Raw genomic sequence first — 112,998 nt, forward strand, 5'->3', positions numbered from 1 at the left:
CCGCCGGTCGAGGAGGTCGCGCAGCGACGAGACCACTACGCGCTCACCACCCCCGACGGGCGCGCCCGCTACACCTTCACCGCGCGGGTGCTTCCCCTGGAGCACTGGGTGGTCGACGAGGCCTCCCTGGCCCGGACCGTCGACGGCGAGGCGTGCGAGCTCGACGCCCAGGAGCTGGTCGCCGAGCTCGCCCCCGACCTCGGGATCCCCGACGCCCTGCTGCCGGTCTACCTCGAGGAGCTGGCCTCCACCCTGTCGGCCGCCGCGTGGAAGCTCGCGCAGGACCGACCGTCGGTCACCGAGCTGCTCGACGCCGGCTACCAGGAGATCGAGGCGGCGATGACCGAGGGCCACCCCGGTTTCGTGGCCAACAACGGGCGGATCGGCTTCGGCGCGGACGACTACGCGGCGTACGCGCCGGAGGCGGGGCGCGACGTGCGGCTGCTCTGGTTGGCGGTCCGCAAGGACCAGTCGCGGCTCTCGCTGGCCCGCGGGCTGGGTGAGGAGGAGCACTACCGGCGCGAGCTGGGCGAGGCGACCCTGGCGGCGTGGCGCGACCGGCTGGCGGGGCTGGGGCTCGACCCCGCGGCGTACCGCTTCCTCCCGCTCCACCCGTGGCAGTGGGTCGACAAGGTGGCGGTCACCTTCGCCCCGTCGGTGGCGCGGCGCGACGTCGTGCTGCTCGGCGAGGGCCCGGGCGCCTTCCGCGCGCAGCAGTCGATCCGGACGTTCTTCCCCGTCGACCACCCGGAGCGCTCCTACGTGAAGACGGCGCTGGCGATCCAGAACATGGGCTTCCTGCGCGGCCTCTCCCCGGCCTACATGGGGCCGACCCCGGCGATCAACGACTGGGTGGCCGACCTCGTCGCCGCCGACCCGACGCTGGTGGACTGCGGCTTCACCGTGCTGCGCGAGCACGCCGCGATCGGCTGGACCGGCGACGTCTTCCACCGGATCGACACCCCGTCGGCGCACCGCAAGATGGTCGCCGCGCTGTGGCGCGAGAGCCCCGTGCCCGGGCTGGCCGAGGGGGAGCGGCTGGCCACCATGGCGTCGCTGCTGCACCGGGACCCGGTGGACCCCGACGGGGGCGGCGGCGCCTCCCACGTCGCCGCGCTGGTCCGCGCCTCGGGCCTCGAGCCGGCCGCGTGGGTGCGGGGGTGGCTGCGCGCCTACCTGCGGCCGCTGGTGCACTGCCTGCTCGCCCACGACCTCGCCTTCATGCCGCACGGGGAGAACCTCGTGCTCGTGCTGCGCGACCACGTGGTCGTGCGCGCGATCATGAAGGACGTCGGCGAGGAGGTGGCCGTGATGGGCGACGCCCCGCTGCCGCCCGAGGTGGAGCGGATCCGCGCGTCGGTGCCCGTCGACGAGCAGTCGCTGACGATCCACACCGACGTCTTCGACGGGGTGCTGCGCCACGTCGCCGGGCTGCTGCACACCGAGGGCGTGCTCGACGTCGACGCCTTCTGGGCCGAGGTGGCGCGCTGCCTCGACGAGCACGCCGCCGACCACGCCGACGACCCGGAGGTGACCAGGGCCGTGGCCCGTCACGACCTGCGCCGTCCGCGGTTCCGGCACAGCTGCCTCAACCGGCTCCAGCTGCGCAACACTCTGCAGATGGTGGACCTGACCGACCAGGCGCAGTCGCTCCTCTACGCCGGCACGCTCGCCAACCCCTGCTCGTCGGCCGAGCCGTCCTCGTCGGCCGAGCTCGTCGAGGCCACCGCATGAGCGGGGCGAGCAGCACCGTCGACCACTGGGGCGTGCCGCACGTGCGGGCCGACAGCGTCCTCGGGCTCGCCCGGGAGCAGGGGCGGGTCACCGTCGCGCTCCGCGGCGAGCAGCTGGAGCGGCAGCGCGCGTACGCCGAGGGGCGGGTCGCCGCGCTCGACGGCCCGGCCGGCGTGGAGTGGGACGCCTTCGCCCGCCGGCTCGGGATCGCCGAGGTCGCCCGGCGGGGCCTGGCGCGGCTCGAGGCCGACGACCCCGGGACGGCCGCCTTCGTCACGGCGTACGTCGAGGGCGTCCGGGAGGCCGGGCTCGACGGCTGGCAGCCGTGGACGCCGCTCGCCGTCTTCCTGGTCGAGCACGTCCACTTCGCCAACTACCCCCACGAGCTGTGGCGCCACCACGTCGGGCGCCACCTCGGCGACGAGGCCGTGGCGCTGCTGCGGCGGGAGGGCAACCCGCACGGGAGCAACGCCTTCGTCGTCGGAGGGGGCCTCACCGCGACCGGGTCGCCGGTCGTCGCCGGCGACCCCCACCGGCTCATCGAGTCGCCGAACGTGTACCTGCAGGTCCGGCTGACCGGGCCCGGGATCGACGTCGCGGGGCTGACCTTCCCGGGCGTCCCCGGCGTCCAGCACTTCGGGCACGCCGGCGGCGTGGCCTGGGCGGTGACCAACGCGATGGCCGACCACCAGCGGCTGACCCCGGTGACCGACGCCGACGTGGTGTCGCGGCGCACCGAGGTGGTCGAGGTCGCCGGCGCCGACCCGGTCGAGGTCGAGGTCGCCGGCACCGCCCACGGGCCGGTCGTCGTCACCGGCCCGGGCGGCGAGGCGTGGGCGCTGCTCACCCCGTCGACCCGGGACGCCGACCTCGGCTTCCGCGCCCTGCTGCCGCTGCTGCGCGCCCGGACGGTCGCCGACGTCGACGCCGCCCTCGACCACTGGGTGGAGCCGGTCAACAACTGGGTGGTCGCCGACACGGGCGGCCGGCTGCTGCACCGGGTCGCCGGGCGGCTGCCCGGGCTGCCGGACGACGCCCCGCTGCCGCACCGCGAGGGCGGGCCGGGCGACGTGCTGGTCACCGCCAACGACCGGGTCGACGACTCCTTCGCCGTGCTCGGCGGCGACTTCGCGGCCCCGTTCCGCCGGGACCGGATCGCCGCGCTGCTCGCGGATCCTCCCGCCGGCGGCTGGGACGTCGACTCGGTCGCGCGGGTGCTCACCGACGACCTCCAGGTCGCCTGGCGGCCGCTGCTCGACCTGTTGCCGCCCGGGTCGCCGGTCACCGACCGGTTGCGCGCCTGGGACGGCCGGATGGCGGCCGACAGCGAGGAGGCGGCCCTGTTCGCCGCGGTCCGCGATCGGCTCGTCGCGCGGGTCGCCGCCGCGCCGCGGCTGGCGCCGCTGCGCGAGCCCTGCCCCTACGGAGCGCTGCACGCGCCGTGGTTCGACCTCCCCGCGCGGCTCGCGACGGCGCTGCCGCACTGGCTGGCCGACCCCGACGACGTACGCCGGGTGCTCGACGTCGACCTGCCGGCGCTGGTCGCCGCGGCGGTCGCCGACGTCGCGGCCGACCCGCCCCCCGGGACCTGGGGCGAGCGGCACCGGCTCGTGCTTGACGGCACCCTGCTTGACGGCACCCTGCTTGACGGCACCCTGCTGGCCGGCGACTCCGACTGCGTCGCCGCGACGGGCTGGCTGCCCGGCTCCGACCGGGTGGTCCGCGGGCCCGTCGCCCGCTACGCCTGGGACCTGGCCGACCGGGCGGCCAGCCGCTGGGCCGTGCCGCAGGAGCCGCAGGTGGCGGCGTGGGCCGACGGGTCGCTGGTGCCGGTCGAGCCATTCGTGCTGCGCCCGGTCGACCCGCCGCGCGACGCGGCGCTGATCCACTCGTGGGTCGACCGGCCGCGGGCGGAGTTCTGGGGGATGCGCGGCAAGCCGGTCGAGGAGGTCGCGGCGATCTACGCGTACATCGACGAGCAGGAGCACCTCACCGCGCAGGTGGTCCACGACGACGGGGTGCCGGTCGGGATCCTGCAGACCTACGACCCCTTCGTCGACGAGATCGGGGAGTGCTACGACCGGCGGCCCGGCGACCTCGGCGTCCACCTCTTCCTCGCCGACGAGCCCGCCCGGGCGGGTCACACCCCGGCGCTGGTCGCCGAGCTGGTGGCGCGCACCTTCGCCGACCCGCGCGTGCGGCGGGTCGTCATGGAGCCCGACGTGCGCAACGAGAAGTCGGTGGCGCTGCTGCGGCGGCTCGGCGCGACCCTGGGGCCGGTGGTCGAGCTGCCCGGCAAGACCGCGCAGCTGGCGTTCGTGGAGCGCTGAGGGACGGGTCGCGTCAGGCGTGCGAGACACCGGCGTTGCCGCGGACCCGCAGCAGCGCGGCCCCGGCGACCACGACGGCGGCGACCACCGCGGCCACGGTGGCGAGCGTCGACTCGGGCGCCTCGGTGCTGCGGCCCACGGCGATCCAGGCGAGCCCCCAGGCCATCGCGGCGGCGGTGGCGGCGATCAGCACGGTCCGCGCCCCGATCCGCCAGGCGTAGAAGGCGGCCAGCGCGGCGACGACGGCCAGGACCACGGCGGCCAGCACGTCGGCGGTCGGGGAGGAGGGCGTCACCCCGCTGTCGGCCAGCGCGGCGGCGACGTTGGCGCAGGTGGCGACCGAGACCCAGCCGAGGTAGAGCCCGAAGGTGCCCTCGACGACCACCCGGTCGACGGTGCGGGCGCTGCCCTCGGCGTCGCTGCGCACGGTGACCAGCCGGTGGGCGAGCACCCCGAGCACGGCGGCCAGCGCCACGATCACCACGACGCCGCCCCAGACCGAGCCGGCCTGCGTGACCAGCAGCCAGCTCGCGTTGAGCAGCATCGACGCGGCGGCGAGCCAGCCGGTGGCCCGCAGCCGCGGGTCGGTCGCCCGGCCGGGGAGCCACTGCCACACGGTGTAGGCCAGCAGGCCGGCGTAGATCACCGACCAGATCGAGAACGCCGGCCCGGCCGGCGCGAGCAGCGTCGCCTGGTCGGACAGCGCCCCGCCGGCGCTCTCGCTCACCGGCGTCCCGATCACGCCGGTGCCGACCAGGGTGCCGACGAGGCAGAGCACCTCGCTCACGGTCACCGTGACCTGGCGGGCGCGGTCGGTGCTGGTCGGGCTCTCGGTGCGGGGGAGGCTCATGGGCGCCCCGTGCCCTCCGGGACGTGCGTCCATGCCCGCGGAGTGCCTCACGCCAGGGCGATCGTCGCCTCCCGCACGAACTCGGGCTCCTCCAGCCGGTCGCCGTACAGCTCGCGCAGCTGGCCCACCCGGTAGCGGACCGTCTGCGGGTGCACGAAGAGCGCCTCGGCCACCGCCTCCCGGCGGCCCTGGTGGAGCAGCCACGCGCGCAGGGTGTCGGTGAGCTTGTCGCGGGCGCTCGGCGCCAGCTCGTCCAGCGGCTCCAGCACCCGGGCCCGCAGGTCGGCCAGCGCGTCGGGGTCGGCCTGCACGACGAGGTCGGCGAGGTGCTGCTCGGTGTCGGTGATCGCGGCGTCGAGCTCGAAGGCGCGCCGGGCGCGCAGCCACGACGACCGGGCCTCCTGCCAGGGGCGCGCCGGGCCCACCACTGCCGGGCTCCCGCTCAGGGCCCGGAGCAGCACCGCCCGGGTGGCGTCGGGGGCGAGCAGCACCGCGAGCTCCTCGGCGGTCGGGTCCATCACCGCCACGGTGCGGGGGTCGACGGCGGCGAGCGCGGCCCGCACGTGCGCCTCGGGCAGCACCACGGCCGTGAGCGTCTCGGGAAGGCTCCACTCGGCGCGCCCGGCGGCCCGGACCAGCAGGTCGGTGGCGTCGCCGCGGAGCAGGGCGTTGCCCAGCGCCTCGCGCAGCTGCTCGCGCATCCGGCCCGTGGTCGCCGACTCGTCGCTGTGGCCCGCCACGCTGGAGGCCGACAGCTGGTCGATGTAGGCGAAGACGAGTCCCGCGAACTTGGCCAGCGTCTCGGCGTCGACGCCGTCGGCGAGCAGCCCCGCGGACATCTCGCTCCAGGAGACGCGGGCGCCCACCCGGTACGCCGCCAGCAGGGCCTCCATGCTCCTGCCCGAGCGGGCCTCGCCGCGGCCGAGCTGGTAGGCCCCCTCCATGGCGGGCGCGGTGGGCCGGGCGCCGACCCGGGGGCGCGAGGCCAGCTGGATGAAGCCGCCCAGCGCCAGCTGCACCGCGCTGCGGATGGTCTCGCCCATCGTCCCCGACAGGGCGTTGGCATAGGTGGGGACCTCGGCGATGATGGCGCTGACCGCCGCGTCGGCGACCGCGGGCAGCCGGTCGCGCATCACGTCGACCTCGGCCGCGCTGAGCTCCAGGCCGTGGTCGTCGGCCATCCGGGCGGTACGACGCACCATCTGCCCCTCCTGTCGCCGCGAACTGTTCTATGCGAACAAATGTGACCTGAACCTTCACGTCTGCCGGTCAGGAATCTACCTCCCCCGACCAGTCATGATGGACGCATGGCCATGCTTCTGACTGAGACCTCCGACGGGAACCGTCGGGGACGGCACCGCAGCGCCCCCGCGCTGCGCCTGCGGGACCGCGCGGTCCGGCTCGTCGAGGCCGCCACGACGCCGCTGATGCCGGCCGACTACCTCGACCTCTTCGCGCCCCTGCGCTCCGGCGCCGAGCTGCGCGGTCGGATCGTCTCGGTCGAGCCCGAGACGGCCGACGCCGCCACGATCGTGATCAAGCCGGGCGCCGACTGGGCCGGCCACGTGCCGGGCCAGTACACCCGCGTCGGCATCGACGTCGACGGCGTGCGCCACTGGCGCGCCTACTCCCTGACCCACGGCCCGCGCCCCGACGGCCACATCTCCATCACCGTCAAGGCGGTCGCCGACGGCGTCGTCAGCAGCCACCTGGTCCGCGAGGCCCGCCCCGGCACGCTGGTCCACCTCGAGCAGGCGGCCGGCGAGTTCGTGCTGCCGACCGACGGCGGCAAGCTCCTCATGGTGACCGCCGGCTCCGGCGTCACCCCCGTCGTGGGGATGCTCCGCAACCTCTTCCCGGTCACCGACTCCGGCGTCGTCCGGCTGCCGCGCAGCGAGGCCTACGACATCACCGTGGTCCACGTCGCGCCGAGCGAGCCCGACTCGATCTTCCTGCGCGACCTCCAGGCGCTCGACGCGGCCGGGATGATCCGGCTGGTGCCCCGCTACGACGACGTCCACGGCGTCCTCGACGTCGAGGAGCTCGAGACGATCGTCCCCGACCTCGCCGCCCGCCGGACCCTGGCCTGCGGCCCCTCCGCCCTCCTCGACGCGCTCGAGGCGCACCACGCGGCGCGCGGCCTGGGCCTGACGATCGAGCAGTTCCGGGTCTCCCGCGTCGAGGCCGGGGAGGGTGGCACCGTCACCTTCACCCGCACGGGGGTCGAGGTGGAGGGCGACGGTGCCACCCCCATCCTCGACGCCGCCGAGGAGGCCGGCGTGCTGATGCCGTCCGGCTGCCGGATGGGCATCTGCATGGGCTGCGTGCTCCCCATGAAGGAGGGCTCCGTGCGCGACCTGCGCAACGGCGCCATCACCACCGCCGTGCCGGGCGAGACCGACCCCGCCGGCGTGAAGATCCAGACCTGCATCAGCGCCGCCGCCGGCGCGTGCACCCTCGACCACTGACCCGTTCGATCCCACCACCCGCGAGGAGTCGACAGATGACGACGATCACCAAGAAGGCCCAGAGCCCCATCGCCCACCTCACCCCCGAGGACGTCGAGGAGATCGGGCGCGAGCTCGACCGGATCCGCCAGCAGGTGATCGACTCCCGCGGCGCCGACGACGCGGCGTACATCCGCGGCATGGTGAAGACGCAGCGCTACCTCGAGCTCGGCAGCCGCGCCGTCCTCCTCTTCTCCGCCCTCCCGCCGGCCTGGGTGGTCGGCACCGCCGGGCTCAGCGTGGCCAAGATCCTCGAGAACATGGAGATCGGCCACAACGTCATGCACGGCCAGTGGGACTGGATGCGCGACCCCAAGATCCACTCCACCACCTGGGAGTGGGACAACGCCTCGACCGCCGAGGGCTGGAAGCACAGCCACAACGAGGTGCACCACACCTACACCAACATCGTCGGCAAGGACAACGACCTCGGCTACGGCATCATGCGCGTCGACGAGGACCAGAAGTGGGTCCCGGCCTACCTCGGCCAGCCGATCTGGAACTTCGTCAACGCGTGCTTCTTCGAGTACGGCATCGCCGCCTACGACCTCGAGCTCGGCAAGAACCTGCGGATCCCCCAGGAGAAGCGGAGCCCCGAGTTCACCCGCCGGGCCCGGAACACGCTGAGGAAGATCCGCCAGCAGATGACCAAGGACTACGTCGTCCACCCGGCGCTGGCGATCCCGACCGGCTCCTTCCTGCCGACCCTGGCCGCCAACTTCACCGCCAACCTGGTCCGCAACGTCTGGTCGCACTCGGTGATCATGTGCGGCCACTTCCCGGAGGGCGTCGAGACCTTCGAGCGGGCCGCGATCCCCGAGAAGGAGACCCGCGGCGAGTGGTACCTGCGCCAGATGCTGGGGTCGGCCAACATCTCGGGCTCCGAGGCGATGCACGTGATGACCGGCAACCTGAGCCACCAGATCGAGCACCACCTCTTCCCCGACCTGCCGAGCAACCGCTACAAGGAGGTCGCCCCGCAGGTGAAGGCGCTCTTCGACCGCTACGGCCTGACCTACCTCGAGCGGCCCCTGCCGCAGCAGGTCTACAGCGCCTGGCACAAGGTGGTCCGGCTCAGCCTGCCCAACGGCTTCGTCGAGACCACGACCGTGAAGAACGCGCCGCAGCAGCTGGTCAAGCTCTTCAAGATGGTCACCGGCGACCGCAAGACCCGTCGCGCCCTCCAGGCCCGGATGACCCAGGAGGCGCGCCGCGCCCAGGCCGCGAAGGACGCCCGCCTGGCCGCCTGAGCCCGGGGCACGAACTATCCTCGTGCCCATGCACCACCCCGCCGCGACCCGCCCGTCCCGCACCTCCCGCCGTGGGGGCCGTTGAGACGTGGGCTGGTTGCTGCTGGCCCTGGTCGGGCTGGTCTACCTCGCAGTGGGCCCGTGGACCCTGGTCCTCGTCGCGGTGCTGCTCGCCGTCCCCCGGGTCCGGGAGCGGGTGCCGCGGCCCGAGGTGACCCGGCGCGGGGTGGCCGTCGGCGCCGCGGTCGTCGTCGGCCTGGGCCTGGTGGTCTGGGCGGTGCCCGACGGCCGCCTGCCGATCCCGCACACGGGCGGGCTGCTCGTCACCCCGGGGTACGACGGGCGGCAGGTCTCCGCGCGGGCGATCGAGGCCGAGCAGCCCCCGCAGCACCCGTGGCTGGCCCCGACCGGCGCCGACGCGGTCGGCAACGACGCCTGGTCCAGCGGCGCCTACCCCGGCGGCGGCCCGCTGGGCGACCGGCCCGAGGTCGAGACGGGCTGGTACGGCCTGGAGAAGTGCGGGCGGCTCGCCTTCGACTCCCGTGGCCGCGTGGTGGCGCTGTGCCACGACCGCGAGGGGGCGCTGCTGCGCGTCCTCGACCCCGAGTCGCTCGACCCGCTCAGCACCAAGCGGCTGCCCGGGCGGCTCGAGGGCGACGTCTCCCCGTGGCAGGACGTCTGCAACGGTTCGCAGTTCTACCTCGACAACGGCGACCGCGCGGTGGTCACCACCACCGAGCGGCAGATCCAGGCGGTCGGCACCGCCGACGCCGAGGGGAAGCCCGACCTGACCGTCGCCGAGTCGTGGGACCTCGCCGACCGGGTCGCCGAGGACGACTGCCTGGTCGCAGTCAAGCCCGACTGGACGGGTCGGATCTGGTGGGCCAGCCGGGAGGGGAGGGTCGGCCTCGTCGACCCGGTCACCGGGACCGTGCACGCCACCGACCTGACCGGCGAGCGGATCACCAACACCTTCGCGGTCGACGAGACCGGGGGCGTCTTCCTGGTCAGCGACGCCGCGCTCTACCGCTTCGCCGTCGACGCCGAGGGGGCCCCCGTGGTCTCGTGGCGCACCCCCTACGACCGGGGCGTCGAGCAGAAGGCGGGCCAGTTCGCCCAGGGCAGTGGCACCTCCCCGACCCTGGTCGACGACAACCTCGTCGCCATCGCCGACAACGCCGAGCCGCGCCTCCACGTGGTCTTCGTCGACCGCTCCTCGGGCGCCGAGGTCTGCCGCTCGGCGCTCTTCGACGGGGGCGAGTCCGCGACCGAGACCTCGCTATCCTCGGTCGGCTCCGGCGTGATCGTCGAGAACAACCACGGCTACCACTCGCCCCGCGCCACCCTGATGGGCTTCGCCACCTCGCCCGGGCTGGCCCGGGTGGACCACGCGGGAGGCGAGTGCCGGGTCGCCTGGACCAACGAGGAGGTCGCCCCCTCGGCCCTCCCGGTCGTCTCCTGGCAGACCGGGCTGCTCTACACGTGGACCAAGCGGCCCACCCTGTGGGGCGTCTCGGCGTGGTACCTCACCGCGGTCGACGCGAGCACGGGCCGGACGGCGTTCTCCGTGCGGGCCGGGACGGGGACGCTCTTCAACGCCCACTACTCCGCGGTGACGCTGGGCCCCAACGGGGGCGCGTACGTCGGCACGATGGGCGGGCTCGTCCGCGTCCGCGACGTGGAGCGGAAGAAGAAGGACGACTGACCGGCCCACGTGGGTGGGTCACGGCCAGCGCAGGCCCACGGCCTCCTCGCTGAGCTCCCAGAGGCGGCGCTGGGCCGACTCGTCGCGGGCCAGCGCGCTGGACCCGACGAGCCGCGGCGGTCCGGAGACCTGCTGGAAGCCGTCGGGCCCGCAGAAGGAGCCACCGGGCAGGTCGGCGGTGGCCGCCATCAGCACGGGCCAGGCACCCGCGGCCGCCGACTGGGAGACCGCGCGCACGGTGGCGTCCAGGATCGAGGCCGCCCCGCCCGAGGAGCGGCCGAACTGGCCGTTGGCGGTCAGGTGGGTCCCCGCGATGCCCGGGTGGGCGGCGAGCGCCCGCACCGGCACCCCCGCGGCGTCGCAGCGCCGCTGCAGCTCGTGGGTGAAGAGCAGGTTGGCCAGCTTGGACTCGGCGTAGACCTGCCAGCGCCGGTAGCGCTCGCGGCGCACCCGCGGGTCGCCCAGCGGGGCGCGCCGCGCCCGGCGGTGCATGAGCGAGCTGACGGTCACGACGCGCCCGCCGCCCGCCTCCCGCAGCTGGGGGAGGAGCAGGCCGGTGAGCAGGAAGGGCCCGAAGTGGTTGGTCGCCATCTGCAGGTCGAAGCCGTCGCCGGTCACCTGCTGCGGGGTCGCCATCACGCCCGCGTTGTTGACCAGCACGTCGAGGGGGCCCAGGTCGCGGGCTGCGCTCGCGGCGCCGCGCACCGACTCCAGCGAGGAGAGGTCGACCAGGAGCTGCTCCGGCGCGGCTCCCGGCACCTCGCCGCGGACGGTCGCCGCGGTGGCGTCGAGCTTCTCCCGGCTGCGGCCCGCCAGCACGACCCGGGCGCCGCGCCGCGCCAGCTCGAGGGCGACGTGCTGGCCCAGCCCGCCGGGGCTCGGGCCCGTCACCACGACGGTCCGACCGGACTGGTCGCCGACGTCGGCGAGCGTCCAGGCCGGCGACGTCACGGGGTGACCGCCATGGCGCCGGCGAGGCGCCGGCCCAGGTCGGCGTCGCCCGTCACCGCGAGGTCGACGGAGTCGGCCGGCCGCCGCCCGCCGGCCAGCAGGGCGAACGCCTCCACCCCGAGGTCGAGCGTGGTGTCGGCCGCGCCGTCGGAGGCGGCGACCTCGTGGCCACGACCGTCGTCTCCGACCCGGAACCGGCGCTCGGGGCGGCCCTCGACGCGCACGGCTGCGGTGGTGCCCGCCGGGGCGCCCACGCGCTTGGCCAGCACGAGGCCGAGGCTCTCCGACAGGTAGTCGACCGTGTGCAGCGCCGCGGGGGAGTCGAGGTTGCCGGGGCGGCCGACGGCCCGCCGGACGTCCTGCTCGTGCATCCACACGTCGAGCGGCCGGTTGCGCAGCAGCGTCAGGGTCGACCAGCCGACCATCCCGAAGGCGCCGGGGGCGGGGGCGTCGGGGTCGGTGGGCGGGTCGGCCAGCAGCGCGGTGCGGCGACGCGTCGCGCTCTCGCGGACCTCGACGAGCAGCTCGTCGGGCGTGCGGTCGCGCCGGGCGACCACGCCCTGCTCGGTGAAGGTCCCCAGCGCGTTGCGCACGTGGGAGGCGCCCGAGACGTCGACGTCGGCGTGCTCGCCGCCGGCGAGCAGCGACTCCAGGTGGGCGGTGTGCGCGACGACCGCGTGCACGTCCCACCCCGCGAGGTCGGTGGGGCGGCGCCAGTCCTCGGGGTCGAGGCCCTCGAGCAGCGTGGTCAGGTCGTCGACCGCCTGCCACCAGATGTCGACGTACCCGGTCAGCTCGTGCTTCCTGCCATCCTGCTCAGCCATGGGGCGCAGCCTAGGGCGCTGGACCGACACCTGAGAATGGCAGCATGCGCGTCCGTGCCCCCGAGCTGACCGGACGGGGCTGGCTGAACACCGCCGGCCCCCTCACCCTCGCCGACCTGCGAGGCCGGTTCGTCCTCCTCGACTTCTGGACCTTCTGCTGCGTCAACTGCCTGCACGTCATCGACGAGCTGCGGCCGCTGGAGGCGAAGTACGCCGAGGAGCTCGTGGTCGTCGGCGTCCACTCCCCGAAGTTCGCCCACGAGGCCGACCCCGACGCGCTCGTCGCGGCGGTCGAGCGGTACGGCGTGCACCACGCCGTCCTCGACGACCCCGGCCTGACCACCTGGGGGGCCTACACGGCCCGCGCCTGGCCGACGCTGGTCCTCGTCGACCCCGAGGGCTACGTCGTCGCCCAGTACGCCGGCGAGGGGCACGTCCACGCCCTCGACCGGCTGCTCGGCGAGCTCGTCGACGAGCACCGCGCGCGCGGGACCCTGCAGCCGGGGGACGCGCCGTACGTGCCGCCCGCCGTCGAGCCCAGCGACCTGCGGTTCCCCGCCAAGGCCGTGCCGCTGCCCGACGGTCGGGTGCTGGTCGCCGACGCCGGCCACGACGAGGTCGTCGAGCTCGCCTCGGCCGACGGCCCGGTGCTGCGCCGCTTCGGCGGCTTCGCCGAGCCCAACGGCCTCTGCCTGCTCCCCGACGACGTGGCCGCCGAGGTCGGGTACGACGTCGTGGTCGCCGACACCGTCCACCACCAGCTCCGCGGGCTCGCGCTCGCCACGGGCGAGGTGCGGGTGCTCGCCGGGGACGGTGAGCAGTGGCGCCCCGGCGACGGCGTCGAGCGGCTCTCCAGCCCCTGGGACGTCGCCTGGTGGGGGAGGCGGGTCTGGGTCGCGATGGCCGGGATCCACCAGCTCTGGACCTTCGACCCCCGCGACGGCACGGTCGAGGTGGCCGCGGGGACGACGAACGAGGGCCTGCGTGACGGCCCGGCCGTCGAGGCCTGGCTCGCGCAGACCAGCGGGTTGGCCGCGGCCGGCGACCGGCTCTGGCTGGCCGACAGCGAGGTCTCCGCGGTGCGCTGGGTCGAGGCCGCCGGGGCCGGAGCGGACGCCCGGGTCGGCACGGCCGTCGGCACCGGCCTCTTCGACTTCGGCTTCCGCGACGGCCCGGCCGAGCGGGCGCTGCTCCAGCACCCGCTGGGCGTCACCGCCCTGCCCGACGGCTCGGTGGCCGTCTGCGACACCTACAACGGCGCCGTACGCCGCTGGGACCCGGTCGCCGGCGAGCTCACCACGCTGGCCACCGGCCTCGCCGAGCCGAGCGGCGCCCACGTCGACGGCGAGCACCTCGTCGTCGTGGAGTCGGCGGCGCACCGGCTGGTCCGGGTGCCGCTCGGGGCGGCCGCGCAGGCCGACGACTTCAGCCACCGCACCCAGCGCCCGGTGACGGAGGTCGGGGCCACGGTCGCGCTCGACGTCGTCTTCGCCCCGCCGCCGGGCCAGAAGGTCGACGACCGGTTCGGCCCCGCCACCCAGCTGATGGTGACCGCCACGCCGGCCGCCCTGCTGCGGTCCGGCGAGGGCCGGGACACCGCCCTGCGCCGGACCCTCGAGCTCGACCCCGCCGTCGGCGAGGGCGTGCTCCACGTCGCCGCCCGCGCCGCCTCCTGCGACGCGCCGGTCGACGGCGAGGTGCCCGAGGGCGCCGCCTGCCACGTGCACCAGCAGGACTGGGGCGTCCCGGTGCGGGTCAGCGCCACCGGCGACGCGACCCTGCTGCTGCCCTTGGGCGGCACCGCCTGAGGCCCCCACGCACGTCGCAGGGCCGCCCGGATCACCGGGCGGCCCTGCGCGTCGAGCTGGGGTGGAGCTGTGGTGGAGCTGGTGGGGCGTGCGTCAGAACGCGGCCTCGTCGAGGTCCATCAGCGAGAGGTCGATCTGCTCGGCGATGTTGCGCTCGGCGGTGAGCCGGGGCAGGTTGGTCGCGGCGAAGAAGCGGGCCGCGGCGACCTTGCCCTCGTAGAACGCCTTGTCCTTGGCGGAGACGTCGCCGCCGAGCTTGGCGAGCGCGACCTCGGCCTGGCGCAGCAGCAGCCAGGCGCAGACGACGTCCCCGAGCACCATCAGCAGGCGGGTGGTGTTGAGCCCCACCTTGTAGATGTTGCGGATGTCGCCGCCCTGGGCGGAGGCGTCGGCCGACATCAGGTCGTTGATCATGTGACCGACGATGGCGTTGGCGTCCTCGAGGGCCTTGGCGAGCAGCTCGCGCTCGACCTTGAGCTGGCCGTTGCCGGCCTCCGACTTGATGAAGCCCTCGATCTCGCCGGCGACGTGGCCCAGGGCGCGGCCCTGGTCCTTGACGATCTTGCGGAAGAAGAAGTCCTGGCCCTGGATCGCGGTGGTGCCCTCGTAGAGGGTGTCGATCTTGGCGTCGCGGACGTACTGCTCGACCGGGTACTCCTGGAGGAAGCCCGAGCCGCCGAAGGTCTGCAGCGACTCGGTGCCCAGCAGCACCCACGAGCGCTCCGAGCCGTAGCCCTTGACGATCGGGAGGAGCAGGTCGTTGACGCCCTCGGCCAGCTTGTCGTGCTCGCCCTCGTGCGCGGCCAGCATGACCTTGTCCTGCCACGTGGCGGTGTAGAGCACCAGCGCGCGCATCGCCTCGGCGAACGACTTCTGGGTCATCAGCGAGCGGCGCACGTCGGGGTGGTGGGTGATCGTGACGCGCGGGGCGGTCTTGTCGGCCGACTGGGTGAGGTCGGCGCCCTGCACGCGCTCCTTGGCGTAGTCCAGCGCGTTGAGGTAGCCGGTGGAGAGGGTGGCGATCGCCTTGGTGCCGACCATCATCCGGGCGTTCTCGATGATGTCGAACATCTGCGCGATGCCGTTGTGCACCTCGCCCACGAGCCAGCCCTTGGCGGGCTCGCCGCCACCGACCTGCGGGTCGCCGAAGGTGACCTCGCAGGTGTTGGAGACCTTGATGCCCATCTTGTGCTCGACGTTGGTCACGTAGACGCCGTTGCGCTCGCCGGTCAGCTCGCCGGTCTCGTGGTCGAAGTGGTGCTCGGGCATCCAGAAGAGCGAGAGGCCCTTGGTGCCCGGGCCGCCGGCGCCCTCGACGCCCTCGGGGCGGGCGAGGACGAGGTGCATGACGTTCTCGGTCATGTCGTTGGTGGCGGAGGTGATGAACCGCTTCACCCCGGTGATGTTCCAGGAGCCGTCCTCGTTGGGGACGGCCTTGGCGCGGCCCGCGCCCACGTCGGAGCCGGCGTCGGGCTCGGTCAGCACCATGGTGCAGCCCCACTCGCGCTCCACCATGATCTCGGCGACGCGCATGTCGCGCTCGACGCCGTTGGCGTTGTTGTAGAGGACGCCGGCGAACGGCGCGCCCGCGGCGTACATGTGGACCGGCGCGTTGGCACCGAGCACCATCTCGCCGATCGCCCAGTTGAGGCTGGAGGGGGCGGGGGTGCCGCCGAGCTCCTCGCGGATCTGCAGGCGCCAGAACTCGGCGTCCATCCAGGCGCGGTAGCTCTTCTTGAACGACTCCGGCAGCGGGGCGGAGTGGGTCTTGGGGTCGAAGACCGGCGGGTTGCGGTCGCTGTCCTCGTAGGAGGCGGCGATCTCCTCGCGGGCGAGGCGGTCGACCTCGGCCAGCACCTCGCGGGCGGTGTCGACGTCGACCTCGGCGAAGGGGCCCTGACCGAGGATCTCGTCGCGACCGAAGACCTCGAAGAGGTTGAACTCGATGTCGCGGAGGTTGCTCTTGTAGTGGCTCACTGACCCACCCTTATCCGATCTCATGGGGTGACCGGGCCCTGCGGATCCGGTCCTGTGCGGGGGACTGGGGGCGCACGCGTCCTACCAGTCAGTAACTTATTGTGCCTCGGCAGGGGACGCCCCGCAAGCGGAACGACGGTGATCTTTGCAACGAGGCGCATGGCCCCGCTCCACGGGTCCGGCCCCTCTCCGCGCGGGCGTCTGCCAAACTTGGGCCATGCGCGTCTCCGCCAAGTCCGACTACGCCCTCCGGGCGCTCATCGAGATGGTGGGCCGCGCCGACGCCAAGCCGGTCAGCGCCGAGGAGCTGGGCAAGGCCCAGGACATCCCCCACGGCTTCCTCCAGGCGATCCTCGCCGACCTGCGCAAGGCCGGGGTGGTGGTCTCGCAGCGCGGCCAGTCCGGCGGCTGGCGGCTGGCCCGCGACCCGCAGCAGGTCTCGGTCGCCGACGTGATCCGCGCCGTCGACGGCCCGCTGGTCTCCGTCTACGGCCTGCGCCCCGAAGCCGTCTCCTACCACGACTCCGCCGAGGTGCTCCAGCACGTCTGGATCGCCGCCCGCAGCTCGCTGCGCGAAGTCTTCGAGCAGGTCTCCATCGCCCAGCTCGCCGCCCGCGAGCTGCCCGAGGCCGTCACCTCGCGCACCGGCGACGAGGACGCCTGGCAGCCCCACTGAGCCGTCAGGCCCCTCGGGCGGCGTCGGCGATCCACTCGACCAGCGGGCGCAGCTCCCGCCAGTCCTCGCGGACCCGGTCGAGCAGGCCGGGACCGATCGCCTCGGGCTCGAAGCCGTAGGGGCGGCCCACGAAGAGCTGCTTGTGCCGCAGCAGCTCGATCCGCGGGTGGCCGGCGTCGTAGCCGCGCGGGGAGGTCTTGAGCCGGTCGCCCGCGACCTCCCAGCCTCCCGACCGGTAGCCGTCCAGCAGCCGGGCCAGCGCCTCCCCGGAGGTCCGGCGGGCCATCGCCTCGCGGATCGCGGCGAGCCGCGGACCGCTCGCGTCGTAGAAGCCGGCGCCGACCCGGGTGCCGCGCGGCGACAGCTCGACGTACCAGCCCGTCGCCTCGCCCGCGGCGACGAACGCGCCCTGGTGGGTCTTGTACGGCGTCTTGTCCTTGCTGAACCGCACGTCGCGGTGGGGACGGAAGACCTTGGCCTTGCCGAACTCGGGCTCGAGCGCGGCGACCAGCGCCTCCATCGGCCGGCGCACCGCCTCGGCGTAGACCTGCTTGTGCGCCTCCCAGAACGCCCTCGTGTTGTCGACCTCGAGGTCGTCGTAGAAGTCGAGCGCGGCCACGGGGAAGCCAGCGAACCGGCTGCTCTCCCTGGACTCCATGGAGCGGATGACGAGACTCGAACTCGCGACATCGACCTTGGGAAGGTCGCGCTCTACCAACTGAGCTACATCCGCACGGCGGTCGCGGTGCTGCTGCGGCCGACGACGAGGGATGCTACCCGATCCGCGAGAACGTCGGGTGCTTGGGCTCCAGCCCGTCGCCAGACGAGCGTCCGGTGACCCGGCGGTGGATCCACGGGCCGAGGAACTCCCGGGTCCACCGCGCGTTCTCGCGCAGCTGCTCGCGGCGGCCGAGGAGCGGCGCCGGGGTGACCTCCATCGGCTGCAGGCCGTGCTCGACGCCGAGGGCGTCGAGCACCTGCAGGGCCATGTAGTGGTGGCCGGCGGCGTTGAGGTGCATCCGGTCGGTGTCCATGTGGGTGACCAGGTCGACGCCGCGCATCCGCCACATGTCGACCAGCGTGGCGCCGTGGGCGTCGGCGATCTCGCGGGCCCACTCGTTGAAGAGGGCGAAGCGGCCGCGCACCGCGCCGTAGATCCCGCCCTTCCCGGGGTCGAAGAGGGTGAACATCACGACCCGGGCGCCGGAGGCGGTGAGGCGGCCGACCGCGTCGTCGTACCGCTGCGCGAGCGCGTCGAGGTCGACCTTGGGGCGCAGCACGTCGTTGCCACCCCCGTGGACCGTGACCAGGTCGGGCTCGAGGGCCAGCGCGGGCTCCAGCTGCTCGTCGAGGATCGCCGGGAGCTTGCGCCCGCGGATGGCGAGGTTGGCGTAGCCGAAGTCGGGGTCGAGGCCCGCGAGGTGCTCGGCGACCCGGTCCGCCCAGCCGCGCAGCCCGTTGGGGCGCGCCGGGTCGGGGTCGCCGACGCCCTCGGTGAAGGAGTCGCCGAGGGCGACGTAGCGGGTGAAGGCGGGGGAGGAGGGCATGGGGACCATTCTCCGAGGCCGGCCAAGCGGGCCGGCGCGGGGGCCGGGCGACGGTAGGGTGCCTGCGTGCTGCTCTCCGACCGCGACATCCTCGCCGAGATCGACGCCGGCCGCATCGCCCTGGACCCCTGGGACGAGGCGATGCTGCAGCCCTCCAGCGTCGACATCAGGCTGGACCGCTTCTTCCGGGTCTTCGAGAACCACCGCTACCCGCACATCGACCCGGCCGCCGACCAGAGCGACCTCACGCGGATGGTCGAGCCCGAGGGCGACGAGCCGTTCATCCTGCACCCGGGCGAGTTCGTGCTCGGCTCGACGTACGAGGTGTGCACCCTGCCCGACGACGTCGCCGCGCGCGTGGAGGGCAAGTCGTCGCTCGGCCGCCTCGGCCTCCTCACCCACGCCACCGCCGGCTTCGTCGACCCGGGCTTCTCCGGCCACGTGACGCTCGAGCTGGCCAACGTCGCGACGCTGCCGATCAAGCTCTACCCGGGGATGAAGATCGGGCAGCTCTGCTTCTTCCGGCTCTCCTCGCCGGCCGCGCACCCCTACGGCTCGGAGAAGTACGGGTCGCGCTACCAGGGCCAGCGCGGCCCGACCCCGTCGAAGTCGTTCACGAACTTCCATCGCACCCCCATCTGACGCTGACGCACCGCAGCCCGCAGCAGCCCGCCGTCCCGCACCCCGGGGCCGCGGGCTGTCCGGCGTCCCCGATCGTGGACCGGGGTGGCGCATCCGCCTCCAGTGAGGTTAGGCTCGGCTAAGTAAGGCATCCCTAACACTTAGTCCCCGAGGAACTCCATGCGTCGCTCCACCCTGAAGCTCGCCGCGGCCGTCGCCGGCCTGGGCCTGCTCACCGCCTGCAGCACCGGCTCGACCGACACCGCGGAGGAGGAGGCCCCCGAGGCCCGCACCTCCGTCGACGCCGACGCCTTCCCCGTCACCCTCGAGCACGCCTTCGGCGAGACCACGATCGAGGCCGAGCCGAAGCGCGTGGCGACCCTCGGCTGGACCGACCAGGACAACGTCCTCGCGCTGGGCGTCGTCCCCGTGGGCGCCACGAAGCTCACCTGGGGCGGCAACGACGCGGGCTCCTCCGACTGGTTCGACGCCGAGCTGGAGGAGGTCGGCGGCGAGGCCCCCGTGCGGTACGACGACTCCGACGGCACGCCGGTCCAGGAGGTCGCCGAGCTGGCGCCCGACCTGATCCTCGCCACCAACTCCGGCATCACCGAGGCGGAGTACGAGAAGCTCAGCAAGATCGCCCCGGTGGTGGCCTACCCGGAGGCGCCGTGGGTCACCCCGTGGGAGACCTCGCTGGAGATGGCCGGCCAGGCGCTCGGCCGCTCCGAGCTCGCCGCGGAGGTGACCGAGGAGACCGAGGCCGCGATCGAGGAGGCCAAGGAGGAGAACGCCGACCTGCAGGGCACGTCGTTCGTCTTCGCCTACCTCAGCACCACCGACCTGTCGGGGATCGGCGTCTACGGCCGCCAGGACCCGCGCGTCGCCATCCTCGAGCAGTTCGGCCTCGAGAGCCCCGAGATCGTCGAGAAGGCGGTGAAGGACGGCCAGTTCTACGGCACCGTCTCCGCCGAGCGCGCCGAGACCGTCGACTCCGACATCCTGCTGACCTACGTCGAGACCGAGGACGACCTCGAGACCTACGCGAAGCACAAGCTGATCGGGCAGGTCCCGGCGATCAAGGCCGGGAACGTCTACGGCGAGCTCGACAAGCACGTCGGCCTCTCCATCACCAACCCGACGCCGCTCTCGATCCCCTTCATCGTCGAGAACTTCCTGCCGAGCGTCGCCGAGGCCGCCGCGGGGGCCGACGGCTCGTGACGCTCCTCCAGGCCCCGGCGCGCGCCACGACCGCCGCCCGCCTCGGGGCGGTCGGCGTCGTGGCGCTTCTGCTGGTCGGCACCGCCTCGGTGCTGGTCGGCTCCCGGATGCTCTCCCCGGCGGTGCTGCTCGACGCCGGGGACCCGCTCCGCCCGATCTTCGAGGCCCGCTTCGAGCGCACGCTGCTCGGCGTCGCCGTCGGCGCCGCGCTCGGCCTCGCCGGCGCCCTCATGCAGGGCCTGACCCGCAACCCGCTCGCCGACCCCGGCATCCTCGGCATCAACGCCGGGGCCTCGCTGGCGATGGTCCTGGGCATCTCGCTCGTCGGCGTCTCCGGCATGCAGGCCTACATCTGGTTCGCCTTCGCCGGCGCCGCGGCCGCCGCCCTCCTGGTCCACGGCATCGCGTCGCTGGGCGGCGGCGGCGCGACCCCGGTCAAGCTCGCCGTCGCCGGGGCCGCCGTCACGGCCGCGGTGACGAGCTGGAGCACCGGCGTCCTCATGGTCGACCGCGCCACGATGGAGTCGTTCCGCTTCTGGCAGGTCGGCACGGTCGGCGGCCGCGGGATCGACGTGCTCCTCACCGGCCTGCCCTTCCTCGTCGTCGGCGGCGTGCTCGCCCTCGTCGGCGCCCGGCTGCTCGACGCCCTCGCGCTGGGCGACGACGTGGCCAGGGCGCTGGGTCGCCGCGCCGGCCTGGACCGGGCCGTCGTCGGGCTCGCGATCGTCCTGCTCGCAGGGACGGCGACCGCGCTGGCCGGCCCCATCGCCTTCGTCGGGCTGGTCGTGCCGCACGCCGTCCGCTCGCTCGTGGGCCCCGCCCACGGCCGGCTGCTGCCGCTGGCCGCGCTCGCCGGCGCGATCCTGGTGGTCGCCGCCGACACCCTCGGCCGCGTCGTGCTGCCGCCCGCCGAGGTGCAGGTCGGGATCATGGCCGCCGTCCTCGGCGTCCCGTTCTTCCTGGTGCTCGTGCGCCGCGGCCGGACGGGGGCCCTGTGAACGCCACCCTCCTCGAGCGCCACCCCGACGGCACCGCGGCCGAGCGCGTGGCCGTCGTACGCCGGGCGCGTCGCGCGCCGCGCCGGCGTCGCCGCCTGGTGCTCGCCGGGCTCTCGGTGCTGCTGCTCGCCGTCTTCGCCGCCCGGGTGCTGCTGGGTGACTTCACCTTCACGGTGCCCGACTTCTTCCGGATCCTCCTCGGCGCCGAGATCCCCGGCGCGACGTTCATCCTCATGGAGTCCAAGCTGCCGCGCGCGGTGCTCGGCGTGCTCGTGGGCGTCGCCTTCGGCGTCGGCGGGGCGATCTTCCAGGCGACGCTGCGCAACCCGCTGGCCAGCCCCGACGTCATCGGCGTCTCGCTCGGCGCCAGTGCGTCGGCCGTCGTGGCGATCGTGCTGGCCGGGCTCGAGGGCGGGGCCGTGCAGGCCGCCGCCGTGCTCGGCGCCGTGGGCGCGGCGGTGCTCGTCCGGCTGGTCGCGGGCCCGGGCGGCACCCACCACCTGGTCCTGGCCGGGATCGGGATGGCCGCCGCGCTCCTCTCGGTGGTCCACTACGTCTTCACCCGGGCCGACGTCTGGGACGCCCAGCTGGTGCTCCGCTGGCTCACCGGCAGCGTCGGCGCCGCCGACTGGCCCACCATCCGCCTGCTGGCCCTCGCGCTGCTCGTGCTGCTGCCGCTCGTCGCCCGGGCGACCCGCGCTCTGCCGCTGCTCGAGCTGGGGGAGGAGACCGCCACCGGCCTCGGCGCCGGGCGGCACCAGGCCGACCTCGTGCTCCTGCTGGCCGTGCTGCTCACCGCGGTCGGGGTGGCGGCCGCCGGGCCCATCTCGTTCGTCGCCTTCCTCGCCGGCCCGATCGCCCGGCTGCTGATGGGCGGCCGGACGACGCTGGTCGGCGCCGCCCTGGTGGGCGCGGTCGTCGTGGTCGGCGCCGACTACGTGGCCGACTACCTGCTGGCCGACATCAACTTCCCCACGGGCGTGGTCACCGGCGCCCTCGGGGCGCCGTTCCTGCTCTGGCTGCTCGCCACGGGCCGCACCGGAAGGAGAGTCGCGTGACCGTCACCCACGAACGCCCGGAGGTCGTCGTGCCGCAGGAGAGCACCTCGCGCCTGGTCGCCGACCGGGTCACGCTCGGCTACGGCGAGCGGACCGTCGTCCGGGACCTCTCGCTCGCCGTCCCCGACCACCGGGTCAGCGTGATCGTCGGCGCCAACGCGTGCGGCAAGTCGACGCTCCTGCGCGGGATGGCCAGGCTGCTGCGGCCCGCCGGGGGCAGCGTGCTGCTCGACGGCGAGGCGATCCACCGGCTGCCGTCGCGGCAGGTCGCCCGCACCCTGGGACTGCTGCCGCAGAGCGCCGTCGCGCCCGAGGGGCTCACGGTCACCGACCTGGTCTCCCGGGGCCGGCACCCGCACTCGGGGCTGCTGCGGCGCTGGAGCCGCGAGGACGACGAGGCCGTCGCCGACGCGCTCGCCCTCACCGGCACCCTGGACCTCGCCGACCGCCCCGTCGACCAGCTCTCCGGCGGGCAGCGGCAGCGGGTCTGGGTCGCGATGGCGCTGGCGCAGCGCACCGACCTGCTGCTCCTCGACGAGCCCACCACCTACCTCGACCTCGCCCACCAGGTCGAGCTCCTCGACGTGCTCCGCGACCTCAACGCCGCCCGCGGCACGACCATCGTCATGGTGCTGCACGAGCTCGCCATGGCGTCGCGCTACGCCGACCACCTGGTCGCCATGCAGGGCGGCCGCGTGGTCGCCGCCGGCACGCCCGCCGAGGTGGTCACCCCCGACGTCGTCCGCCGGGTCTTCGACCTGGAGTGCCGGGTGATCGAGGACCCCGTCTCCCACACGCCCCTGGTGGTCCCCGTGGGCCGCCACCACCACTGATCGGAACCCTGATGACCGTCACCGCCGCCCCCGGCCTCCCGCTCGTCCTCGGCGTCCTCGAGGTCGTCGACGTCCACCGCCTCTCGCCGTCCTTCGTCCGCCTCGAGCTGGGCGGGGACTGCCTGCTCGACCTCGGCACCGACGGTCCGCTGCTCGACCAGCGCTTCAAGCTGGTCTTCCCGGCCGCCTCCGGCGAGCTCCCCGACTTCACCGGGGCCGACGAGTCGTGGTTCGCCACCTGGCTCGCCGTCCCGGCCGAGGAGCGCGGCCACATGCGGACCTACACGATCCGCGAGGTCCGCGGCAGCGGGCTGGACACCCGGATCGTCGTCGACGTCGTGCTGCACGTCGCCGACGGCGAGCACGGCCCGGGCTCCGACTGGGCGGCGCAGGCGAAGCCCGGCGACCGGGTGGTCACCCTGGCGCCCCGCAAGGGGCACCCCTTCGGCGGGGTGGAGTTCCTGCCCGGCGCGGCCACCGAGCTGCTGCTCGTGGGCGACGAGACGGCCGTCCCCGCCGTGGCCGGGATCCTCCGCGACCTGCCCGCCGACGCCCGCGGGGCGGCGTTCCTCGAGGTGCCGGTGGAGGGCGACTTCCTCCCCGACGTGATCGCCCCGGCGGGCGTCGAGCTGACCTGGATCGCGCGCGGCGACGCCCCGCTCGGGCAGCGGCTGCACGCCGCGGTCGTGGAGCACCTCGGCGTGGACGGCGTCTCGGCGACCGCCGGCGAGGTGGCTGCCGGCGAGGTGGCCCCCGACGTGGCGCCCGAGGACGTCGACCCCGACCTGTGGGAGACGCCCAGCTACTCCTCCTCCGGCGAGGAGGTCGCCGAGGACCCCCTGCCCCACGAGGGGCTCTACGCCTGGATCGCCGGCGAGTCCGGCATGGTCACCGGCCTGCGCCGCCACCTCGTCCGGGGTCTCGGCGTGCACCGCCGCCAGGTCGCCTTCATGGGCTACTGGCGGCGCGGCGTCGCGATGCGCTCCTGACGCCCGGCGTCAGCCGACGCAGACCGTGAACGGGCCGTCGCCGTCGAAGGAGACCAGCATCATGGTCTCCGGGACCGAGGTGGCCACGTGTGCGGCGTCGCCCTCGACCTGCCACTCCACCAGCGGTCCCTCGAGATCGTCCCGGTAGAGCCGGGTCGCCACAGTGCCCGAGTCGCTGAAGACCACGACCTCGGTCCCGCTCCCCAGGGTCTGGACCTCGAGCACGGCCAGTTCGGCGGTCGACAGGAAGCGGTGGCACCCGGACTCCAGGACCGGCGGCCGGGGCCGCTGCGGCCGGTCGGTGGTGCTCCGCTCCAGCTCCGGGCGACGCGGACGGAACGGGTTGGTCGTCGGGGTCAGGCGGTTCGTGGCCTCGGCCAGCTCGGGGTCGAGCGGTGCGAGGCCGGAGAGGGCCCGCACCTCCGCCCTGCCGAAGGCCCCCACCTGCTCCTCCCGGACGGTCGTGAAGAAGTAGGACTGGGCGAGCAGCAGCTGGCTGTCGGTGGGCTCGCCCTCCGGCAGCTTCGGCACGATCGACGGGTGCGTCAGGTAGGACGCCTTCAGCTGCATGTTGTAGATGTCGGGGTTGCGGTCGCTCAGGACCGCCTGCCCCTCCTCGTGTGCCTTCTTCACCCCCAGGGTGAGCCCTTTGGCACCGCCCGTCAGGAGCGTGAAGTCGCTCTGCCACTTCTCCATGAGCGTGACGCTGTGCAGCGCGTAGGCGACGAAGAGCGCCGCGGCCAGCAGCCCGGGGCGCCACAGGGGCCGGCCCGCGTAGTCGGCCAGCACCGCACCGGCGAGGGCGATCGGCGGGCCCAGCAGCGCGAGCACGATGTAGGCGTAGTGCCCGGACCCGATGCCGTCGGGCCCGAGGTGGAAGCGGGCGGCTGCGACGATGCCCAGCTGGACGAAGCCGGCAACCAGCCCCGCCCAGGCGAGCGAGACGAACGGGGCCGGCCGGTCACCGGGGCGGAGCACGGCCAGGACCAGCAGCAGGGCCAGGACCGGCCCGGCCTGGGCCAGTCCCGAGCCGTTGCCCAGGATGTCCACCAGGCCCTTCCAGACGTAGGTCGGCAGGGCGTGCACGTCGATCGGCTGCTGGAAGTTCTCGGAGTTGTTGGGGCCCTCGCGCCGGCCGTAGGTGAGGTACCAGGCGCCCAGCACGGCCAGCGGAGGCACGCCCAGCGCGACGGCGCGGGGCAGTCCGTGGTGCAGCAGCACGAAGAGACCGACGAGGACGACCATGGTGAGCCCCGTGAACCCGAACATCACCGAGACGAGCAGGCACAGGAGGGCAGCGACCCCCCGCAGCAACGAGAGCGGGCGAGGAAGGACGACCACCAGGGCGATCATCCCCATGAGCACCGCACCCACGTGGTTCAGCGAGGCGGGGAAGATCGTGGCGCCGGCGCCGAGCCCGAACCACGCCACCACGAGGGCCGCGCCGACCGCGACCCAGCGGCCCGCACCGACCCGCCGCAGCAGGAGCCACAGGGTCAGGCACACGGCGAGGTGGAAGAGCACCTCCATCACGACGTACGCCGTGTACTCGAGGCCGAAGAGCTCGAAGAGGATCCGGTAGACCACCACGTGCGCCGTGAACCAGTGGTTGTTGTGGGCGGTGAGGAGCCCCTGGTCCTCGCCCTCGATCGTGCCCCGGAGGAAGAGCAGGTCCCAGTCGTCCGCCCAGAACCACGTGCCCTCCGAGTGGACCACCAGGACCCACCCCGCCGCCGCCAGGCCCACCAGGAGGGTCGCGAACGGCAGGTCGCGGGGGATCGAGCGGAGCCACGCGATCAGCCGGCGGCGCAGCTCCAGGCTCCGCACGCCGCGGACCGCCGCGAGGAGGAGGCGACGCTCCACGGAGAGGTCGGGACCGGTGGAACGTTGGGTGGGGACGTCAGTCATGGTGTTCACCGAGTGTGCCAGTCCCGCGGGGCAATTTCGCTGATTCCCCCAACGACGCACGCCTCCTCCCTAGGCTCGTCCCGTGGACCTGTCCCCGCTCGCCCTCAGCGTCGTCGTGCCGATGTACAACGAGGAGGCCGTCCTGCCGCTCCTCGTCGCTCGGCTCCGCCCGGTGCTGGACGGACTCGACCTCGCTGCCGGTTACGAGGTGGTGTGCGTCGACGACGGCAGCACCGACCTGACCGCAGCGGTGCTGGAGCGGCTCCGCCGTGAGTGGCCCGAGGTACGGGTGGTCCGTCTCCGGATGAACGCCGGCCACCAGGCAGCCCTGTCGGCCGGCCTGGCCGCTGCCCGCGGGGACCGAGTGGTCTCGATCGACGCCGATCTCCAGGACCCGCCGGAGGTCATCCCCGAGATGCTGGCCGTCGCGGACGAGCAGGACGCCGACGTGGTCTACGGGGTTCGCAACGACAGATCCACCGACACCTGGTTCAAGCGGACCACCGCCACCGCCTTCTACTGGGTGATCGGCCGCCTGACCCAGGGCAGCGCCCGCTCCCAGTCGGGCGACTTCCGACTGATGTCGCGGGCCCTGGTCGACGCGGTCAACGGCCTCCCCGAGCCGGGCCGGGTCATCCGCTTCGCGGTGCCTGCCCTCGGCTTCCCGTCCGCCGCCGTCGAGTACCGCCGGGAGCGTCGCGGCGCCGGCAAGGCGAAGTACGGGCTTTTCGACATGGTGCACCTCTCGCTCGACTCCATCACCGGCGTCTCCACGGCGCCCCTGCGGGTGGCGACCTTCGTGGGCTTCTTCGGAGGCATGCTCGCCGTCGTCGCCGGGGTCACCTCCGTGGTCGCACACCTCGTGGACCGCACGATGCCGGGCTGGACTTCGACGGTGGCGATCGTGTCGGGCTTCAGCGCCCTGCAGCTGCTCAGCCTGGGGATCCTCGGCGAGTACATCGGGCGCACCTATCAGTACCTGCAGAACCGGCCGACGTACGTGGTCGACCGGGACTCCTACCTGGAAGGGCTGGAGGCGGAAGAGGCGGCGCCGACCGCCGTGGCGGCAACGAAGACCGACGAGCCGACCGGCAGGTCCCAGCGGCCCAGGACCTTCCTGTCCAGCTGACTCAGCCCCAGGAAGGTCCGCTCCAGCAGCGGGGGGACCGAGGGCACGGGGGCCACGTCGGCGGCCTGCTGCGGGCGGTCGCCCCGGAAGCGCTCCGCGACGCGTGCGGACAGGCGCTGTGCCGCGAAGGCGGGGAAGACCCCCGCGAAGGCGTGGGTGGCCCGCAGCACCTGGAGTCCTGCGCCCTCGACGGCGGCCACGGCCCGGCGGCGGGTGTACCGACGGTGGTGCCCGTTGTGCACGTCGAAGTCGGACCAGGCCCACGTGTAGGCCGGCACGGACATCAGGAAGACGCCCCCGGGGCGGAGCACGCGGCGCACCTCGCGCAGGGCGGCGGCCTCGTCCGCGCAGTGCTCGACGACGTCGAAGGCGCTCACCACGTCGAACGTCCCGTCGGGGAACGGGAGGTCCGGGAGCGCCGCGCAGACGCTGCCGGCCCCCAGCCCGCGGATGTCGGGGTCGACCGGGACCACGTGGCCGGGGCGGCCGGTCCAGTACGCCGAGGGGCCGTCGGCACTGCCGATGTCCAGCACCGTCGCGTCGGACCCCTCCGGGAGGTACCGGTCGAAAACCGTCCGCAGGAGGTCGGCGCGAGCGCGGTACCACCACATGTCCGGCTGGTGCAGCGACGGGGAACCGCCCTGGGCGGTCACGGAGCTCATGGGGCGAGCGTAGGGCAGGCGACGCACGCGGTCGCCGTGGGCCGCGCCTCGAGCCGCGCGTCGGGGATCGCGCGGCCGCAGGTGACGCACGTGCCGTAGGTGCCCACCTCGACGCGCGCCACGGCGGCGTCGATCTCGGCGAGCCGGCGGCGGGTCTGGCCGACCAGGGCGTCGACCTGCGAGCGCTCGAAGGCGATCGTGGCGCCCTCGGGGTCGTGCTCGTCGTCGGCGTTGGTGTCCTTCGAGGCCGCGACGATCGCCTCGAAGTCGTCGGTCAGCAGGGCGAGGCGTCGTACGGCGGTCGCGCGCTCGTCGGCGAGCAGGGCGCGGGCGTCCTTGGCGTTCACCCGACCAGTCTCCCGCGCCGGTGGTCGGCGGGCGCCCTGCGGCGGTGAGGCGCCGGACGTCATCAGGGATGGTCGCTCCGGCGACTCCTCATGATGACCTCCTCGGCGGGGGGAGACGCAGGACGGCCGCACCCCCGGGGGAGTGCGGCCGTCCTGGTCTGCGTCGAGCCGTGCCTACATGTCAGAGGTCGAAGAGCGACCCGGACCCGTGGATGTCCACGTCGGTCTTCGGCTGGTGGGCCGGACCGCTCGGGGCGGCGGGCTTGCGCTCCGCCTCCTCGTCGGCGGCCGGGACCTCCGACTCGGGCTCCGGCTCGGGCTCCGGCTCGGCTGCGGGCTCCGGCTCGGGCTCCGGCTCTGCCGACGCGGGCGCCGCGTCGCCGTCGGCGGCCGCCGCGGTCGCGGCCTGGCTGAGCGCCGCGCCGTCGGGGGCACCGGTCGGGACCGGGGCGGGTGCCTCGGCCTTCTCCTCGACCGGGGCCTCGGGCTCCGGTGCGGCCTGGGCGGCCGGGGCCGGCTCCGGGGCGGCGATGTCGAAGAGCGACCCACCCTCCGGGATCGACTGCGCAGGGGCCGCGGCCGGGGCAGCCGGGGCGGCGGGCTCGGGCTTCTCCTCCGCCTCCGCCTTCTCCTCGACCGCAGGCGCGGCGGGGGCCTCGGCAGCGGCGGGCGCTGCCGGAGCCGTGGGGGCGGCGGCCGGCTCGGGCGCGGCGATGTCGAAGAGCGACCCGGACCCGATCTCGCTCGCCGGCTCAGCGGCGGGAGCAGCCGGGGCCTTCGCCTCGGGCGCCGCCTCCGCAGCAGGCTCCGGCGCGGGCTCGGACTCGGCCGCGGGGGCGGGCGCGGCCTTCTCCTCCGGCTCGGCCGGGGCGGCCAGGTCGAACAGCGACCCGCCGGAGCCCAGGTCGGAGGCGGGCTCCGCCTTCGCTGCCGGGGCGGCCTCGGTCTTCGCCTCCGCAGCCGGCGCCGCCTTCGCCTCGGGCTCGGCCGGCTGGTCGCCGCCGAGGTCGAAGAGCGAACCGCCGCCCAGCTCCTGCTTCGCCGCGGGCTCGGCAGGCTTCTCGGCCGGCTCGGCGGCGGGCTCCGCCTTCGCCTCCGCCGGTGCGGGGGTGTCGAAGAGCGAGCCCCCGGACTCCTGCTTCGCGGTCGGGGCCTCCTCCGCGGGGGTGTCGAAGAGCGACGACCCGCCGCTGGCCTTGGCCAGCGGCCCGACGTCGGCGGTCTCGGTGACGGTCTCCTCGGTCTGGGTCACGTCCCCGACCTCGGGCTCGTCCTTGGTTGCGACGTCGCCCGACGCCGTACCGGCACCCGCCTTCGCGGAGGCGCCGACGGCCGCGGCCTGCTTCGACGACCCGGGCGCCGCCTTGGTGGCCTGCTCGCCCTTGACGGACGCCAGCAGCATCTGCGCGACGTCGAGGACCTCGACCTCCTCGCGGGCGTTGCCCTTGGCCTGCTCCGAGGTGAGCCCGTCGGCCAGCATCACGCGGCAGAAGGGGCAGCCGACGGCGATCTGGTCGGCCCCGGTGGAGACGGCCTCCTTGGTGCGGTTAACGTTGATCCGCTCGCCGAGGTTCTCCTCCATCCACATCCGGGCGCCGCCCGCGCCGCAGCAGAAGGAGCGCTCGTTGCTGCGCTCCATCTCGACGTACTCCGCGCCGGGCAGGATCTGCAGCAGCTCGCGCGGCGGCTCGTAGACCTTGTTGTGGCGACCCAGGTAGCAGGGGTCGTGGTAGGTGATCGAGCGCTTCGCCGCGCCCACGCCCTCCTTGACCGGGGTGAGCTTGCCGTCGCGCACCAGCCGGTTGAGCAGCTGGGTGTGGTGCACGACCTCGAGCTCGATGCCGAAGTCCTTGTACTCGTTCTTGAGCGTGTTGAAGCAGTGGGCGCAGGTCGAGACGACCTTCTTGACCTTGTACTCCTTGAAGGTCTCGACGTTCTGCTGCGCGAGGCCCTGGAAGACGAACTCGTTGCCGGCGCGACGGGCCGGGTCGCCGGTGCAGGTCTCGCCGTTGCCGAGGACGCCGAAGCTGATCCCGGCGATGTCGAGCAGCTCGGCGACGGCCCGGGTGGTCTTCTTCGCCCGGTCCTCGTAGGCGCCGGCGCAGCCGACCCAGAAGAGCCAGTCGACCTCGTCGAGCGACTCGATCGTCTCGCCGACGACCTTGACGTCGAAGTCGAGGTCCTTGGCCCAGTCCATGCGCGCGTTGGGCGACATGTTCCAGGGGTTGCCCTTGTTCTCCAGGCCCTTGAAGAGCTGGTTGAGCTCGGCCGGGAAGTTGGACTCCACGAGCAGCTGGTAGCGCCGCATGTCCATGATGTGGTCGACGTGCTCGATGTCGACGGGGCACTGCTGGACGCAGGCGCCGCAGGAGGTGCAGGACCACAGCACGTCCTCGTCGATGACGAAGTCGCCGTCGGCGGGGTTGTAGAAGTAGTCGAGGACGTCGGCCCCGGCGCCCGCGCTCTCGCCCTTGGTGCCGCTGCCGACCAGCACCCGCTCGGCGTGCGACTCGGTGCCCTCGACCTTGGCGTAGGCGTGGTCGCGCAGGCCCATCACGAGGAGCTTGGGGGAGAGCGGCTTCTCGGTGTTCCAGGCAGGGCACTGCGACTGGCAGCGGCCGCACTCGGTGCAGGTGGTGAAGTCGAGGATGCCCTTCCAGGAGAAGTCCTCGAGCTTGCCGACGCCGAGGGTGGACTCCTCGTCGAGGTCGTCGATGTCGTCGAGGGTCACCGGCTTGCCGTCGGACATCAGCGGCTTCATCGCGCCGAGCGCGGTGCTGCCGTCGTCCTCGCGCTTGAACCAGATGTTGACCCACGCGGTGAAGCGGTGCCAGGCGACGCCCATCGTGATGTTGCGGGCGATCACCATGAGCCAGACCATCGCCAGCGCGATCTTGAACATGGCGATGAAGAAGATGATGTTGTGGATCGTCGCGATCGAGTCGGTCGGGTAGAGGACGTCGCCCATCCACGAGGAGATCGGGTAGTGCGAACGGCCCCCCTCCTCGTCGAGCTTCCATTCGGCCGCGCGGACGAAGAGGATCGCGGAGCCCTCGAAGAGCGCCAGGAACTCGACGAAGTAGGCCTGCCACATGGTGGAGCCGAAGAACCGGCTCTTGCGACCCTCGGAGCGCGGGTGATGCTTCTGCCGGTAGACGATCAGGTAGATGATTCCGATCGTGCTCAGCAGGCCGATGAACTCGCTGACCCACTCGTAGGGGTACCAGTGGCCGATCAGCGGCCACGCGAAGTCCGGCTTGAAGAGCTGGAAGTACGCCGCCAGCACGGCCGTGCTGAGGAAGAGGAACGCGAAGTAGACGAACCAGTGCATGATGCCGATCCACGTCCACTGGAGCATCCGCGTGTGGAGGAACGTCTCCTTGAGCATGGTGACCGTGCGGCCCCCGGGGTTGCCGGTGCGGCCCGGTGCCGGCTGCCCGGTCCGGATCACGCCCAGCATCTTCCGGACCGCCGGGACCAGCATGGCGATCGCCACGGCGGTGAGGGCGAGCGAGACGACGATCGCGATGGTCTGCAACATGGAAGGATGGCTCCTCGTGGGTGTGTGCACGCGACGCCTGCAACGACGCGTCAGGGCGGAGCCTATGTCGTGCCCGGGCACGAGTCAGCAGCGTCCCGGCCATAGAGCCTACCGCCCGGTAACTTGAGGAGGGGACTCCCCGTGTACTTCGACAACCAGCCCTGCCGGGTGTGCGGTGCCGAGGTGCGGCTCCGCGAGCACCGTCGCACCCGCGCGGAGAAGGACCCCGACGGCACCGTCGACGACCGGCTGTGCACCAACGAGGAGTGCCCGACGCGGACGCGGACGGGTCCCGACGCGCCGCGCGCCTGACACCGTTGGCGTCGTTCGCCGGGCCGTGGGAGGGTCGTCGGCGACAGTGCCAGCCACAGCGACGACCACGTCGCGCCGCCGACCGTGCCCACCCAGGGGGAGCAGATGTCCGACCAGTACCCGCCCAGCCAGGACCCGCAGCAGGGCCAGCCCTACCCCCCGCAGGGCCAGCCGTACGCCCCGCAGGGCCAGCCCTACCCGCAGTACCAGGGTCAGCCCGGTGCGGGCGCGCCGCCGGCCCCGCCGCGGCCGAGCAGCATCGCCAACGCGGTCAAGCTCATGTACGCCGGCGCCGCCCTCAGCGCCCTCGGGGTGCTGGTCGGCCTGCTCACGGTGGGCGGGTTGAAGGACGACATCGAGGAGTCCGTCCGGGCGGAGGACCCCAACGCCTCCCAGGACGTGATCGACGCGGCCTTCACCTTCTCGCTCGCGCTGGTCTTCGTCATGGGTGCGCTCGGCGTCGCGCTCTGGCTCTGGATGGCGTGGAAGAACGGCCAGGGCCGCTCGTGGGCCCGCGTCGTCGCCACCGTGCTGGGCGGCCTCAACGTGGTCTTCACGCTGCTGAGCCTGGGCCAGCCGGGGCTCAGCGGGCTGGCCGTCGTGGTCAACCTGCTCAGCGTCGTGCTCGCCGTCGTGATCCTCGTGCTGCTGTGGAAGAAGGAGTCCACCGCCTTCTACGAGGGCGTCACCCGCAGCCGCCAGCTGTACTGATCCGGCCGGACTGAGCCGTCGGCGCCGGCCCCTCGGGGGCCGGCGTCAGCGCAGGATGCGGACGAAGACGTCGTCCATCCGGCCGCGGAACTGGTCGGGGTCTCCCGTGCCGATCTCCTTGCCGCCGACCCAGACCGGGGCCGCGTTGTCGACGTGGCCGGTCTCGACGGCGGCCGAGGCGACCACGCTCCCGTCGACGGAGAGCGCCACGGTCCCGCCGCTCCGCTCGCAGGCCATGGCGTGCCACGCGCCGTCGGCGACGTACGCCGTCGAGAGGACCGTCGCGCGACCCGCCGACCCGCTGACCACGCAGCTGGGCACGCCGTCGTCGACCTGCAGCTTGTACTGGCCCCCGACCTCGTCGTACCAGCCCTTCTGGACGACGTTCATCGAGCCGGCCGCCTGGCGCGGCGTGACGCGGACGGAGGCGCCGAAGGAGAAGGTGTCGGTCCGCGGGTCGAGCGTGCTGCGGTCGGGCACCTCGATGATCGCGCGGCCGCAGGTGACGCAGGGGAAGCGCACGGCCCGACCGCTGACGCCCTTGCCGCGCTTGAGCCGGGCCCCGTCGCTGCGGACCGTCCCGGAGCTGCGCCGCGGCCGGCCCTCGACCCGGTCGCCGTCGGAGAGGGCGGGCCCCGTGTCGAAGGCGAAGGAGAGCCGGGTGCCGTCGGGGGACGGGGCGGCACCGGTGCTGGCCCCGGCGGTGGACGCGGCGACGGACGTAGCGGGCAGGGCGACGAGGGTCGCGGCAGCCAGCCCGGCGGCGAGCAGGGAGCCCGAGTGGTGGCGCAGCAGGGCCGGCGCACGCGAGGTCATGGACCCATCATGCCGTCGCGGGGCCCGACCACCTCGTAGCGTCCGCAGAGGAAGGCCCGGTTGCGCGCGTGCTCGACGAGCCGCAGGTCGAGCCGTCGGGGGAGCAGCGGTCGCCCGGCCCCGAGCGTGACGGGGGCGTAGGAGACCACGACCTCGTCGAGCAGCCCGGCGTCGGCGAACTGGCCGGCCAGGTCGCCGCCGCCCACCACCCAGAGGTCCCGCCCCTCGGCGGCCGCGAGCATCTCGGCGTGCACCTCCGCGACGGGGGCCGAGGTGAAGGTGATCCGCTCCCCGACCGCCGGCAGGTCGCGGTGGGTGAAGACCCACGAGGGCATCGCGTAGGACCACCCCTCACCGCTCTCCGCGAGGTGGTCGCGGATCCACTCGTAGGTGGTCGCGCCCATGGCGAGCGCGCCGATCCTGGCCTCGAAGTCCGTGTAGTTCATCGGGCCCTGCTCGTCGATGTCCTGGCTGAGCAGCCAGTCCAGCGAGTCGTGCTCGTCGGCCAGGAAGCCGTCGAGGGTGCTGGCCGTGTAGTAGACCGTGCGGCTCATCGAGGTCCTCCTCGTGTCGTCGGCCGAGCCGGGGGACTGCGTCCCAGGAGCCACCGTCCCACCGGTAGGGCAGTGCGGTCGAACGACAGCGTCTTCGGGGTCAGACGCTGTCGACCGACCCGTCAACCTGACCGTCGCGAGTACCCCTGCGGACCGCGCGGGGACCCGACCCCCGCCCCCACCGGTCTGGACCACTTCCTTGTGGTCCACGTCGCACCATGCCTACGGTACGCCCGCCGACGTGACAATCGGCGTCGAGGTGTCACACCTCGTCTCGGACTCCTCGGACCTCTCGGAAGGCCTTCCCTTGCCACGCCCCTCACGACGCCTCTCACGGGGCCCCTCACGACGCCCCTCACGGCGTCCTGCGCGACGCACGGCGGCCGCCCTGGCGCTCACCCTTCTCGGCTCCATCGCCGCCGTCCTGTCGGGTGCCGCCCCGGCCTCGGCGGCCGTGCCCGAGCGCAACTACGACCACTACGTCGCCCTCGGCGACTCCTTCACGGCCGGGCCACTGATCCCGCCGACCGCCCTGATCCCCTGCGCGCGGACCACGCGCAACTACCCGCGGATCCTCGCCGCCCGGCTCGGCGTCGCGCTGACCGACGTCTCGTGCTCCTCGGCCCGCACCGAGCACATGGCCAACCCGCAGGCGGGCATCGGCGGCACCGCGCCGCCGCAGTTCGACGCCCTGCGCCCCGACACCGACCTGGTGACCCTGGGCATCGGCGGCAACGACGGCGGGCTCTTCGGCACCCTGATCGACCGCTGCCCCGAGCTCGCCGAGACCGACCCGCAGGGGTCGCCGTGCCGCGACGAGTTCACCCAGGGCGGGGTCGACCTGATGGCCGCCAAGATCACGAAGACCAAGGCCGACGTGCTCGACGTCCTCGACGGCATCCGCGAGCGCTCCCCGGAGGCCGAGATCGCGGTCGTCGGCTACCTGCGCCTCATGCCCGAGACCGGCTCCTGCACCAACGGGGCCGTGCCGATGACCAGCCTGGACATGCTCTGGGCCGACGAGATCCAGCGCACCCTCAACACCGCCCTCGCCGAGGCTGCGGCCGAGAAGGGGGCGAGGTACGTCGACACCTACGGCCCCTCGCGCGGCCACGACGCCTGCGCGGGAGAGGACGCCTGGGTCCAGGGCAAGTGGATCGACCCGCTCAAGGCGATGGAGTACCACCCCTTCGCCTCCGGCATGGAGGCCAGCGCGAAGATGGTCTACGAGACCCTCTTCGGCGTCGACCTGGCCCGCCACCGCCCCGTCCAGGCTTCGGGCACCGAGCACGGCCACGCCCCCTCGGCCGCCGTCGACCACGACACCTCGACCCGCTGGGCCAGCGGTGAGTGGGCCGACGGGGCCTGGCTCCAGGTCGACCTCGGCGAGGCGACGCCCGTCGACCGGGTCGTGCTCGGCTGGGAGGCTGCCTACGCGCAGGGCTACCGGATCGACGTCTCCGACGACGGTCGCGACTGGCGCACCGTCTGGCGCACCATCAACGGCGACGGCGGCCGCGACACCGCCGGCTTCACCGCCACCTCGGTCCGATTCGTCCGGGTGACGGCGGAGCGTCGCGCCACCCGGTACGGCGTCTCCCTCTGGGACCTCGAGGTCTACGGCCCGGCCGGCAGCCCGGTCGACGGCGGCCCAATCGACGACGGGCCGGTCGACGACGGCACCGGCGAGCAGCCTGCAGAGGACGGGAACGAGCAGCCGGCAGCAGACGCGGTCGAGCAGCCGGTGGACGACGCGGGCGAGCAGCCGGCGCAGACCCAGCCGGTGCAGACCCAGCCGGCGCAGACCCAGCCCGCCCCCGCGACGGCCACCGCGGCCGGCCGGGTGCGCGCCACGGTCCTGGCCAGCCCGCGCCCCGACCGCCTGCGGGTGCGCCTGGCCGACGGGTCGGCGACGACGGTCCGGCTGGCCGGCGTACGGGCGCCCAGGCCCTCCTGCCTCCCGGTCGCCCGCAAGGTCGCCCGGAAGCAGCTCTCCCGCGGCACGCGGGTGGTCCTCGTCCGCTCGGCGGGCGGCGACCGCCACTACGTGCAGCTGCGCGGCAAGGACGTCGGCAAGCGCCTCGTGCGGGCCGGCCTCCTGCGGGTCGCCGGCAAGGCCGGTCGCGGCGACTTCGAGCGGCGAGGGGCCTACGTGAAGGCCCAGCGCGCCGCCCGCGCCCAGGGCCGCGGCACCTGGGGCCGCTGCTGAGCGACCCCGCCGCTGTGACCCCTCAGCGCACCCGCACCACCCGGCCGGCCGCGTCGAGCTCGACCTCGACGCGGCCGGTCGTGGTGCAGTGGGTGAAGGTGCTGCCGAGCCGCTGGTAGGGCTGGCCCACCGCCCGCAGCACCTGCTCGACGCCCATCCCCGGGCGCACCTGCTGCCGGAACGCCGCGGGGGTGAGCGCCAGCCCCGGGTTGCGGCACGAGTCAGGCCGCACGCCGACCGCCCGCTCCCAGGTCTGCAGGTAGGCCTCCGCGCCCCGCGCCATGTCGTCCTTGAACGCGGCCGCGCCCTCGGGGCCGCCCGCCGCCCCGGTCTCGGCGACGTGGGCGGCGTCCTCGATCCAGTCGGGGTAGAGGCCGTACTGCGCGACGCCGTCGAGGTTGATGTCCCAGGTCCGCTGCCCGGCGCGCTGGCGGTCGACCCGGACGCCGTGGAACCCGGTGAACGGGTAGCTCACCGGGGCCACGGCGTCCGCCCCCCTCGGGTTCCCCTGCGCCCCGAGGCCGTTGATGTCGGCGCCGAAGCCGAAGCCGAAGTAGTAGCGCGGGTCCGCCCAGCCGAGGTGCCGCCGCCACTTGTCGACGAAGCCGGTCGAGTCGCCGGCGTACGGCGCGACGTAGCCGCCGAGGGCGTAGATCCGCGGGTAGGAGTCGGGGGTCGACCAGGAGTGGCTCGACATGATCCCGGAGTAGCCGCGGGACTCCACCTGGTCGATCAGCGAGCGCCGCGCCTTGACGCTCATGTGGTCGGGATCGATGAGCATCCCGCGGTCCATCATCGAGTCGACGAGGTGGGCGCCGAGGTTGGTCAGGCCGCGGTTGTTGCAGTGCAACGGGCGGCCGTAGAGCGGCAGCGCGGGCAGCTTCAGGCCGTCGACCAGCTGGCCGATCGCCCCGAAGAGCGCGTCCTGCTGCTGGTTGGTGACCTCGTTGCCCGGCAGCTGGCCGAGCGCCAGCTGGGTCTTGTCGGCGCTCTCCCCGTCGGCGGGCTCGCAGTGCCGCATGTCCCAGAAGGAGCCGGTCTCGAGGAAGTTGGCGGCGTTCACCACGACCCCGGTGGCGCCGGCGTCGCCGGCCACCCCCGACAGGGCGTTGTCGAACTTGTTGACCAGCTCCATCTGGCGCACCCCGAGCCGGTGCATCTCGTCGAGCTGGCGGTCGATCGAGGCGGGGTCGCAGGCGGGCTGGTCACCGGCCACGGAAATCCGCTTGAAGGTGCAGCCGAACGGCACCGACGTCTCGATCCCCATCACCACGGCGAGCTTGCCCGCGTTGATCACCTCGCGGGCCTGCCACGGGGAGGTGACGATCCGGTACCAGCCCTTCCCGGGACCGCCGTGCTGGGCGTCGACGTAGTCCTGCAGCGCGAACATCCCCTGCGCCTGCAGCCGCACGGAGTCCATGTCGTCGCACGAGTTGCGCTTGAGCGGGTAGAGCTCGCAGAGCTTGTTGTTCTCGGTGAGCAGGTTGACGAAGAGCCGCTGGCCGCCGCGCCACGCGCGCTCGAGCCACTTGTAGTAGGTGCCCTCGTGGGTGAGGGAGTCGGGCGCCGGCCAGTCCTTGAAGGTCGGCCAGCCGACGGGGTCGTGCCCCGCCCCGCCGGAGAGCACCGACTCCAGCAGTGCCCCCTTGCCGCCGGTGAGGGTGTGGTCGACGCAGTCCTTGAGGGCGTGCTCGGGCCCCAGCTCGTGCCACGGGCGGCCGCAGTGGACCATCCCGCCGAGGAACTCGAACGCCATCCCGTGGGTGTGGGCGTCCACGTAGCCGCGGACCTCCTGGTACGGCGTCACGCCCGCGTGCGGGTCGCCGGTGACGTTGACCTCGGCCTCGGGGAAGTCGGAGCAGCCGGTGGTCAGCCGCGGCTGGAACGAGGTGGTGCCGCCGAGCCGGAGCCGGCGGTCGCCCGACTCGAACGTGAACGAGCCGCTCGCGGCGCGCGCCACCCAGATCCCGGCCCGGGTCGCGCTCCGCAGCCGCAGCGGGGTGCTCAGCAGCGGGTTGCGGGTCAGGTACCGGCCGTCCGCGTCGAGGAGCAGGAAGGCGCCCAGCCTGGCCGCGCGGAACCGCACCGGCTGACCGGCCAGCGCGTAGCAGCCGCCCGCGAGGTCGTGCACGCCGCCCGGGCGGTCGGGGTTGGTGAAGCCGGCCGGCACGGTGCGCAGCGGCGGGTCGGGGAGGGTCCGCTCCCGGGCGACGTGCTCCCGCGCCGCGTCGCGCTGGGCGGCGGTCGTCGGGTCCGCCGTACCCCTCGAGCCCGCGTCGCCGCCGCGGCTGATCGCGTTCTTCAGCGCGGGGTCGGCCTCGGCGTGCGGGTCGGTCGCGGCCAGCTCGACCTCGACCGCCTCCTGCTGCTCGTCGTGCAGGGTGAGCAGCGCGCCGGGTCGGGACCCGTCGCTGAAGAGCGGCGCCAGGGGGGAGCGCTCCGACGGGAGCACGGCCCCGGCGGCGACCAGGGTGACGGCGGTGGTGGTCGCCACGAGCAGGTGGCGGACGGCAGGCAGCATGTGTTCCTCCTTGCCCGCTCAACGAGCCGCGCGGCCAAGGGTTACGGGTGCGGCCTCAACCGATCAGGGCGACGTTCTCCAGCTCGGCCTCGCGGGCGGTCTCGCGGTGGGTGGCCACGGCGCCCCGGACGCTGTCCAGCGCCTGGGTGAGCGCCTCGATCCCGTCGCGGAGGCGCTGCTCGTGGGCCTGCTGCGCCACGCGGGACGGCGTCTCCTCGGTCCACGCTGTCGTCTGCGCGTTCACCTGGTCGAGGATCCCGGTCAGGTGGTCGCGGATGGCGGTCGTGGCCTCGGCCAGCGCCGTCTCCATGTCGGTGAGGGAGCCCTGGTGCACCACCAGGCCCCGCTCGCTCACTGCGCGCCCCCGAGCCGCCCGGCGAGCTGCTGGTAGGCCTGGGTCTGGACGCGGTCGTTGGCCGCGTGCTCCTGGGCGACCGCCATGATCGCGGACGCGTAGCCCTCGAGGATCGGCCCGAGCGTCGTGGCCACCTCGAACCAGGCGCCGACCGCCTCCGCGAAGGCGCCCGCGGCCTGGCCGCGGAACCCGGCGGACGACGCCTCGAGCGAACCGCCCAAGCCGGTCAGGAGGTCCTGGAGCGGCGCGATGCCCTCCACGACCGTCGTGGCGGCCGACTGCAGCTCGGCGTACTCCAGCCCGATGCTCATGGGTCCTCCGCTCCCTCGGCGCAACCTGCCGGGGAGCAGTCTGCCCGTTCGTCCGGATCCGAAACAGCGGGCCCGTGTCAGGGTGATCGGCCCCGGCCTGTGCCTACCCACTAGTAGGTAATTTCGGTCCCCGACGCGCGCGGTCGCCCCACCCGTCCCCCGGGGTCGACGCCTGACCCCGGAGGCGGAGGTCCGGCTGGTGGCCCCCTTCGGCGTCGTCGTCCACCGGGAGCGGCTCGCCCTGCCCGAGCTGCTGCCCGGGAGCGCGGTGAGCGGCTCGGTCGAGCTGGACCGGGTGCCGTCGCTCGGGCTGGTCGAGGCCGAGCTGGTGGTCACGGCCGAGGGCGTCGAGGCGCGGACGAGCGGGGACGACGAGAGCGAGGAGCTCCTCGCCGGGCTGCGCGCCTGACGAGGAGCCCCTCGCTCGGGGGTCGGTGCGGGTCAGGCGCGGTGGCTGCCGCCGGGGGCGTCGTCGCGGCGGCCGTCCTCGTAGCCCTGCTCGTAGGCGTCCCCGCCCTGCTCGGCGGCGCGCTGGTCGGCGGCACCGTCCGCGCGGTGGGAGCCGTCGGTGCCGGTGCCGGTCTCGGCGCGCTCGCGGCCGGTGTCGTCGAGGATGGTGTCGTGCTCGTCGGCGGCGTGGTGCGAGCCGGTGGTGGCGGCGGTGGTGCGGTCGGGGTCGAGGCGGTCGGCCTCGCGGACCCGGTCCTCGTGCAGCGCGGCCTGCTGCTGGTAGCCGACCTGGGCCTCCTTGGCCCGCTCCTCGGCCTGGGCGGCCTCGCGACGCAGCTTCTCGGCGCGGACCTCCTCCTCCTTGGCGCGCAGCTCGGCGTCGGGCAGGGCCTGCGCGTGCTGGTCGGCCTCCTGGCGCAGCTCGGCGGCCTTGCGGGCCCGCTCGGCGCGCTCGGCCTCCTCGCGCTCGTGCTTCTTCTTCTTCATCAGCCACGCGACGAGGGCGATGAGCGCCAGCACGACCACGACGGCGACGACGAGCCAGACGATCTCCTGAGTCTCCATGACAGGCGCGTACCCCCGCGGGCCCTCCGGCATGTGAACCCCCGGTTTGCCGCCCCCGGGCCGGGGGAGGGTGGTGGCCATGGCGTCGTACGACTTCGAGGTGGACCTGCAGAGCCTGGGCCAGGCGGCCCAGGGCCTGGCGGACACGGTGGAGCTGTTCCGGAAGAAGGACGTGGAGGACCTGGTCCCCACCGAGTCCGACCTGGGCAGCGCGGTGGTGTGGAGCGCGGTCGAGGAGTTCAAGAACCGCTGGGAGGAGGGCGTCAACAACCTCTGCCAGGACGTCGAGGAGATGTCCGGGCGGCTCGGGAAGATCGCGATGAACTACCACGAGGCCGACACGGCGGGCGCCGACGCGATGCGCAAGGTGGCCGGCCAGGTCGCCGAGGTGAAGGTCATGGGGGGCTGACGTGCCGGACTTCACCATCCGGGGCAACCCGGGCGCGATCCGCTCGCGCGCCCTGCTGACCGCCGAGAAGGGGCAGGTCTTCTACGACACCGGCGACGCCCTCGCCCGGATCGACACGTCGGGGTGGGTCGGCCGGGCGGCCGACGCCTTCCGCGACGCCCACGACCTCGAGCCCGAGCGCTGGACGAGGGCGGGCAACGGCTTCCGGAAGGCCGGGGCCGCGCTGCAGGTGTACGCCGACGCCGTCGAGCACGCGCAGTCCGTCGCGGAGTGGGCCCGTCGCGAGCACGACCGGGGCGAGCGGGTCACCGACGACGCGCGGGCGGCGTACGACGCCGACGTCGCCGAGGGCCGCGCCAAGGTGGCCTCCGGGGAGTACTCGTCGCTGACGATCCACCCCTTCCAGGACCCGGGGAAGGCGATCCGGGACAACGCCCTGAGCGAGCTGTCCCGGGCCCGGCGGGACCTCGAGGACGCCGCGCACACCTGCGCGGGCCAGGTGCGGGCCGGCTGCGCCGACGCGCCGCAGGAGCCGGCCTGGTGGGAGTCGGGCCTCAAGTTCATCGGCGGGGTCCTGCAGGGCGCCGGGGAGGCGCTCTGGGACCTCCTCACGATGATCCCGTTCAACCCGATCGACCTGGTCGTCGACGCCTACAAGGTCGGCACCGGCCAGCTCACCCCGGAGGAGCTGGCCAAGAAGTACGAGCTCGGCCTCGAGAACGCCTTCGACATGGCCCAGGGGATCTACCACGGGGTGACGACCGACCCGCTCGGCTTCGGCAAGGAGATGGGCAAGAGCCTGCTCGACTGGGACACGTGGGCCGACGACCCCGCCCGCGCCATCGGCCACCTGGTGCCCGACGCGGTCGCGGCGGCGCTCACCTTCGGCACCGGCGCGCTGGCCACGCGGGGCGCCAAGGGCGGGCTCGACCTCCTCGACGGCCTCTCTGACATGGCGAAGATGGACGACCTGTCCGACCTGGGCAAGCTCGACGGACTGGCCGACGCCGGGGGCGTGCGGCGGCTCGACCGGCTGCCCGACGACATCCGGGACCTCGTCGACAAGCCGGTCACCGACCTCACCCGGGCCGAGATCGAGCAGCTCGTGCGGGCCCGTGACGAGGTGACGGTCGCCCCGGGGACGCCGATGCAGCGGGTGATCACCCACCAGCAGGTCGAGGACTACCTGCGCGGCGAGAGCAACGACAAGTTCTTCGAGCCCGACCAGACCTTCGGCTACACGGCTCGCCGCGAGGACGTCGAGCACCTGCGCACCCCGCAGGACCTCTTCGACGGGCTGGGGCTGGACTACGAGGGCACCGAGCACCGCGCCGCCGGCGACCTCCGCGGGCCCAACGAGGGCGGGACGGCGCGCGACCAGATCCACGTGCTGCGGTACGAGGCCCTCGGCCCCGACGACGTCATCGTGCCGAGGCACTCCTCGTTCGGGTCCGACGGCAAGGACGCGGGCTTCGACGACATCGCCGTCGACCCGAAGAACCCGTTCACCGGCAACGGTTACACGTCGGGCGGGATCCCCGAGTTCAGGACCCCGCAGGCGACCCAGCTGACCGACGGTGCCGAGATCTGGAGGGTCGACGCCTCGGGCCAGGAACGCCGCGTGGCAGTCTTCGGTCAGGGGAGCTGGAGGGCGGTGGACTGATGCGCGTGTCGGGCATCTGGACGACCCTCGACGGGCTGCCGCGCCGGGTCAAGGGGCGGTACGACCTGGAGACGGTCGACCTCGAGCCGGTGCGTGCCGACGCGGGTGCCGAGGTGGGGGCGGTCGTCGAGGTCGTGCCGGCGAGCCGGGTCGGCACGGTCGAGCGGGTCCACGTGACCGCGCAGTGGCGCGGCGGCGAGGTGGTCGTGAGCGGCGAGGTGGCACCGGGCCGGATCGGGTTCTACACCTGGGACGCGGGCCTCGCCGAGCGCGAGGGCCTGGACGGCAGCCGGTACCGGGGGTGGAGCGGGGTCGCCGACGTGGCCGACCTCGGCGAGGTCGTGGAGGACGTGAAGGTGCTGAGGGAGGCGGGTGCGCCGTGACGGTGCTGGAGAAGATGCTGGTCCCGGCGGGGATGCAGCGGATCGTGGAGCAGGGGTACGACGCGCTGTCCGGTCCGGTGTACCGGGCCGACGACCTCTTCCGGGCCACCCCGGCCGAGCGGGTGGCCGCCCACGGGCTGGAGGGCGAGCTCTTCCCCTTCGGGCCGGACCCCGAGCACGTGGACGTGGTCAGGTTCGGCACGAACCCGTTGATGGACCTGCGGATCCCCGGCCCGCCGACCGCCCCGGGCGAGCGGCCCTGGCCGGTCCACGACAAGGGCTTCCTGCGCAACGCGGTCGCCGTCTGGGAGCTCACGATGACCCGCGTCCCCACGGGGGCGCGGTTCGTCCGGGTGCACCGGGACGGGACCGAGAGCGAGTACTCGCGCTACGGCGGCGCGGCGTGGGGGTGGCAGAACGCGAAGGGCTACTTCCCGCCGCTGCACCTGATCGGCCCCCGGGCGACGTGGCACGGCCTCGACCTCCCGGCGTCGTACACCGAGGACCAGCAGGGCGTGGAGCTGGTCTGGGTCGGCGACCGCGACGTGCCCGACGGGTTCACCCCGTCGCGCCCGCGGGTGCACTCCCGGGTGGTGCCGGTGGCGGAGTGCGAGTCGGTCTTCGAGGTCGTCGTGACGGCCCGGTGGCGCGACGAGCCGGTCCGGGTGCTCCAGCAGGCCGGCGGGGAGGCGCTGGTGGTGCTGCTCGACCCGACCGTCGAGTCGGTCAACCGGCTCGGCGCGACCGCCCTCGAGCCGACGCTCTTCCAGGCGACCGCGCCGGCGGACGAGCTGGAGGAGACCCACGGCGTGGTCCACGAGCCCCGGCCGCGGGAAGCCTGAGCGCAGGCGTCCGGGGTGGCGCCCGACGGGGTGTCGGGGCTTGGATGGGTCGATGCAGCCCGTCCACGTCGGGGTCGGCCCCGTCACCCCCGCCCAGGTCGTCGCGGTGGCCCGCGGCGGCGCCCCCGTCGAGCTGACCGGGGAGGCGCTCGACGCGATCGACCGGGCCCGTGCGGTCGTGGAGCGGCTGGCGGCCGCGCCCACCCCGGCGTACGGCGTCTCCACGGGCTTCGGCGCGCTGGCCACCCGGCACATCCCGGCCGAGCGCCGCCGCGACCTGCAGCGGTCGCTGGTCCGCTCGCACGCCGCCGGCTCCGGTCCCGAGGTGGAGCGCGAGGTGGTCCGGGCGATGATGCTGCTGCGCCTGTCCACCCTGGCGACCGGCCGCACCGGCGTGCGCCGGGAGACCGCGCGGCTGCTCGCCGACCTGCTCACCCACGGCATCACCCCGGTGGTGCGCGAGCACGGCTCGCTCGGCTGCTCCGGCGACCTCGCGCCGCTCTCGCACTGCGCGCTGGCACTGATGGGGGAGGGGCAGGTGCGCGACGCCTCGGGTGCGTCGCTCCCCGCGGCGCAGGCGCTGGCCGCCGCGGGCCTGGCGCCCGTCGAGCTCGCCGAGAAGGAGGGGCTCGCGCTGATCAACGGCACCGACGGGATGCTCGGGATGCTGCTGCTGTCGCTGCACGACCTGCGGGTGCTGCTGCGCACCGCCGACGTGGCCGCGGCGATGAGCGTCGAGGCCCAGCTGGGCACCGACCGGGTCTTCGCCGAGGACCTGCAGGCGCTGCGGCCGCACCCCGGGCAGGCCGCGTCGGCCGCCAACCTGCGCGCGCTGCTCGCCGACTCCGGCGTGGTCGCCTCGCACCGGACCCCGGGCCAGGGGGTCCAGTGCGACCGGGTCCAGGACGCCTACTCGCTGCGCTGCTCCCCGCAGGTCCACGGCGCCGCCCGCGACACCCTCGACCACGCCGCGACCGTGGCCTCGCGCGAGCTCGCCAGCGCGATCGACAACCCGGTGGTGCTGCCGCCGGACGGCGACGGCCCGGGTCGCGTCGAGTCCAACGGCAACTTCCACGGTGCCCCGGTCGGCTACGTGCTCGACTTCCTCGCGATCGCCGCGGCCGACGTCGCCTCGATCGCGGAGCGGCGCACCGACCGCTTCCTCGACCGGGCCCGCAGCCACGGCCTGCCGCCGTTCCTCGCCGACGACCCGGGGGTCGACTCGGGGCTGATGATCGCGCAGTACACCCAGGCCGGGATCGTCTCGGAGCTCAAGCGGCTCGCGGTGCCGGCGAGCGTCGACTCGATCCCCTCCAGCGCGATGCAGGAGGACCACGTCTCGATGGGCTGGTCGGCCGCCCGCAAGCTGCGCCGCGCGGTCGACGGGCTCGGCCGGGTGCTGGCGGTGGAGGTGATGGCCGGCGCCCGGGCGCTGGAGCTGCGGGCCTCGACCGGCTCGACCGCCGGGGTCGCGCCGGCCGCGGCGACGGGAGCCGTCGTACGGCGGCTCCGCGCGGCGGGCGTCGGCGGTCCCGGCCCCGACCGCCACCTCTCGCCCGAGATCGAGGCCTGCGTCGACCTCGTCCAGTCCGGCGCGGTGCTCGCCGCCGCCGAGGAGCAGATCGGAGAGCTCGCATGAGCAGCAGCACCCGCCCCGACAACCCGCGCCTGCCGATCCACGCGCCGACCGGCCCGGAGCTGACCTGCCGCTCCTGGCAGACCGAGGCGGCGCTGCGGATGCTGATGAACAACCTCGACCCCGCCAACGCCGAGCGGCCCGAGGACCTCGTCGTCTACGGCGGCACCGGCCGGGCCGCGCGCAGCTGGGAGGCGTACGACGCCCTCGTGCGCACCCTGCGCACGCTGGAGGACGACGAGACGATGCTCGTGCAGTCGGGCAAGCCGGTCGCGGTGCTGCGCACCCACCCGTGGGCCCCGCGGGTGCTGATCGCCAACTCCAACCTGGTCGGCGACTGGGCGAGCTGGGAGGAGTTCCGCCGGCTCGAGGAGCTCGGCCTCACGATGTACGGCCAGATGACCGCGGGGTCGTGGATCTACATCGGCACCCAGGGGATCCTCCAGGGCACCTACGAGACGTTCGCCGCGGTGGCCGCGGCGCTCGGTCGCCCCAGCCTCTCCGGGACCATCACCCTGACCGCCGGCCTGGGCGGGATGGGCGGGGCGCAGCCGCTGGCGGTCACGATGAACGACGGGGTCGCGATCTGCGTCGAGTGTGACCCGTCCCGGATCGAGCGGCGTCTGGAGACCCGCTACCTCGACACCCGGGCCCGCGACCTCGACCACGCCCTCGAGCTGGCCGTCGAGGCCCGGGACGCGGGGCGCGCGCTCTCGGTCGGGCTGCTCGGCAACGCCGCCGAGGTGGTGCCCGAGCTGCTCCGGCGCCGGGCCCCGATCGACGTCGTCACCGACCAGACGTCTGCGCACGCCCCCTTGGCCTACCTGCCGGCCGGGGTGCCGTTCGAGGAGTGGCACGCGCGGCGGGAGGCCGACCCGGCCGGCTTCACGGAGGCGGCCCGCGCCTCGATGGCCGCCCACGTGGCCGCGATGGTGGGCTTCGCCGACGCGGGGGCGGAGGTCTTCGACTACGGCAACTCGATCCGAGACGAGGCGCGCAAGGGCGGCTTCGACCGGGCCTTCGACTTCCCCGGCTTCGTGCCGGCCTACATCCGGCCGCTCTTCTGCGAGGGCAAGGGGCCCTTCCGGTGGGCGGCCCTCTCCGGCGACCCCGCCGACATCGCCGCCACCGACCGGGCGGTGCTCGACCTCTTTCCCGGTGACGAGAAGCTGCGGCGCTGGATCACGCTCGCCCAGGAGCGCGTGGAGTTCCAGGGGCTGCCGGCGCGGATCTGCTGGCTCGGCCACGGGGAGCGGCACCTGGCGGGCCTGCGGTTCAACGAGATGGTCGCCAGCGGCGAGCTCAGCGCGCCGGTGGTGATCGGCCGGGACCACCTCGACTGCGGCAGCGTCGCCTCGCCCTACCGGGAGACCGAGGGGATGCTCGACGGGTCGGACGCGATCGCCGACTGGCCGGTGCTCAACGCGTTGGTGGCCACCGCGTCGGGGGCCTCGTGGGTCTCGTTCCACCACGGCGGCGGGGTCGGGATCGGCCGCTCGCTGCACGCGGGCCAGGTCTGCGTCGCGGACGGGACGCCGCTGGCGGCCGAGAAGCTCGCCCGGGTGCTCGCCAACGACCCGGCGATGGGCGTCGTCCGGCACGTCGACGCCGGCTACGAGCGGGCGGTCGAGGTGGCGCGACGCGACGGCGTGCGGATCCCGATGCGGGAGTCCTGAGCCGGTCCGGGGGCCGGGGGGCCCGGGAGACGGCCCGAGACGACCTGGGGCCCCCGCGGCGTGCGCGGGGGCCCCGAGGCCATCACTCCGTGCGAGGCACGGACAAGGGTGAGTCCTGCTACCAGACCCGTCGGGCGTTGCCGCCGATCGGGACGAAGTTCAGGATCAGGCCGACGACCAGAAGGATGGCGCCGATCGTGGTCAGGATGCTGATGTTGGCCACCAGTCCGACGATGAGCAGAATCAGGCCGAGAACGACCATGTCTGTTCCTCCTTGGTTAGGTGCGTCCGGGTTACGGCCGCAGGGTGAATCCGCTGTACCCGGGCCCGGAGGACGCAAACGTGGGACTTTCAAGAATTTCTCAGGAATCCCTCCCGGGACGCCGTGGCGCCGCCGCCGATCGTCCGCCGGTCGTCCGCCGCGGGAACCTGGGAAATCGCTACCTACCTTTGGGTAAGTTGGGCCTCAACCCTTTGACTCGGGCTGTGTCGGGTGTCACCTTCGAATCAAGGAGCCCGACAGGTGCAGACGTCTGGAGGGTCGTCGGCACCGCTGCCACCTCGCGGTCAGGCTCCTCGACCCTTTGGGAGGGGGGTCGCGAGGGAGACACCTACCGGGCGAACCTGTCTCGGGTTCTACTCAGGTCGTCTCGACGTGGCGCGGGCCGGGTCCCCCGCACGGCCCGCGCCACAACCTCGCTCTGCCCCACGCCTACCGGAAATCAGGTATATCGAGCGGAGCCCCCGCGTGAGGGGCGTCACCCAGGTTGACGCTCGTCGAGCGACGCTGGGAACCTCCGGCCGGGAGGGAACAAGATGATCGTGAACAGCACTGCCGGCGTCGCCCGGCGCACGCTCGTGCTCGCACTGATCGGGTTGCTCGGGCTGGTCGGGCTGCTCCTGGTCGCCCCGTCGGCCACCGGTACGACCCAGCCGGCCCCCGCCGCGCCCGACGCGCCGGGCGCGGAGCCGCGGGTCGTCGTCGAGTCGGCGCGCCTGGTCGAGGCGACCTCGCTCGGCACGTGGTTCGGCGGCGCCGCCCGCCCGGTGCTCCAGGTGGTGCTCTACAACAACGGCCAGGCTGCCCTGCGGCCCGTCCTCGAGATCGAGTGGAAGGACGGCAACGGTCTCCCGAACGGCGTCGAGGAGCCTGAGCTGGAGGAGCTTCCGCCGGGCACGCGGGCCACGGTCGAGGTGCCGGTGCAGTTCAACAACTTCGCCCAGGGTCAGCACACGGTCTACGGCGTCGTCCGGGCCGGCGGCCGGGAGGACACCCTGGAGGCGTCCACCACGCTCGTCCCCTGGGGCCTCTACGGCCTGCTCGTCGTGGCCCTGCTCGCCGGCTCGGCGCTGCGCACGCGCTGGGCGATGACCCAGATGGACCGGGAGGACGACCTCGACGTCGAGGACGAGTCCGGGCCGGTCGCCGCCCCCGGTCACGAGCCGGTGCGGGTGGGCCCAGCGCCGCTTGCCTCGTCCGGGCTCCCGCCCGCCGAGGTCGAGGCCCGTGCCCTGGCGACGATGGAGCGGTTCGCCGTCACCCGCGAGCAGCAGGCCGTGCCCGCGCGGGGCGAAGCCCCCGCAGTGAGCGTGCCGCAGCAGCGGGCCCCGAGCGGCGGGCGCCGGGCGTCGCGCTCGCACAAGGCGAGCACGCCCTGGCTGACCCGCCGCTGAGGCTGAGGGGTCGCTGGGGGATCGCTGGGGCGGTCAGCCCTGGAGGGCCTGGATCGCCTCGTGGATGCTCAGCGTGCGCCGGGCGGACTCGACGTGGAGGTTCTCCACCATCCGGCCGTTGTAGGTGACCACGCCGGACCCCTGGCCGTCCTCCCAGGCCTGGATCAGGCCGCTGGCGTCCTCGACCGCCTGGGCGGAGGGGGCGAACGCCTCGTTGGCGCCCTCGACCTGGCCGGGGTGGATCAGCGTCTTGCCGTCGAAGCCCATCTGGCGGCCCTGCTCGCACTCGGCGAGGAAGCCGTCGGCGTCCTTGACGTTGTTGTAGACGCCGTCGATCACCGCGATGCCGGCCGCGCGGCCGGCCAGGAGGGCCGTGTGCAGGCTCGGCACGATCGGCGCGCGGCCCGGCACGTGCTCGGCGTACAGCTCCTTGACGAGGTCGTTGGTGCCCAGCACGAACGCGGTCAGCCGGTCGGAGGCGCGGGCGATCGCGAGGCAGTCCAGGATCGCGACCGGGGTCTCGATCATCGCCCAGAGCTTGGTGTGGGCCGGGGCGCCCGCCGCCTCCATGGCGGCGACGAGCTGCTCGACCTCGGCGGCGCTGTTGACCTTGGGGACCACGATCGCCGCGGGTCCCGCCTTGCTGGCGGCGGCCAGGTCGGCGTCGTGCCACTCGGTGCCGATCCCGTTGACCCGGATCGTCACCGTGCGGCGGCCGTACTCGCCGGAGGCGACGGCGGCGCAGGCGGCCTCGCGGGCCGCCGGCTTGGCGTCGGGCGCGACGGCGTCCTCGAGGTCGAGGATCAGCCCGTCGCAGGGGATCGACTTGGCCTTCTCCAGGGCCCGCTCGTTGGAGCTGGGCATGTAGAGGACCGAGCGGAGCGGGGTGAACTGCGGGGTGGAGTCGCTCATGGTCAGGCTCCCGGGGTCTCGATGGCGTCGTACTGCTTCTTCAGCTCGGGGTCGATCGCCGCGAGCTCCTCGGCGAGGCGGACCATCACCTGGCACTGCTTGACCGAGGCGTCGTCCTCCATCTTCCCGTCGATCATCACGGCGCCGGTGCCGTCGCCCATCGCGGCAATCACGCGGCGCGCGTGCGCGACGTCCTCGACGCTGGGGGAGAAGACCCGGTTGGCGATCTTGATCTGCACGGGGTGCAGCGACCAGGCGCCGACGCAGCCGAGCAGGAAGGCGTTGCGGAACTGGTCCTCGCAGGCGACCGTGTCCTTGATGTCGCCGAAGGGGCCGTAGTACGGGTAGATCCCGTGCATCGCGCACGCGTCGACCATCCGGGCGATCGTGTAGTGCCACAGGTCCTGCTGGTACTTCGTCCGGTCGGCGTCGTACTGCGTCTCTCCCGCGTCGTTCTTCGGGGCGTCCGCGCGGACCAGGTAGCCGGGGTGGCCGCCGCCGACCCGGGTGGTCTTCATCCGGCGGTCCGCCGCGAGGTCGGCCGGGCCGAGCGAGAGCCCCTGCATGCGCGGGGAGGCGGCGCAGATCTCCTCGATGTTGGCCACGCCGCGCGCGGTCTCGAGGATCGCGTGGACGAGGATCGGCTTCTGGATCCCGGCCTTCGCCTCGAGCTGGGCGAGGATCCGGTCGACGTAGTGGATGTCCTCGGCGCCCTGGACCTTCGGGACCATGATGACGTCGAGCTTGTCGCCGATCGCCGGGACCAGCGTGGTCAGGTCGTCGAGCACCCACGGGCTGTCGAGGGAGTTGATCCGGGTCCAGAACTGCGTCGGCCCGAAGTCGACGCTCCGGCCGATCTTCACGAGGCCCTCGCGGGAGACCTCCTTGTTCTCGGCCTTGACGGCGTCCTCGAGGTTGCCGAGCAGCACGTCGACCGTGCCGACCATGTCGGGGACCTTGGCCGCCATCTTGGGGTTGCCGGGGTCGAAGAAGTGGATGGCGCGGCTGGGCCGGGCCGGGATCTCGCGCACGGGCGCGGGGGCGCCGACGGCGAGGGGGGCGAAGAAGTCCTTGGCAGTGCGCATGGGCCGGAACATAACAGCGCCCCGGGACGCGCCCCGGCGGGGTGTCGCGCGCTGGACCCGGGGTCAGCCGCCGTCGTCGCGGCGGCGGCCCCGGCGTCGCCACCGCCGCGGCCGCTCCTGGCGTCGCTCCGCCTCGACGCGCGCGAGCGCCGCTCGCTGGGCCTCGACCCGCGCCGTACGCCGCTCCCGCCAGCGGGCCACCTCGACGTCGACGTCGCGCTGCCGGGTGATCACCGGCGGGGCCGGCTGGTTGCCGACCGGCGGGGTGTAGATCGCCCGGCGGACCGCGGCGTTGAACTCCGCCACCTCGCGGCGCACCTCCGACTCGACCGTGATCCGGTCCAGCCGGCCGTCGAGCTCCGCGTCGTCCTTGCGCAGCTGCAGCGCCGGCGGCAGCACGCCCGTGACCTGCTCCCGCTCGACCAGCTTCTTGATCCACCAGTCGGGGTCGTGGTCGCGGCCGAGCCCCTCGATCGGCTTGCCCGCGCCGGGGAGGTCGTCGAAGTCGCCACGCTCCATCGCCACCCGCAGCTGCTGCTCGACCCACATGCCCTGGTGCCGGATCCGCGCGGCCGCGGCGCTGTCGCCGGTGCGCGCGTCGCGCGCCGGCTCGCGGGTGCGCCGGTCGGGCTCGTGGGGTTCCTCGGCCATCCCCTTCGACGGTACCGGGACCGATCAGGGGAGGCAGGGGAGCGGGACGGTTCCGTCGGGGCCGACGAGGAACCAGTGGCCGTGGGGGGTGCGCCACAGCCAGCGGACCCGGTCGACCTGCCAGACCCGGACCCCGGCGTGGGTCTTCCACCGGTGGTGGCGCCGGGAGAGGGGTTGGGAGTTGTGGGTGCCGGTCTGGCCCGGCGGGCCCGTGGCCGACCAGGGTCGGGGGTGGTCGTGGTCGACCCGGCGACCCTGGTGGCGCCACCAGGGGAACCGTTCCCCGCCCGCGCGGAGCCAGACCCGCTCCTTCAGGCGGTCGGTGTGCTCGTAGGCGGTGCCCCGGACCTCCTCGGCCAGGTTGACCACCGGCTGCAGCTCCACGTGCGCGTGGCCCAGCAGCTCGGCCAGCCGCGCCACCAGCAACGGGCCCAGCTCCTCGACCCGGGCCACCGAGGCCTCGGCGTCGACCAGGCCCTGCGCGCTCACGTGCACGTGGAGCCGCGCAGTCGGGCGCAACCGCGCCGGGTCGACCGAGCGCAGCGCCGCGAGCAGGTCGGCCGGGAACGCCAACGCCCGCGACACCACCCGGCCACCCGGGTCGCCCTGGTCGCCCGGGTCGTCGGCCGTGTTCTCCGGGTGGTGCTCGAGGAGGAGGGTCAGCAGCTCGGCGGGGCGGGCCAGCCGCCCGAACGCCTCGGACCGCAGTTGGTCGCGGGTGGGCCGCTCGTCGGCCGGCACACCCGCGGCGCAGAGACGTTCGCGAAGGATCTCGGCGACTCGCTCCACCATCGCGTCGACGTAGGCGGCGTCGCCGGCCTGGACCCGGGCGATCACGTGCCGCAGCCCCGCCTCGTCGCTCTGCCCGACCGCGACGTACCGGCGGGCGCGTTCGAGGGCGACCCGGTGGGCGTGGGCCTCGGGGTCGGCCTCGACCACCTTGCCCGCCGCGACCTCCAGCACCCGCGCCGGAGACTCGCCGCCGATGATCCGCGCCACCGCGACGTCCACCACCCCGACGTCGACCAAGGCCAGGTGACGCGAGGCGACCGCGACCTTCCGCGCCACCCACACCTCCCCCTCACAGGCCCGCACGCGCGCCCAGGTCAACGGCAGTCGGTGCTGCAGGTCCAGCACGTCAGCGACCGCCGCCCGCTGCGTGGACCACCCACACCCCCGCACCAACGCCAGCTCGCCGATGCACAGGTCCCGCACCCACGGCGTCCCCTCGCCACCCAGGCACACCAACCGGTCCATCCGCGACGCCGTCGGATCCTCGGCCGGGTCGGACCCGTGCAACAACGCCCACCGAGCCGCCAGCTCCAGCTCAGCCACCTCAGCCGCCCGCCGGACCCGCAGACCGGCCGTGGCAGCGTCCAGCACCCCCCACGCGTCCAACTCGTCCAGCGCCAGGTTGCCCCACGGAACCTGGTCGGGCCCCAGGGCGGGGTTGATGAGCGGTCGGCGGGCCACGCTCCATTCTCCTTCGAACACATGTTCGAACAGAAGGCCTCCTCCACCATCCGGACGCCGTTGGCCGGCCGCGGGGACGCACGACGCGCCGACGTCGGCGTCACCGGGGGCCCGTAGAATCGGGTTCGCCACGCCAAGACAACGAGCCACCCTCGACCCGACGGGCGACCCTGTTGCTGATCCTGATCGCCGGACTGTTCGGCCTCTCACTGGCGAGCCCTCCGATGGTCCTGCGGTGGGGTCGACGGGCCTTCCTGCCCGTCGCCGCCGTGGTGCTGGCCGGCACCGTCTGGGTCGCGACCCTGGGGCCGGGCGTGCTGGACGGCGAGGTCCGCAGCGAGAGCCGCAGCTGGGTCCCGAGCATCGGAGTGGACCTGGCGTTCCGGCTCGGCGCGCTGCAGTGGGTGCTGGCCCTGATCGTGCTCGGCATCGGGGCGATCGTGCTTGCCTACTGCACCTGGTACTTCCACGACGACAGCACCGGCGTCCCCCGCTTCGCCGGGGTGCTGACCGCCTTCGTGGCGGCCATGCTCGGCCTCGTCCTCTCCGACGACCTGCTCCTGACCTACGTCTTCTGGGAGCTCACCACCGTCTTCTCCTTCCTGCTGGTCGGCCACGACCCGACGAGGCGCAGCAGCCGGCAGGCCGCGATCCAGGCGCTCCTGGTCACCACCCTCGGCGGCCTGGCCCTGCTGGTCGGCGCGATCATGCTGGGGCAGGCGGCCGGCACCCACCGGATCAGCGAGATCCTCGCCGACCCGCCCGCCGGGACGCTCGTGACCGTCGCGGTCCACCTGCTGCTGGTCGGCGCGATCAGCAAGTCCGCGCTCCTGCCCTTCCACTTCTGGCTCCCCGCCGCGATGGCCGCGCCCACCCCCGTGAGCGCCTACCTGCACGCCGCGTCGATGGTGAAGGCCGGCGTCTTCCTCGTGGCCCTGCTCGCCCCGGCCTTCGCGGGGGTCCCGGGCTGGCGCAGCGTGCTGCTGGTGCTGGGCCTGGCGACGATGCTGGTCGGCGGCGTCCGGGCGATGGTCCAGCACGACCTCAAGCTCCTGCTCGCCTACGGCACCGTGAGCCAGCTCGGCTTCATGGTGCTCGTGCTCGGCGTCGGCACCCGCAGCGCCATGCTCGCCGGGCTCGCGCTCCTGCTCGCGCACGCGCTCTTCAAGGCGTGCCTCTTCCTCACCGTCGGGCTGATCGACCGGCTCACCGGGACGCGCGACCTGCGCCGCCTCACCGGCCTGGGCCGGCGGATGCCGGTGGTCGCCGTCTCGGCGGCGCTGGCCGCGGCCTCGATGGCCGGCGTCCCGCCGCTGCTGGGCTACGTCGCGAAAGAGAGCGTCTTCGTCGCCCTGGTCGACGTCGCGAGGGAGGGCGACGGCACCGGGATCCCGTCGTACGCCGGCTGGCTGTTGCTGGCGGGCGTCGTGCTCGGCTCGATCCTCACCGCGGCCTACTCGGCCCGGTTCGTCTGGGGCGCCTTCGCCGACCGCGAGGTCGCCGAGGAGCTGACCGTCCGACCCGTCCCGTGGGGCTTCGCCGCCGGGCCGGTGCTGCTGGCCGCGCTCTCCCTCGTGCTCGGCTTCGCCGGCCACCGCCTCACCGAGCTCCTCGGGCTCGAGGCCGGCCTCTTCCCCGAGGGCGTCCACGAGGCCGAGCTCTCGCTCTGGCACGGAGTCGGCCTCCCGCTCGGTGCGACCGTCGTCGCCCTGCTGGTCGGCGCCCTGCTCTTCGTCGTCCGGGAGCCGCTGCTCCGCTGGCAGCTCTCCTTCACCCACCAGCTCTCCCTCGAGCGCTCCTACCGCTGGTCGATGCGCTCCCTGGACCGCACCGCCGTCGAGGTCACCGGTGTCGTCCAGCGCGGCTCCGCCGCGGCCTACCTGGCCCTCATCCTGCTGGTCGTCGTCCTCGTCCCCGGCTCGGCGCTGCTCGAGGCGACCGACGTCGTCCACGTGGTGGCCTGGCAGACGCCGGTGCAGGCCGGGATCGGCGTCGTCGTCCTCGTCGCCGCCGTGATGGCGACCCGGTCGCGACGCCGGCTCCGCGCCGTCCTGCTCGCCGGCGCCACGGGCTACGGCACGGCCCTCCTCTTCGTCCTCCACGGGGCTCCCGACCTCGCCCTCACCCAGGTGCTGGTCGAGACGCTCACCGTCGTGGTGGTCGTCCTCGCCCTGCGCCGGCTCCCCGAGTACTTCACCGACCGCCCGCTCAGCCGGCGCCGCTACCTGCGGATGGCGCTCGGGCTCGGCGTCGCGGCCTCGGTCGCCGGCTTCCTCCTCGTCAGCGCCTCCTCGCGGACGGCGGAGCCCGTCTCGGCGACCCTGCCCGAGCTGGCCTACGAGTACGGCGGCGGGCACAACATCGTCAACGTCATCCTGGTCGACGTGCGGGCGTGGGACACGCTGGGCGAGATCTCGGTGCTGGTCGCCGCCGCGACGGGCGTGGCCAGCCTGATCTTCCTCGATGCCCGCGGCACCGGCATCCGCCGGGTCCACGAGATCCCCTACCCGGCCGGCGTCCGCAAGGAGCCCAGGGTGGCCGGCAAGCGCGCCTGGCTCCCCGCGCCGCGGACCCTGGCCCCGGAGAACCGCTCGATCATCTTCGAGGTGATCACCCGCCTGATCTTCCACTCGATCGTCGTGCTCTCCATCTACCTGCTGCTCGCCGGCCACAACGACCCCGGTGGCGGGTTCGCCGCCGGCATGGTGACCGGGTTGGCCCTGGTGCTGCGCTACCTCGCCGGCGGCCGCTACGAGCTCGACGAGGCGGCCCCGGTCGACGCCGGCAAGCTGATCGGCGGGGGACTGGCCGTGGCGGCGCTCGCGGCGGTGGTCCCGCTGATGCTGGGCGGTGCGGTGCTGCAGAGCGCCATCGTCGACATCCCGATCCCGCTGCTCGGCAAGCTGCACGTGGTGACGTCGGTCTTCTTCGACGTCGGCGTCTACCTCGTCGTGGTCGGGCTGGTCCTCGACCTGCTCCGCGCGCTCGGCTCCCAGATCGACCGCCAGATCGTCCGAGACCTGCGCGAGGCCGCGCGCGAGGAGGCGGCCCCGTGACCGACGTCAACCTCACCCTGGTGCTCACCTCCGCGGGGCTGATCGGCTGCGGGGTCTACCTGCTGCTCGAGCGAAGCCTGTCGCGGGTGCTGGTGGGCCTGCTGATGATGGGCAACGGCGTCAGCCTCGCCTTCCTCGTCGCGGGCGGGCCCGGCGGTGCGGCGCCGATCACGGTGGAGGGCGTCGACGAGCCGATGTCCGACCCGCTGCCCCAAGCGATGGTGCTCACCGCGATCGTCATCATGCTCGCCACGACCTCGTTCGTGCTGGCGATGGCCTACCGCAGCTGGCAGCTCACCGGCCACGACGACGTGCAGGACGACGTGGAGGACGCCATGATCCGGCGGATGGCCGCCACCGACGCGACCTCCGAGGCGTTCTCCGCCGCCAGCGACGACCCCGACGAGGTCGAGGAGAGCAGCGACTTCGCCGAGGGCGAGCTGGTCGACGGGCGGGGCGACGAGCCGGGCGGCGGGCAGGACCTCGGGGCCGACGTGGCCGCCGAGCACGAGCGCGAGGAGACCCGACCATGAGCCTCCTGGTGCCCCTGCCGGTGCTGCTCCCGCTGCTGGGCGCGGGCATCAGCCTCGTGCTCTCGCAGCGCCCCCACCTCCAGCGCTGGCTGAGCCTCGTCGTCCTGGTGGCCAACGCGGTGATCGCGGCGGTGCTGCTGGTCGAGGCCGACCAGTCCGGCCCGCAGGTGATGTGGATGGGCCAGTGGCCCGAGACCGTCGGGATCGTCCTGGTGGCCGACCGGCTGGCCGCGCTCATGGTGCTGGTCAGCTCGCTGGTGACGCTGGCGGTCCTCGGGTACTCGATCGGCCAGGGCATGGTCGAGGACGAGGAGTCCGCTCCGCTGTCGGTCTATCACCCGACCTTCCTGGTGCTGGTCGCCGGCGTCGCCAACGCGTTCCTCGCGGGCGACCTCTTCAACCTCTTCGTCAGCTTCGAGATGCTGCTGTTCGCCAGCTACGTGCTGCTCACGCTCGGCGGCACCGGACCGCGGATCCGGGCCGGCACGATCTACGTCCTCGTCGCGCTGCTCTCCTCGATGCTCTTCCTCATCTCGCTGGCGTCGACGTACGCCGCCACGGGGACGCTGACCCTCGCTCACCTGGCCGAGCGGGTGGCCGACCTGCCGCCGCACGTCTCGCTGATGCTCCAGCTGCTGCTGCTCACGACGTTCGCGATCAAGGCGGCGATCTTCCCGCTCTCGTTCTGGCTGCCCGACAGCTACCCGACGGCGCCGGCGCCGGTCACCGCCGTCTTCGCCGGCCTGCTCACCAAGGTCGGCATCTACGCCATCCTGCGGATGCAGATGGTGGTCTTCCCGCACAGCCCGCTCACCGACCTGCTGCTGTGGGTCGCGCTGCTCACCCTGGTGATCGGCATCCTGGGCGCCATCGCGCAGTCCGACATCAAGCGCATGCTCTCCTTCACCCTGGTCAGCCACATCGGCTACCTGGTGCTCGGGGTGGCCGTCGCGGGGGAGGCGGGGGCGTCGGCGACGATGTTCTACGTCGTCCACCACATCACGGTGCAGACCGCGCTCTTCCTCGTCATCGGCCTGGTCGAACGACGGGCGGGCAGCACCTCCCTGGTCCGGATCGGCGGGCTGGCCCGGATCGCCCCGGTGCTCGGCGTGCTCTTCTTCATCCCCGCGATGAACCTGGCCGGGATCCCGCCGTTCTCGGGCTTCATCGGCAAGGTGGGTCTCCTGCAGGCCGCCCAGGCCGAGGGCACGTGGCTGGCGTGGACGCTGGTGGTCGCCGGCGTCGTCACCTCGCTGCTCACCCTGTACGCCGTGGCGAAGACGTGGGCGGTCGCCTTCTGGCGCACGCCCCAGGAGGCGCACGAGGCGCTCGAGGAGATCGAGGCGCTGGGCGCCGACCCGCTGCCCGGCTTCGACACGAAGCCGCGCAACGAGCACCGCGGCCACGTGCACACGGCCGGTGGCGTGGTGACGGCCGAGACCCTGGAGGAGTCGCGGCGCCTGGCTGACGACGACGACCCGGAGCGGGACTTCTACGAGCTGATCGAGGCCGGCGAGGACACCCGCACCCTGCCCCCCAGCATGCTCGTCCCGGCAGCCGGACTCGTCGTGATGAGCGTGGTCCTCACGCTCGTCGCGGGCCCGCTCTTCGCCTTCACCGACCGCGCGGCCGAGGACCTCGTCGCCCGGACGCCGTACCTCTCCGCCGTCCTCACCGGGGAGACCCCGTGAGCCCGCAGGTGCGCGTGCGGGCCGACGGCTCGGTGCGGCCGGTCCGCTACCGCGCCGTGCAGCCCTTCGCGATCTTCTGGCTGACGCTGGTCTGGCTGGCGCTGTGGGGCGCGGTGACCCCGATGCTGGTGGTCTCGGGGGTGCTGGTCGCGGTGCTGGCCTGCCTCGCCTTCCCCCTGCCGCCGGTCAAGCTCGAGTCGCGGGTGCGCCCCTGGCCGCTGCTGATCCTGGCCCTGCGCTTCGCGCTCGACGTGGTCCGCGCCAGCCTCGAGGTCTCGGCGGTCGTGCTGCGCCGCCGCCCGGTCCGCAACGCGGTGGTGGCGGTCGACCTGCGCAGCAGCTCCGACTTCGTGATGACCGGGGTCGCGGCGATGCTCAGCCTCGTGCCGGGCTCGATCGTCGTGGAGGCCCGCCGCTCCACCCACACCCTCTACCTGCACGTGCTCGACGTGCCTGACGCCGAGGCGGTCGAGCGGTTCCGCCGCGAGGCCCTCGCCGTCGAGGACCGCTTCCTCGCGGCCTTCGAGCCGCTGCCGGCCCCGCCGGCCGGCGCCGACCGCGACCCCAGGACGGAGTCGGCCCGATGACAGTCGTCCTCTACGTCGCCGGCGGGATGCTGCTGCTCGCCGCCGGGCTGCTGGTCGTCCGGATCACGGCGGGTCCCACCATCCTCGACCGCAGCATGGCCCTCGACGTGATGATGTCGGTGATGGTCTGCGGGATGTCGCTGTGGGCGGCGCACCAGGACAGCGACGCGGCGCTGCCGGCGATCCTGGCCCTGGCGGCGATCGGCTTCGTCGGCTCCGTGGCGGTGGCGCGCTACGCCAACGGCTCCGACGACGTCGAGGCCGAGAACGACCAGCAGGAGGAGGAGAACGCATGAGCGTGGGTGCCGTGCTCGACGTCCTGGCTGCGGCCTGCCTCCTCGTCGGGGCCGGCTTCGCCCTCGTCGCCGCGGTCGGCGTGGTCCGGCTGCCCGACCTGCTGAGCCGGATGCACGCCGCGACGAAGCCCCAGGTGATCGGCCTCGCCTTCGTGGTCACCGGGCTCGCGCTGAGCCTGCGGGACCCGTCGGTGCTGGGCTTCCTGGCGCTCGTCGTGCTGCTCCAGATGGCGACCAGCGTGATCTCCAGCCACATGGTCGGCCGGGCCTCGTTCCGTGCCGGCCAGGTCCGCGACGACCTCCTCGTCGTCGACGAGCTGAGCGAGAGCACCCAGGACTGGGAGGGCGGGCGCGGCGCCCCCTGAGGGGTGTCCTCGTTGACCCGGCCGGTCCGGGACGGTGGACTGGCCCTGTGACGTTCGAGGAGATGTGGGGCGCGTGCGCGCCGGTCGGCCGCGCGGCGGCGACGGGCGGCTACCGGCGGCTGCCCTTCGCCGGGGCCGAGGTCGAGCTGCGGCACTGGTTCGCGGAGGCCGCCGCGGCCCGCGGCCTGGCCCTGGCGGCCGACCCCTTCGGCAACCTCGTCGCGTGGTGGCGCCCCGAGGGTCCCGACGGCGCCCGCCCCGGCGTGCTGACCGGCTCCCACCTCGACTCGGTCGTCGACGGCGGCGCCTTCGACGGTCCGTTGGGCGTCGTCTCGGCACTCGCCGCGGTCGACCGGCTGCGCGAGCGGGGCGTTGTCCCGGCCCGACCGCTCGGCGTCGCGGTCCTCGCCGCGGAGGAGGGGTCGCGCTTCCCGGTCGCCTGCCTGGGCTCCCGGCTGGCCACCGGGGCGCTGCCCTGGGAGCGGGCCCGGGAGCTGCGCGACGCCGACGGGACGGCGCTCCCCGACGCGATGGCCGCCGCGGGGCTGGACCCGTCGGCCGCGGAGGCCGGGGCCGGGTCCGACGTGGCCGACCCCGACCGGGTGGCGTGCTTCCTGGAGCTCCACGTCGAGCAGGGCCGCGACCTCGTCGACCGCGGCGCCGCCGTGGGGGCGGCCAGCGGGATCTGGCCGCACGGCCGCTACCGGTTCGACTTCACCGGTCGCGCCGACCACGCCGGCACCACGCGGATGGAGGACCGGCGCGACCCGATGCTGACCTACGCGATGACCGCGCTGGCGGCCAACAAGCAGGCCCGGGTCGCGGGGCAGCGGGCCACCTTCGGCCGGGTGGAGGTGGCCCCCAACGGCACCAACGCGGTGCCGTCGCGGGTCACGGGCTGGATGGACGCCCGGGCCGACTCCGAGGCGGGGCTGGCCGAGCTGGTCGACGCAGTGGTCCGACTGGGCTCCGACCGGGCGGGGCGCGACGGCACCGCGCTCGACGTCGTCCCCGAGTCGGTGCAGGCGGCCGTCGCCTTCGACGCCGACCTCACCGCCCGGCTCGCCGGCCCGCGCGGGTGGCCGGTGGTCCCGACCGCGGCCGGCCACGACGCCGGGGTGCTGGCGGAGGCCGGGGTCCCGACGGCGATGCTCTTCGTCCGCAACCCCACCGGCGTCTCGCACGCCCCCGACGAGCACGCGGAGGTCGCCGACTGCCTCGCCGGGGTCGCCGCGCTCGCCGACTGCCTGCAGGAGCTGGTCTCGTGACGCGCTACGACACCGCCTACCTGCTCGAGCGGGCCTGGGTCGACGACGCCCTCCACGACGAGGTGCTGGTCGAGGTCTCGGGCGGCCGGTTCTCCCGCGTCGAGGTCGGCGGACGGGTGGCGCTCGACGCCGACCCCGCGCCCACCCGGCTCGCGGGGATCACCCTGCCCGGGCTGGCCAACACCCACAGCCACGCCTTCCACCGGGCGCTGCGCGGCCGCACCCAGCGCGACCGGGGCACCTTCTGGAGCTGGCGGGAGCAGATGTACGCCGTCGCCGGACGGATCGACCCCGACGCGATGTTCGAGCTGGCCCGGGCGGTCTACCGCGAGATGGCGGCGGCCGGGATCACGACGGTCGGCGAGTTCCACTACCTGCACCACCAGGCGGGCGGGACGCCCTACGAGGAGCCCAACCTCATGGGCACCCTGCTCGTCGAGGCGGCCCGCGAGGCCGGGATCCGGATCACCCTCCTCGACGCCTGCTACCTCGCCGGCGGGTTCGGGGAGCCGCTCGAGGGCGTGCAGCGCCGCTTCGGCGACGGGGACGCCGAGCGCTGGGCGCTCCGGGTGGAGGCGCTCGCCAAGGGGGTCGCGGGCCGCGACCACGCCCGGGTCGGCGCGGCGATCCACTCGGTGCGGGCCGTCCCCGCCGACCAGCTGCGGGTGGTCGCCGAGGCCGCCGTCGGGCGGCCCCTCCACGTGCACCTCTCCGAGCAGCCCGCCGAGAACGAGGGCTGCCGGGCGGCGTACGGCGTCTCCCCGACGCGGCTGCTGCACGACGCCGGGGTGCTGGGACGCGGCACCACCGTCGTCCACGCCACCCACGTCGACGCGTGGGACGTCGCCCTGCTGGGGGTCACCGGGACCACCGTCTCGCTCTGCCCCACCACGGAGCGCGACCTCGCCGACGGGGTGGGGCCGGCCCTGCGGCTGCACGAGGCGGGCTCCCCGCTGACCCTGGGCTCTGACAGCCAGGCGGTGGTCGACCTCTTCGAGGAGATGCGCGCCACCGAGCTGCACGAGCGGCTCGCCACCCAGCGCCGCGGGCACTGGCGCGCCGAGCAGCTGCTCGCGGCCGGGGTCGGCGGGCACGCCAGCCTCGGCTGGGACGACGCCGGGCGGATCGCGGTGGGCCAGCGCGCCGACCTGGTCACCGTCGACAGCCGCAGCGTCCGCACCGCCGGCACCGGGGCGGACGCCGGCACCGTCGTCTTCGCCGCGAGCGCCGCCGACGTCACCCACGTGGTCGTCGACGGGTGGGTGCTCGGGCGCGAGGTCGGGGAGGTCGGCCGCGAGCTCGACGACGTGGTCGGGCGGCTGCTGTCGTGACGGCGACCCTGCTCACCGGGATCGCCGAGCTGGCCACCTGCGACCCCGCCCGCGACGGGCTGCTGGGGCTCGTCGGGCACGCCGCGCTCGTGGTGGAGGGCGACCGGGTCGCCTGGGTGGGGGAGGCCGCGGTGGCGCCGGCCGCCGACCAGGCGGTCGACCTGGGCGGCCGGGCCGTCCTGCCCGGCTTCGTCGACTCCCACACCCACCTGGTGCACGCCGGCGACCGCGCCGCGGAGTTCGAGGCCCGGATGGCGGGGCGCCCCTACGCCGCGGGCGGCATCCGCACCACCGTCGCGGCCACCCGCGCCGCCACCGACGAGCAGCTCACCGCGCAGGTCGGGCGGCTGGTGGCCGAGATGCGCCGGCAGGGGACGACCACGGTCGAGGTCAAGAGCGGCTACGGGCTCACCGTGCACGACGAGGCCCGCAGCCTGGCCGTCGCGCGGGCGTTCACCGAGGAGACCACCTTCCTGGGCGCCCACGTCGTGCCCGACGACGCGGACGGGTCGCCGGGCGACCCCGCGGCGTACGTCGAGCTGGTCACCGGCCCGATGCTGGCCGCGGCGGCGCCGTGGGCGAGGTGGGTCGACGCCTTCTGCGAGGAGGGCGCCTTCGACGCCGACCAGGCCCGGGCGGTGCTGGCGGCCGGGGCGGCGGCCGGGCTGCGCGGGCGGCTGCACGCCAACCAGCTCACGTACGGCGCGGGGGTGCGGCTGGCCTGCGAGCTGGGGCTGGCGGCGGTCGACCACTGCACCTTCCTCGCCGACGCCGACGTCGCCGCCCTGGCGGACTCCGGGACCGTCGCCACCCTGTTGCCGGGGGTGGAGTTCTCGACCCGTCAGCCCTTCCCGGAAGCCCGCCGGCTGCTCGACGCGGGGGTCCGGGTGGCGCTGGCCAGCGACTGCAACCCGGGCTCGTCGTACACCTCCTCGATGCCGTTCTGCGTGGCCCTGGCGGTCCGGGAGATGGGGATGACCCCCGCCGAGGCGGTGCACGCGGCCACCGCCGGCGGGGCCGCGGCCCTGGACCGCGACGACGTGGGCGCGCTGGTGGTGGGCGCGCGGGCCGACCTGGCGGTCCTCGACGCGCCGTCCCACGTCCACCTCGCCTACCGGCCCGGGGTCCCGCTCGTGGCGGCCACCTGGGTGGGCGGGCGGCCGGCCTGAGGTACCCGGAGCGGCCTGAGGTACCCGGGGGCGACCTGAGGTAGCCGGCGCCGCGGACCGGGACGCCGGACCGCGGCATTCGTCCGATGTGCGCGGCTACCTCAGCGGAGCAACGTCTTCCTCACGACACGAGGAAGGGAACCGAGATGTTCGACCAGGAGTTCATCCGCACCGAGACCGACTACCGCACCGACCGGGTCCGCCGCGCGTGGGCGCCGCGCCGGGGGCAGCGCGGCCGAGGCCGGGCCGCCCGCCGCTGGCAGGGGCCGATGCGCGGCGCCGACGAGATGCGCTGACGAGGTCCGCCGAGTGGCTGGCCCCGCGCCCGCGGCTCCCGTCCGCCCCTCGGGGCGGGCGGGAAATGCCGCGACCGCGTCGGCGGGGCACGACATGATGGACGACGTGTCCCACCGCAGCGTCGAGATGGTCGGCCGCGAGGCGGAGCTGGCGGAGCTGTGCGCCCGGCTCGGCCTCGCGGGGCCCGACGCGCCCGGGCGCCCCGGCGGGGGCTCCCCGGCCGTGCTGCTGGGCGGCGACGCCGGGGTCGGCAAGACCCGGCTGCTGACCGAGCTGCGCGACCGGGCCGTGGCCGCGGGCTGGCGGGTCGTGGCGGGCCACTGCCTCGACCTGTCGGAGTCGGCGCTGCCCTACCTGCCGTTCTCCGAGGTCCTGGGCCGGCTGTCGGCCGCCCTGCCCGAGGTGGTCGAGGCGACCACCGCCGACCGTCCGGTGCTGCGCCGGCTCCAGCCGGGCCGTCGGGTGCGGGCCGGCGGCGACACCGGGGTCGAGGGGGCGCTGGAGCGCGGCGACCTCTACGAGGCGGTCCACGTGCTGCTCGACCGGGCCTCGGCCGACCGGCCGCTGCTGGTCGTCGTCGAGGACGCGCACTGGGCCGACCAGTCGACCCGCGACCTGCTCGGCTTCCTCTTCGCCCGGAGCTTCGAGGGCCGGGTCGCGCTGGTCGTCTCCTACCGGGTCGACGACCTCCACCGGCGCCACCCGCTGCGCCGCCAGGTGGCCGAGTGGTCCCGGCTCCGGGTGGAGCGGATGCTGCTGGAGCCCCTCGACGCGGTGGCCGTGCGCCGCCTCGTCCACGCCCTGCACCCCGACCCGATCACCGACTCCGACGTCGACGACATCGTGGCCCGGGCCGAGGGCAACGCCTTCTTCGTCGAGGAGCTCGTCGGCGCCACCTGGGCCACCGGCGGGGTGCCGTCCGACCTCGCCGACCTGCTCCTGGTCCGGCTCGACGGCCTCGACGACGCCACCCAGGAGGTGGTCCGGACCGCGGCGGTCGCCGGCCGCCGGGTCGGCCACGACCTGCTCGCCGCCGTCTCGGGGCTCGACGAGCGGGCGCTGGAGGAGTCCCTGCGGACGGCGGTCGAGCGGCACGTGCTCGAGGCCGGCCGGGACGGCACCTACTCCTTCCGGCACGCGCTGCTCGCCGAGGCGGTCTACGACGACCTCCTGCCCGGCGAGCGGGTGCGCCGCCACGCGGCGTACGCCCGGGTGCTGGGGGCGGGGCTGGCCCCGGGCAGCTCCGCCGAGCTGGCCCGGCACGCGCGGCTCGGCCAGGACCTGGCCACCGCGCTGCGCGCGAGCGTCGAGGCCGGGGCCGCCGCGATGCAGGTCGGCGGGCCCGACGAGGCCGTCCAGCACTACCTGCTCGCCCTCGAGCTCGCCGCCGACCCGGGGCTGGTGGCCGGGCTGGAGGCCGAGGTCGGGGTCGGCCACGCCGACCTCGTGCTGCGCGCCTGCGACGCCCTCACCAGCGCCGGCCACGCCCAGCGGGCGCAGGCGCTGCTCCGCTCGACGCTGGCCGACCTGCCACCCGGGATCGACGACGTCGACCGCGGCCGCCTCCTCTCCCAGCTGGCGCTCGCCGTCGGCCAGCTGGAGGAGGCCGACGACGAGCTCGCGATGATCCGCGAGGCGGTCGACCTGGTCGCCGCGGGCAGCGAGGCGCAGCAGGTCCGCACCCACGCCATCTTCGCCCGGATCCTCGTGGAGCACCGGCTCGAGGAGGAGGCGCGGGAGGTCGGCAGCGCGGCGCTCGCGATGACGCAGCGCCTCGACCTGCCGCGGCTCAGCGCCGACATCCTCACCACCCTGGCCGGGCTCCAGCAGCACCACCTCGGCGACGACGTGGTCGAGTCGATGCGCGAGGTGATCAGCCAGGCGCGGGCCAGCGGCGCGGTCAAGGCCGAGATGCGCGGCCACTACACCCTCGGCCGGATCCACCAGGACCGCGGCGAGCTGGAGGAGGCGATCCCGCTCTTCGACGCCGGGCTGGCGCTGGGTCGCCGGGTCGGCCTGCGCTGGGCGCCGTACTCCTTCGACGCGCTCGTGATGGCGAGCGGGGCGCGCTTCGTGCTGGGCCGCTGGGAGGAGGTGCTGGCGGCCGCCCGGCAGTCGCGGCAGGCGCCGTCGCCGGTGCTGGCCGCGACCCTCGACGCGTGGGGCGCCGCCGTGGGGGCCGCCCGCGGCACCGAGGGGACCGCCGAGCGGCTCGCCCGGCTGCGGGAGTTCTGGGGCCAGGACGGGCTCGTCGCGCTGCACGCCGCCGGCGCCGAGCTGGAGCTCGCCGGGCAGGCCGGCGACGCGGAGGCGGCCCTGGCCACCTACGCCCGCGTCGTCGACCAGCTGGGCCGGCTGTGGCGGGAGCTCTTCCAGGGCCGGCTGCGGCTGGCCGCCCAGGTCCTCGGGGTGCTCGGCACGGCGGCCGCCCGGCAGTCGTCGGCCGAGCGTGCCGCCCACCGGGAGACCGCCGACCGGCTCCTCGACGACGGGCGCCGGGTGCTCGACTACCTGCACGACGAGGGCCTGGCCTACGGCCAGGAGACCCGGGCGTGGGCCGTGCGGCTGGAGGCCGAGCACCTGCGCTGGCGGTGGCTCGCGCAGGTGGACCCGCCCGGGTGCGCCGAGATGCTCGAGGCGTGGCGGCGGGCCGAGGAGCAGCTCGCCGCCTACGGCCACGTGCACGAGCTGGCCCGGGTCCGGCTGCGGTTCGTCCAGCTGCACCGGCAGGAGGGCGACCTGGAGCGCGCCCGCGAGGTCGCGGCGCAGGTGCGCGAGGCCGCCGAGCAGCTCGGGGCGCGGCCGCTCCTCGACGAGCTCCTGACGCTGGGGGAGGTCCCGCAGGGCGCGGGAGCGGCCGGCCGACCGGAGCCCGGCGCGGCGCCCGACCCGCTGACCCCGCGGGAGCGGGAGATCCTCGCCCTGGTCGCCGAGGGGCGGAGCAACGGCGAGATCGGCAAGCAGCTCTTCATCGCCACCAAGACCGCCAGCGTCCACGTCTCCAACATCCTCGGCAAGCTGGGGGCGTCGTCGCGGACCGAGGCCGCGGCCGTCGCCCGGCGCAGGGGGCTGCTGCCCTGACGGGCGGAGGGCTGCTGCCCTGACGGGCCGCGCGTCGGGCAGACTCGAGGGGTGAGCACCGCCCTTCCGGACCAGTCGCACGACCCGACGTTCCGCTGCTCCGGCGCCAGCCGGGCTGACGGCGAGGCGCTGGCCGGCACCGCGCCGACCGAGCGGGCCTTCCTGCTCGTCGAGCACGCCGGCGCCTGGGGCCGCCAGGCGGTCGCCGACAGCCGGCTGCCGGCCCCCGTCAAGCAGCGCCTGGCCGACCTGGCGGGGGTCCGGGTCATGCTCGTCCGCCGCCACGGCGGGATCTCCGGCCCGGGGGTCCGGGTCTTCACCGTCTTGGTCGAGCCCGACCGGGTGAGCATCGAGACGACCGTGCTCGACGACCCGGAGCAGCTGCTCGACCTCGACACCGCGGCGCTGGCCGAGGGCCGCAGCCCCGGCCTCACGCCGTACGACGGGGGGCTGCTGCTGGTCTGCACCAACGGGCGCCGCGACCTGTGCTGCGCCGAGCTCGGCCGGCCGGTCACCGCCGCGCTGGCCGCCCGCTGGCCCGAGGAGACCTGGGAGACCACCCACCTCGGCGGGCACCGCTTCTCCGCGACCCTGGTCGACCTCCCCAGCGGCGTGACGCTCGGCCGGCTCGACCCCGAGTCGGCGGTGCTGGCGGTCGAGGAGCTGCGGGCCGGACGCCACCCCGTCGGCTTCTCCCGGGGCCGGGTGGGGGTCGGGGTCGCCGCCCAGGTCGCCCAGCTGCACGTGGTGGAGGCCACCGGCCTCGACGGGCTCGGCGACGTGGTCGTCGTCGGCGAGGAGGACGGCGTGGTCCGGCTCACCGTGGACGGAGCGCCCTGGCAGGTCGGCGTGGTCGCCCGGGCCGGGGAGCCGCGGCGGCAGAGCTGCGCCGACCTGTCCGTGAAGGCGACCACCGTGCACGAGGTCGTGGCATCTGGTCCGACCATGTGACCCACGCCCGCCGAGGTGGAAGAATGGCCGGCGGCCCGCGCCCGGCGGGTCACGCGGAGGAGCAGGAGCACCAGGTGGCCGACCGTCCCACGTCCGAGGAGCGTCCCGTCCTCACCGGGCTGATCGCGCTCGGCGGCGTGGCCCTGGTGGTCGGCGTGCTGGCCGGCGTCATGGTCCTGGTCGGCACCAAGATGCTCGGCCTCGGCGGCGGGGACGGCGACTCCACGGCGGCCGCGACCTCGGGCGAGACGCTGACGCTGCCGGAGTTCTCCGAGACCGCCGGCCCCAGCGGCCCCCAGATCACCCTCGACCCCAACGGACCGACGCCCACCGGCACCGCGCCGGCCCTGCCCCAGGAGTCGGTCTCGGAGACCCCCGAGCCCGAGAAGGCGATCACCCTCACCGCCGGCCAGTCGGCGGTCGGCGCGATGCAGCAGATCGACCTCGCCGGCACCTACGCCCAGGGCGGCGGCGCGATCCTCCAGGTGCAGCGCTTCGAGAACGGGCAGTGGAACGACTTCCCCGTCACCGTCTCGGTCACGGGGGAGAGCTTCGGGACCTACGTGATGACCGGCCAGACGGGGGAGAACAAGTTCCGCGTCGTCGACTCCGAGAGCGGGCTGGAGTCCAACGAGGTCGTCGTCCAGGTCGGCTGACCGCCGCGGGTCAGCCGCGGAGCCGGCCGGCCTCGAGCCTGGCCGTCCAGTGGCCGACCCAGGCGCTGCCGGCGAGCATCAGCACGCCGATCGCGACGCTCGCCGTCGCGAGGGGGACCAGCGCGGCCGCGGCGCTCACCAGCAGCGGGCCGCCGCTCACCCCGAGGTCGCCGCAGAGCCGCCACGCGCCGAGGTACTGCGCCCGCCCCTCGACCGGGGCGGTGTCGGCGCCCAGGGTCATGACGATCCCCGACCCCAGCCCGTTGCCCGCCGCCATCAGCACCATCACGGCGGTCACCGACCAGGTGGCGGTGGCGAGCGGGAGGAGCAGGCACGCCAGCGCCGCCGAGGCGACCACCGGGACCGCCACCACCGTGCGGCCGCGGGTGTCCATCAGCCAGCCGCCCGGCAGGAAGAAGGCGACGTCGACCGCGGCGGCGACCGCGAAGACCAGCGACGTGGTGCTCGCCGACATCCCCACGTGGTCGGCCCACAGCGGGAAGACCGCCTGGCGGAGGGCGCGGCTGGCGCTGATCACCACGACGGCGACCCCCACGGTGGCCAGGACCCGCCGGTGGGCGACGATCACCGCCCGCACCGAGAGGTGTCCGGTCTCCCTGGCCCGCGCGCGGGAGTCGGAGCCCAGGTCGGGCATCAGCCGCGCGAGCAGGGCGGCGGCCAGCGCGGTGGCCGCCGACAGCACGAACGCCGCCCGCAGGTCGGTGAGGTGGATCAGCCCGGCGCCCAGCAGTGGGCCGACGAGGATCCCGATCCGGTGGCTGCCGCCGAGCGCCGACATCGCCCGCGCCCGGTGCGCGAGCGGGACCACGTCGATCATGTAGCCCTGGCGCGCCATCATGAAGGTCGTCCACGCCATCCCGCTCACCGTCACCGCGGCCGCCAGCCCGAGCCAGGTGGTGGTGAGGGCGGCGGCGGTCATCGCCGCGGCGTCGACCACCCCGGCCAGGACGAGCGCCCGCCGCTCGCCGATCCGGGCGACCAGGGCGCCGACGGGGAGCGCGGTGAGCAGGCTGCCGACGCCGAGCAGGGCCACGACCAGGGCGGCGGTCGGCACGTCGGCGCCGAGGTCGCGGGCGTGCAGCGCCAGCACGGGGAGCACCGCACCGTGGCCGACCGAGTTCACGACCGTGGGCCCGTACGCCGTCAGGGCGACGTCGCGGAGGCGGAAGTCGGCGTCGGGCACCGGGCGATTGTTCACCCCTTGCGCAGCTCGATCCAGTCGATCTCGCCGGAGAAGTAGTCACAGGTGATCCGGACCGCGTCGCAGGCGCTCTTGCCGCCGACCGAGAGCGGCCGGTCGTTGCGGATCGTCCCGGTCGGGCCCCAGGCCCGCGGCTGGGCGACCCCGTCGACCCACATCTGGACCCACCCGGGGGTGCGGACACACGTGAGCACGTGCCAGCCGGGGGCGAGCCGGGCGCCCTCCTCGAAGCCGGCGAGGTAGCCGGTGCGGGTGCTGCCGTCGCCACCGCGGAACATGCAGCGGGGGGCCCGCTCGGGGTTCTCCAGCTTCCAGTATCCGCCGGGGGTGTCGCCCTGGCCCTTCTGCAGGAGGTTGCCGAAGCGGTGCCGGGTCCGGTAGCGGATGGTGAACGCGAACGAGGCGCGGCCCGGGTTGGCCAGCCGGTGCAGCCGGGGGCCCGGCGGCACGAGGTCGGTGTGGCCGGCGAAGACGCCCGAGTGCGGCTGCACCCAGGGGAAGGAGTGGCGGCGCCCGTCGGTGACGACGTCGGCGCCGACCCGGCCGACCAGCCCGCCGACCCGGTCGCGGAAGGCGGTCGCGCCGGGCGGCTCGTCGAGGTCGAAGCGGGCCACCAGCCGCAGGTCGGGCGGCAGGGCGTCGAGCATCTCGCCCTGCTCGTCGGAGCGCCCTGCGCCCGCGCCCGCGTCCGCGTCCGCGTCCGCGCCCGCGCCGCGGCCGGGCGCGAGGCGGTCGAGGACGTCGTACGACGTGACCGCGGCGCCGACGACGGCCGTCACCGCGAGGACCGCCAGCGCGAGGAGGGCCACGACGAGGCGGCGGGGGAGCGGCACCGGGTCACCGTACCGACGAGCGCGGCCGCGCACGTGGCATCCTCGGGACCCATGAAGAGCTCCCCCTCGACCGTCCCCGCCACGCCGTCCGCGACCCGGCGCTACGCGCGGCTGGCCAGGCTGGCCTACCGGCACGGGCGCTCGGACCTCCTCAAGGGGCTCGAGCTGGACGAGTTCAGCCTCGACGAGGAGCCGTTGGCCGACGGCACCGACGACGCCCGGGCCGAGGCGTTCGCCCGCGACCTGGAGGCGATGGGCCCGACCTACGTCAAGCTCGGCCAGCTGCTCTCCACCCGCTTCGACCTGCTCCCGCCGGCCTGGACCCAGGCGCTGGCCCGGCTCCAGGACGACGTGACGCCGTTCGCCTTCGAGCAGGTGCGCGAGATCGTCGAGGGCGAGCTGGGCGGTCGGCTGGAGGACCTCTACGGCTCCTTCGACCCCGAGCCGCTGGCCGCTGCCTCGCTCGGCCAGGTGCACGCGGCGACCCTGCGCAACGGGCGCGACGTCGTGGTCAAGGTGCAGCGCCCCGAGGCGCGCGAGGTGATCCGCGGCGACATGGAGACCCTGACCAGCCTCGCCCACCTCGCCGACAAGCGGACCGAGCTCGGCCGCCGCTACGGCTTCGAGAAGCTGGTGACCGAGTTCCGCAAGACGCTGGCCGGCGAGCTCGACTACCGACGCGAGGCGCGCAACCTGGTCCGCTTCGGGGAGCTGACCAGCGGCTACGACCTGCTCCTGGTGCCGCAGCCCGTGCCGACCCACTCCTCGCGCCGGGTGCTCACGATGGACCGCGTCGAGGGGCGCAAGGTCACCGACCTCGGCCGCCTCGCGCAGGTCGAGCGCGACACGACGCCCGTCGTCGAGCAGCTCTTCGCCTGCTACCTCGAGCTGATGCTCTCCGAGGGCGTGCTGCACGCCGACCCGCACCCCGGCAACCTGCTGCTCACCGACGACGACCGGCTCGCGCTGCTCGACCTCGGGATGGTGAGCACCGTGCCGCCCAAGCTGCAGGAGAAGGTGGTGCGGCTCCTGCTCGCCATCACCGACGGCGACGGCGAGGAGGCGGCCACCGTGCTCGCCGAGATGGGCCACCAGCTCTCCGACTACGACGCCGGGGCCTTCCGCAACGAGGTCTCGCACCTGGTCTCCGAGGCGGTCAACGCCGGCCCCGAGCTGCAGGCCGGCTCGGTGCTGGTGGAGCTGAGCCGGGTCTCCGGTGCCCACGGGCTGCGCCCGCCGGCCGAGATGTCGATGATCGGCAAGGCGCTGCTCAACCTCGACGCCTCGACCCTGCGGCTCGACCCCGACTTCTCGCCGGCCGCCGCCCTGCGCGACAACGTGAGCAGCATCCTGGCCAGCGGGATGAAGGTGACCCCGGGCGGGCTGATGGCCTCGGCGATCGAGGCCAAGGAGTTCACCAAGCTGCTGCCCAAGCGGGCCAACCGGATCATGGACAACCTCGCCGACGGGGAGTTCATGGTGCGCGTGGACGCGATCGACGAGGAGCGGCTGCACACCGTGCTCCAGCGGGTGGCCAACCGGCTCACCCTCGGGCTGGTGATCTCGGCGATGCTCGTCGGGGCGGCGCTGATGATGCGGGTCGACGAGGGGCCGCGGATCTTCGGCGTCCCCGGGGTGGCGCTGACCTTCTTCACCCTCGCCGTGCTCTCGGGCGTCGCGCTCACCGTCTGGATCGTCACCACCGACCGCAAGGTCGCCGCCCGTCCGCGCTCCCGGCCGGGGGACCGGGGATGAGCGGGGACGGCCTGGTCCGGGTGCCGCGCCTGGCCACCACCTCGGCCACCATGTGGGTCTCGATGGTGTGCGGGGTCCTCGCCGTGCCGGGCGTGCTGGTGTGGGCCTGGCTCACCCAGGCGCGCAGCGACGCGGTCATCGGCACCGCCGGCTGCCTGCTGCTCGTGCTCGTCCTGGTGCCGCTCGTCGCGCGGGGCCACGCCCTCGACACCGCGCGCGGCGAGCTCGTGCGGATCCTGGCGTCCCGCCCCGTCCGGCGGGTCCCCTGGGCGGGTGCCGAGGTGGCGACCCTGCACAACGGGGGCGGCGCCGTGCAGCTGCGGGTGCGGCCACCGGGCCGCGCCGCGACGTACCTCCCGCTGGCCGCGGCCGACCTCGGCGGGGAGCGGTCGCAGGATCCGGGGTTCCTCCGCCTGCTGGCCGACGAGGTCGAGCGGTGGGGCGGGCACGAGGGCGTCGCCGCCGTGCTGCGGGCGCAGGCCGAACACGTGGCGGCCGGCGGCCCCGTGCTCGCCTCGCCGCTGGCCCGCCTGCACCTGCGGCACGCCGTCTGAGCGCGTACGACGTGGCCGGGATCACGTGGCGAGGACGGGAACAACCGGCGGTGTGCCATGCGTTGTCAGGTGTGAGCGAAGTTGAGTTGATCCGGCTCAACTAGTTTGTCAGACTCGCCGCAGGTGGCGCAGGATGGCTGCACCAGACTTCCCGGGGGACCCCGGAAGAACGCGACAACGGAGGTAACTCAACATGGCACGTGCTGTCGGCATCGACCTCGGTACGACGAACAGCGTCGTCGCCGTCCTGGAGGGTGGCGAGCCCACCGTCATCGCCAACGCCGAGGGCGCCCGCACGACCCCCTCGGTCGTGGCCTTCGCCAAGTCCGGCGAGGTGCTCGTCGGCGAGGTCGCCAAGCGCCAGGCGGTCACCAACGTCGACCGGACCATCCGGTCGGTCAAGCGCCACATGGGCGGCGACTGGAAGACCCAGGTCGACGACAAGTCGTTCACCCCCCAGCAGATCAGCGCCTTCGTGCTGCAGAAGCTCAAGCGCGACGCCGAGGCCTACCTGGGCGAGCCCGTCACCGACGCGGTGATCACCGTCCCGGCGTACTTCTCCGACGCACAGCGCCAGGCGACCAAGGAGGCGGGCGAGATCGCCGGCCTCAACGTCTCCCGCATCGTCAACGAGCCGACCGCGGCCGCGCTGGCCTACGGCCTCGACAAGGGCGACGACCAGACCATCCTCGTCTTCGACCTCGGTGGCGGCACGTTCGACGTCTCGCTGCTGGAGATCGGCGAGGGCGTGGTCGAGGTCAAGGCCACCTCCGGCGACAACCACCTCGGTGGCGACGACTGGGACAACCGCGTCGTCGAGTGGATGGTCGAGCGCTTCAAGAACAACAACGGCGTCGACCTGGGTGCCGACAAGATCGCCAAGCAGCGCCTCCAGGAGGCCGCCGAGAAGGCGAAGATCGAGCTCTCCAGCTCGAGCGAGACCCAGATCCACCTGCCCTACATCACCCACGGCGAGTCGGGTCCGCTGCACTTCGAGGAGAAGCTGACCCGCGCCGAGTTCCAGAAGATGACCTCCGACCTGCTCGACCGCACCAAGACGCCGTTCCAGTCGGTGCTCAAGGACGGCGGCGTCGCGGTCAAGGACATCGACCACGTGGTCCTCGTCGGCGGCTCCACCCGGATGCCGGCGGTCGCCGAGGTCGTCAAGGAGCTGCTCGGCGGCAAGGAGCCCAACAAGGGCGTCAACCCCGACGAGGTCGTCGCGCTCGGCGCGGCCCTCCAGGCCGGCGTCCTCAAGGGCGAGGTCAAGGACGTGCTCCTCCTCGACGTCACCCCGCTCAGCCTCGGCATCGAGACCAAGGGCGGCGTGATGACCACCCTGATCGAGCGCAACACCACGATCCCGACCAAGCGCTCCGAGATCTTCACCACCGCCGACGACAACCAGCCGTCGGTCGAGATCAAGGTCGCCCAGGGCGAGCGCCAGATGTGGGCGCAGAACCAGCCGCTCGGCAACTTCGAGCTGACCGGCCTCCCGCCGGCCCCGCGCGGCGTCCCGAAGATCGAGGTCACCTTCGACATCGACGCCAACGGCATCGTGCACGTCTCTGCCAAGGACCACGCGTCCGGTCGCGAGCAGTCGATGACGATCTCCGGCGGCTCGGCGCTGAGCAAGGACGAGATCGACCGGATGGTCAAGGAGGCGGAGCAGTACGCCGAGGAGGACGCCAAGCGGCGCGCCGCGGTGGACGCCCGCAACCAGGCCGACAGCCTCGTCTACACCACGGAGAAGTTCCTCACCGAGAACGACGAGAAGCTCCCCGAGGACGTCAAGACCGAGGTCCGGACCGACCTGGACGCGCTCAAGGCCACGCTGGAGGACGAGAACGCCGACGCCGACTCGATTCAGGCCGGGGTCACCAAGCTCGGTGAGTCCAGCCAGAAGATGGGCGCCGCGATGTACGCCGCCGCCGAGGCCGACCAGGCCGCGGCCGGGGGCAGCGACGGGTCGACGGGCGAGTCCGACGACGACGTCGTCGACGCCGAGATCGTCGACGAGCCGACCGACGGCCCGGCCGAGGGTGAGTCCAAGTGACCCAGCCCCAGGACGAGACGCCCGCCCCCGAGGCCGGCGAGCAGCCCGAGGCGCAGGACACCACCGCCGAGGCCCCCTCCTCCGAGGAGGGGGCCCCGGCCGGGGCCGAGGCCGACGCGCAGCTGGACTCCGACCTGGAGACGGCCACCGCCGACGCCGCCAGGGCGCAGGAGGACGTGGCCGCACTGACGGGCGACCTGCAGCGCCTGCAGGCGGAGTTCCTCAACTACAAGCGCCGCGTCGAGCGGGACCGGCAGCTGGTCGCCGAGAACGCGGCCTACAAGGCGCTCACGCCGGTCATCGAGGTGCTCGACGGCATCGACCGGGCCCGTGAGGCCGGGGAGGTCGAGGGGGGCTTCGCGATGGTGGCCGACCACCTGCAGCGCGCGGTCGCCCAGTCGGGCCTGGTCCGCTTCGGCGAGCCCGGCGACGTCTTCGACCCCAACCTGCACGAGGCGCTCAGCCACCTCGGGGAGGACGCGGACGTCACCGAGACGTCCGTCAAGGTCGTCGCCAAGGCGGGCTACAAGATGGGCGAGCGGGTGGTCCGCGCCGCGATGGTGCTGACCGTCGACCCGCCGGCCGGCGGCGCGCCGGCCGCCGCCGAGCCGCCGGCCGACGGCGGCGCCGCGCCGGACGCCTGAGCGTCCGGTCACCGACAGGGAACGAGCACGGGAGGAGGGTGAGCACGTGAGCAACGACGGCATGCGAGCCGACTGGGCGAGCAAGGACTTCTACAAGGTGCTGGGCGTCGGCAAGGACGCCGACCAGGCCGCGATCAAGAAGGCCTACCGCAAGCTCGCCCGGGAGAACCATCCCGACTCCAACCCCGGTGACCAGAAGAAGCACGACACCTTCAAGGCCGTCGCCGAGGCCTACGACGTCGTCGGGGACCCCGAGAAGCGCAAGAAGTACGACGAGATGCGCTCCCTCTACTCCTCCGGCGTGGGCTTCGGCGGCGGCGCCCCGGGCGGCGGCGGCTTCGGCGGCGGCTTCGACCTGAACGACCTGTTCGGCGACCGGGGCCGCGGCGGGGGCGGCGGGGGCGGCGGCTTCGGCGACGTCTTCTCCGACCTGTTCGGCGGCGGGGGCGGCGGCCGTACCCGCACCCAGAGCCGGGCCCGCAAGGGCCAGGACGTCGAGACCACCGCCACCATCGGCTTCACCGACGCCATCGACGGCGTCACGATCTCGCTGCGGCTCACCTCCGACGCCGCCTGCGCGACGTGCCAGGGGACCGGCGGCAAGCCCGGCACCAAGCCGCACGTCTGCCCCGAGTGCGAGGGCACCGGCTTCGTCGTCGCCGGCCAGGGCGGCGCGTTCTCGATGAACGAGCCCTGCCCCCGCTGCCGCGGGCGCCAGCTGGTCTACGACGAGGCGTGCCCGACCTGTCACGGCTCCGGCCGCGGCACGTCGTCCCGCTCGATCCAGGCCCGGATCCCGGCCGGTGTCAAGGACGGCCAGAAGATCCGGCTCAAGGGCAAGGGCGCGCCCGGCGAGAACGGCGGACCCGCCGGCGACCTGCTGGTCACCGTCAAGGTCGGCAAGCACCGGGTCTTCGGCCGGTCGGGCGACAACCTCACCCTCGACGTCCCGGTCTCCTTCGACGAGGCGGTGCTCGGGGCCGAAATCAAGATCCCCACGCTCGGCGGCGCGCCCGTCACCCTCAAGATCCCGGCCGGCACCCCCAACGGGCGCACCTTCCGGGTCCGCGGCAAGGGCGTCACCCGCCGCGACGGCACGAAGGGCGACCTGCTGGCCACCGTCGAGGTGCACGTGCCCGCCACCGTGGACGCGGCCACCCGCGAGGCCGTCGAGGCCTACCGTGCGGCCACCGCCGGACGACCGTTGAGGACGAACCTGTTCGAAGGAGCCTGAGGATGAGGGACGGTTTCGCGGCCCCGTCGCCCGAGGCGGCGGTCTACGTCATCTCGGTGGCGGCCGAGCTCACCGGCCTCCACCCCCAGACCCTGCGCACCTACGAGCGGATGGGCCTGATCACCCCCGTCCGCACCGGCGGCGGCGGACGCCGCTACTCCCACCGCGACGTCGAGCTGCTGCGCCGCATCGCCGACCTCACCGGCTCCGGCATCGGCCTCGAGGGGGTCCGCCGGATCCTCCAGCTCGACTCCCAGGTCGACGCCCTGCGCGCCCGCAACGAGGAGCTGCAGGCCGAGCTGGCCGCCACCCGCGAGGCGCTGCGCCGCGCCACCGGCCGCCGGGCCCCCGAGGCGTCGTTCACCCGCGCCGTCGACCGGCTCCCCGTGCTCCGCCAGCCCGAGCCGCCCTCCGCCCTCGTCGTCTGGCGCCGCTCCCCCCGCTGAGGTGCCCCCGCCCCCGTGGTCCCCGCCTGAGCGGGGATTCGCGAGCTTCGGGGGGCTTGCAAGGGGCGCCAACCAGCAGGAAGCCGCGCCAAGGTCGGACCGGCCGGGCCTCAGTCCTGCTTCCGGCGGATCCTGACCGGCCCCCGGGCCGTGGCGACGTCCACCACCTCGCCGCCCTGGGTGACCTCGACCTCGCCCCGTTCGACGAGGCGCCCGGCCGCCTCGCGGACCGGCCCCATCAGCTCGCGCCACCCCTCGGCCGGGCCGACGTCCCGGGCCACCTCGGAGGGGCAGATCGTCGCCCCGGGGGCGCGCTGGGCGAGCAGCCGCAGGACGGCGGCCTCGAGGTCGTCGGTCACGGGGGCTCCGTGCCCGCCGGTCGGGCGGCGCATGCCCGCGCGGGGTGCCGCCGCTGTCGGCGGTGCCGCGTAGGGTCGCCCCGTGATGAGCCGATGAGCAAGATGGACAACCTGCGGGCGATGCGCGAGGCGCGCTACGAGCAGGCGATGAAGCGGGCCGGCAGCGCGCCGGCGCGGAGCGCGGCCCGCCCGCCCGTGGCGCCGGTCGCCCCGGCCGGGGCCGCGGCCAGGCCCGCGCCCAAGGCCAGGGCGAAGAGGGCGGCCGAGCCCGCCGCGGCCGAGGCGTCCACCGAGGAGCTCTGCGGCCACCGCAACATGAGCGGCCGGACGTGCACTCGGGAGAAGGGGCACGCGGCGAAGTCCCACCGCTACTCCTGAGCAGCGCCCCGCCGTCCAGCAGCGCCCCCGCCGCGGTCGCCAGCCGGCCAGTGCCCGGGCGCCGGCATCCCGGCGGGCAGGCGCGTGCCGCCGTCCCCGCGCATCGCGGCGACCTGCGGCCGGGTGAGGAACAGGGCCCGCGACAGGTCGGAGCCGCGGACGTCGGCGTCCCGGACGTCGGCGCCCAGCAGGTCGGCGTCGTCCAGGTCGACGCCGCGCAGGTCCGCCGCGATCAGGGTCGACCCGTGCAGGTCCGCGCCGCGCAGGTCGTCGCGGCGCAGGTCGCGGCCGGCGAGGTCGGCCCGCGCGTACGACGGCCGTCCGTCGCCGCGCACCCGGGACGAGGCCGCGCGCAGCGCCGCCGAGACCCGCGGCATCAGGTCGTCGAGGTCGAGGGCGAGCAGCTCGTCGGGGATGCCGCCGGCCCGCTCGGTGACCTCGCCGAGCAGCGTGGCGGCGTCGCGCGGCGCCGGGTCGCGGCGTACCGCCTCGTCGAGGTGCGCCGCGGCCTCGTGCAGCAGCCGGAGCACCGAGAGCACCGCACCCATCTCGGCGCGGTTGGCTCCGGGGTCGCGCCAGGAGCGCCCGGCGTAGGTGTGCTCGGTGAGGTGCTGCCCGGCGCCGAAGCAGTCGAAGACGGTGCAGCCGGGCCAGCCGCTCGCGCGCAGCACGGAGTGGATCCCGCAGCGGTCGTCGGCCGCGAGGTGGTGGCACGGGTCGCCGCCGGCCTTGTCGGTGCCGAAGCCGGAGTCGGCGCGGAAGGGCAGCAGGACGCAGCAGAGACCGGTGCAGCGGCCGCAGTCGGCGACGAGCTCGAGCGGCTTCACCCGGTCACGGTACGCCGGGGCTCAGCGCCCGACGCGGACCCCCGTGTCGCGGTGCTCGAAGTCGCGCCCCAGCGGGTAGGGGCGGATCGGCCGGACGGCGCCGGCCTCGTAGACGCGCTGCAGGTGCTCGGTGATCGTCTTGGCGGAGACGCCCTTGACGATGTAGCCCCAGGCGCCCTCCTTGAGGGCGGCCTCGGTCATGTAGGTGGCGCTGATGGCCGAGCAGACGACGACGCGGGTCAGCGGGGAGTCCTCGGCGATCAGCGGGATGATCTCCAGGCCGCCGATCTCGGGCATGTGGAGGTCGAGCAGGACGATGTCGGGCTTCTCGCTGGCGATCATCGTCATCGCGGTCTCGGCGTCACCGGCGTCGCCCGCGACCTCGAAGCCCGAGGAGTCGAGGGCGATCCGGAGGACGAAGCGCACCTCCTCGTCGTCGTCGACGATGACGACGCGAATCGGCCCGCGGTCGTCCTCCGGGGCGGGAACCGGCTCGGGCGCCACCTCCACGGCAGGCGTCGGCTCCGGCGCCGGAGCGCCGGAACTGCCTCGGAACAGCTTCACCAAATCCTCCACGGGTCGTCTCGGCCGGGCCAATCGTGCCACGGGGCGGGTGCGGGCGCGGGAGGAATGCCCAAAACGTCGACCGCGTGGCGCACGCCACACGCCACGCAGGGGAATCCCCAGAGTTGAGTGGAACAGACTCAACTTATGGCGCGTTGAGACAGTGTCGCTGCACACTCGAGACAAGGGAAGCAGGAGGGCCAGTTGTGAGCCAGTTCGGTGCCGACAAGTTCACCACCCGCAGCCGGGAGGCCATCGAGGCCGCCCAGCTCGCCGCCACGACCGGCGGCAACAGCCAGACCGAACCGGTCCACCTCCTCGTCGCGCTGCTGCGCCAGGAGGACGGGATCGCCCGCACCTTCCTGACGAAGGCCGGGGTCGACGCCGGCGCCGCGCTGCAGCGGGCGCAGGAGGCCCAGGCCGCCCTGCCGAGCGCCACCGGCTCGACCGTCCAGCAGCCGGCCGCCTCCGCGGCGCTCACCCGGGTGCTCGCCTCCGCCATCGACCTCGCCGGCTCCCTCAAGGACGACTACGTCGCCACCGAGCACCTCCTCATCGCGCTGGCGACCGTCGAGTCGTCGGCGCAGAAGGTGCTCCGCGACCTGCGGCTCACCGCCGACGGGCTGCGCGAGCAGGTCACCGCGGTCCGCGGCAACCGCCGGGTGACCAGCCAGGACGCGGAGTCGACGTACGAGGCGCTCGAGAAGTACTCCGTGGACCTCACCGCCGCGGCCGAGGAGGGCCGGCTCGACCCGGTGATCGGGCGCGACGCCGAGATCCGCCGCGTCGTGCAGGTGCTGAGCCGCCGCACCAAGAACAACCCCGTGCTCATCGGCGAGCCCGGCGTCGGCAAGACCGCCGTCGTCGAGGGGCTCGCCCAGCGCGTCGTCGCCGGCGACGTGCCCGACTCCCTCAAGGGCCGCCGGGTGCTGAGCCTCGACCTCGCCGCCATGGTCGCCGGGGCGAAGTACCGCGGCGAGTTCGAGGAGCGGCTCAAGTCGGTGCTGGAGGAGATCAAGGACGCCGGCGGCCAGGTGATCACCTTCATCGACGAGCTGCACACCGTGGTCGGTGCGGGCGCCGGCGGCGACTCCGCGATGGACGCCGGCAACATGCTCAAGCCGATGCTGGCCCGCGGCGAGCTGCACATGATCGGGGCCACCACGCTCGACGAGTACCGCGAGCGGATCGAGAAGGACCCCGCCCTGGAGCGCCGCTTCCAGCAGGTCTTCGTCGGCGAGCCCAGCGTCGAGGACACGATCCAGATCCTGCGCGGCATCCAGGAGAAGTACGAGGCGCACCACGGGGTGCGGATCACCGACGCCGCGCTGGTCGCGGCCGCCACGCTGTCGGACCGCTACATCACCGGACGGCAGCTGCCCGACAAGGCGATCGACCTCGTCGACGAGGCGGCCTCGCGGCTGCGGATGGAGATCGAGTCCTCCCCGGAGGAGATCGACCAGCTCCGCCGCCAGGTCGACCGGCTCAAGATGGAGCAGTTCGCCCTCGAGAAGGAGAGCGACGAGGCCTCGGTCGAGCGGCTCGCCGCCCTGCGCCAGGACCTCGCCGACAAGGAGGAGGAGCTGCGCGGGCTGGAGTCGCGGTGGAGCCGCGAGCGGGAGATGCTCGAGGGGGAGGGCGAGCTGCGCAAGCGGGTCGACGCGCTCTCCACCGAGCAGCGCCAGCTCGAGAGCGGTCTGCAGGCCGGCATCTCCGAGGACGAGCGGGTGCCGATGCTCAAGCGGCTCTCCGAGATCGGCACCGAGAAGATCGAGCTGATGCGCCGGATCGAGCAGACCGAGCGCGCCGAGGCCCAGGAGTTCGAGCCGCTGGTCGGCGAGGAGGTCGGCGCCGAGCAGGTCGCCGAGGTCGTCGAGGCCTGGACCGGCATCCCCACCGGCCGGATGCTCCAGGGCGAGACCGCCAAGCTGCTGGAGATGGAGGCCGAGATCGGCCGCCGGCTGATCGGCCAGCGCGAGGCGGTGCAGGCGGTGAGCGACGCCGTACGCCGCTCGCGCGCCGGCATCGCCGACCCGAACCGGCCGACCGGCTCCTTCCTCTTCCTCGGGCCCACCGGCACCGGCAAGACCGAGCTGGCCAAGTCGCTGGCCGACTTCCTCTTCGACGACGAGCGGGCGATCGTCCGGATCGACATGAGCGAGTACTCCGAGAAGCACTCGGTCGCCCGCCTGGTCGGCGCGCCTCCCGGGTACGTCGGCTACGACGAGGGCGGACAGCTCACCGAGGCGGTGCGGCGCCGTCCCTACTCGGTGGTGCTGCTCGACGAGGTGGAGAAGGCGCACCCCGAGGTCTTCGACATCCTGCTCCAGGTCCTCGACGACGGGCGGCTGACCGACGGGCAGGGGCGCACGGTCGACTTCCGCAACACGCTGCTGATCCTCACCTCCAACCTCGGCTCGACCTTCCTGGTCGACCCGCTGCTGGACCCGGAGAAGAAGCGCGAGTCGGTGATGGCGGTGGTCCGCTCCAGCTTCAAGCCCGAGTTCCTCAACCGGCTCGACGAGGTCGTGATGTTCGAGGCCCTCACGAAGGAGGAGCTGACCCGCATCGTCGACATCCAGCTCGGCCTGCTGACCAAGCGGCTCGCGGCGCGCCGGGTGACGATCGAGGTCAGCGACGCGGCCCGGCAGTGGCTCGCCGACACCGGCTACGACCCGGCGTACGGCGCCCGCCCGCTGCGCCGCCTCATCCAGACCTCGATCGGCGACCCGCTCGCCCGGCTGCTGATCGGCGGCCAGGTCACCGACGGAGCGACGGTGCGGGTCGACGTGGGCGAGGGCGGGCTGGTGCTGCAGCCGTGAGGGCGGGCTGGGGCCTCGTGGGACCATGGCTCCCGTGAGTGCCCCAGCCCATCCCCGCCCGCCCCAGGTCACCCTCGCCGGCTGGATGATCATCGTCGGCTCCCTGCTGGTGGTGGGCACCGTCTTCGAGGCCCTCTCCGGCCTGCGCTCGCTGGAGACGCGGGAGATGGTCGACGCCTTCCTCTCCGACGCCCCGGGCGACACCCTCGGCTGGGACCAGGAGACCGTGCTCGGCTTCCTGCGCGTCGCCTCGATGGTGACCGCCGGCTGCGCCACCGCCGCGGCCGTCCTCGGCTGGCACGCGCTGCGCCGGCACCGCGGCGCCCGGGTCGGGCTCACGGTGCTGGCCTTCCCGCTCTTCTTCGCCGGGGTGGTGACGGGCGGCTTCATGTCCTCGCTGGTCGCCGCCGCGTCCCTGATGCTCTGGCTCCAGCCCGCGCGGGACTGGTTCGACGGCAAGCCGTGGACCCCGCCCGGGAGCGCCCGGTCGAGCGACCGGGACGCCCGCCCCGACGCCCGCCCCGACGCCCGCCCCGACGCGGCGGGCTTCCCGCCCGTCCAGTCGCCCGGGCCGCACCCCGGGGAGCAGCCGGGCGTCGGGCCCGGCGCGCCGGACGCCGGGCCGCGACCGGTCCAGGGGTTCGGCGACCCCGCGGCGTACCCCGGGCAGCAGCCCTGGACCCAGCAGCCGGGCCAGCCCGGTCAGCAGTCGTGGGGGCTGCCGTCGCCGGCACCCCGCGGCCGCCGGCCGGAGCGGGTGCTCGCCGCCGCGCTGATCACCTGGGTCTTCGCCGGCCTCACCGTGCTCGTGACGGCCTTGGGGCTGCTCCTGGCGGCCGCCTCGCCCGACGAGCTGATGGCCGAGGCCGAGCGGCAGCAGCCCGGGCTCTTCGAGCAGGAAGGCGTCACCGAGGAGGTCCTGCTGACGAGCACCTTCCTCCTCGGCGGCCTCGTCCTCGTCTGGGCGCTCGCCGCGGTCGTCGCCGCGGTGCTGCTGGTGCGCGGCGTGCGCTGGTCGGGCACCCTGCTGCTGGTGCTCTCGGTCGGCGCCGCGGTGACCTGCTTCCTCACCGCGCTCTCCAGCGTCGTGATGGCCCTGCCGGGCTTCGCCGCCGTCCTCGTGGCGGTCATGGTGCGGCGACCCGATGTCAGGGGGTGGCTCGCAGCTCGGCCGCAGCGAGGCGGCGTACCCCCTCGCGGATGACGTCGGGCTGCTTGCAGAACGCCCACCGCACCAGGTGGCGCCCCTCGTCGGCGTCGTCGTAGAACGCCTGGCACGGGATCGCCACCACGCCGGCCAGCCCGGGGAGGGCCTCGCAGAAGGCCGTGGCGTCGGCCCACCCGAGGTGGGCGACGTCGGTGAGCGCGAAGTAGGTGCCCTCGGGGGTGTACGCCGTCAGGCCGGCCTCGCCGAGGCCGGTGACGAGCAGGTCGCGGCGGCGCTCGAGCGAGTCGCGCAGCTGCGCCGGCCACCCGCGCTCGGCGTCGAGCGCGTGGGCGACCGCCGGTTGCAGCGGCGCCCCGGAGGTGAAGGTGAGCCACTGCTTCGCGCCGAGCAGGGCGCCCACCAGGTCGGCGGGGCCGGTCGCCCAGCCCACCTTCCAGCCGGTGAAGGACCAGCTCTTGCCGACGCTGGAGAGGGTGAGCGTCCGCTCCCGCATGCCCGGCAGGGTCGCCAGCGGGACGTGCTCGTGCCCGGTGAAGACGAGGTGCTCGTAGACCTCGTCGGTCACGACGACGAGGTCGTGCTCGACCGCGACCTCGGCGACCACCGCGAGCTCCTCGCGGGTCAGCACGGTGCCGGTGGGGTTGTGGGGGGTGTTGAGGAGCAGGACTTTGGTGCGGGGGCCGACCGCCGCGCGCAGCGCCGCCTCGTCGAGCCGGAAGTCGGGGGCGCGGAGGGTGACCGGACGGCGTACCCCGCCCGCCATCTGGATCATCGCGAGGTAGGAGTCGTAGTAGGGCTCGAGCACCGCCACCTCGTCGCCCGGGTCGACGAGGCCGAGCAGCGCCGCGGCGATCCCCTCCGTGGCGCCGGTGGTGACCACCACCTCCGTGTCGGGGTCGAGGTCGATCCCGTAGTGCCGCTGCTGGTGGCGGGCGACCGCCTCGCGCAGCTCGGGCACCCCGGGGCCGGGGGCGTACTGGTTGCAGCCTTCCGCAAGCGCCTGGCGCGCCGCCTCCACCACGGAGGCGGGCCCGTCCTCGTCGGGGAACCCCTGCCCGAGGTTGAGCGCGCCGGTCAGCGTGGCCAGCGCCGACATCCGGGTGAAGATCGTGGGCGGGATGCCGTCGAGTCGCCGCGCCTGTCGCCCGGCCTGCCGTCTCGCGTCCGCAGCCATGCCTGCGAGGGTAGCCCGGCGCCAGTGGGAGGATCGGGGCCATGAGCGACGCGACCCCCGCCCCCGCGACCCCCGCCCCCGCGACCTCCCCGGTGGCCGACCCCGGCCTGGCCGCCGACATCGACGCCACCTGCCGGCTGACAGGCGAGTTCACGCTGCGGTCGGGCCAGCAGGCGACGGAGTACTTCGACAAGTACCTCTTCGAGGCCCAGCCCGCGCTCCTGGCCCGGGTGGCCGAGCAGATGGTCGCGCTGCTGCCCGAGGGCACCGAGCTGCTCGGGGGGCTCGAGCTCGGCGGCGTCCCGATCGCCACGATGGTCAGCGCCCGCACCGGCCTGCCCGCCCTCTTCGTCCGCAAGAAGGCGAAGGAGTACGGCACCTGCAAGCTCGCCGAGGGTCCCGACGTGGCCGGCCGACGCGTCACGCTGATCGAGGACGTCATCACCACGGGGGGCGCGGTCCGCGACGCGACGCGGGAGCTCCGGGCCGCCGGCGCGATCGTCGAGGTCGTCGTCTGCGCCATCGACCGCTCGCCCGAGGGCGAGAACCCCCTCGCAGAGGTCGGGCTCGAGGTGCGCCCCGTGCTCACCAAGGCCCAGCTGGACGCCGTGGCGGGGTGAACCCACTAGACAGGCTCACTAGTTAGTGACACGATCTAGCGGTGCCCACGACCTCCTGGCCCAGTGACTGGACCCGCGCCGCGCTGACGCTGTGCGTGCTCCGGGTGCTGGCCGAGGGGCCGACGTACGGGTACGCCGTGGCCTCGCGGCTGGAGGCTGCCGGTCTCGGGGCCGTCAAGGGCGGGACCCTCTACCCGCTGCTCGGTCGGCTGGAGACCGCCGGCTGGGTCGAGGTCGAGTGGCGCGCCGGGGAGGGCGGGCCGGGGCGCAAGTACTTCGCGCTCACCGCCTCTGGCGCCGACGAGCTCGCGCGCCAGCGACAGGCCTGGACCGACTTCACCCGCATGGTGGCCGACCACCTGCACGCACCCGGAGGGGACCGATGACCCACGACCTGCAGCAGGACCACGAGCGCTGGCTCGACGAGCTGACCCTCGAGCTGAGGCTGCTCGACGTCGACGGCCGCATGATCGGGGACGCCGTGGCCACGGCCCGGGAGTTCCTCGTCGACGCTGGGGTGCCGGCGCGGGAGACGTTCGGCTCCCCACGCGCGTACGCCGCCCGGCTCGGCCTCGAGCCCACTCCCGAGAAGCACGCGGCGCTGCGCCGCACGGTGACGTTCGCCGCGGTCGACGTCCTCGGCTTCCTCGCGTTCGCCTTCACCGGTGGGGCGGCCTGGCGCGGCGAGCGGTTCGAGGTCGACGCCGGTGCGCTGGTGCTGGTGGGGGTGGTGCTGGCGCTGGTCGCGGCGACGCCGCGGCTGCTGCCCACGGTGCTCCGCGCGGCGCCGTGGAAGATCGGCGCCGGCTTCGCGACGCTGCTGGCCCTCCAGGTCGGGGTGCTGCTGCTCCTCGGCGACGTCGCCCTCTTCTCGATCCCGGCGTGGCCGGTGGCGGCCGTCGGGCTCCTGGTCGTCAGCGGGTCGGTCGTGCGGGCGTGGCTCGAACGGGACGAGCTCGCCGACCCCGTGGTCGAGCCGCTCGTCAGCGGCGACGGCGGCCCGTCGCGGCCGGCCGGCGTCCGGGGGCGCGAGCACCTGCTCGTGGTGCTCCCGCAGGTCGTCAGCTTCGTGGCTGCCTGGGCGTTCGTCCTGCTCGACGTGCTGACCGGGGGCTGACCGGGGCTGACGGGCAGCCGGACTTTCCGCGGGTCGCGGACAGGCGGATCCTCCCGTGCCTAGGATCACGGCAGCGGGTGGAGAAGACGCCCGGCGACAGCGAGGTGCGTCCGATGACGGTGACGGGTTCGGTGCCGTCGACGCTGCGCACGTCCTCCCTCGCCTGGCAGGCCCCGACCCTCCTGCTCGCCCTCCTGCTGATCGAGATGGCGGTGCTGGGCGGCGCCCTCGACCGGCTCTCGTCGACGACCCTCCTCTGCCTCGGCCTGGTCGCCGTCGGGTCGCTCCTCGCCTGGTCCGACCACCGTGGTCGGCTCGCGCCGCCCTGGCGGGTGGTCGTCCCGCTGCTCTCCCTCGCCGCCGTGGTGCCGCTCGCCGTCGCCCTCGCGACGAGCATGCCTGCCGCGCTGCTGCTCGGGGCGGTGCCGGCGCTCTGGCTGATCTTCGAGTTCGGCCGCGCGGGCACCGTCATCGCCGTCCTGGCGATCGCGGGGCTGCTGGGTCTCGTCTACCTCCTCGGGGACGCCCCGCCGGGTGAGTCGCCCTTGTGGCTGCACCACCTCCCGGTCGCCGTGGCCTGCGCGGGCGTCGTGCTGGGTGCCCACCAGGTGGCGGCCGGCCTGACCCGCCGCGAGGTCGCGCTCCTCGAGCAGACCCGCAGGCTGGCGGAGACGCTCGCCCGCTCGGAGGACCAGCTCCTCATCCTGCGCGGGATCCTGGAGAGCGTCGACGCGGTCGTCGTGGCGTACGACGACGCGGGGGCGCTGCTGGTCGACAACCCCACCGCGCGGGCGCTGGCCCGGCGCTCGGGGATCGAGACCGACGGCCGGATCCCCGGCACGCTGCACATGTACCACGAGGACCGGGTCACCCCCGTCGACCCGGAGGTCATCCCGCTGCGCAGGGTCCACGACGGGCAGGAGCTGGTCGGCGAGACGCTGTGGTTCGGCCCGCCGGGCGACCAGGTGGCGATCCTGCTCTACGGGCACCAGATCTTCCGCGAGTGCCCGCAGGGCCGGGAGCGCTACGGCTACGTGATCGTGGGCTGGGACGTCACCGACGTGCTCGAGGCGCTCCGGGTGCGCGACGAGTTCCTCACCACCGTCTCGCACGAGCTGCGCACGCCGCTCACCTCGATCATGGGCTACCACGAGCTGATGGAGGACGCCCTCGGCGCCGAGGAGGAGCGGGACCCCGTCGCCCGCCGGGTCGCGGGGATGCTCCGGGTGGCCCAGCGCAACGCCACCGTCCTGCTGAACCGGGTCGGCCAGCTGCTCCAGGCCTCGGGGTCGTCGCCCGAGGAGGTGTGCCTCGACGAGCAGGACGTCGACGTCTCGCTCCTGGTGGCGACCGCGCTGGCCAAGCACCGGTCGGCCGCCGCCACCGTCGGGGTCGCCTTCCACGAGGAGGTCCGCCCCGGCCTGCGCGCCCGGCTCGACCCCGGCGCCTGGGAGCAGGTGGTCGACAACCTGGTCTCCAACGCGGTGAAGTTCACCCCGGCGGGCGGTGAGGTCACCGTCGCCCTCGAGCCCGACGCGGGGGAGGTCCTGCTGACCGTCGCGGACACCGGGATGGGGATGAGCGGGATCGAGCAGCGCCGCGCCTTCGAGCGGTTCTACCGCACCGCGGCGGCGAACGAGGCGGCCATCCAGGGGCTCGGGGTGGGGCTCTCGGTCGTCAGGGCGGTCGTCGACGCGCACGCGGGCTCGATCGCCATGACCTCAGAGCCCGGGAGCGGGACCACCGTGGAGGTGCGGGTCAGTCGACTTCCTGGCCCATGATGTCGCGGTCGGGGCCGCCGTCCTGCGGGCCGATCTCGGCGCCCGGGGTGTTGACCCGCTTGTGCCGCCACCACTCCCAGGCGATCGGGATGAGCGAGAAGGCGATGATCGCGATGATCGCCTTGTCGATGTTCTCGCCGAGCGCGGGGAAGGCGGTGCCGAGGAAGTAGCCGAGCAGGGTGATGCTGACGACCCACAGCACGGCACCGACCGCGCTCCAGGTGAAGAACCGGCGGCGGTCCATCAGGGTCACGCCGGCCACCACGGTGATGTAGGTGCGGACGAACGGCACGAACCGGCCGATCACCAGCGCCTTGTTGCCGTGCTTGTCGAAGAAGGCCTGCGTCTGGTCGAAGTACTTGCGCTTGAGGATCCGGCCGTCGGGGCGGTTGTAGAGGGGTGTCCCGATCTTGCGGCCGATCTCGTAGCCGGCGACGTTGCCCAGGAAGCCCGCGAGCGCGAAGAGGCCGAGGGCGATCAGCAGCTCGAGGAAGGTCCCGCCGGGGAAGAGGTCGATCTTCTCGCCGGCGATGAAGAGGCCCATCGCGAAGAGCAGGCTGTCGCCGGGCAGGAACGGGAAGAAGAGCCCGCACTCGACGAAGATGATGGCGATGCTGAGCCAGAAGAGCTCGGCCCCGAACCGGTCGAGCAGCCAGTTGGGGTCCATCCAGTCCATCCCCAGCAGCAGGGGGTGGAGGAGCAGCTGCAGGTCCAGGAGCACGGTCACGCGCGCCACCCTAACCGGCTCCGCCTACCCTGCCCCCATGCACGACGAGGGGCGAGCGCCCTACGACCCCATGCCCCACGGGCCCGCCGAGGTGGGCGTCGGACCGTGGGCGGGGGAGTGGCCGACGGACGCCCGGTACGACCCCGAGCTGCTCGCCCACGGCGACCGGCGCAACGTCGTCGACCGCTACCGCTACTGGACGGTCGAGGCGATCGTCGCCGACCTCGACACCCGCCGCCACGACTTCCACGTGGCGATCGAGAACTGGCAGCACGACTTCAACATCGGCACGATCGTGCGGACCGCCAACGCCTTCCTCGCCGCCGAGGTGCACGTCGTCGGGCGGAAGCGCTGGAACCGCCGCGGCGCCATGGTCACCGACCGCTACCAGCACGTGCGGCACCACGAGGACGCCGCCGCGCTGGCGGCGTACCTGCACGCGCTGCCGGAGCCGGTGCGGCTCCTGGGGATCGACAACCTGCCGGGCTCGGAGCACCTGGAGACGATGACCCTCCCCCGCCGGGTCTGCTTCCTCTTCGGCCAAGAGGGGCCCGGCCTCTCCGAGGGGGCGCGGGAGGCCTGCGACGGCACCTTCTCGATCGCGCAGTTCGGCTCCACCCGGTCGATCAACGCCAGCGCCGCGGCGGCGATCGCGATGCACGGCTGGGTGGTCGCCCACGCCGACCTCGGCAGCGCCGACGCCTGGCGGGGGTGACGGCTGTCGGCGCCCGGCCCTAGCGTGGCTCCCATGACCGGAACCCCCGGCGGGACCCCCGAGAAGCCGGCCCTCTTCTTCACCGGGCCCGACGAGTTCCGCGCCTGGCTGGAGGAGCACCACGCGACGGCGACCGAGCTGTGGATGGGGCTGCGCCGCAAGGCCCTCCCCGACCACGGGCTCACGTGGGCCGAGGCCGTCCCCGAGGCGCTCTGCTTCGGCTGGATCGACTCGGTCTCCCAGCGGATCGACGACGAGACCCGCCGCCAGCGGTGGACGCCCCGGCGGCCGGGGAGCAACTGGAGCAAGGTCAACGTCGCGCACGTCGAGCGGCTGCTCGCCGAGGGCCGGATGCACCCGGCCGGCCTGGCGGCCTTCGAGGCTCGGCGCGAGGACCGCACCGGCGTCTACTCCTTCGAGGGGGGTCGCGACGACCAGCTCCCCGAGGAGCTGCACGCGAGGCTGGCGGAGCAGCCGGTGGCCGCCGCCTTCTGGGCGGGGGCGACCGCCTCCTACCGTCGCGCGGTCGTGCACTGGGTGGTCTCGGCGAAGCGCGAGCCGACCCGCGACAAGCGGCTGGCCGAGCTTCTCGACTGCTGCTCGCGGGGCGTGCTCGTGGGCTTCCAGCGGTACGGCGACGAGCCGGCGTGGGCGCGTCGGGTGCGGGCCGAACTGGGGCTGGAGTGAGCCGGCCGAGGGGCGAGCGGCGGCTCAGGTGCGGGTGAGCGCGGCCTCGAGCGCCTGCAGTCCGCGGGAGGAGTGGCTCTTCACGGTGCCCTCGCTGATGCCGAGCTCGTCGGCGGCCTCCCGGACCGAGAGCCCGAGCCAGTGCCGGAGCACCACGACCCGGCGCTGCTGGAGGGGCAGCGCGTGCAGGGCGGCGACCAACTCGTCGCGCTCCTCGGGCGGCAGGCCGGCTGGCGCGGCGGGGTCGTGGCCGTCGAGACCCGGCCGTTCCCGCCGGTGCGGGCGACGGGTCTCGTCGATGTGGGCCCGCACGAGGATCCGGCGCGTGTAGGCCTCCTCCCGCCCGTCGCGGCGCACCCGGGGCCACGCGACGTAGAGCTTGACCAGCGCGGTCTGGAGCAGGTCGTCGGCCTGGTGCCAGTCGCCGCAGATCGCGTAGGCGACGCGGCGCAGGTGCGGGCCGCGCGCCGCGACGAACTCGACGTACTCCTCCTCGCGACGAGCGGTCACCGGAGGCCCTCCCCAGAGACGTAGGCCTCGCGGGCCTGGGTGACGAGCTGGTCGAGGGTGCGACCGTTCGGCGGCCCGCCGTCGATCACGTCGACCTTCCCGTGCTCGACCTCGCGGAGCAGCACGAAGGTCCGCTCGCCGTCGACCTCGACGATCCCGGCGCCGGTGGGGGTGCCGGGCGGGGCGAAGCTCTCGGGCAGGCCGGGGGAGGAGACCTGCTCGACGACCTTCAGCCGTGCCTCGAGCGCGACCAGCGTGCCGCCCACGAGCACCACGGGGATGTCGGCGGAGCCCGGGGCGTGCTGCACGAACCCCTCGTCGAGACCGCCGGTCCCGACCTGGTCGTCGACCCAGGCGGCGAAGTCCGCCCAGCCGCGGGAGGGCTCTGACCACATGTCGCTGCTGTACGTGCCGCCCTCGGGGGTGGGCATCAGCGCCAGGATGAACCAGCCGCGCTCGCCCTGCACCGTGGCGTCGAGGGCGACGGAGTCGTGCGGCAGTCCGGTCGCGTAGGGGTCGTCGATCCGCTCGTGGACGGTCGCGTCCGGGCGCAGCACCAGCTCATCGCCGACGTAGCGCCCGACCTCCCGCTCGCCCCAGCGCAGCGAGGCGGGGTCGACGGACGGCGACTCGGCCTCGGTGGGTGCCGGGTCCACGACCTCGGTGGGCGAGCCCGCCGGGTCGACCCGTTCGCCGTCCGCGCCCAGCCGGGGTCCGCCGGAGGCCCACCCGGCGCCGAGCACCCCGACGACCGCGAGGGCGGCCGCGCCGGTGGCGAGCCGGCGTCGGAACAGGGCGCGACGCCCGGCGGCGAGCGTCGGCCCGAGCGCGGGCATGGGGGGCTCGGGCCCGAAGTCCAGGTCGAGGGTCTCGAGGGTGCGGCGCTGTTCCATGCCTCTCCTACGCGGCCGGTCCCGGTGAGGTTGTCACACCCGGCCGCCGTCCTTGGGCGGGCTGCCCGTCGGAGCAGGGGACGACTAGGCTGGCGCCGACGTCCGCGAAGACCAGCGTGCGACCAGCGCCGGACCGCGCCCCGCACCCCACCGAGGAGCCAAGCAGATGCCCATCGCCACCCCTGAGCGCTACGCCGAGATGCTCGACGCCGCGAAGTCCCAGGGCTTCGCCTTCCCCGCCATCAACGTGTCGTCCTCGCAGACGCTGAACGCCGCCCTCAAGGGGTTCGCCGACGCCGGCTCCGACGGGATCATCCAGATCTCCACCGGCGGCGCGGAGTACCTCTCCGGCCCGTCGGTCAAGAACATGGTCACCGGCTCGGTGGCCTTCGCGGCGTACGCCGCCGAGGTGGCGAAGAACTACCCGGTCAACATCGCGCTGCACACCGACCACTGCCCCAAGGACAAGCTCGACGGCTTCGTCCGCCCGCTGCTCGACATCTCCGCCGAGCGCGTCGCCCGCGGCGAGGCGCCGCTCTTCCAGTCGCACATGTGGGACGGCTCCGCGGTCCCGCTGGAGGAGAACCTGCAGATCGCCGAGGAGCTGCTCGCCAAGTGCGCCGCGGCGAAGATCATCCTCGAGGTCGAGATCGGCGTCGTCGGCGGCGAGGAGGACGGGGTCGCCAACGAGATCAACGAGCAGCTGTACACGACCCCGGAGGACGCGCTGGCCACCGTGCGGGCGCTCGGGGTCGGCGAGCAGGGCCGCTACATGACGGCGCTGACCTTCGGCAACGTGCACGGCGTCTACAAGCCGGGCAACGTCAAGCTCCGCCCCGAGATCCTCAAGGCCGCCCAGGAGGCCGTGGTCTCCGAGCTGGGCCTCGAGGCCGGCTCCAAGCCGTTCGACCTGGTCTTCCACGGCGGCTCGGGCTCGACCGCCGAGGAGATCGGCGCGGCGGTCGACTACGGCGTGGTGAAGATGAACGTCGACACCGACACCCAGTACGCGTTCTCCCGCCCGGTCGCCGCCCACATGTTCCAGCACTACGACGGCGTCCTGAAGATCGACGGCGAGGTCGGCAACAAGAAGCAGTACGACCCGCGCGCCTGGGGCAAGGCGGCGGAGGCCGGGATGGCCGAGCGGATCGTCGAGGCCTGCCAGAACCTCCGCTCCGCAGGCACCACGCTGGGCGCCTGAGCCCGCACCGCAGCACGCGCGACGCCCTCCGGGTCTCCCGGGGGGCGTCAGCGCGTCAGCGGGGGTAGGCGCTCAGCTGGAGCTGCGGGTAGGGGTTCCGCGAGGTCGCCAGCACGACCACCCGGTCGCGGGCCGCGTCGACGAGCACCTCCTGGGCGTCCAGCCGGCGCTCGGTGCCCCGCCACTCGGGCGTGCCGCCCCACGTGAGGCCGAGCAGCCGCCGGTGGGGGAGGTAGAGGCGTCGGTGCCCGGGGTCGAGCGTGAGCGTCGTGCCGCCGACCCGCCCGGCTAGGTCGAAACGGCGCAGGGTCCGGCCGCGTGGCCGCAGGACCCGCACCTGCGTCCCGCGGCGGGTCATGAGGGCGACGACGACCCGTCGCCGCTGCTCGTCGACGGCGAGGTCCTGGAGGCCGAAGGGCGCCCGCCAGGCCCGGTCGGTCCGCAGCCGCCCTCGGGTCGTCCAGCCGAGCAGCGTGGCGCGCCCGCCGCGTGCGCCGCCCACGAGGACGCGCCTGCCGACCGGGTCGACGACCAGGTCGGTCACGGTCGCGTCACGGTCGCGGTGCCGCCTGGCCGCCTCCCACAGCCGCCTCCCGACCTCGGGGTAGGCCAGCAGGACCGTCTGCGAGCCCTTCCCGGGGACCACGTGGGCGCCCGCGACGTACCAGGTGTTCCGCTCGGCGTCCACGGCCAGGCCGGTGGGGCCGGCGGTCAGCCCGCGGTGCTGGAAGGTGCGGACGGTCGTGGCGGCGCCCTCCCGGTCGAAGCAGGCGAGGGACCAGGTGGCACGGGCCCCCCGCCCGACCCGGCTGTTCCAGTCCGACGAGGCGAGGCACGTCGTGCCCGTCGACGGGTTGGTCGCGAGCCCGGTGACGTCGCCCGTGGCGCCGGGCCGTGCCGACCACCGGACGGTGCCGTCGAGGCCGACCGCGTGGAGCCTTCCCTGGGTCGCGACCACGACCTGCCCGCCTCCGGGCGCACTGGCGTCCAGGGCCATCTCGGTGGCCGACGAGGTGTGGTCGCCGAGCCCCACCTCCCAGACCGTCTCGCCGGTGTCGCCGTCGGTACGCCGGACCCGGGTGCGCGCGGTCGGCTGCGAGACGTCGTGGAAGTGGGTGAGCACGTCGCCGGTCGCCGGGTCGAGCACCGCGCCGTCGTGGAACCCCGTGTCGGGCGCGTGCTGGACGCCCGGGAGGTCGGCACGCCACAGCGGCGCGCGCTCCTCGGGCGCGGCCCGCTCCGCCGAGGCAGGTGGGCCGGCGAGGGGGACGGCCAGCAGGGCGGGGACGAGCCCCAGGACGAGGGCGGACGACCTGGACCGACGCACGAGCGACCTCCGTGGGTGCGGCCGCGGGCCGAGCCCCGCGGCGACTGGGGGGGATCGTCCCCCGGTCGCGGGTCGGGAAACCCCGGGCGAGGATCATCCTGCGGGTCGGGACCGGCCGCGCTGGTGGCGGCGTACGTCGGCCGCCACCGGCCCGGCGGCGGCCACGAGGAGGACCAGGGCGAGCGGGACCAGGGCCCCGAACCCGATCTCGAGGTAGCCCAGCGCCCCGAGGAGCCCGCCGACGAAGAAGAGGCCGACCAGCAGCGACAGCATCCCCAGCCGACCGGGCTCGGGGACCACCGGGGGCAGGCCCCGCGTGCGGGAGACGTAGGCCAGCTTCCCCAGCTCGATGCCGATGTCGGTGACCATGCCGGTGACGTGGGTGGTGCGGATCTGGGCGCCGGAGATCTTGGTGATGATCGCGTTCTGCATGCCCATGGTGAAGCAGAGGACGCCGACGAAGACCAGCTCGCGGTGCCGCCAGGTGAGCTCCTCGGCGAGGAGGCCGAAGAGCAGGACCAGCAGCGCCTCCAGCACGAGCACGTTGGCGTAGCGGCCGCGCAGGTCGCGCCGCCGTCCCCAGTTGAAGAGCAGCGCACAGGCGGCAGCACCGGCGACGAACGCGGTGACCCCGAGCAGCCCGGTGAGCACGACCACGGCGCCGCCGAGCACGAGGTGGTCGGCCACGCTGGCCGTCAGGCCGGTCATGTGCGAGGTGTAGACCGAGACGGCGACGAAGCCGACCGAGTTGAGCACCCCGGCGTTGAGGGCGAGCAGCGCGGCGAGCTGGAGGTTGTGCCGGGGGGAGCGCACGGGTCCGGCGACGGTGAGCAGGTAGCGCCTCATCCGGTCCCTCACGCCCCGAGTGTCGCAGGCGTCGACGCCCGGGGCTCAGCGCTCGTGCTTCATCCCCTCGAACGCGGCGGCGCAGAGCAGGCCCAGCAGGAGGACCGCGGGGATCACCAGGAGCGACTCGGCCATCGCCCGGCTGAACGGCTCCCACGCCTCCTCCGGCAGGGTGCCGGACGCCATCGCGGTCTCGGCGGAGCCGACGCCGCCGCCCAGGCCGGCCGCGGCGAGGCGGGACTCCATCAGCACCGCGACCACCGCGGAGCCGAGGACCGCGCCGACCTGTCGCGTGGCGTTGTAGACCCCCGAGCCGGCGCCGGCCTGCGACAGCGGGAGGTTGCGGTTGGCGGTCGTGCTCAGCACCGACCAGAGGAAGGCGCTGCCGATCCCCAGCAGGAAGAGGGGGAGCAGGAGCTGCCAGACGGGGGTGCGGGGCCCGAGGAGCGCGTAGGCCGCGACCAGGGCCGTGCCCATCGCGACGAAACCGAACGACGTGAGCACCCGCGGGTGGACCCGGTCGGTGAGGCGCCCCACGGGTCGGGCCAGCAGGATCGAGCTCACGGCGAGCGGCACCATCAGCAGCCCCGACTGGGTCGGGGACCAGCCGCGCACCACCTGGGCGTAGAGCATCAGCGGGAAGCCCAGCGCGGTGAACCCGAAGCCGACGGTCGCGATGGCGACGTTGGCCAGCGAGAAGTTGCGGTCGCGGAAGAGCGCCAGCGGGACCAGCGGCTCCCTTCGGTTGCGCGCCTGCCACCAGACGAAGGCGGCGAGCACGACCAGGCCGCCGACGATCAGCCGCCACACGGTGAAGGGGCCGGCGATGGTGCCCCAGTCGTACTGCTGCCCCTCCTGGATGCCGAAGACCAGCAGGAACATGCCGACGCCGCTGAGCGCCACGCCCAGCCAGTCGAACCGGTGCGGGTGCGTCTCCAGCACGGGGACCAGCCGCCAGGCGAGCACGAACGCGACGACCCCGACCGGGATGTTGACGAAGAAGATCCACTCCCACCCCGCGGCGTCCACGAGCACGCCGCCCAGGCTCGGGCCGACCAGGGTGGCGACCCCCGCGGTGGCGCCCCACAGCGCCATCGCGCTGCCGCGCCGCTGCGGCGGGAAGATCCGGGTGATCACTGCCATCGTCTGCGGCGTCATCAGGGAGGCACCCAGGCCCTGCGCCACACGGGCCAGCACCAGCCCGGTGATCGTGCCGGTCAGGCCGCACCACAGGGACGCGAGGGTGAAGACCACCAGCCCGGTCAGGTAGACCCGCCGGGGTCCGTAGCGGTCGCCGAGCCGGCCGGTGATCAGCACCGGGACGGCGTAGGCGAGCAGGTAGGCGCTGGTGACCCAGACGACCGCCGTGACGTCGGCCCGCAGGTCGTCCATGATCGCGGGCGTCGCGACCGTCACGATCGTGGTGTCGACCAGGATCATGAAGAAGCCCAGGCAGAGCGCCCACAGGGCGGGCCACGGGTTCTCCGGGAGCGTGCCCGCCGGGGTCGCCGGGGGAGCCGCCGCGGGGGGAGGCATGGGAGTGTTCTGGCTCACCGACCGATCATCCCTCCGGACGCCAGAGCGGGGAGGTCCCGGGACGGTCCCGCCCGGTCAGAGGCGCCAGGCGGTCAGGTGCGCCGCGGGCCACTCCTCCTCCTGCCACGCCGCCAGCAGGCGCCCCCGCCCTGCGTCGAGGAGGAGGTCGAGGCCGAAGTAGGCGCGGGAGGGGCTGCCGCCCCAGGCGCGGGAGCCGGTCCACCGGTACGCCGCCACGTCGCCGCCGGAGGCCAGGACCTGCCGGCGCGCGTCGTCGACCACGAGGTCGAGGTCGTCGAGGCCCCCGCGGCCGTGGCGCTTCGTCCAGCGCGGGCGGAGGCCGGGCCGCAGGTCGGCCACCGCGCCACCACGCCTCGCGAAGACCGACGCCACGACGTAGTGACGGCCGTCCGCGGAGACGCCGAGGTCGGTGATGGTGTCGACGTTCCTGCCGCGCCACGTGCGCTGGGCGTGGCGGCGTCCGTGGCTGTTCCACACGGTGAGGGTCGTGCTGTTCGCCCGGTTGCCGCCGTGCACCGCGGTGCCCAGCAGGACGCGTCCGCGGGCCGGGTCGACCGTGAGGGCGCCGACCGAGCCGAAGCGGCGGCCGGACCAGGAGAGGGTGCGCTGCCACCGGGTGCGACCCCGCCGGTCGAGCGCCTGCAGCTCGACGGTGCTGCCCTGGCCGCGGACCTCGCGGCTCGCCGCGGCGTACCAGCGGCCCCGGGTCGGGTCGACCGCCAGGAACAGCTCCTCCTGCTGGGTGACGCCCGTGCGGCGGAACGAGCGCTGCGCCACCGGCTCGCCGTCCCGCCCCACGCAGGCGAACGACCAGCGCTGCGTCCGGCGCCCGCCGACCGCGGGCCCGGCCTTGGCCACGGTCGTGGCGCAGGTGGTGCCGCTGGCCGGGTCGGTCACCTGCTCCTGCACGTGGCCGAGCTCGACGAGGTCGCGGCTCCAGCGCTCCGCGCCGTCGAGCCCGAGGGCGCGCAGCCGCAGGAGGCGCTTCCCGCCGACGGTCACCGGGTGGGAGAGGAGGAGCTGGCCGCCGTCGGCGTCGAGGGTGAGCTGCGAGTACGGCGACGCCGGCTGCGGCAGCTCCCACTCGGTCGCGCCGGTCTCGCCGTCCACCCGGCGCAGCTGGTGGTCGTCGTGGACCTCGCTGTTCTCGCCGAGCGCGAAGACGTCGCCCGAGGCGGGATCGAGCACGGCGTCGACGAGCTGGACGTCGGCTTCGTAGGGGTCGCCCTTCGCCTCCCACGACGACTGCCAGGCCGGCTCCGGCAGGGGCGACGACGCCGACGCCGCCGCGCCCGCCGGGGCCACGACGGGCGAGGCCAGCCCGGTCAGCAGCCCGGTCGCCAGCGCGGTGCTCAGCGCCGCGACGGTCGGGCCCCGGGGCCGGTACGAGTGGTCGGTCGAGCGCGTCTCATGCGTCCCCCTGGGTGGTGTCCGCCGGTGACGTGCCTGCCGGTCGGACGTGCGGTGCGGTCATGGGTGTGACGCCTCGGCGCCCGGCTTTGTTGTGCCCTGCTCCGCCGCGCTCAACCCTGTCGCGCTCACCTGTCGCGCTCACCTGCCGCGCTCGACCCTGTCGCGCTCGACCGACGCCCGAGCGGTGGCTCAGCCGGCGCCCAGGAGGGCGTCGTAGGCGGCCGGGCTGGAGTCGCGCAGGAACTCCGAGCACCGCTCCCACTCGTCGGTCTCGCCGATGGCGCGGGCCGAGAGGGCGAGCAGCGCGAGGCAGCGCAGGAAGCCGCGGTTGGGCTCGTGCTCCCACGGCACGGGGCCGTGGCCCTTCCACCCGTTGCGGCGCAGCATGTCGAGGGAGCGGTGGTAGCCCACCCGGGAGTAGGCGTAGACCGTCACGTCGTCGGCCCCGGCGTCGCGCGCCTGCTCGGCCATCGCGGCCCAAGCGAAGGGGGAGGCGGGGTGGCTGCGGACGGCCGAGGCCGGGGCGTCGCCGGATGCGAGCCCGGCGGCGGCGGGGTCCTCCGGGAGTCGGGTGGGCGGGGGACCGGCCATCAGGTCCTGGCGGGGGAGGTCAGCGTTCATGGGGCCAGCCTGTCACGCGGCCCCGACAGCCCCGGTCGGGGTCGGGAGGTCAGCGGCCGGCGTCGTCGGAGAGCAGCAGCGCCACGGTCAGGCCGCCGCAGACCAGCAGCACGACGAGGATGATCGTCCAGGCCCGGCCCCGGGTGATCGGCTCCTGGCGCACCGCCACCGCGGTGGCGACGCCCAGCGCGAGGCCGCCCGAGACCACGGTGCCGACCCGGAGCGCGGGCGGCGCGCCCTCGCCGACGAGCCCCATGAGGGCACCGACCCCGGCGACCGTCAGCGCGAGCCGCAGCATCACCCAGCGGGCGACGTCCTCGGCGATGAGCGCGACCGTCCAGCCGACGCTGCCGGCGTCCTCCTGCGGGTCCTGCGACGACATGGTCGAGCACGCTACCGGGCGCACGCCGGCGCCGGAATCGTCCCCTGCTCGATTCCGACGTCCCCCGACGGATCCCCCGGCACGTGTGACGGCCCGGCTCCCCCCGGATGCCGGGCCTCCGCGGGCTGATCCCCATGAGCCGCGTGGGCCGATTGTGGCAAGCAGGGACGGGCGGGAACGGGGCAGTTCCTGCCAATGGCAGGAAAAGGTCACTAGGCTGCGTGGATGGCCGACGGACCGCTGGACCGGACCCTCGCGGGCGCCCTGCACATGACCCCCGCGATGGTCCGGCTCTACCAGCAGCTGCGCGCCGCCGACGGCGCACCGCTCGACGTGGTCGCCCGGAGCCTCGGACGCAGCCCGGAGGGGCTGACCGCGGAGGTCGCCCCGCTCGTCGAGCAGGGGGCGGTCCGGCTCGTCGAGGGCGTGGTCCGCGTCTCCGAGCCGCGGGAGGCCCTGGCGGGGCTGCTGCGGCAGGAGAGCCGGGCGCTGACCGAGGCCGCCGCCCGGCTCGACCGGCTGGTGCAGGCGATCCCGACCGCGCCGCTCGGCCGCCCGCGCCAGGTGACGCCCGGGCGGGAGTGGGTGGACGGCGAGGTCGTGGTGGGCGCCTCGGTCCCGTCGCTGCTGGTGCCGTGGATCGAGGAGAGCACCGGGGACGTCCTCATCCTGCGGCCCGACCAGTGGATGCTCCCGACCGAGCCGGTGATGTTCGCCGCGGTCGCCCGCGCGCTCCACCAGGGTCGGGCGGTGCGGACGATCTATCCCGTGCGGGCGCTCCAGGAGGTGCCGCAGGTGCTGACGGCCCGGGTGGCCGCCGGGGAGCAGGTGCGCGTCCTCCCCGAGGTGCCGACCCGGCTGGCGGTGGTGGGCCGGGACCGGGCGCTCTTCCCGGACCCTCCGGGGATCTCCAACGACCGGCGGATCGTCATGCGGCACGGGGCGGTCGTCGAGCTGCTGGTGGCCTACTTCGACGCGCTGTGGGAGAAGGCCGTGCCGCTGCCCGCGCTGGCCCGCGGCACCCGGCAGGCCGGGCGACGGCTGCTGCTGGCCGAGCTGGCGGCGGGCTCCCGCGACGAGCAGATCGCCCGCACGCTGGGGCTCAGCCTGCGCACCGTGCGCCGCCGGATCGCCGAGGTGATGATCGAGCTCGGCGCCGACACCCGCTTCCAGGCCGGGGTCGAGGCGGCCCGTCGCGGCTGGCTGTGACCGCGGCCGTCAGGGCAGGATCATCGAGTACGCCGCGCGCTCCAGGCGCCACGTGCGGCTCCGCTCGGGCCCGTAGATCTCGCCGTCGGCGGAGGCGTAGAACTCCTCGCCCGAGACGGTGACGACCTTGCCGCGGACGTAGGTGACGTCCTCGTGCTCGCGGTGCCGGCCGCGCAGCAGCTGGGCGACGTACGTCAGCTTCTCGCCCGGGCCCACGGCGGCGGAGACCATGACGTCGACCAGGCCGTCCTCGGCGTCGGCGTCGGGGGTGAGCTCGGTGCCGCCGCCCACGGAGGTGCCGTTGCCGACCGCCACCATGAGGACGGGCCGGTCGAAGTCGTTGACCACCCGGCCGTCGACCTCGACCCGCAGCCGCAGCGACGGCGGCATCACGGCGGCCTGCAGGGCGCCGACGGGGTAGCCCAGCTTGCCGAGGTTGACCTTGCCCTTGCCGATCGAGCCCAGCCGCTGCTTCCACCGGGCGCCGCGGCGGCTGGCCTGGGCGCCGGCGCCGACGTGGACCTGGTTGACCACCACGCCGCCGACCTCGTCGACGAGCAGGTCGACGGGGCGGGGGCGCCCGGAGACGAGGACCTCGGCGGCCTCCCGCGGGTCGAGCGGGACCTCCATCGCGCGGGCGAAGTCGTTGCCGGTGCCGAGCGGGATCAGCCCCAGCACCTTGCCCTGCAGCTCGTTGCGGCGGTGCAGCACGGAGACCACCGCGTGCAGGCTGCCGTCGCCCCCGGCGACCACGACCGGTCGGGAGCCGGCGCGGTGCAGGACGCCGTCGAGCTCGCCGGGGTTGGCGGTGGCCGTCACCTCGACCGACGCGCGCCCCTCCAGCACGCCGAGCGCGGCGTCGAGCGCCTCCTGGTCGGCCGCGCCGGCCCCGGAGTTGGTGATCACGAGGAACGAGTCCATGCGCCGGACAGTAGCCGAGCGCACCGACGCTCCCCGTGGAGTCGTCGTCACCCCGGGACCATTGGTAGGGTCCTGCCGCAAGAGCTCCGGTGCGCTTGTGCCGGAGCTGTTTCTTTTCGTGCGGGGCGGCACGCGCCGCCGGCACGTCGACACGAGGGGGCTGCGATGCCCGCGATCATCATCCTGGGCGCCCAGTGGGGCGACGAGGGCAAGGGCAAGGCCACCGACCTGCTGGCCGCCACCACCGACAACATCGACTTCGTGGTCCGCACCAGCGGCGGCCACAACGCCGGCCACACGATCGTGGTCGACGGCGAGAAGTTCGCCACCCACCTGCTGCCGAGCGGGATCCTCACGCCGGGCGCCACCTGCGTGATCGCCAACGGCGTGGTGGTCTCGCCCGAGGCGCTCTTCCGCGAGCTCGACAGCCTGCTGGAGCGCGGCGTCGAGCCGGCGCCCCTGGTGGTCAGCGCCAACGCGCACGTCATCGCGTCGTACCACTCGACGATCGACAAGGTCACCGAGCGGTTCCTGGGCCGCAACAAGATCGGCACCACCGGCCGCGGCATCGGCCCGGCCTACGCCGACAAGGTCAACCGGCTCGGCATCCGGGTCGCCGACCTCTTCGACGAGAAGATCCTCACCCAGAAGGTCGAGGGCGCCCTCGACACCCGCAACCACCTGCTCACCAAGGTCTACAACCGGCGGGCGATCGAGGTCGAGGCGGTCGTCGAGGAGCTCACGTCGTACGCCGACCGGCTGCGGCCGATGGTCGCCGACACCTCGCTGCTGCTCAACCGGGCGCTGGACGCCGGCAAGACCGTGCTCTTCGAGGGCGCGCAGGCGACGATGCTCGACGTCGACCACGGCACCTACCCCTTCGTCACCTCCTCCAACCCGGTCGCCGGCGGCGTCTGCGTGGGCGCCGGCATCGGCCCCGGCCGGGTCGACCGCGTCATCGGCGTGATCAAGGCCTACACGACCCGCGTCGGCTCCGGCCCCTTCCCGACCGAGCTCTTCGACGAGGACGGCGAGCGCCTCTGGCGGGTCGGCGGCGAGGTCGGGGTCTCGACCGGCCGCGACCGCCGCTGCGGCTGGTACGACGCCGTGGTCGCCCGCTACGCCACCCGGGTCAACGGGCTCACCGACCTCTTCCTCACCAAGCTCGACGTGCTGTCGGGCTGGGAGAAGGTGCCGGTCTGCGTGGCCTACGAGATCGACGGCGTCCGGCACGACGAGATGCCGATGACGCAGACCGAGTTCCACCACGCCAAGCCGGTCTACGAGTACCTCGACGGCTGGGGCGAGGACATCTCCGGCTGCCGCACGGTCGACGACCTGCCGGTCAACGCGCAGCGCTACGTCACCGCGCTGGAGGAGATGAGCGGCACCAGGATCTGGGCCGTCGGCGTCGGCCCGGGCCGCGAGCAGACGGTCGTCGTCCACCCCGACTGACGGCCTCCCGCCGACGAAGCCGGTGAGAGGTCGGGGCGGCGCGGTCAGCGCGCCGCCCGGACTCCCTCGTCCCACGCGCGGCGCACCTCGGCGGCGACGTCCTCGAGCACGCTGGCCTCGGTGACCCGCGGGCCCGCGGGACCGGCCTCGACCTTCCAGTCGGTCGAGGCCGAGCGCCCGGTCGGGCCGGTCACCTCGAGCGCGAGGTGGTAGCCGGTCGAGGCGCCGCGGTGCTCCGCCACCACGCGGGCCATCTCGCTCACCCACGGGCCCAGCGGCGGCGCGGCGGAGGTCTGGCCGCCGACCCGCACCGACAGGGAGACGAACGGCGGGCGGTCGCGGCGCTGCGACACCCGCAGTCGCGTCCTCCCCGGCGTCGCGTCCTGCAGGCGGGCGCCGAGGGCCAGGAGCGAGTCGTCGCCGTCGCGGGTCATCTCGGCCTCGGCGCGGCCGTCCGCCGTCACCAGGTCGAGGGCGTCGAAGGCGGGACCCACCTCGCGCGCCCGGGCCAGCACGGCCCGGCCGGCCTCGAGCCCGACCCCCGCGGCGAGGTGGACCCGCAGGTCGCCGACGCCGTTCTCCACCCGGCCCACCTCGGGCATCCGGTCGAGGGTCGCGGCGAGCGTGCCGCGCCGGCCGCGGGTCACGGGGTCCGTCCGGGAGACCTCCACCAGGTCGTCGGTCACCACGACCTCGACGGGCAGGTCGGGGTCCCCGGGCAGCGCCCGGAGCGCGGTCCGGGCGGCCTCGACCTCGCTGCTCCGCGCGACGCCGACGACGAGGGCGTGCCCGACGACAGCGATGCCGGTGAGGGCCGGGGCCGAGCCGGTCCGGGTGAGCTCCTCCAGCGCCAGGGCCCGGTCGAGCTGCCCGTCGGGGAGCTCCCCGACGACCGAGAGGCGGCGGGCTCCGTGGCGGTCCCTCCGCTCCGGGTCCACGACCTCCAGGGAGCGCGCGGGCAGCGCCGAGGTGGCCTCCCACGTCGACCGGCCCACGGCCCAGAACGCGCCGGGGTCGGCGGGGACCAGGTCGAGGTGCTGCTGGTCGACGCGCGCGGCGACCGTCAACCGCTGCACCTCGGGCGCCGCCGCCGCCCACGCCAGCACCTCGGCCAGCGGCCGCTCGGCCGACTCGGGCGAGTGCTCGCTCACCTCGGCCCCGACCCGGTCGCCGAGGGTGAGCACCACGTCGTCGGCGGAGAGGTCGAACGCGCCCTCGAGCGCGGCGGCGACCTCGTCGGCGTCGGCGGAGGCGGTCAGGTCGACCTCCACGGTGCAGGAGAGCTCGTGGCACTCCGAGCGCGCGTCCACCACCCACGGCATGTCGGCGAAGGTCTCCTCGACGTCGCCGGAGAGGAAGACCGATCCGCAGCCGGTGAGCGCGGCCGCGGTCGCGAGCGCGAGCAGGGCCCCGGCCAGGGTGCGGCCCGCGCGGCTGACGTCCGGGCGGGTGACGCGCGGACGGGCAGGGTGGGCGTGGCACTGGGCGTGGCACTGGGGGTGCATGGGGCGCGAGTATGTCGGGCCCCGGGGGAGGGGGCGGGACCGTCTCGCCCCGCAGTGCCGCAGCGCCCCGCAGCACCCCGAGGCTCGGCGGAGCGTCAGGACCGTCGCTGGGCGGCCATCACGAGGTCGCTCCCGAGGTCGACGAGGTCGTGGCGGCCGAGCTCGAGCTCGCCGGTCAGCCACGAGGCCAGCACCTCGGCGAAGCCGGCCGCGAAGTGGAGGCCGTGCAGCCGGGCCCGCTCCGGGGGCCAGGCGCCGTCGCCGAAGATCCGCTGGCCCTGGTCGCCGACCAGCTCGGCGAACCCGGCCAGCAGCTGGTGGCGGCGGGCCCGCAGCGCCGCGTTGGCGGTCGACTCCACGGTGGCCACCCGGCCCTTCGTCGGCGAGTCGGCGACCAGGTCGACGACGGCGGCGACGGCGGCCCGCACCTGCGCCTCGGGGTGGGCCCCGGGCCGGTCGGCGTCGAGGGCGTCCAGGGCAGCCAGCGCGACCTCGGTGATCTCGGTGGCGACCGCGTCGAGGGCGGCGACGAGCGCCTCGTCGCGGTGGGCGAAGGACTCGTAGAAGTAGCGCTCGGTGAGGCCTGCCTCGGCGCAGATGGCGGTCATCGTGGTGCCCGACTCGCCCGCCCGCGCCAGCACCTCCACGGTCGCCGCGACCAGCCGGACCCGCCGGGCGGCCGCCCGCTCCGAGGCCGACCGGCCCCGGTAGCTGCGCTCGGACCCGCTCACGCGCGCCATCCTGCCCGAGCCGCCCCGCGGAGTGGGGACCCGGAGGTCCCGGGTCCCGCGGCGGAGCGGGACGTCTCGCGGCCACGGGCCGCCGATTGACAGTGACCCGGGTCACCTTCGAAACTGACAGAGTCGTCTGTCAGATCGCGTCAGGAGCTCCCGCATGCCCGCACCCTCCAGCCCGGCCCGCAGCTCTGAGTTCCTCGAGGGGAAGGTCGTCGCCGTCACGGGCGGCGCGCGCGGCATCGGCGCGGCCACGGCGCGGCTCGCCCGGGCGGCCGGAGCCGACGTCGTGATCGGCGACCGCGACATCTCGCCGCTGCAGCAGGCGGCCCGCGAGCTCGGGGTGCGCTGGCACCCGCTCGACGTCACCTCGCCGTCGGACTGGGCGGCCTTCGTCGAGGCCGCCGGCGAGATCGACGTGCTGGTCAACAACGCGGGGATCATGCCGGTGGGGGAGTTCCTCGCCGAGGACCCCGCGGTCACCCGCCAGATCTTCGAGGTCAACACCTTCGGCGTCATGCACGGCACCCGGGCGGTCGCGCCCGGGATGGTCGCGCGCGGCCGCGGCCACGTCGTCAACATCGCCTCGGCCGTGGGCCGGGTCGCGCTGCCGCACGGGGCGTCGTACTCCGCCTCCAAGCACGCCGTCGTCGGCTTCACCGAGGCGATGCGCGCCGAGCTCGCCCCCGCCGGGGTCGAGGTCTCGATGGTGCTGCCGGTGATCGTGAACACGACGCTGGGCGCGGGCGTGGCGCGGACCCGCGGGGTGCCGACGCTCGAGCCCGAGCAGGTGGCCGAGGTGGTCGTCGACGTGCTCCGGCGCCCGGTCCCCGAGGCGTGGGCGCCGCGCTGGGGGCAGCCCGTCACCAAGGTCTCGCAGGCGCTGCCGCGCCGGTTCCAGTCGGTCGCCCGACGCCTCATGGGGGCCGACGACGTGCTGACGCACGCCGACGCCGGGGTGCGCTCGGCGTACGAGGCCGAGGCCCGCCGCGGCTGACCGCGGGACGGCCACCCCTCGTCCGGCGGGCGCCGGCCCCGTCGCCGCGCCGTAGACTCGTCGCACGTGAAGACCCTCGTGATCGGGACCGGCGGCCGTGAGCACGCCCTCGCCCTGGCCCTCGCCCGCGACCCGGCCGTCACCGAGGTGCACGCCGCCCCCGGCAACCCCGGCATCGCGGCGGTCGCCACCCTGCACCCCGTCGACCCGATGGCCGGCGAGGCGGTCGCCGACCTGGCCGAGCGGCTCGGCGTCGACCTGGTCGTCGTCGGCCCCGAGGCCCCGCTCGTCGCGGGCGTCGCCGACGCGGTCACCGCGCGGGGGATCGCCTGCTTCGGGCCGGGCCGCGAGGCCGCCCGGCTGGAGGGGTCGAAGGCCTTCTCCAAGGAGGTGATGGCCGCCGCCGGGGTGCCGACCGCGCGCTCGCGCGCCTGCACGACCCCCGAGGAGGCCGCGGCCGCGCTGGACGCCTTCGGGGCGCCGTACGTCGTCAAGGACGACGCGCTCGCGGCCGGCAAGGGCGTCGTGGTCACCCGCGACCGGGTCGAGGCGCTGACCCACGCGGCCGCCTGCGGACGGGTCGTGGTCGAGGAGTTCCTCGACGGCCCCGAGGTCTCCCTCTTCGCCGTCTGCGACGGGACCACCGCGCACCCGCTCCAGCCGGCCCAGGACTTCAAGCGGATCTTCGACGGCGGCCTCGGCCCCAACACGGGCGGGATGGGCTCCTACTCGCCGCTGCCGTGGGCTCCCGCCGACCTCGCCGCGACGGTGATGGCGCAGGTCGTGCAGCCGACGCTCGACGAGATGGCGCGCCGCGGGACGCCGTACCGCGGCTGCCTCTACGTCGGCCTCGCGCTCACCGCCGACGGGCCGCGGGTGATCGAGTTCAACTGCCGCTTCGGCGACCCCGACGTCCAGCCGGTGCTGGCGCTGCTCGACTCCGGCCTCGGCGCGCTCCTGCTCGCCGCCGCGCGCGGCGAGCTCGCGCAGGTGGCGCCGCCGCGCTTCCGCGCGGGCGCGGCCGTGAGCGTCGTGATGGCCTCGGCCGGATACCCCGAGTCGTCCTCCACCGGCGACCCGATCGTGGGCGTCGAGACCCTCGACGACGACCCCGACGTCGACGTCGTCCACGCCGGCACCGCGCGCCGGGTCAACGAGGCCGGCGCCGACGAGCTCGTGACGGCCGGCGGCCGGGTGCTCGCCGTCCGCGCGGTCGGCGCGTCCGTGGCCGACGCCCGCGCCAAGGCCTTCGAGGGGATCGCCGCGATCTCCTTCCCCGGCGCCCAGTGGCGCCGCGACATCGCCGCCGAGCCCCTCGGCGTGGTCGAGGGCGCCGCGGCGCTCGCGCCCGCCCCCACCGACCCCCCGAGCGCGGCGCCCGCCGCCCCGAGCGCCGCACCCGCCGGCGACCAGCAGGAGAACCGATGACCGTCCCCAACGTCCTGGCCACCCGCTACGCCGGGGCCGACCTCGCCGCCATCTGGTCGCCCGCGCACAAGATCGTCCTCGAGCGGCAGCTGTGGGTCGCGGTGCTGAAGGCGCAGCGCGACCTCGGCATCGCCGTCCCCGACGGCGTCGTCGAGGCCTACGAGGAGGTCGTCGCCCGCGGGGCCGACGGCGTCGACCTCGCCTCGATCGCCGAGCGGGAGCGGGTCACCCGCCACGACGTGAAGGCGCGGATCGAGGAGTTCTGCGCGCTCGCCGGCCACGAGCACATCCACAAGGGGATGACCTCGCGCGACCTCACCGAAAACGTCGAGCAGCTCCAGCTGCGGCAGTCCCTCGAGCTGCTCCGCGACCGCGCCGTCGCGACGCTCGCCCGCCTCGCCCGGCTCGCCGCCGAGCACGAGGCCACCGTGATGGCCGGCCGCTCCCACAACGTCGCCGCCCAGGCCACGACGCTCGGGAAGCGGTTCGCCACCGTCGCCGACGAGCTGCTGATCGGCGTTCAGCGGGTCGAGGAGCTGCTGGCCCGCTACCCGCTGCGCGGGATCAAGGGCCCGATGGGCACCGCCCAGGACATGCTCGACCTGCTCGACGGCGACGCCGCCAAGCTGCAGCAGCTCGAGGAGCGGGTCGCCGCCCACCTCGGCTTCGACCACGTGCTGACCAGCGTCGGCCAGGTCTACCCGCGGTCGCTGGACTTCGACGTCCTCTCCGCGGTCGTGCAGCTCGTCGCCGCCCCCTCCAACCTCGCCACCACGATCCGGCTGATGGCCGGCCTCGAGCTCGTCACCGAGGGGTTCAAGGAGGGCCAGGTCGGCTCCTCGGCGATGCCGCACAAGATGAACACCCGCTCCTGCGAGCGGGTCAACGGGCTGGCCGTGGTCACCCGCGGCTACCTCTCGATGGTCGGCGAGCTCGCCGGCGACCAGTGGAACGAGGGCGACGTCTCCTGCTCCGTCGTCCGCCGGGTCGCGCTGCCCGACGCCTTCTTCGCCGCCGACGGCCTCTTCCAGACCTTCCTCACCGTGCTCGACGAGTTCGGCGCCTTCCCCGCGGTGATCCAGCGCGAGCTGGACCGCTACCTGCCCTTCCTGGCCACCACCAAGGTGCTGATGGCCGCCGTCCGCGCCGGCGTGGGCCGCGAGGTCGGTCACGAGGCGATCAAGGAGGCCGCCGTCGGGGTCGCCCTCGACATGCGTCAGGGCCAGGTCGAGAACGACGTCTTCGACCGCCTCGCCGCCGACCCGCGCCTCGGGCTCTCCCGCGAGCAGATCGACGGCCTCGTCGCCGACCCGATCGAGTTCACCGGCGCCGCCGTCGCCCAGACCCAGGAGGTCTGCCGCCGCGTCGCCGCCCTCGTCGAGCGGCACCCCGCCGCCGCGGCGTACAGCCCCGGCTCGATCCTGTAGGGGGTCCCGCGGGATCCCCGCTCAGGCGGGGATCGCTGAGCTTCGTGGGGCGTGCAAGCCCCGCCAACCCGCAGGAACCCGCGCCAAGTTCGCGAGAGCGTCCCAGCATCCGAGAATGGCGGCATGAGCAGCACCCCCGACGCCAGGACCGGCTCCGACCTCACTCCCCGCGCCCCGGGCGACGCACCCGTCACCGTCTCGGTGACCCGCCACGTCGCCCCCGACCACCTCGACGAGATGCACGCGTGGCTGCAGGCGGGCAACACGCTGGCGCAGCGGTTCCCAGGGTTCCTGGGGAGCGGGTGGGTGCGGCCGGGGGAGGAGTCGACCGAGTGGCACATGCTCTACCGGTTCGCCGACCCCGCGTCGCTGGAGGCGTGGGAGTCCTCGCCGCAGCGGCGCTGGTGGCTCGACGCCGCCGAGGGCAAGGTCGAGTCGACCCGGGTGGAGCGCCGCACCGGCATCGAGGGCTGGTTCGACGAGCCCGCCTCGACCGAGGTGGCCGGCGAGGCTGCGGCGCCGTCCGCGCCCCCGCGGTGGAAGCAGATGGTCGTGATCTTCCTGGTCTTCTTCCCGCTCAGCCTGACCGCCAACTGGGTCTCGGGCCGCACGATCGGCGACTGGGCGCTCCCGCTGCGGGTGCTGGCCTCGGTGCTGGTGATGACGCCGCTGATGACCTACGTGCTCCTGCCCTTCGCGACGCGCAGGATGCAGTGGTTCCTCGCGCCCGGGGAGCGCTGACCTGCCACTCGGCAGGTGCGCCGGCTCGTCGTCCTGGTCGCCCTGCTGCTGGGCCCGTGGCTGGCCGGCTGCTCCGAACCGGTGCCCACCCCGCGGATCACGCAGGGCCCGCTGGCGGTGGGCGAGGACGGACTGCCCCTGGCCTTCCCGCGCGCCGAGGTGCCCCTGCCGGTCGGCGAAGCGGCGGACGCGTTCACCCCCGCCCGGGGCCGTTTCGCCCTCACCCTCACCGTGCCCGACGACGCTGCCGCGGTCGTCGCGGGGCTCGACGCGACGATGCGGCGCTCTGGCTTCCGGCGGCTCGACGAGGGGAGCGACGAGGGGGACGGCGCCGACGCGCTCGACCGGGCCTACGAGTCGCCCGGCTGGGTGGTCGAGGTGGGCGTCCAGCAGGGCGGGGTGGCCCGGCCGCGCCAGCAGCAGCCCGCGGGTACGACGCGCCTCACCTACCGGGTCGAGGCCCGCTGAGCGAGAGCAGGCAGCAGTCAGGTCGGGGGAGGGAGCCTCAGCTCCCGGGCCTCACGTCGAGCACGACCTCGAACTCGAGCAGGTCGGCCCCGGTGGCGACGGGCTTGGCGCGCTCGCCGGCGTGCGCGGTGCGGGCGTCGCCGTCGCGCCAGGCGACGAACGACTCCTCGTCCTCCCACTCGGTGAGGACGAAGTAGCGGGCGTCCCCGCCGGTGGGGCGCAGCAGCTTGAAGCCGAGGAAGCCGGACGACTTCTCGACCGACCCGGCGCGCGCGGCGAAGCGCCGCTCGAGCTCCTCCGAAGAGCCCTCGGGGACGGTGATGGCGTTGATCTTCACGACGGACATGTCCTCGAGCCTACAAACCCCGGGTCGCTAGCGTGCAGGACGTGGACGCCGACACCTTGGTCAACCTGTTGCTCGTGCTCGTCTTCGTCCTGGTGGGCGGGGTCTTCGCCGGCACCGAGATGGCGATCGTCTCGCTGCGCCCCGGCCAGGTGCGCCGGATCCGCGAGGGCGGCGCCCGCGGGGCGCGCACCGCCGACCTGGTCGAGGACCCCAACCGGTTCCTCTCCGCGGTGCAGATCGGCGTCACGGTCGCGGGCTTCTTCTCGAGCGCGTACGGCGGCGCCACGATCGCGCCCGACCTCGCGCCCGTGCTGGCGGGGTGGGGCCTGGCCGAGGGGGCGGCGGACACCGTCGCCCTGCTCCTGATGACGCTGCTCATCGCCTACCTGTCGCTGGTCCTGGGCGAGCTGGTGCCGAAGCGGCTGGCCATGCAGCGGGCGGTCGGCTTCACGAAGGTCCTCGCGCCGCCGCTCAACGTCTTCGCCACGCTCTGCCGCCCGGTGATCTGGCTGCTCTCCCGCTCGACCGACGTCGTGGTCCGGCTGCTCGGCGGCGACCCGGACGCCAAGGAGGAGGAGATGACGGCCGAGGAGATCCGCGACACCGTGGAGACCAACCGGGCGATCCGCCCCTACCACCGCCGGATCCTCACCGACGTCTTCCGCTCCGGCGACCGCCGCCTCACCGCGGTGATGACGCCGCGTCCCGACGTGGTGTTCCTCGACGGCCACCGCACGGTCGCCGAGGTGCGCGCCGACGTCGCGGAGTCGTCGTACTCCCGCTACCCCGTGCTCGGCGACGACGTCGACGACGTCCTCGGCTTCGTGCACCTGCGCGACCTGCTCACGGCGGGCCCCGAGCACCAGGACGCCCCGGTCTCCTCGATCGCCCGCCCCCTGGCGGTGCTGCCGGGCACCAACCAGGTCCTCGCCTCGCTGGCCCGGATGCGACGCGACCAGGATCATCTCGCCCTGGTCGTCGACGAGTACGGCGGCACCGAGGGGATCGTCACCCTCGAGGACCTGGTCGAGGAGCTGGTGGGGGAGATCTACGACGAGTACGACACCGGCTTCGACCCCGAGGACACCGTGCTGGACGAGGGCGACGCCGTCACGGTCGACGGGTCGCTCAACGTCGACGAGCTGATGGAGCGGACCGGCCTCGACGTGAGCGGCCGCGGCTTCGACACCGTCGGCGGCTACGTGGTCGCCCGGCTCGGCCGGCTCGGCGAGGTCGGGGACGTCGTGGTCGAGGAGGACGTGCGGCTCGAGGTGGTCGAGGCGAGCGAGACCCGGATCCTGCGGGTCCGGATCACCCGGGTCCCCGACGAGGAGACCGGGGCCGGTGGCGACGACTAGGCTGCGGGGCGTGACCGACCCCGAGCAGCTCGCGTCCCTGGGCATCCCCGTCGCACCGGCGATCGAGGGCACCACCCACCTGCACAGCGGCAAGGTCCGCGACCTCTACCGGATCGACGCCGGCGAGCACGCCGGGCGTCTCCTCATGGTCGCCAGCGACCGGATCTCGGCCTACGACTTCGTGCTGGGCACGACCATCCCCGACAAGGGCGAGATCCTCACCCGGATGTCGCTGTGGTGGTTCGGCCAGCTGGCCGACCTGGTGCCCAACCACGTCGTCTCCACCGACGTGCCCGAGGTCGTCCGCGGCCGCGCGGTGGTCTGCGAGCCGCTCGAGATGTTCCCCGTGGAGTGCGTGGCCCGCGGCTACCTCACGGGCTCCGGGCTCGCCGACTACCGGGCCACCGGCGAGGTCTGCGGGATCGCGCTGCCCCCCGGCCTGGAGGACGGCTCCCGGCTGCCCGAGCCGGTCTTCACCCCGGCCACCAAGGCCGAGCTGGGCGACCACGACGAGAACGTCTCGTACGACGCGGTCGTGGCGACGATCGGTGCCGACGCCGCCGCCGAGCTGCGCCGCCTGACCCTCGCGGTCTACGGCCGCGCGGAGCAGGTCGCCCGCGAGCGCGGCATCGTGCTCGCCGACACCAAGCTGGAGTTCGGGGTCTCGACAGGCTCGACCGGCGAGGGACCCGGCTCGACCGGCGGGGGACCCGGCTCGACCGGCGGGGGGAGCCGCAGGGTCGTCCTCGGCGACGAGGTGCTCACCCCCGACTCCTCGCGCTTCTGGCCGGCCGACGAGTGGCAGCCGGGCCGCACCCAGCCGTCGTACGACAAGCAGATCGTCCGCAACTGGCTCACGGGCCCCGAGTCCGGCTGGGACAAGGCGTCCGGCGAGGCGCCGCCGCCGCTGCCCGAGGCGGTCGTCGCCCACACCCGCGCGCGGTACGTCGAGGCGTACGAGCGGCTGACCGGCGAGCGGTTCTGAGCCCGTGGGGTTCACCGTGGCCCACGACTTCGAGGCCCCCGTCGGGGAGGTCTTCGACTACCTCGCCGACCCCCGCAACCGGCCCGCGTGGCAGTCCAGCCTGCGCCGGGTGGAGCTCCTCGACGGGCTGCGGCCCGACGGCGAGCCGGGCCTCGGGACCCGCTGGTACGACGTCACCTGGCCGGGCGTGCGCCCGCTCATGCAGGTGACCGCCTGGGAGCAGAACGTGCGGTGGGTCGAGCACGGCCGCTGGCGCGGGCTCGAGGTCACCCTCGACCTCGTCTTCACCCCGCTCGAGGAGGACCGCACCCGGGTGCGGGCCACGACGGTGACCCGGGCGACGGGCTGGCGCCGGCCGCTCGGCCTCCTGCTCGACCGGCTGGGGCCGGTGGCCGCCCGCGACGACCTGCGCCGCGCCGCCCGCCGCGTGGCCCGTCAGGGACGCAGCAGGTAGAACCGGAAGAAGTCGTGCTCGATCGGCAGCACCTCGATCGACCCGAACCCGGCCTCGACGGCCAGCTCGCCGACCCGGTCGCTGCGCAGCACCGTGCCGAGCGCGGCCGACGGCCGGGTGGCCAGCGCGGCCGGCAGGCAGTGGGTGACGCTCCAGCCGTACATCAGCCGCTCGACGTCGCCGGCGTCGGGCTTGAACCGGTCGGCCACCCGCTCGTCGGCCACCAGGAGCACCCCGTCGGGGGCGAGCGCGCCCCGGATCGCGGCGAGCGCCTCGACCGGCCGGGCCATGTCGTGCAGGGCCTCGAAGACGGTCACGAGGTCGTAGGGGCCGGTCAGGGCCGACGGGTCGGCGGCGTCGACCAGGTGGAAGGCGACCCGGTCCGCCACGGGTGACCCGACGGCGTGACCGCGGGCCGCCTCGACCGAGGCGTGGTCCAGGTCGAACCCGTCCACCCGGGCCGTGGGCAGGGCGGCGGCCAGCCCCAGCGTCGACCACCCCTCGCCGCACGCGACGTCGGCGACCCGCAGCGCGTCGCCCTCCGTCGCGGCGTGCAGCTCCGGCAGCGTGGCGAGCCAGTCGG

106 protein-coding genes and 1 tRNA gene (2 of these 107 cut by a window edge) are annotated in these 112,998 nt (G+C 74.4%); 64 read left to right on the forward strand and 43 right to left on the reverse strand.

The genetic code is table 11. The features are described 5' to 3' along the window. Both DNK53_RS04885 and DNK53_RS04890 read left to right on the forward strand, forming a co-directional pair. Window positions 1–1,734, forward strand: the 3' portion of a protein-coding gene (locus DNK53_RS04885; protein ID WP_110181111.1) for an IucA/IucC family protein. The gene continues 117 nt to the left of window position 1, outside the view; only the last 1,734 of its 1,851 coding nucleotides appear in the window; its start codon lies beyond the left edge, outside the window; the stop codon is at window positions 1,732–1,734. Further along, a complete protein-coding gene (locus DNK53_RS04890; RefSeq protein ID WP_110181112.1) occupies window positions 1,731–4,064 on the forward strand; it encodes a GNAT family N-acetyltransferase in 2,334 nt (777 codons plus the stop codon). Before DNK53_RS04885 ends, DNK53_RS04890 begins: the two co-directional genes overlap by 4 nt. A 13-nt stretch (window positions 4,065–4,077) precedes the next feature. On the opposite strand, the gene DNK53_RS04895 is transcribed toward DNK53_RS04890, so the two are convergent. Then, a complete protein-coding gene (locus DNK53_RS04895) occupies window positions 4,078–4,914 on the reverse strand; it encodes a tryptophan-rich sensory protein (protein WP_110181113.1) in 837 nt (278 codons plus the stop codon). 47 nt (window positions 4,915–4,961) lie between these two features. Continuing rightward, a complete protein-coding gene (locus DNK53_RS04900) occupies window positions 4,962–6,116 on the reverse strand; it encodes a PucR family transcriptional regulator (protein WP_110181114.1) in 1,155 nt (384 codons plus the stop codon). A gap of 105 nt (window positions 6,117–6,221) precedes the next feature. Between DNK53_RS04900 and DNK53_RS04905 the strand changes: the two genes are divergently transcribed. The 3 genes from DNK53_RS04905 (at window position 6,222) to DNK53_RS04915 (ending at window position 10,376) form a co-directional block, all read left to right on the forward strand. Continuing rightward, a complete protein-coding gene (locus DNK53_RS04905; protein ID WP_338040995.1) occupies window positions 6,222–7,382 on the forward strand; it encodes a ferredoxin reductase in 1,161 nt (386 codons plus the stop codon). Window positions 7,383–7,417: 35 nt separating this feature from the next. Next, window positions 7,418–8,671, forward strand: a complete 1,254-nt coding sequence (locus tag DNK53_RS04910; protein WP_110181115.1) for a fatty acid desaturase family protein — start codon at window positions 7,418–7,420, stop codon at window positions 8,669–8,671. A gap of 88 nt (window positions 8,672–8,759) precedes the next feature. Beyond that, on the forward strand, window positions 8,760–10,376 hold the full coding sequence (locus DNK53_RS04915; RefSeq protein ID WP_110181116.1) for a hypothetical protein: 1,617 nt from the start codon (window positions 8,760–8,762) through the stop codon (window positions 10,374–10,376). 18 nt (window positions 10,377–10,394) lie between these two features. Here the strand turns inward: DNK53_RS04915 and DNK53_RS04920 are convergent, their stop codons facing one another. Then, the gene (locus DNK53_RS04920; protein WP_110181117.1) at window positions 10,395–11,327 is read right to left on the reverse strand and encodes an oxidoreductase; all 933 of its coding nucleotides are present in this window, start codon (window positions 11,325–11,327) and stop codon (window positions 10,395–10,397) included. Continuing rightward, a complete protein-coding gene (locus DNK53_RS04925; protein WP_110181118.1) occupies window positions 11,324–12,151 on the reverse strand; it encodes a maleylpyruvate isomerase family mycothiol-dependent enzyme in 828 nt (275 codons plus the stop codon). Before DNK53_RS04925 ends, DNK53_RS04920 begins: the two co-directional genes overlap by 4 nt. A gap of 44 nt (window positions 12,152–12,195) precedes the next feature. On the opposite strand from DNK53_RS04925, the gene DNK53_RS04930 reads away from it, so the two are divergent. Beyond that, window positions 12,196–13,959 carry an NHL domain-containing thioredoxin family protein gene (locus DNK53_RS04930; protein ID WP_110181119.1) on the forward strand — a complete coding sequence of 588 codons (1,764 nt, stop codon included), beginning with the start codon at window positions 12,196–12,198 and terminating at the stop codon, window positions 13,957–13,959. Between the two features lie 93 nt (window positions 13,960–14,052). On the opposite strand, the gene DNK53_RS04935 is transcribed toward DNK53_RS04930, so the two are convergent. Continuing rightward, window positions 14,053–15,936, reverse strand: coding sequence for an acyl-CoA dehydrogenase (locus DNK53_RS04935; protein ID WP_110181120.1), 1,884 nt, complete (start codon window positions 15,934–15,936; stop codon window positions 14,053–14,055). A gap of 217 nt (window positions 15,937–16,153) precedes the next feature. On the opposite strand from DNK53_RS04935, the gene DNK53_RS04940 reads away from it, so the two are divergent. Next, window positions 16,154–16,612, forward strand: coding sequence for an RrF2 family transcriptional regulator (locus tag DNK53_RS04940; protein WP_110181121.1), 459 nt, complete (start codon window positions 16,154–16,156; stop codon window positions 16,610–16,612). Window positions 16,613–16,616: 4 nt separating this feature from the next. Here the strand turns inward: DNK53_RS04940 and DNK53_RS04945 are convergent, their stop codons facing one another. From DNK53_RS04945 to DNK53_RS04955, 3 genes are all read right to left on the reverse strand, one after another. After that, window positions 16,617–17,270, reverse strand: a complete 654-nt coding sequence (locus DNK53_RS04945) for a DUF2461 domain-containing protein (RefSeq protein WP_110181122.1) — start codon at window positions 17,268–17,270, stop codon at window positions 16,617–16,619. Further along, window positions 17,270–17,345: transfer RNA gene (locus DNK53_RS04950), tRNA-Gly, on the reverse strand. Before DNK53_RS04950 ends, DNK53_RS04945 begins: the two co-directional genes overlap by 1 nt. 40 nt (window positions 17,346–17,385) lie before the next feature. Then, window positions 17,386–18,159: an SGNH/GDSL hydrolase family protein gene (locus DNK53_RS04955; protein ID WP_110181123.1), complete on the reverse strand. Its 774-nt coding sequence runs from the start codon at window positions 18,157–18,159 to the stop codon at window positions 17,386–17,388. 66 nt (window positions 18,160–18,225) lie between these two features. Here DNK53_RS04955 and dcd point away from each other — a divergent pair, with 66 nt between their 5' ends. From dcd to DNK53_RS04985, 6 genes are all read left to right on the forward strand, one after another. Beyond that, on the forward strand, window positions 18,226–18,801 hold the full coding sequence (gene dcd, locus DNK53_RS04960) for a dCTP deaminase (protein WP_110181124.1): 576 nt from the start codon (window positions 18,226–18,228) through the stop codon (window positions 18,799–18,801). Between the two features lie 159 nt (window positions 18,802–18,960). Continuing rightward, window positions 18,961–20,001 (forward strand): ABC transporter substrate-binding protein, encoded by a 1,041-nt coding sequence (locus DNK53_RS04965; RefSeq protein ID WP_110181125.1) that lies wholly within the window; start codon window positions 18,961–18,963, stop codon window positions 19,999–20,001. Next, window positions 19,998–20,999: a FecCD family ABC transporter permease gene (locus tag DNK53_RS04970; protein ID WP_239456351.1), complete on the forward strand. Its 1,002-nt coding sequence runs from the start codon at window positions 19,998–20,000 to the stop codon at window positions 20,997–20,999. The genes DNK53_RS04965 and DNK53_RS04970 overlap by 4 nt, the downstream gene beginning before the upstream one ends. Continuing rightward, window positions 20,996–22,057: a FecCD family ABC transporter permease gene (locus DNK53_RS04975; RefSeq protein ID WP_239456352.1), complete on the forward strand. Its 1,062-nt coding sequence runs from the start codon at window positions 20,996–20,998 to the stop codon at window positions 22,055–22,057. Before DNK53_RS04970 ends, DNK53_RS04975 begins: the two co-directional genes overlap by 4 nt. Further along, window positions 22,054–22,890, forward strand: coding sequence for an ABC transporter ATP-binding protein (locus tag DNK53_RS04980; RefSeq protein ID WP_275425731.1), 837 nt, complete (start codon window positions 22,054–22,056; stop codon window positions 22,888–22,890). Before DNK53_RS04975 ends, DNK53_RS04980 begins: the two co-directional genes overlap by 4 nt. 11 nt (window positions 22,891–22,901) lie before the next feature. Beyond that, window positions 22,902–23,879: a siderophore-interacting protein gene (locus tag DNK53_RS04985; RefSeq protein WP_110181126.1), complete on the forward strand. Its 978-nt coding sequence runs from the start codon at window positions 22,902–22,904 to the stop codon at window positions 23,877–23,879. 9 nt (window positions 23,880–23,888) lie between these two features. On the opposite strand, the gene DNK53_RS04990 is transcribed toward DNK53_RS04985, so the two are convergent. Beyond that, window positions 23,889–25,787, reverse strand: coding sequence for a hypothetical protein (locus tag DNK53_RS04990; RefSeq protein WP_162599783.1), 1,899 nt, complete (start codon window positions 25,785–25,787; stop codon window positions 23,889–23,891). Window positions 25,788–25,869: 82 nt separating this feature from the next. Here DNK53_RS04990 and DNK53_RS04995 point away from each other — a divergent pair, with 82 nt between their 5' ends. Beyond that, entirely contained in the window at window positions 25,870–26,916 is a 1,047-nt protein-coding gene (locus tag DNK53_RS04995; protein WP_239456353.1) for a glycosyltransferase family 2 protein, read from the forward strand. Here the strand turns inward: DNK53_RS04995 and DNK53_RS05000 are convergent. The 3 genes from DNK53_RS05000 to DNK53_RS05010 form a co-directional block, all read right to left on the reverse strand. Further along, window positions 26,805–27,578, reverse strand: a complete 774-nt coding sequence (locus DNK53_RS05000; protein ID WP_110181128.1) for a class I SAM-dependent methyltransferase — start codon at window positions 27,576–27,578, stop codon at window positions 26,805–26,807. The two genes, DNK53_RS04995 and DNK53_RS05000, sit on opposite strands and share 112 nt — an antisense overlap. Next, on the reverse strand, window positions 27,575–27,925 hold the full coding sequence (locus DNK53_RS05005) for a TraR/DksA family transcriptional regulator (protein WP_239456354.1): 351 nt from the start codon (window positions 27,923–27,925) through the stop codon (window positions 27,575–27,577). The genes DNK53_RS05000 and DNK53_RS05005 overlap by 4 nt, the downstream gene beginning before the upstream one ends. Before the next feature lie 181 nt (window positions 27,926–28,106). Further along, window positions 28,107–31,466 carry a (Fe-S)-binding protein gene (locus tag DNK53_RS05010; RefSeq protein WP_110181130.1) on the reverse strand — a complete coding sequence of 1,120 codons (3,360 nt, stop codon included), beginning with the start codon at window positions 31,464–31,466 and terminating at the stop codon, window positions 28,107–28,109. A gap of 141 nt (window positions 31,467–31,607) precedes the next feature. On the opposite strand from DNK53_RS05010, the gene DNK53_RS17380 reads away from it, so the two are divergent. Beyond that, a complete protein-coding gene (locus DNK53_RS17380; RefSeq protein WP_162599784.1) occupies window positions 31,608–31,778 on the forward strand; it encodes a hypothetical protein in 171 nt (56 codons plus the stop codon). Between the two features lie 105 nt (window positions 31,779–31,883). After that, window positions 31,884–32,489: a hypothetical protein gene (locus tag DNK53_RS05015; RefSeq protein WP_162599785.1), complete on the forward strand. Its 606-nt coding sequence runs from the start codon at window positions 31,884–31,886 to the stop codon at window positions 32,487–32,489. A gap of 45 nt (window positions 32,490–32,534) precedes the next feature. On the opposite strand, the gene DNK53_RS05020 is transcribed toward DNK53_RS05015, so the two are convergent. Together DNK53_RS05020 and DNK53_RS05025 are read right to left on the reverse strand one after the other, a co-directional pair. Beyond that, window positions 32,535–33,305, reverse strand: a complete 771-nt coding sequence (locus tag DNK53_RS05020; RefSeq protein ID WP_110181132.1) for a laminin G domain-containing protein — start codon at window positions 33,303–33,305, stop codon at window positions 32,535–32,537. Then, window positions 33,302–33,859: a dihydrofolate reductase family protein gene (locus DNK53_RS05025; RefSeq protein ID WP_110181133.1), complete on the reverse strand. Its 558-nt coding sequence runs from the start codon at window positions 33,857–33,859 to the stop codon at window positions 33,302–33,304. Before DNK53_RS05025 ends, DNK53_RS05020 begins: the two co-directional genes overlap by 4 nt. Window positions 33,860–34,313: 454 nt before the next feature. Here DNK53_RS05025 and DNK53_RS17385 point away from each other — a divergent pair, with 454 nt between their 5' ends. Further along, window positions 34,314–36,068 (forward strand): GDSL-type esterase/lipase family protein, encoded by a 1,755-nt coding sequence (locus tag DNK53_RS17385; RefSeq protein WP_239456355.1) that lies wholly within the window; start codon window positions 34,314–34,316, stop codon window positions 36,066–36,068. Window positions 36,069–36,090: 22 nt separating this feature from the next. Here the strand turns inward: DNK53_RS17385 and DNK53_RS05035 are convergent, their stop codons facing one another. From DNK53_RS05035 to DNK53_RS05045, 3 genes are read right to left on the reverse strand one after another with little or no spacing between them, the layout of a single operon-like run. Continuing rightward, a complete protein-coding gene (locus DNK53_RS05035; RefSeq protein WP_110181134.1) occupies window positions 36,091–38,589 on the reverse strand; it encodes an amidohydrolase family protein in 2,499 nt (832 codons plus the stop codon). Window positions 38,590–38,644: 55 nt separating this feature from the next. Beyond that, window positions 38,645–38,944 carry a hypothetical protein gene (locus DNK53_RS05040; RefSeq protein ID WP_162599787.1) on the reverse strand — a complete coding sequence of 100 codons (300 nt, stop codon included), beginning with the start codon at window positions 38,942–38,944 and terminating at the stop codon, window positions 38,645–38,647. After that, window positions 38,941–39,255 (reverse strand): WXG100 family type VII secretion target, encoded by a 315-nt coding sequence (locus tag DNK53_RS05045; protein WP_110181136.1) that lies wholly within the window; start codon window positions 39,253–39,255, stop codon window positions 38,941–38,943. Before DNK53_RS05045 ends, DNK53_RS05040 begins: the two co-directional genes overlap by 4 nt. Window positions 39,256–39,454: 199 nt before the next feature. Here DNK53_RS05045 and DNK53_RS05050 point away from each other — a divergent pair, with 199 nt between their 5' ends. Next, the gene (locus DNK53_RS05050; RefSeq protein WP_110181137.1) at window positions 39,455–39,664 is read left to right on the forward strand and encodes a hypothetical protein; all 210 of its coding nucleotides are present in this window, start codon (window positions 39,455–39,457) and stop codon (window positions 39,662–39,664) included. 32 nt (window positions 39,665–39,696) lie between these two features. Here DNK53_RS05050 and DNK53_RS17390 read toward each other — a convergent pair whose 3' ends face one another. Continuing rightward, window positions 39,697–40,269: a DUF6479 family protein gene (locus DNK53_RS17390; protein WP_162599788.1), complete on the reverse strand. Its 573-nt coding sequence runs from the start codon at window positions 40,267–40,269 to the stop codon at window positions 39,697–39,699. Between the two features lie 79 nt (window positions 40,270–40,348). Here DNK53_RS17390 and DNK53_RS05060 point away from each other — a divergent pair, with 79 nt between their 5' ends. From DNK53_RS05060 to hutU, 6 genes are read left to right on the forward strand one after another with little or no spacing between them, the layout of a single operon-like run. Further along, a complete protein-coding gene (locus tag DNK53_RS05060; RefSeq protein WP_204163739.1) occupies window positions 40,349–40,678 on the forward strand; it encodes a hypothetical protein in 330 nt (109 codons plus the stop codon). A 1-nt stretch (window position 40,679) separates the two neighbouring features. After that, window positions 40,680–42,341, forward strand: a complete 1,662-nt coding sequence (locus DNK53_RS05065) for a putative T7SS-secreted protein (protein WP_110181138.1) — start codon at window positions 40,680–40,682, stop codon at window positions 42,339–42,341. A 5-nt stretch (window positions 42,342–42,346) separates the two neighbouring features. After that, window positions 42,347–42,724: a hypothetical protein gene (locus DNK53_RS05070; RefSeq protein WP_162599789.1), complete on the forward strand. Its 378-nt coding sequence runs from the start codon at window positions 42,347–42,349 to the stop codon at window positions 42,722–42,724. After that, the gene (locus DNK53_RS05075) at window positions 42,721–43,566 is read left to right on the forward strand and encodes a hypothetical protein (protein WP_110181140.1); all 846 of its coding nucleotides are present in this window, start codon (window positions 42,721–42,723) and stop codon (window positions 43,564–43,566) included. The genes DNK53_RS05070 and DNK53_RS05075 overlap by 4 nt, the downstream gene beginning before the upstream one ends. Window positions 43,567–43,618: 52 nt before the next feature. After that, window positions 43,619–45,205 (forward strand): histidine ammonia-lyase, encoded by a 1,587-nt coding sequence (hutH, locus tag DNK53_RS05080; protein WP_110181141.1) that lies wholly within the window; start codon window positions 43,619–43,621, stop codon window positions 45,203–45,205. After that, complete coding sequence (gene hutU / locus DNK53_RS05085; RefSeq protein WP_110181142.1) at window positions 45,202–46,878, forward strand: urocanate hydratase; 1,677 nt, start codon at window positions 45,202–45,204, stop codon at window positions 46,876–46,878. Before hutH ends, hutU begins: the two co-directional genes overlap by 4 nt. Window positions 46,879–46,996: 118 nt before the next feature. On the opposite strand, the gene DNK53_RS17715 is transcribed toward hutU, so the two are convergent. Then, window positions 46,997–47,140, reverse strand: a complete 144-nt coding sequence (locus DNK53_RS17715) for a hypothetical protein (RefSeq protein WP_181309788.1) — start codon at window positions 47,138–47,140, stop codon at window positions 46,997–46,999. A gap of 560 nt (window positions 47,141–47,700) precedes the next feature. Between DNK53_RS17715 and DNK53_RS05090 the strand changes: the two genes are divergently transcribed. Next, entirely contained in the window at window positions 47,701–48,552 is an 852-nt protein-coding gene (locus DNK53_RS05090; RefSeq protein WP_162599790.1) for a hypothetical protein, read from the forward strand. A gap of 33 nt (window positions 48,553–48,585) precedes the next feature. On the opposite strand, the gene DNK53_RS05095 is transcribed toward DNK53_RS05090, so the two are convergent. From DNK53_RS05095 to DNK53_RS05110, 4 genes are all read right to left on the reverse strand, one after another. Further along, window positions 48,586–49,464: an HpcH/HpaI aldolase/citrate lyase family protein gene (locus DNK53_RS05095; protein WP_110181144.1), complete on the reverse strand. Its 879-nt coding sequence runs from the start codon at window positions 49,462–49,464 to the stop codon at window positions 48,586–48,588. A 2-nt stretch (window positions 49,465–49,466) separates the two neighbouring features. Continuing rightward, window positions 49,467–50,549, reverse strand: a complete 1,083-nt coding sequence (locus DNK53_RS05100) for an HpcH/HpaI aldolase/citrate lyase family protein (RefSeq protein WP_110181424.1) — start codon at window positions 50,547–50,549, stop codon at window positions 49,467–49,469. Window positions 50,550–50,612: 63 nt separating this feature from the next. Then, entirely contained in the window at window positions 50,613–51,200 is a 588-nt protein-coding gene (locus tag DNK53_RS05105) for a DnaJ family domain-containing protein (RefSeq protein ID WP_110181145.1), read from the reverse strand. Window positions 51,201–51,224: 24 nt separating this feature from the next. Next, window positions 51,225–52,673 carry a hypothetical protein gene (locus tag DNK53_RS05110; protein WP_110181146.1) on the reverse strand — a complete coding sequence of 483 codons (1,449 nt, stop codon included), beginning with the start codon at window positions 52,671–52,673 and terminating at the stop codon, window positions 51,225–51,227. 173 nt (window positions 52,674–52,846) lie between these two features. Between DNK53_RS05110 and DNK53_RS05115 the strand changes: the two genes are divergently transcribed. The 13 genes from DNK53_RS05115 (at window position 52,847) to DNK53_RS05170 (ending at window position 67,954) form a co-directional block, all read left to right on the forward strand. After that, on the forward strand, window positions 52,847–55,729 hold the full coding sequence (locus DNK53_RS05115) for a Na+/H+ antiporter subunit A (RefSeq protein WP_110181147.1): 2,883 nt from the start codon (window positions 52,847–52,849) through the stop codon (window positions 55,727–55,729). Further along, window positions 55,726–56,262: a Na(+)/H(+) antiporter subunit C gene (locus DNK53_RS05120; RefSeq protein WP_110181148.1), complete on the forward strand. Its 537-nt coding sequence runs from the start codon at window positions 55,726–55,728 to the stop codon at window positions 56,260–56,262. Before DNK53_RS05115 ends, DNK53_RS05120 begins: the two co-directional genes overlap by 4 nt. Then, window positions 56,259–57,953, forward strand: a complete 1,695-nt coding sequence (locus DNK53_RS05125; protein WP_110181149.1) for a Na+/H+ antiporter subunit D — start codon at window positions 56,259–56,261, stop codon at window positions 57,951–57,953. Before DNK53_RS05120 ends, DNK53_RS05125 begins: the two co-directional genes overlap by 4 nt. Beyond that, window positions 57,950–58,540, forward strand: coding sequence for a Na+/H+ antiporter subunit E (locus tag DNK53_RS05130; protein WP_110181150.1), 591 nt, complete (start codon window positions 57,950–57,952; stop codon window positions 58,538–58,540). Before DNK53_RS05125 ends, DNK53_RS05130 begins: the two co-directional genes overlap by 4 nt. Beyond that, window positions 58,537–58,836 (forward strand): MrpF/PhaF family protein, encoded by a 300-nt coding sequence (locus tag DNK53_RS05135; RefSeq protein WP_110181151.1) that lies wholly within the window; start codon window positions 58,537–58,539, stop codon window positions 58,834–58,836. Before DNK53_RS05130 ends, DNK53_RS05135 begins: the two co-directional genes overlap by 4 nt. Next, complete coding sequence (gene mnhG, locus DNK53_RS05140; RefSeq protein ID WP_110181152.1) at window positions 58,833–59,201, forward strand: monovalent cation/H(+) antiporter subunit G; 369 nt, start codon at window positions 58,833–58,835, stop codon at window positions 59,199–59,201. The genes DNK53_RS05135 and mnhG overlap by 4 nt, the downstream gene beginning before the upstream one ends. 47 nt (window positions 59,202–59,248) lie before the next feature. Further along, entirely contained in the window at window positions 59,249–60,469 is a 1,221-nt protein-coding gene (locus DNK53_RS05145; RefSeq protein WP_239456356.1) for an allantoate amidohydrolase, read from the forward strand. Then, complete coding sequence (locus DNK53_RS05150) at window positions 60,466–61,800, forward strand: formimidoylglutamate deiminase (RefSeq protein ID WP_110181153.1); 1,335 nt, start codon at window positions 60,466–60,468, stop codon at window positions 61,798–61,800. Before DNK53_RS05145 ends, DNK53_RS05150 begins: the two co-directional genes overlap by 4 nt. Next, window positions 61,797–62,969 (forward strand): imidazolonepropionase, encoded by a 1,173-nt coding sequence (gene hutI, locus DNK53_RS05155; protein WP_110181154.1) that lies wholly within the window; start codon window positions 61,797–61,799, stop codon window positions 62,967–62,969. The genes DNK53_RS05150 and hutI overlap by 4 nt, the downstream gene beginning before the upstream one ends. 146 nt (window positions 62,970–63,115) lie before the next feature. Then, on the forward strand, window positions 63,116–63,265 hold the full coding sequence (locus tag DNK53_RS17395) for a hypothetical protein (RefSeq protein ID WP_162599791.1): 150 nt from the start codon (window positions 63,116–63,118) through the stop codon (window positions 63,263–63,265). Between the two features lie 106 nt (window positions 63,266–63,371). Beyond that, complete coding sequence (locus tag DNK53_RS05160) at window positions 63,372–66,347, forward strand: helix-turn-helix transcriptional regulator (protein ID WP_162599792.1); 2,976 nt, start codon at window positions 63,372–63,374, stop codon at window positions 66,345–66,347. 51 nt (window positions 66,348–66,398) lie between these two features. Beyond that, window positions 66,399–67,298: a sucrase ferredoxin gene (locus tag DNK53_RS05165; RefSeq protein WP_110181156.1), complete on the forward strand. Its 900-nt coding sequence runs from the start codon at window positions 66,399–66,401 to the stop codon at window positions 67,296–67,298. 74 nt (window positions 67,299–67,372) lie between these two features. Continuing rightward, entirely contained in the window at window positions 67,373–67,954 is a 582-nt protein-coding gene (locus tag DNK53_RS05170) for a hypothetical protein (RefSeq protein ID WP_162599793.1), read from the forward strand. A gap of 10 nt (window positions 67,955–67,964) precedes the next feature. Here the strand turns inward: DNK53_RS05170 and DNK53_RS05175 are convergent, their stop codons facing one another. Further along, entirely contained in the window at window positions 67,965–69,158 is a 1,194-nt protein-coding gene (locus DNK53_RS05175; protein ID WP_204163740.1) for an MFS transporter, read from the reverse strand. Between the two features lie 11 nt (window positions 69,159–69,169). Beyond that, on the reverse strand, window positions 69,170–70,009 hold the full coding sequence (locus DNK53_RS05180) for a LamG domain-containing protein (RefSeq protein WP_162599794.1): 840 nt from the start codon (window positions 70,007–70,009) through the stop codon (window positions 69,170–69,172). A 51-nt stretch (window positions 70,010–70,060) separates the two neighbouring features. Between DNK53_RS05180 and DNK53_RS05185 the strand changes: the two genes are divergently transcribed. From DNK53_RS05185 to DNK53_RS05210, 6 genes are all read left to right on the forward strand, one after another. Continuing rightward, window positions 70,061–71,764: an ABC1 kinase family protein gene (locus tag DNK53_RS05185; RefSeq protein ID WP_110181160.1), complete on the forward strand. Its 1,704-nt coding sequence runs from the start codon at window positions 70,061–70,063 to the stop codon at window positions 71,762–71,764. Continuing rightward, complete coding sequence (locus DNK53_RS05190) at window positions 71,761–72,318, forward strand: hypothetical protein (RefSeq protein WP_110181161.1); 558 nt, start codon at window positions 71,761–71,763, stop codon at window positions 72,316–72,318. Before DNK53_RS05185 ends, DNK53_RS05190 begins: the two co-directional genes overlap by 4 nt. Before the next feature lie 193 nt (window positions 72,319–72,511). Then, window positions 72,512–74,374 (forward strand): molecular chaperone DnaK, encoded by a 1,863-nt coding sequence (dnaK, locus tag DNK53_RS05195; RefSeq protein ID WP_110181162.1) that lies wholly within the window; start codon window positions 72,512–72,514, stop codon window positions 74,372–74,374. Beyond that, window positions 74,371–75,018, forward strand: coding sequence for a nucleotide exchange factor GrpE (gene grpE / locus DNK53_RS05200; RefSeq protein WP_110181163.1), 648 nt, complete (start codon window positions 74,371–74,373; stop codon window positions 75,016–75,018). The genes dnaK and grpE overlap by 4 nt, the downstream gene beginning before the upstream one ends. Window positions 75,019–75,079: 61 nt before the next feature. Beyond that, window positions 75,080–76,252 (forward strand): DnaJ C-terminal domain-containing protein, encoded by a 1,173-nt coding sequence (locus tag DNK53_RS05205; protein ID WP_110181426.1) that lies wholly within the window; start codon window positions 75,080–75,082, stop codon window positions 76,250–76,252. 2 nt (window positions 76,253–76,254) lie between these two features. After that, entirely contained in the window at window positions 76,255–76,698 is a 444-nt protein-coding gene (locus DNK53_RS05210; protein WP_110181164.1) for a heat shock protein transcriptional repressor HspR, read from the forward strand. Window positions 76,699–76,808: 110 nt separating this feature from the next. On the opposite strand, the gene DNK53_RS05215 is transcribed toward DNK53_RS05210, so the two are convergent. Next, window positions 76,809–77,057, reverse strand: a complete 249-nt coding sequence (locus tag DNK53_RS05215; protein WP_239456357.1) for a DUF3253 domain-containing protein — start codon at window positions 77,055–77,057, stop codon at window positions 76,809–76,811. Window positions 77,058–77,150: 93 nt separating this feature from the next. On the opposite strand from DNK53_RS05215, the gene DNK53_RS05220 reads away from it, so the two are divergent. Continuing rightward, window positions 77,151–77,435, forward strand: coding sequence for a hypothetical protein (locus DNK53_RS05220; RefSeq protein WP_110181166.1), 285 nt, complete (start codon window positions 77,151–77,153; stop codon window positions 77,433–77,435). Here the strand turns inward: DNK53_RS05220 and DNK53_RS05225 are convergent. After that, on the reverse strand, window positions 77,426–78,262 hold the full coding sequence (locus DNK53_RS05225) for a pentapeptide repeat-containing protein (protein WP_110181167.1): 837 nt from the start codon (window positions 78,260–78,262) through the stop codon (window positions 77,426–77,428). The genes DNK53_RS05220 and DNK53_RS05225 overlap by 10 nt on opposite strands. A 21-nt stretch (window positions 78,263–78,283) precedes the next feature. Beyond that, window positions 78,284–78,826: a response regulator gene (locus DNK53_RS05230; protein ID WP_162599795.1), complete on the reverse strand. Its 543-nt coding sequence runs from the start codon at window positions 78,824–78,826 to the stop codon at window positions 78,284–78,286. A 206-nt stretch (window positions 78,827–79,032) separates the two neighbouring features. Here DNK53_RS05230 and clpB point away from each other — a divergent pair, with 206 nt between their 5' ends. Both clpB and DNK53_RS17400 read left to right on the forward strand, forming a co-directional pair. Next, the gene (gene clpB, locus DNK53_RS05235) at window positions 79,033–81,648 is read left to right on the forward strand and encodes an ATP-dependent chaperone ClpB (RefSeq protein WP_110181169.1); all 2,616 of its coding nucleotides are present in this window, start codon (window positions 79,033–79,035) and stop codon (window positions 81,646–81,648) included. A 34-nt stretch (window positions 81,649–81,682) separates the two neighbouring features. Beyond that, window positions 81,683–82,852, forward strand: a complete 1,170-nt coding sequence (locus tag DNK53_RS17400; RefSeq protein WP_162599796.1) for a hypothetical protein — start codon at window positions 81,683–81,685, stop codon at window positions 82,850–82,852. Here the strand turns inward: DNK53_RS17400 and DNK53_RS05245 are convergent. After that, window positions 82,797–83,990, reverse strand: a complete 1,194-nt coding sequence (locus DNK53_RS05245) for a pyridoxal phosphate-dependent aminotransferase (RefSeq protein ID WP_110181170.1) — start codon at window positions 83,988–83,990, stop codon at window positions 82,797–82,799. The two genes, DNK53_RS17400 and DNK53_RS05245, sit on opposite strands and share 56 nt — an antisense overlap. 41 nt (window positions 83,991–84,031) lie before the next feature. Here DNK53_RS05245 and pyrE point away from each other — a divergent pair, with 41 nt between their 5' ends. The 4 genes from pyrE (at window position 84,032) to DNK53_RS05265 (ending at window position 87,508) form a co-directional block, all read left to right on the forward strand. Continuing rightward, window positions 84,032–84,610, forward strand: a complete 579-nt coding sequence (gene pyrE, locus DNK53_RS05250) for an orotate phosphoribosyltransferase (RefSeq protein ID WP_204163741.1) — start codon at window positions 84,032–84,034, stop codon at window positions 84,608–84,610. A 41-nt stretch (window positions 84,611–84,651) separates the two neighbouring features. Further along, complete coding sequence (locus DNK53_RS05255) at window positions 84,652–84,996, forward strand: helix-turn-helix transcriptional regulator (protein ID WP_110181171.1); 345 nt, start codon at window positions 84,652–84,654, stop codon at window positions 84,994–84,996. Further along, complete coding sequence (locus DNK53_RS05260; RefSeq protein ID WP_110181172.1) at window positions 84,993–85,727, forward strand: hypothetical protein; 735 nt, start codon at window positions 84,993–84,995, stop codon at window positions 85,725–85,727. Before DNK53_RS05255 ends, DNK53_RS05260 begins: the two co-directional genes overlap by 4 nt. Window positions 85,728–85,804: 77 nt before the next feature. Continuing rightward, complete coding sequence (locus DNK53_RS05265; protein ID WP_110181173.1) at window positions 85,805–87,508, forward strand: sensor histidine kinase; 1,704 nt, start codon at window positions 85,805–85,807, stop codon at window positions 87,506–87,508. Here DNK53_RS05265 and DNK53_RS05270 read toward each other — a convergent pair. Then, on the reverse strand, window positions 87,486–88,235 hold the full coding sequence (locus DNK53_RS05270; protein ID WP_239456358.1) for a DedA family protein: 750 nt from the start codon (window positions 88,233–88,235) through the stop codon (window positions 87,486–87,488). The genes DNK53_RS05265 and DNK53_RS05270 overlap by 23 nt on opposite strands. A gap of 37 nt (window positions 88,236–88,272) precedes the next feature. Between DNK53_RS05270 and DNK53_RS05275 the strand changes: the two genes are divergently transcribed. After that, window positions 88,273–88,950: a TrmH family RNA methyltransferase gene (locus DNK53_RS05275; protein WP_239456359.1), complete on the forward strand. Its 678-nt coding sequence runs from the start codon at window positions 88,273–88,275 to the stop codon at window positions 88,948–88,950. 33 nt (window positions 88,951–88,983) lie between these two features. After that, window positions 88,984–89,637, forward strand: coding sequence for a YdeI/OmpD-associated family protein (locus DNK53_RS05280; RefSeq protein ID WP_110181175.1), 654 nt, complete (start codon window positions 88,984–88,986; stop codon window positions 89,635–89,637). Window positions 89,638–89,661: 24 nt separating this feature from the next. On the opposite strand, the gene DNK53_RS05285 is transcribed toward DNK53_RS05280, so the two are convergent. Together DNK53_RS05285 and DNK53_RS05290 are read right to left on the reverse strand one after the other, a co-directional pair. Beyond that, a complete protein-coding gene (locus DNK53_RS05285) occupies window positions 89,662–90,147 on the reverse strand; it encodes a SigE family RNA polymerase sigma factor (protein WP_110181176.1) in 486 nt (161 codons plus the stop codon). Beyond that, window positions 90,144–91,040, reverse strand: coding sequence for a hypothetical protein (locus tag DNK53_RS05290; protein WP_110181177.1), 897 nt, complete (start codon window positions 91,038–91,040; stop codon window positions 90,144–90,146). The genes DNK53_RS05285 and DNK53_RS05290 overlap by 4 nt, the downstream gene beginning before the upstream one ends. Before the next feature lie 166 nt (window positions 91,041–91,206). Here DNK53_RS05290 and fbaA point away from each other — a divergent pair, with 166 nt between their 5' ends. Continuing rightward, a complete protein-coding gene (gene fbaA / locus DNK53_RS05295) occupies window positions 91,207–92,241 on the forward strand; it encodes a class II fructose-bisphosphate aldolase (RefSeq protein ID WP_110181178.1) in 1,035 nt (344 codons plus the stop codon). Between the two features lie 55 nt (window positions 92,242–92,296). Here the strand turns inward: fbaA and DNK53_RS05300 are convergent, their stop codons facing one another. From DNK53_RS05300 to DNK53_RS05325, 6 genes are all read right to left on the reverse strand, one after another. Next, complete coding sequence (locus tag DNK53_RS05300; protein ID WP_110181179.1) at window positions 92,297–93,568, reverse strand: hypothetical protein; 1,272 nt, start codon at window positions 93,566–93,568, stop codon at window positions 92,297–92,299. A 93-nt stretch (window positions 93,569–93,661) separates the two neighbouring features. Continuing rightward, window positions 93,662–94,426, reverse strand: a complete 765-nt coding sequence (locus DNK53_RS05305; RefSeq protein ID WP_110181180.1) for a YoaK family protein — start codon at window positions 94,424–94,426, stop codon at window positions 93,662–93,664. 33 nt (window positions 94,427–94,459) lie between these two features. Further along, window positions 94,460–95,950 carry a DHA2 family efflux MFS transporter permease subunit gene (locus DNK53_RS05310; protein ID WP_110181181.1) on the reverse strand — a complete coding sequence of 497 codons (1,491 nt, stop codon included), beginning with the start codon at window positions 95,948–95,950 and terminating at the stop codon, window positions 94,460–94,462. 75 nt (window positions 95,951–96,025) lie between these two features. Continuing rightward, a complete protein-coding gene (locus tag DNK53_RS05315) occupies window positions 96,026–97,276 on the reverse strand; it encodes a hypothetical protein (RefSeq protein ID WP_110181182.1) in 1,251 nt (416 codons plus the stop codon). Window positions 97,277–97,573: 297 nt separating this feature from the next. Continuing rightward, window positions 97,574–98,005 carry a DUF3151 domain-containing protein gene (locus tag DNK53_RS05320; RefSeq protein ID WP_110181183.1) on the reverse strand — a complete coding sequence of 144 codons (432 nt, stop codon included), beginning with the start codon at window positions 98,003–98,005 and terminating at the stop codon, window positions 97,574–97,576. A 49-nt stretch (window positions 98,006–98,054) separates the two neighbouring features. Further along, on the reverse strand, window positions 98,055–98,387 hold the full coding sequence (locus tag DNK53_RS05325) for a hypothetical protein (RefSeq protein ID WP_110181184.1): 333 nt from the start codon (window positions 98,385–98,387) through the stop codon (window positions 98,055–98,057). A 225-nt stretch (window positions 98,388–98,612) separates the two neighbouring features. Here DNK53_RS05325 and DNK53_RS05330 point away from each other — a divergent pair, with 225 nt between their 5' ends. Further along, window positions 98,613–99,596 carry a helix-turn-helix domain-containing protein gene (locus tag DNK53_RS05330; RefSeq protein WP_110181185.1) on the forward strand — a complete coding sequence of 328 codons (984 nt, stop codon included), beginning with the start codon at window positions 98,613–98,615 and terminating at the stop codon, window positions 99,594–99,596. 9 nt (window positions 99,597–99,605) lie between these two features. Here the strand turns inward: DNK53_RS05330 and DNK53_RS05335 are convergent, their stop codons facing one another. After that, window positions 99,606–100,517 (reverse strand): diacylglycerol/lipid kinase family protein, encoded by a 912-nt coding sequence (locus tag DNK53_RS05335; protein WP_239456360.1) that lies wholly within the window; start codon window positions 100,515–100,517, stop codon window positions 99,606–99,608. Window positions 100,518–100,682: 165 nt separating this feature from the next. Here DNK53_RS05335 and DNK53_RS05340 point away from each other — a divergent pair, with 165 nt between their 5' ends. Beyond that, window positions 100,683–101,972 (forward strand): adenylosuccinate synthase, encoded by a 1,290-nt coding sequence (locus tag DNK53_RS05340; RefSeq protein ID WP_110181186.1) that lies wholly within the window; start codon window positions 100,683–100,685, stop codon window positions 101,970–101,972. 44 nt (window positions 101,973–102,016) lie between these two features. Here DNK53_RS05340 and DNK53_RS05345 read toward each other — a convergent pair whose 3' ends face one another. Both DNK53_RS05345 and DNK53_RS05350 read right to left on the reverse strand, forming a co-directional pair. Beyond that, on the reverse strand, window positions 102,017–103,477 hold the full coding sequence (locus tag DNK53_RS05345) for a hypothetical protein (RefSeq protein ID WP_110181187.1): 1,461 nt from the start codon (window positions 103,475–103,477) through the stop codon (window positions 102,017–102,019). A 95-nt stretch (window positions 103,478–103,572) separates the two neighbouring features. Next, window positions 103,573–104,208, reverse strand: a complete 636-nt coding sequence (locus tag DNK53_RS05350; RefSeq protein ID WP_110181188.1) for a TetR/AcrR family transcriptional regulator — start codon at window positions 104,206–104,208, stop codon at window positions 103,573–103,575. A 163-nt stretch (window positions 104,209–104,371) separates the two neighbouring features. Between DNK53_RS05350 and DNK53_RS05355 the strand changes: the two genes are divergently transcribed. The 5 genes from DNK53_RS05355 to DNK53_RS05375 all read left to right on the forward strand — a co-directional run bounded on the left by DNK53_RS05355 (window position 104,372) and on the right by DNK53_RS05375 (window position 109,272). Continuing rightward, on the forward strand, window positions 104,372–105,208 hold the full coding sequence (locus tag DNK53_RS05355; RefSeq protein ID WP_110181189.1) for an SDR family oxidoreductase: 837 nt from the start codon (window positions 104,372–104,374) through the stop codon (window positions 105,206–105,208). A gap of 66 nt (window positions 105,209–105,274) precedes the next feature. Beyond that, window positions 105,275–106,636, forward strand: a complete 1,362-nt coding sequence (gene purD, locus DNK53_RS05360) for a phosphoribosylamine--glycine ligase (RefSeq protein ID WP_110181190.1) — start codon at window positions 105,275–105,277, stop codon at window positions 106,634–106,636. Next, on the forward strand, window positions 106,633–108,063 hold the full coding sequence (gene purB / locus DNK53_RS05365) for an adenylosuccinate lyase (protein WP_110181191.1): 1,431 nt from the start codon (window positions 106,633–106,635) through the stop codon (window positions 108,061–108,063). The genes purD and purB overlap by 4 nt, the downstream gene beginning before the upstream one ends. A gap of 123 nt (window positions 108,064–108,186) precedes the next feature. Next, window positions 108,187–108,804 carry an antibiotic biosynthesis monooxygenase gene (locus tag DNK53_RS05370; RefSeq protein WP_110181192.1) on the forward strand — a complete coding sequence of 206 codons (618 nt, stop codon included), beginning with the start codon at window positions 108,187–108,189 and terminating at the stop codon, window positions 108,802–108,804. 15 nt (window positions 108,805–108,819) lie between these two features. After that, complete coding sequence (locus DNK53_RS05375) at window positions 108,820–109,272, forward strand: hypothetical protein (protein WP_110181193.1); 453 nt, start codon at window positions 108,820–108,822, stop codon at window positions 109,270–109,272. 37 nt (window positions 109,273–109,309) lie between these two features. Here DNK53_RS05375 and DNK53_RS05380 read toward each other — a convergent pair whose 3' ends face one another. Continuing rightward, window positions 109,310–109,618 carry an antibiotic biosynthesis monooxygenase family protein gene (locus DNK53_RS05380; protein ID WP_110181194.1) on the reverse strand — a complete coding sequence of 103 codons (309 nt, stop codon included), beginning with the start codon at window positions 109,616–109,618 and terminating at the stop codon, window positions 109,310–109,312. A gap of 41 nt (window positions 109,619–109,659) precedes the next feature. Between DNK53_RS05380 and DNK53_RS05385 the strand changes: the two genes are divergently transcribed. Genes DNK53_RS05385 through DNK53_RS05395 form a run of 3 tightly spaced genes read left to right on the forward strand, consistent with a single transcriptional unit; the run spans window position 109,660 to window position 112,415 of the window. Next, window positions 109,660–110,976 (forward strand): hemolysin family protein, encoded by a 1,317-nt coding sequence (locus DNK53_RS05385; protein ID WP_110181195.1) that lies wholly within the window; start codon window positions 109,660–109,662, stop codon window positions 110,974–110,976. 10 nt (window positions 110,977–110,986) lie between these two features. Continuing rightward, window positions 110,987–111,961, forward strand: coding sequence for a phosphoribosylaminoimidazolesuccinocarboxamide synthase (locus DNK53_RS05390; RefSeq protein ID WP_420846476.1), 975 nt, complete (start codon window positions 110,987–110,989; stop codon window positions 111,959–111,961). 4 nt (window positions 111,962–111,965) lie between these two features. Then, window positions 111,966–112,415 (forward strand): SRPBCC family protein, encoded by a 450-nt coding sequence (locus tag DNK53_RS05395; RefSeq protein WP_110181196.1) that lies wholly within the window; start codon window positions 111,966–111,968, stop codon window positions 112,413–112,415. Here DNK53_RS05395 and DNK53_RS05400 read toward each other — a convergent pair. Further along, a protein-coding gene (locus tag DNK53_RS05400; RefSeq protein ID WP_110181197.1) for a class I SAM-dependent methyltransferase crosses the window boundary here: on the reverse strand, window positions 112,397–112,998 show its 3' portion. The gene runs 526 nt beyond the window's last position; the window shows 602 of its 1,128 coding nt (coding positions 527–1,128); its start codon lies off the right edge, out of view; it ends in the stop codon at window positions 112,397–112,399. The two genes, DNK53_RS05395 and DNK53_RS05400, sit on opposite strands and share 19 nt — an antisense overlap.

The organism is Nocardioides solisilvae, assembly GCF_003194625.1.
Taxonomy (GTDB): Bacteria; Actinomycetota; Actinomycetes; order Propionibacteriales; family Nocardioidaceae; genus Nocardioides; species Nocardioides solisilvae.

What these genes read in the sequence shown, in the direction of transcription:
- DNK53_RS04890 (WP_110181112.1), top strand. Translation starts at nt 1,731, where the DNA reads ATGAGCGGGGCGAGCAGCACCGTCGACCACTGGGGCGTGCCGCACGTG.
- DNK53_RS04895 (WP_110181113.1), bottom strand. Translation starts at nt 4,914, where the DNA reads ATGAGCCTCCCCCGCACCGAGAGCCCGACCAGCACCGACCGCGCCCGC.
- DNK53_RS04900 (WP_110181114.1), bottom strand. Translation starts at nt 6,116, where the DNA reads ATGGTGCGTCGTACCGCCCGGATGGCCGACGACCACGGCCTGGAGCTC.
- DNK53_RS04905 (WP_338040995.1), top strand. Translation starts at nt 6,222, where the DNA reads ATGGCCATGCTTCTGACTGAGACCTCCGACGGGAACCGTCGGGGACGG.
- DNK53_RS04910 (WP_110181115.1), top strand. Translation starts at nt 7,418, where the DNA reads ATGACGACGATCACCAAGAAGGCCCAGAGCCCCATCGCCCACCTCACC.
- DNK53_RS04925 (WP_110181118.1), bottom strand. Translation starts at nt 12,151, where the DNA reads ATGGCTGAGCAGGATGGCAGGAAGCACGAGCTGACCGGGTACGTCGAC.
- DNK53_RS04930 (WP_110181119.1), top strand. Translation starts at nt 12,196, where the DNA reads ATGCGCGTCCGTGCCCCCGAGCTGACCGGACGGGGCTGGCTGAACACC.
- DNK53_RS04940 (WP_110181121.1), top strand. Translation starts at nt 16,154, where the DNA reads ATGCGCGTCTCCGCCAAGTCCGACTACGCCCTCCGGGCGCTCATCGAG.
- DNK53_RS04945 (WP_110181122.1), bottom strand. Translation starts at nt 17,270, where the DNA reads ATGGAGTCCAGGGAGAGCAGCCGGTTCGCTGGCTTCCCCGTGGCCGCG.
- DNK53_RS04955 (WP_110181123.1), bottom strand. Translation starts at nt 18,159, where the DNA reads ATGCCCTCCTCCCCCGCCTTCACCCGCTACGTCGCCCTCGGCGACTCC.
- DNK53_RS04965 (WP_110181125.1), top strand. Translation starts at nt 18,961, where the DNA reads ATGCGTCGCTCCACCCTGAAGCTCGCCGCGGCCGTCGCCGGCCTGGGC.
- DNK53_RS04985 (WP_110181126.1), top strand. Translation starts at nt 22,902, where the DNA reads ATGACCGTCACCGCCGCCCCCGGCCTCCCGCTCGTCCTCGGCGTCCTC.
- DNK53_RS04990 (WP_162599783.1), bottom strand. Translation starts at nt 25,787, where the DNA reads ATGACTGACGTCCCCACCCAACGTTCCACCGGTCCCGACCTCTCCGTG.
- DNK53_RS05000 (WP_110181128.1), bottom strand. Translation starts at nt 27,578, where the DNA reads ATGAGCTCCGTGACCGCCCAGGGCGGTTCCCCGTCGCTGCACCAGCCG.
- DNK53_RS05010 (WP_110181130.1), bottom strand. Translation starts at nt 31,466, where the DNA reads ATGTTGCAGACCATCGCGATCGTCGTCTCGCTCGCCCTCACCGCCGTG.
- DNK53_RS05015 (WP_162599785.1), top strand. Translation starts at nt 31,884, where the DNA reads ATGTCCGACCAGTACCCGCCCAGCCAGGACCCGCAGCAGGGCCAGCCC.
- DNK53_RS05020 (WP_110181132.1), bottom strand. Translation starts at nt 33,305, where the DNA reads ATGACCTCGCGTGCGCCGGCCCTGCTGCGCCACCACTCGGGCTCCCTG.
- DNK53_RS05025 (WP_110181133.1), bottom strand. Translation starts at nt 33,859, where the DNA reads ATGAGCCGCACGGTCTACTACACGGCCAGCACCCTCGACGGCTTCCTG.
- DNK53_RS05035 (WP_110181134.1), bottom strand. Translation starts at nt 38,589, where the DNA reads ATGCTGCCTGCCGTCCGCCACCTGCTCGTGGCGACCACCACCGCCGTC.
- DNK53_RS05045 (WP_110181136.1), bottom strand. Translation starts at nt 39,255, where the DNA reads ATGAGCATCGGGCTGGAGTACGCCGAGCTGCAGTCGGCCGCCACGACG.
- DNK53_RS17390 (WP_162599788.1), bottom strand. Translation starts at nt 40,269, where the DNA reads ATGGAGACTCAGGAGATCGTCTGGCTCGTCGTCGCCGTCGTGGTCGTG.
- DNK53_RS05060 (WP_204163739.1), top strand. Translation starts at nt 40,349, where the DNA reads ATGGCGTCGTACGACTTCGAGGTGGACCTGCAGAGCCTGGGCCAGGCG.
- hutH (WP_110181141.1), top strand. Translation starts at nt 43,619, where the DNA reads ATGCAGCCCGTCCACGTCGGGGTCGGCCCCGTCACCCCCGCCCAGGTC.
- hutU (WP_110181142.1), top strand. Translation starts at nt 45,202, where the DNA reads ATGAGCAGCAGCACCCGCCCCGACAACCCGCGCCTGCCGATCCACGCG.
- DNK53_RS17715 (WP_181309788.1), bottom strand. Translation starts at nt 47,140, where the DNA reads ATGGTCGTTCTCGGCCTGATTCTGCTCATCGTCGGACTGGTGGCCAAC.
- DNK53_RS05095 (WP_110181144.1), bottom strand. Translation starts at nt 49,464, where the DNA reads ATGAGCGACTCCACCCCGCAGTTCACCCCGCTCCGCTCGGTCCTCTAC.
- DNK53_RS05100 (WP_110181424.1), bottom strand. Translation starts at nt 50,549, where the DNA reads ATGCGCACTGCCAAGGACTTCTTCGCCCCCCTCGCCGTCGGCGCCCCC.
- DNK53_RS05105 (WP_110181145.1), bottom strand. Translation starts at nt 51,200, where the DNA reads ATGGCCGAGGAACCCCACGAGCCCGACCGGCGCACCCGCGAGCCGGCG.
- DNK53_RS05125 (WP_110181149.1), top strand. Translation starts at nt 56,259, where the DNA reads ATGAGCCTCCTGGTGCCCCTGCCGGTGCTGCTCCCGCTGCTGGGCGCG.
- DNK53_RS05135 (WP_110181151.1), top strand. Translation starts at nt 58,537, where the DNA reads ATGACAGTCGTCCTCTACGTCGCCGGCGGGATGCTGCTGCTCGCCGCC.
- mnhG (WP_110181152.1), top strand. Translation starts at nt 58,833, where the DNA reads ATGAGCGTGGGTGCCGTGCTCGACGTCCTGGCTGCGGCCTGCCTCCTC.
- DNK53_RS17395 (WP_162599791.1), top strand. Translation starts at nt 63,116, where the DNA reads ATGTTCGACCAGGAGTTCATCCGCACCGAGACCGACTACCGCACCGAC.
- DNK53_RS05185 (WP_110181160.1), top strand. Translation starts at nt 70,061, where the DNA reads ATGAAGAGCTCCCCCTCGACCGTCCCCGCCACGCCGTCCGCGACCCGG.
- DNK53_RS05190 (WP_110181161.1), top strand. Translation starts at nt 71,761, where the DNA reads ATGAGCGGGGACGGCCTGGTCCGGGTGCCGCGCCTGGCCACCACCTCG.
- dnaK (WP_110181162.1), top strand. Translation starts at nt 72,512, where the DNA reads ATGGCACGTGCTGTCGGCATCGACCTCGGTACGACGAACAGCGTCGTC.
- DNK53_RS05205 (WP_110181426.1), top strand. Translation starts at nt 75,080, where the DNA reads ATGCGAGCCGACTGGGCGAGCAAGGACTTCTACAAGGTGCTGGGCGTC.
- DNK53_RS05210 (WP_110181164.1), top strand. Translation starts at nt 76,255, where the DNA reads ATGAGGGACGGTTTCGCGGCCCCGTCGCCCGAGGCGGCGGTCTACGTC.
- DNK53_RS05220 (WP_110181166.1), top strand. Translation starts at nt 77,151, where the DNA reads ATGAGCAAGATGGACAACCTGCGGGCGATGCGCGAGGCGCGCTACGAG.
- DNK53_RS05245 (WP_110181170.1), bottom strand. Translation starts at nt 83,990, where the DNA reads ATGGCTGCGGACGCGAGACGGCAGGCCGGGCGACAGGCGCGGCGACTC.
- pyrE (WP_204163741.1), top strand. Translation starts at nt 84,032, where the DNA reads ATGAGCGACGCGACCCCCGCCCCCGCGACCCCCGCCCCCGCGACCTCC.
- DNK53_RS05260 (WP_110181172.1), top strand. Translation starts at nt 84,993, where the DNA reads ATGACCCACGACCTGCAGCAGGACCACGAGCGCTGGCTCGACGAGCTG.
- DNK53_RS05275 (WP_239456359.1), top strand. Translation starts at nt 88,273, where the DNA reads ATGCACGACGAGGGGCGAGCGCCCTACGACCCCATGCCCCACGGGCCC.
- DNK53_RS05280 (WP_110181175.1), top strand. Translation starts at nt 88,984, where the DNA reads ATGACCGGAACCCCCGGCGGGACCCCCGAGAAGCCGGCCCTCTTCTTC.
- DNK53_RS05290 (WP_110181177.1), bottom strand. Translation starts at nt 91,040, where the DNA reads ATGGAACAGCGCCGCACCCTCGAGACCCTCGACCTGGACTTCGGGCCC.
- fbaA (WP_110181178.1), top strand. Translation starts at nt 91,207, where the DNA reads ATGCCCATCGCCACCCCTGAGCGCTACGCCGAGATGCTCGACGCCGCG.
- DNK53_RS05310 (WP_110181181.1), bottom strand. Translation starts at nt 95,950, where the DNA reads ATGCCTCCCCCCGCGGCGGCTCCCCCGGCGACCCCGGCGGGCACGCTC.
- DNK53_RS05320 (WP_110181183.1), bottom strand. Translation starts at nt 98,005, where the DNA reads ATGAACGCTGACCTCCCCCGCCAGGACCTGATGGCCGGTCCCCCGCCC.
- DNK53_RS05325 (WP_110181184.1), bottom strand. Translation starts at nt 98,387, where the DNA reads ATGTCGTCGCAGGACCCGCAGGAGGACGCCGGCAGCGTCGGCTGGACG.
- DNK53_RS05330 (WP_110181185.1), top strand. Translation starts at nt 98,613, where the DNA reads ATGGCCGACGGACCGCTGGACCGGACCCTCGCGGGCGCCCTGCACATG.
- DNK53_RS05335 (WP_239456360.1), bottom strand. Translation starts at nt 100,517, where the DNA reads ATGGACTCGTTCCTCGTGATCACCAACTCCGGGGCCGGCGCGGCCGAC.
- DNK53_RS05340 (WP_110181186.1), top strand. Translation starts at nt 100,683, where the DNA reads ATGCCCGCGATCATCATCCTGGGCGCCCAGTGGGGCGACGAGGGCAAG.
- DNK53_RS05345 (WP_110181187.1), bottom strand. Translation starts at nt 103,477, where the DNA reads ATGCACCCCCAGTGCCACGCCCAGTGCCACGCCCACCCTGCCCGTCCG.
- DNK53_RS05355 (WP_110181189.1), top strand. Translation starts at nt 104,372, where the DNA reads ATGCCCGCACCCTCCAGCCCGGCCCGCAGCTCTGAGTTCCTCGAGGGG.
- purB (WP_110181191.1), top strand. Translation starts at nt 106,633, where the DNA reads ATGACCGTCCCCAACGTCCTGGCCACCCGCTACGCCGGGGCCGACCTC.
- DNK53_RS05370 (WP_110181192.1), top strand. Translation starts at nt 108,187, where the DNA reads ATGAGCAGCACCCCCGACGCCAGGACCGGCTCCGACCTCACTCCCCGC.
- DNK53_RS05380 (WP_110181194.1), bottom strand. Translation starts at nt 109,618, where the DNA reads ATGTCCGTCGTGAAGATCAACGCCATCACCGTCCCCGAGGGCTCTTCG.